Here is a 115,343-nt window from a genome sequence, read left to right as displayed (position 1 = left end):
ATCGACGCCAACGGCATCGTCCACGTCTCGGCCAAGGACCGCGGCACCGGCAAGGAGCAGTCCATGACCATCTCCGGCGGCTCCGCCCTGCCCAAGGAGGACATCGACCGCATGGTCAAGGAGGCCGAGGCCCACGCCGAGGAGGACAAGAAGCGCCGCGAGGACGCCGAGACCCGCAACTCGGCCGAGCAGCAGGCCTACTCCATCGAGAAGCTCCTCAAGGACAACAAGGACAAGCTGCCCGAGGACGTCCACTCCGAGGTCTCCGAGGCCGTCAACGACCTCAAGAAGGCCCTCGAGGGCGACGACATCGAGCCGGTCAAGACCGCTCAGGAGAAGCTGAGCTCGGTGGCCCAGAAGGTTGGTGAGGCCATCTACCAGGCCGACGCCGCCTCCCAGGGCGCGACCGACTCCGCCTCCTCCGCCGGCGGCACCACGTCCTCCGACGACGAGGACATCGTGGACGCCGAGATCGTCGACGACGAGGACTCCAAGTGACCCCGGCCGGCCCCACCCCCGAGAACGAGGGCATCGACCCCGAGCTCCAGGCGGCCGTCGAGTCGGCCTTCGAGGAGGTGCCCGACGACGTCCGTGAAGGACTCGCCCAGGGCTCGCCCGAGGGCGCGGCCGGCCAGTCCGACGCCTCCTCCTCAGACGAGGGGGAGGCGGGGGACGACCCCCTGGCCCAGGCTCAGGCCCAGGCCGCTCAGGCGGCCGACGACCTGGCCCGGGCCCGGGCGGACCTCTACAACCTCCAGCAGGAGTACCAGGGGTTCGTGCGTCGGTCCCGCGAGGGCGCGGCCTCCCACCGCCAGGCCGGTGCCGCCGACGTCGTCGAGGCCCTCATCCCGGTCCTCGACGAGATCGAGCTGGCCCGCCAGCACGGCGACCTGACCGGCACCTTCGAGACCACGGCCGGCAAGCTCGAGTCGATCCTGGCCGAGAAGTACTCCCTGGAGCGCTTCGGCGCCGTGGGCGAGGTCTTCGACCCCACGCTGCACGAGGCCCTCATGGCCACCGAGTCCAGCGAGGTCACCGAGCCCACCATCGCCACGGTCCTCCAGCCCGGATACCGCCTGGGTGAGCGCGTCGTGCGCGCCGCCCGTGTCCAGGTCGCCAACCCGGCCTGAGCGGTATCCACCGTGGATCCGCTGCGGATCCACCCCATATCAACCGCACCACTCACCCCGGTCCGACGGCGGGCCCGACCCCACCGGGAACGCCGACTCGGGCCCGCCGTCGGCCGGGAGGTGCACCAAGACGTTCATCGATTTTGTCAGTAAGGAAAACCCACGATCACCCGGATAAGGAGGCGGTGACACGAACATGGCCAGTCAGGACTGGATGACGAAGGACTTCTACGCGGTCCTCGGCGTGAGTAAGGACGCCGACGCCGCCGCCATCAAGAAGGCCTACCGTACGCTCGCGAAGAAGTACCACCCCGACCGCAACCCCGACGACGCCGCGGCGGCCGAGCGGTTCAAGGAGATCGGGGAGGCGTACGCGGTTCTGTCCGACGAGGCCGAGCGCAAGCAGTACGACGCGATCCGCTCCATGGCCGGAGGCGGTGCGCGCTTCCAGGCCGGGGGGCCGGGTGGTGCCGGTGCCGGCGCCGGATTCGAGGACATCTTCTCCTCCATGTTCGGCGGTCAGGGCGGCAATGTCCGTTTTCAGACCGGCGGAGCCGGCGGCGAGCCCGACCTCGACGACCTGCTGCGTATGTTCGGCGGCACCCCCAGCCCCACCCGCTCCGGCGGCCGCCCCGGGCCCTTCGGCTTCGGAGGCTTCGGCTCCCAGCCCCAGCCGCAGAAGGGCTCCGACGTCCTGACCTCGGCCGCGCTGGACCTGCGCGACGCCGTCGCCGGCACCACCGTGGAGCTCACCGCGGACGGGCGCACCATGAAGGTCCGCATCCCGGCGGGTGTGCGCGACGGCCAGAAGATCCGCCTGCGCGGCAAGGGGCGAGCCGGCCTCAACGGCGGCGAGAACGGCGACATGGTCGTGTCCATCAGCGTCAACAAGCACCCTGTGTACTCCATCGACCCGGTCGACGGCGCCAACCTGCGCATGGATCTGCCGGTCACCCTGCGCGAGGCCGCCCTGGGGGCCACGGTCGAGGTCCCGCTGCTCGATGGCGGTACCTCCAAGATCAAGATCAAGCCCGGAACGTCCTCAGGCACCGTCATGCGCCTGCGCGGCAAGGGGGCCACCACCCGGAAGAAGACCGGCGACCTGCTGGTGACCATTCAGGTGGCCGTCCCCAAGAAGCTCTCCAAAGCCGCCAAGCAGGCCCTGGAGGCCTTTGATGAGGCCATGGGCGACACCGACCCGCGGGCGAGCCTCATGGAGGAGGCCGGAACGTGAGCCGGCGTCGGGCCGGGCAGGGGCTGGGCCACCTCGCGGAGGACGCGGCCGAGCGAGCGGTCTACGTGGTCTCCGTGGCGGCCGAGCTCGCCGGGATGCACCCCCAGACCCTGCGCCAGTACGACCGGCTCGGACTGGTCAGCCCCGCCCGGACCCGCGGGCGGGGCCGGCGCTACTCCCACCGCGACGTCGAGCGTCTGCGCCGCATCCAGTCCCTGTCCCAGGAGGGCATCAACCTCGAGGGCATCCGTCGCATCCTCGACCTGGAGGCCCGCGTCGAGGAGCTGGAGGCGGACAACACCCGCATGCGCAGCCGGGAGGCCGTTGTCCAACGGATCTTCGCCGCCGCCGCAGACGGCGAGGTCCAGGTCGTCGCGCCCGGTCGACGGGGTAGAGGGCCCGCCGAGCGCCGCCCCGAGCCGGGTGGTGGGCGGGCCGCGAGCACGGCGAGTACCGCGCTCGTCCCCTTGCGGTCCATGCGGTTCCCCCGGCACTGACACCTCAGCTCATGCGGCCGCTTGCAGGGCGCATGTCATCGCGATCGACGCCATCAGGGGCGCTGCTCAAAGCAGCGTCCTTCTTTGTGCGAGCAGGGATGGACGCGCGGGGACCATTCTCCAGGGGATAGAGCGCGAACCGCACCAAATATAAGATGCGCCACATGCAGATGGCGACCTCCTTCACCGGTCGGGGCGTGCGCTACCCGGCCCCCGACGTGGCTCGCGGCTTCATGCTCCTGTTCGTGGCAGTGGCCAACGTCCCGACATGGAACAAAGTGCCGGCTAACGTGATCGTCGGTACTTTCCCGGTCCCGGCGGCCGATGCCTGGTGGGTGTTCGTCCGGACGCTGCTCGTCGACCATCGGGCCTACCCGTTGTTCGCGATGCTCTTCGGCTTCGGGCTGATGACGATGATCAATCGGCGTATCGCCTCCGGGACACAGAGCTATCTTCAGTCCCTGCCCGGGGTGGATGCGGGGCGTGAGCCGACGCCGCTGGAGGAGTCCTGGGCGCGTGAGCAGGCCACCGTCGATGCCCGTCGCCTGGTGCGGCGCCGCGGCTGGTGGATGATCCTGTTCGGGTTCGTCCACGGCATCGTCTTCTCCGGCGACATTATCGGCGCCTACGGTCTGGCCGCTGTCATCTTCGCCGGATGGTTCGCCCACAAGAGGTACGTCCGCCTGTACGTCGTCGGCGCCATCATTGCGCTGACCGCGTTCTCGCTCTTCTTGGTCATGAGTTTCGTCTCTCCTGAGACCGCCGCCGTGTGGTCAGGTCAGCAGGAGAATCCGACTGTAACGATGCTGCCCTGGTTCGTCGTCAACATCGCGAACTGGTTCTTCTTTCTGTTCGTGCAGATCCTCGTCACACTGATCGTCCCCGCCGCGGCGATCGGCGCACGTCTGGCCGATACCGGCATCATCACCCAGCCGGATCGGCACCGCCGCCTGCTCATCTCGACAGGGATCGGCGGCCTGGCCTTGGGAGCCCTCGCGGCGCTCCATAGCGCTTTGACCAACGTGTTACCCGTCTCGCAGTGGCCGTGGGACTTCGCCGTGAAGGAGCTCTTCGGCATCGTCGGCGCCTGCGGCTGGTTAGCGCTGTTGGCCCTGTACGCCGGTGGGCCCAGGGAGGACGGCAGGTTGACGGGGCTGCGTCGGCTGGCCTCCGCCGTCGGGCGCAGGTCGATGACGGCCTACTTGAGTCAGACGATCCTGTTCGGGACCATCTTCGTCATTGTTCCTGTCCTGGTCATGGGGCAGCGCTTGTGGGTGGGGCAGGCCGGGGGTGCGCTTATCGCCCTGGCCGTGGGGCAGCGCTTGTGGGTGGGGCAGGCCGCAGCCGCGCTTATCGCCCTGGCGGTCTGGGTGGTGACGGTGGTGCTGTGCGCGGTGCTCGAGCGCGGCGGTCACGCCGGTCCCTTCGAGACGCTGCTGCGCACCGCCGTGGCCCGCAGCGAGCGCCCGCGGCCGATACCTCCGCCAGCTGCCGATTCAGGTGCCTGAACCGGACAGAGACCTTCCTCGGGCTGTCCTCCGGAAGAATGGCAGGGGCGGAGGATCCACCTTTCGGTGGAGGTGAACTCGGCGCTTAAGGCGGACGCCGCGTGATGACGGGTCTTTATACGGTCGAGCCATGAACACGACGACTTCATTCAACGGCTCCCGCGGCCTGCGGTACCCCGCCCCCGACGTCGCCCGCGGCTTCATGCTGCTGCTCATCGCCCTGGCCAATGTGGGCTTCTGGAGCTACGGCACCGGTCGATTCACGCCGTCGACCGCCGACAGGATCTGGGCCTTCATCAACGCCCTGCTCATTCACGAGCGCGCCTATCCGCTGTTCGCGATGCTGTTCGGCTTCGGGCTGGCCACGATGGCCAACCGGCGCATTGCATCGGACGCCGGCGCCTACTGCCAGGATCTGACCGGCGGACTCCGAGCGCCGTCGGCTGCTGAGGTCAGCCAGGCCTGCGAGCAGGCGACTGTCGGTGCCCGTCGCCTCGTGCGGCGCCGGGGCCTGTGGATGGTCCTGTTCGGGCTGGTCCACGGTGTCTTCTTCCCCTCAGAGATCATCGGCACCTACGGCATCGTCGCCGTCGTCTTCGCCGGCTGGTTCGCCCGCAAGCACCACAAGCGCCAGCTGGCGGTGTGCGCCCTCATCCTCCTGCTCCAGGTCGTGCCGGTGCTCCTGTCGATGTTCTCGGGGCCCGACGGTGGAACGGCCGCTTCCACCGCGGCGAGTACCGCCCCGACGGCTGCGGCACCTACCGACTCGGCCGAGTCGGTGCTGTCCACGCTGCCCTGGTTCGTGACCAACGTGGGTGAGTGGTTCTCGCTCGCCGTCGGGGTGGCCTTCACCACGATGGTTCTTCCGGCCGCCTTCCTTGGGGCCCGCCTGGCCGACACCGACCTCATCGCCCACCCCGAGCGCCACCGCGGCCTGCTGGCGGCCGTTGGGCTCGGCGGCCTGGCTCTGGGCGCGCTCGGAGCGCTCCACGATATTCTCGTCCCGCTCACAAGTGCCCAGTCCTGGGAGATCGACTCCACGCTGATCATGGTCCTCGGCCTGGCCGGAGGCTGCGGCTGGCTCGCCGTGCTGGCCCTCTACGCCGGTGGACCGACGGCGGACGGCCGCCTGACCGGCCTCAAGTGGCTGCTCGCCGCCGTGGGGCGCCGCTCCATGACCGCCTACCTCTCTCAGACGGTCATGTTCGGCACCATGTTCGCCGTCATGCCGAGGCTGACCGGGAACCCCCTGGAGCTGGGGGCGGCGGCATCCGCCGCAGTCGCGGTGATGGTCTGGCTGGTGACCGTGGGTGTGTGCGCGGGGCTTGAGCGACTCGGCGAGCCCGGCCCCTTCGAGGCCCTCCTGCGCACCGCCGTCGTCAGCGGCGAGCGCAGCCGCGTGATGCCGGCGACGCTCTCTCCCAGCCCTCGGCACTCGGCTCGGTCCCTCGCGCAGCCGGTGCGTGTGCAGGCGCCGACCGCCCTGGCTGACAACAAGGCTGCCGGACGCCACATGCTCGCCGGGGTCTGACCCGCAGCCGACTGGCCGCTCGAAGCCGTCGTCAGAATGAGGAGCCCTGGTCCTCCGGGAGGAGGCGCCGGGGCTCCGCTCGTACCCACGGGTGAGGCGCAGGCTCGGAAGACAGCCCCGGCGGAGGAGGCGTGGATCACAGGGACTTCCTACCGTGGGGGCATGAAACTCGCGACATCGTTCACCGGCACCAGGGGGGTGCGTTATCCCTCCCCGGATGTGGCCCGTGGCTTCATGCTCCTGCTCATCTCCCTGGCCAATATCACCTTCTGGACCGGCGTGGCGCGGGTCTCGGCCCCCAACGATGCCTCAGACACGGCCTGGTTGTGGGTGCGCACTCTTCTGATCGACGCCCGGTCCTATCCGCTGTTCGCGATGCTGTTCGGCTTCGGACTGGCCACCATGGTCAACCGGCGCATCGCCTCCGGGACGGAGAACTATCTTCAGTCCCTCCCCGGTGTGGAGGCCGGGCGTGAGCCGACGGCGCAGGAGGAGGTCTGGGCCCGTGAGCAGGCCACCGTGGACGCCCGTCGCCTGGTGCGGCGCCGTGGCCTGTGGATGGTCCTCTTCGGCGCGGCCCACGCCGTGCTCTTCTCCGGTGACGTCATCGCTGCCTACGGGCTGGTCGCCGTCATCTTCGCCGGATGGCTCGCCCGCAAGCACTGGAAGCGGGCAGCGGTCCTCTGCGCCGTCGTTGTCGTTGCCTGCGTCGTCATCACCTTCGTCATCGAGAGTTTCATGACCTCCCAGGGTGCGGCCTCGGCGACGGATATGCGCGCGGGGGGCGGCGAATCGGCTACAACCCTCTTGTCCTACGTCTCCCACGGTGTCACCTCCTGGGCCGTCAACCTGAGTACGACGCCGATATCGTTGGTGGTTCCGGCGATGTTCCTCGGTGCCCGCCTGGCCGACACCGACCTCATCGCCCATCCTGAGCGGCACCGCCGGCTCCTGACCGGCGTCGGTCTGGGCGGCCTGGGGATCGGGGCCGTGGGCGGTATTGGGGTCGCTCAGTGGGCCACGGGAGGTTCCTTGAACCTCTGGGCCGTTCCTCTGCACCAGGTGGCGGGGCTGGCCGGGGCCTGCGGCTGGCTCGCTCTGCTGGCCCTCTACGCCGGTGGGCCGAGACCGGATGGTCGGCTGACGGGGCTGCGCAAGCTGGCCTCCAATGTGGGGCGTCGCTCCATGACCGCCTACCTCTCCCAGACCTTCCTCTTCGCCACCATCTTCCTGGCCCTTCCCGCCCTGACCGGTATCCAGCTCCACCTGGGCGAGGTCCGGGCCGCTGGGATCGCGGTGGCGGTCTGGCTGGTGACGGTCGGCCTGTGCGCGGTGCTCGAGCGCGGTGGTCACGCCGGTCCCTTCGAGACCCTGCTGCGCACCGCCGTCGCCCGCAGCGAGCGTGAGCGGGCGACGGCAGCGCCGCCGACCGTCCAACCCGATGACGCCTGATCCGGCGCAGTGCTGAGCGGACGATGAGCTCACGGCGGCTGCTCGCCGGCGCACGATCAGGCAGCCGTCAGGATGAAGGGCCCTGGTCCTCCGGGAGGAGGGGCAGGGCCTTCCTCACCCCCCTCGGGTGGGAGAGGAACAAAGCCGGAGAACAGCCCTGGCGGGGGAGGTGTGCAACACCGCGGCTTCCTACCGTGGAAGACATGAAACTCGCGACCTCCTTCACCGGCTCCCGGGGCCAGCGTTTCCCAGCCCCGGATGTGGCCCGTGGATTCATGCTCCTGTTCATCGCTCTGGCCAACATCCCCTTCTGGGTGGCGACGACGCGCTCCTCGGCTCCCAGTGACGCCGTCGACACGGTCTGGCTATGGGCGCGTACCCTCCTGGTCGACCACCGGGCCTATCCGCTGTTCGCGATGCTGTTCGGCTTCGGGCTGGCCACCATGGTCAACCGGCGCATCACCTCTGGTGCCAGGTCCTATCTCGAGTCCCTCCCCGGCGTGGAGGCCGGGCGTGAGCCGACGGAGCAGGAGGAGGCCTGGGCCCGTGAGCAGGCCACCGTCGACGCCCGCCGCCTGGTGCGGCGCCGGGGCCTGTGGATGATCCTCTTCGGCGCTGTTCACGCCGTGCTCTTCTCCGGCGACATCATCGGTACCTACGGGCTGGCCGCCGTTATCTTCGCCGGATGGCTGACCCGCAAGCACCGCAAGCGGGCCATGGCCGTCAGCGCCGTCGTCACTCTCGCCACCATCTCGACGATGCACACCATGAGCACTCATGTTGCGGCCCAGGGTCTGAGCGCTGCGGCGGTCATGAAGCAGGGGGCCGGCGAATCGGCTACGACCCTCTTGTCCTATGTCTCCCACGGTGTCACCTCTTGGGCCGGGAACTCGGTCGCAACGGTGCTCTTCTCCATGGTGGTCCCGGCGATGTTCCTCGGTGCTCGCTTGGCCGACACAGACTTCCTCGCCCATCCTGAGCGGTACCGCCGCCTGCTGACGGGCGTCGGTCTGGGCGGCCTGGGGATCGGGGCCGCGGGTGGCATCGGGTACGGCATCTGGGCCACGGGCGGGACCCTGGCCGGCTGGACTGCTCCGCTTCACGAGGTGACCGGATTGGCCGGGGCCTGCGGTTGGCTCGCTCTGCTGGCCCTCTACGCCGGTGGGCCGAGACCGGATGGTCGGCTGACGGGGCTGCGCAAGCTGGCCTCCAATGTGGGGCGTCGTTCCATGACCGCCTACCTCTCCCAGACCTTCCTCTTCGCCATCATCTTCCTAGCCCTGCCCGCACTGACTGGCATGGAGCTCCACCTGGGTGAGGCGTGGGCCGCTGGGATCGCGGTGGCGGTCTGGCTGGCGACGGTCGGCCTGTGCGCGGTGCTCGAGCGCGGCGGTCACTCCGGTCCCTTCGAGACCCTGCTGCGCACCGCCGTCGCCCGCAGCGAGCGCCGACGCCGCCTCCCAGCGCCTCCCGCCCCTGTCCTCCCGATGGAGACGGCTGCCTCCTCCGACGCCTACGGTCTGGTTCACTGAAAAAAGGAACGCACCGGCTCAAGGAGCGATGGTGAGCACTTTCGCCCGCGGCAACGGTGGGTGCCCGTCTCCTGGGGCGCTCACGTGGCGGAACGGTGAATAATCGCTGTCACAGCGTGTTGTCTCGCTACGTCCCGGAGGCTGTGAGTCGCCTCGCACAATGTGAGGGTTGACCTGTTCGTTTCACAGGGCAGAGTAGACACGGTAGCCTGCCTGCGTCCCCAACACTGAAGGAAGCGAACAGTCTCATGACTCAGCCCCCCAACCCCGGTCAGCCCTTCTACCAGCAGCAGCCCTCCGCCCCCTCTGCTCCGGCCACGGGTCAGCCCTACCCGCCCCAGCAGCAGTTCCAGGGCGCCCCCGGTGCTCCTGGTGCCCCCGGCGCACCGGGGCAGCCCTTCCCGCCGGCGCAGGCCGGGGACAGTTTCATGGGCAATCTCTTCGATACCGCCAAGCCCTTCGCCGAGAAGTTCGGCAAGGTGCTCTTCTACATCGCCGCCATCGCCCTGGTCGTTAACTGGCTCTACTCGGCTTACAACACCGGTGACCTCAACGGTGCCTATGACATCGAGTCGCAGAGTCGGAACTTCAACTTCGGCAGGTTCCTGCTGAGCCTGCTCTTCGACGCTCCCTGGACCTTCGTGCAGATCGGTCTGATCCGGCTCTTCCTCGAGCTCGTCATCAACTCCGGTAAGAAGAACTAGCAGCTCCCCGGCGGACCCTTGTATCCGCCGCACCAGCTGCTTGACTCCGACGGTCGCCGGCCCCCGTGGTTGGCGGCCGTCAGCCGTTGGTGACCGGTGCGTGCGAGTCGGGTTCGACCTCGCCTCCGGGAATCTCGAGGACGGCGGTCAGCCCGCCGTCGGGGTTGGCGCTCAGCTCGAGGGCTCCGCCGTGGGCGGTGGCCACAGCCGTCACGATCGCCAGCCCCAGTCCGTGCCCGGATCCCCGGGTCCGCCCCCGCCCCTCGCCGCGGACGAAGGGCTCACGCAGGGACTCCACGCTATCGGCCGCCACCAGGGGGCCGTCGTTGCGGATCGTCAGCCGGACGCCGTCGTCCAGGTGCGCCATGCCGACCGTGATCCGCCCGCCGTCGACGTTGTAGCGGGCCGCATTGCGCAGCAGGTTGGAGACGCTCTGGCGCAGCAGCACCGGATCGCCCGGGACCCGGGCGGGCAGCAGGTGGGTGGAGACCTGCAGGTCGCGCTCGGCCACCTCGGGGGCGATGACGCTCAGGGCATCGCGGACCGTGGCCTCCATGTCCACGTCCTCTCGGGCCAGCTTCCCGGACTGGGCGTCGGCCAGGTCCAGCAGAGCGTCGATCGTCTCCCGATTGGCTCGGTTGGTCTCCAGCACCCGGGTCAGAACCCGCCGCAGGTCCTCGGCGGAGGCCTGCGGGTCCGACAGGGCGACGTCGATCATCGTCTGCGTCGTGGCCAGGGGCGTCCGCAGCTCGTGGGAGGCGTTGGCCGCGAAGCGGCGGTGCACGGAGAAGGAGCGCTCCAGTGAGGCCAGCATGTTGTCGAAGGTGTCCGCCAGGTCGTGGATCTCATCGCGCGGCCCGGACAGGGCCAGGCGTTGGCTGAGGTCGCCCGAGGCGGCGCGCTTGGCCGCCGCATTCATCGAGGACAGCGGACGCAGCATCCGTCCGGCCAGCACCCAGCCGACCGTCCCGGAGACCACTGCCAGTATCATCAGCATCCCGACCGCGGAGCGCAGGATGGCGCTCAGCAGCTCGAACAGGTTCGTGTCCACCTTGGCGGCCTGCGGAGTCGTCGCGTCGATGAGAGGAATCTGCTGAGGCGGGTCGAAGGCGATGGAGAGCGTGACGTAGCGCGTGTAGAAGTAGACCAGGGCGATGAGGACCGCGCCGGCGGCCGTCACCAGCCCGGCGTAGGTCAGGGTCAGGCGCGCTCGGATACTCAGGCGCCGAGGACGACGCAACCGCTCCTCGCCTCCTGGCCGGGTGCTGCCGTGCTGCACCGCGTCGTCGGCCGGAGCCTTCTGAGCTCCCTGCCCGCTCATGCGCTGAACCTGTAGCCCGCACCGGGAACCGTCTGAATGACCCAGGGCTCGCCGAGCTTGCGGCGCAGGTGCGAGATCGTCACCCGCGTGGAGTTGGTGAAGGGGTCGGCGTTGGCGTCCCAGGCCTTCTCCAGCAGCGTCTCAGCGCTGAGGACTCCGCCCTCGGCCTCCATGAGGACCTGGAGGACCGCGAACTCCTTGGGGCTGAGCCTGATGAAGCGCCCGTCGCGGTAGACCTCCCGACGGAAGGGGTCCAGGCGCACCCCGTGGGCATCGAGGACCGGAGTGCGGGCCGGCTGGCTGCGCCGCCCCAGGGCCCGCAGCCGAGCCACCAGCTCGGGGAACTCGAAGGGCTTGGTGAGGTAGTCGTCCGCTCCCAGCTCGAAGCCGCCCACCCGCGCGTCCAGCGTCCGGGACGCGGTGAGCATGAGGACCCGTGTGCTCGGGTGCTCGGCGACCACTCGGCGGCAGACCTCGTCGCCGTGGATGACGGGCAGGTCCCGGTCCAGGACGATGATGTCGTAGTCGTTGATCACCACCTGCTCCAGGGCGCTGGCCCCGTCGCCGACGACGTCGACGGCCATCGCCTCGCGCCGCAGCCCGGTGGCGATGGCCTCGGCCAGGTACTCCTCATCCTCCACGACGAGTACGCGCATTGCCCTGTGTCTCCTTCGCTGTGGTGTATGCGGCCGGTCCCATGAGCGAACCAGCCCTCGTGTTGCCACAACATAAGCGAAATCGTGAACCTCATGGCAACACCGGTCCCGGTTGGCTGTTCCCCGAACGAACGGGCGTCACCGCACCCCGACCCACGTGAGCCGAAAGGACCCTCTCCCATGAAGAAGCCCCTCAACACCCGGATCATCACCCGCGCCGCCACGGTACTGACCTGCGCCGTGTGCGCCGTCGGACTCATGACCGGATGCTCTCAGGGCTCGAAGGCGGACTCGGCCGCCTCCGCCTCCGCCACCAGCGGCGACGAGTACCTGCTCAAGATGGCCAAGTGCATGCGAGACAAGGGCATCGACGTCTCCGATCCCGACTCCAACGGCAACATGCAGTTCCCCGACACCGAGGCCGCCAACAAGGCCGCCCAGGAGTGCGAGCAGACCGTGGGCCCCGCCCCGGGCACCGAGGACCTCGCCAAGCCCGAGACGCAGCAGGACCTGGTCAAGGCCACCGAGTGCCTGCGCAAGGAGGGCTACGACGTCCCGGACCCCGAGCCCGGCAAGGGCATCCAGCTCAACGGCGACATCCCCCAGGACGTCATGAACAAGTGCTTCTCCGAGATCGGGAACAAGTAACGCGGCGCCCTCCGGGTGCCGACAGACCACAGGCTCGCACGGCCGGGCCGCCGCGCAGACACACTCAGACAGGCATACACATGGATCAGACCACCACCTCCACTCAGGCCGACGGCGGCTCGACCACCGACTCGACCAGCACGTCGGGCAACGCGGGCACGGTGCGCCACACCCGGCGTCGAGCCTTCCTGGCGATGGGGGCCGCCGCGGTCCTGGCCGCGGGCGTAGGCGCAGGTGCCTTCGCCTCCAAGTCGGGCCCCTTCGCGGCCAAGGCCAAGCCGACGACGTCGACCTTCAACGGCGCCACCGACACCATCACCAAGGGGGACCTTCAGGGGCACACCTCCGTGACCGGCACCCTGCGCTACTCCGACTCGCGCAAGTTCAAGTCGGGCTTCGAGGGCGTTCTCATCCAGGTGCCCGCCTCCGGGACCGTCCTGACCCAGGGCGATGTCCTCTACCGCACGGGCACCGAGACCGCCTACCTCATGCGTGGCTCCCTGCCCGCCTGGCGCAGCTTCGAGGCAGGCATGGAGGACGGCGAGGACATTCGCCAGCTCGAGACGGCCCTGAGGGACCTGGGCTACTTCGACTACGAGCCCGATGACCACTTCAGCTGGGCTACCACCAGCGCCATCATGAAGTGGCAGAAGGAGCTCGACATGCCTCAGACCGGGACCATCCCGCTGGGACGCGTGGTCTTCACCTCCGGGGACATGCGCGTGGGGACGGTCACCGCCCGGCTGGGGGACCGTGTCGCCGCCGACACCGAGCTCTACGACGTCACCTCCACCACTCAGGTGGTCGACGCCAACATCAAGCTCTCGGACCAGAAGCTCGCCGTCGTCGGCACCACCGTGACCATCAAGCTGCCCGACGCCAAGACCACCACCGGCACCATCACCTCCGTGGGCACGCCCACCGAGAAGTCCTCCGGCTCCGGATCGGGCTCCGGATCGGGCTCCGGGTCCGGCTCCGGCTCCGGTTCCAGTGACTCCAAGGAACGGGTCATCCCCGTCACCGTCACCCTCGCCGACGCCTCGGCGACCGCCAACTTCCAGGAGGTCTCCGTCACCGTCGACCTGCCCAGCGAGAAGCGGGCGGGCGTCCTGTCGGTGCCGGTCGGGGCCCTGCTGGCCCTGAGCACCAACCAGTACGGCGTCGAGATCGTCGAGTCCAACGGCACCACCCGCAAGGTGCCGGTCACCATCGGGCTGTTCGCCGGTGGGCGCGTGGAGGTCTCCGGCGAGGGCATCTCCGAGGGGCAGCGAGTGGTGGTGCCGCAGACATGAGCCGCATCCTGTCCCTGCGTGACGTGCAACGAACCTACGGGGAGCCGCCCGTGGCCGCCTGTGCGGGCGTGAGCCTGGAGATCGACTACGGCGAGTTCGTCGCCATCGTCGGCCCCTCGGGCTCGGGCAAGTCCACGCTCCTCAACCTCATCGGCACCCTGGACCGGCCCAGCGCGGGCACCGTCGAGATCGACGGCGTCGACGTCGGCTCCCTGTCCGACGCCAAGCTCTCGGCCCTGCGGGCCAGCCGTATTGGCTTCGTCTTCCAGCAGTTCCACCTGGCCGACGGCGTCAACGCGGTCGACAACGTCGCCGACGGCCTGCTCTACAGCGGGGTCCCCCGCTCCGAGCGGCGTCGTCGAGCCCGAGCCGCCCTCGAACGCGTGGGCCTGGCCCACCGGCTCGACCACCGCCCCCACCAGATGAGCGGCGGCGAGCGCCAGCGGGTGGCCATTGCCCGGGCCGTCGTCGGCGAGCCCCCGCTGCTGCTGGCCGACGAGCCCACGGGAAACCTCGATTCCACCTCCGGGGCCTCGATCGTCGAGCTCCTCCACGAGCTCCACTCTCAGGGCACCACGATCATCGTCATCACCCACGACAACGAGCTGGCCGCCCAGCTTCCCCGGCAGATCGCCATCCGCGACGGCCGGATCGTGGGGGACTCAAGCCAGAAGGAGATCGTCCATGACGACGTCTACGCTCCGGCGTGACCGCGACCGCAACGGCCAGGCCGGCGGATCCGGCCGCCGCCTCCAGCGCTCGCGGCTGCGCCTGGCCGACGTGCTGCGCCTGGGAGGCACCGGCATCAGGGCGCGCCCCACCCGTGCCTTCCTCTCCGCCCTGGGCATCGCCATCGGCATTGCCGCCATGATCTCGGTGGTGGGCATCTCGGCCTCCAGCCGTGCCCAGCTGGCCGCCCAGCTCGACTCCCTGGGGACCAACCTGCTGACGGCCACCGCCGGTCAGGACCTCTTCGGCAACTCCTCCTCCCTGCCGCAGGACACCGTCGGCAAGGTCCGGCTCATCGACAACGTCCAGAGCGCCTCGAGCACCGGCCTGGTCAAGAACTCGCTGGTCTACCGCACCCCGTTCATCGACAAGAACGCCTCCGGCGGTATCACCACCCTGGCCGCGGACAAGTCGCTGCTCGACGTCGTGGCCGGGCAGGTGGACAAGGGCACCTGGCTCAACGAGGCCACCAGCCAGTACCCCGCCACGGTCCTGGGACAGACGGCGGCCCAGCGCCTCGGTGTCGTCTCGCCGGGAACCAAGGTGTGGCTCGGTGGCAACTGGTTCACCGTGGTCGGCATTCTCAAGCCGGTAGTGCTGGCGCCCGAGCTCGACAACGCCGCCCTCGTCGGTCAGGGGGTGGCCAGCAACCTGCTGGGGCACGACGCCAAGCCGACGACGGTCTACACGCGCAGCCAGGACGCAGCCGTCTCCACGGTGCGCCAGGTGCTCGCGCCGTCGATCTCGCCGCAGGCCCCCAACGAGGTCAAGGTCTCGCGCCCCTCCGATGCGTTGGAGGCCAAGAACGCGGCTGACAAGGCCTTCACCAGCCTGCTGCTGGGCGTGGGCTCGATCGCCCTGCTCGTCGGCGGTATCGGGGTCGCCAACACGATGATCATCTCGGTGCTCGAGCGTCGACGGGAGATCGGGCTGAGACGTTCCCTGGGCGCCATGCGCGGTCACATCCTGGTGCAGTTCATGACGGAGGCACTGCTGCTGGCCTCCCTGGGCGGTGCCCTGGGCTGCGTCATCGGGATCGGGGTGACTGCCGGGATGGCGGCCGCCAACGGCTGGCCCTTCTCCCTGCCGGTGATCGCCGTCGCCGGCGGCCTGGGAGTCACCATCGTCATCGGCGCGCTGGCCGGCGTGTACCCGGCCGTTCGAGCCTCCCGCACTCCTCCGACCGCCGCGCTCAACGCGCAGTAGGGAAGGGCCGGACAAGCCCGAGGGGACGCGGATGAGACGTCCCGGTGGGAGACAGCTGGGTCTTTGTGCCGATGACGCCGGACAGCGGTGGCCGACGTCGGATGCGGCCGGGAGAGGAGCCCAGATGGACCGGGACCAGGCGAGGGCCCCGCACCACATGGTGCGGGGCCCTCGTTCCTGCGATCAGAAGACCGCGGTGCCTGGGGTCAAGCAGGCTCCCAGATGGATCACTCCGTGCCGAGCTTGCCGTCGACGGCGTCGCGGGCGGTGTCGATCTTGTCGTCGTACTTGCCGCCGGTCGCCTTCTTGGCCGCGCCGGCTGCGGCATCCAGCGCCTTGTCGCTGATCGCCTCGGCCTTGTCGGAGCTGAGAGCGTCACCGGCCTTCTTCGCCAGGTCGTCAAGTCCCATGTGTGTCTCCTTCCGTCGGGTGGCCAGACGTCGGATGACGATGGCCTCTCCTGAATAGTGCCAGGTTTGCACAACCGCGTCACCTGCGGCACCCCTGACTTAGTCCGTCACCACTGCCAGGTGGGGCGGGCGGGGGAGCCCGCGGCGTCGGCCAGGAGGACGGCCTCGCGCACACGTCGGGTCAGGAGGGACAGGACGAGCCGGTAGGAGTCCTCCACCATGTCGGCGGCGTCGTCAGGGCGGTAGCCGGGGTCGGTGAGGTCGATGCTCACCCAGTGGCGCTTGGACTGGTGGAAACCCGGTCCCACCCAGCTGTAGGCCTTCCGTACGGCGACGACGTCCTCGGGGTCGAGCTTGACGTTGGCCAGCAGCCGGCCGTCGGTGTGGGGGATGAGCAGGAGGAACAGGCGGGGCCCCACTGAGGCGACGGGGATGTCCCACTCCGGCTTGTCGCCCGCCCAGGCGCCGGGCAGGCCGGCCGCATGGGCCAGGAGCGCGTCGCGGCGGACGACCACGGTGGCGTCGTCGACGCGCGTGGAGGGCCCATCGGGCTGAGGGACGAGGCGGAGCGGGTCGGTCATCGGCTCCGAGCCTACGTTCCCCCACCCGGCATCGAGGGATCGCGTGGGGCGGGGCGCCCGGGACACTCACGGGGCGGTCAGTCCGGGACGACCTCCAGCAGCTCGCCGACCGAGCAACCCAGGGCGTCGCAGATGGCGCAGAGAGTGGAGTAGCGGATGGCCTTGGCGCGATCGTTCTTGAGCACCGAGAGGTTGACAGTGGTGACTCCGACCCTCTCGGAGAGCTCCACGAGCGTCATCCCGCGGGTGGCCAGCAGCTCATCGAGGTGGCAGACGACGTGGCTCACACGAGCCCCTCGGTCTCGTGACGCAGGACCGTGTTCTCCGCGGCCAGGGTGCTCGAGCGCTGGTAGACGCGGTGCAGGGCGAGCAGCAGATGCGTGGCGAGGATGAGGATGATGATGCTCTTGAGGGCCGGGATGTCGTTGCCGGTGGGGATGAACCCGGTCAACGATTCCGCTTCCGCGCGGTCGTCGGTGAAGTACGTGTCGGAGACCGCCAGACCCGCCATGTGCAGCGTGAAGGTGCTCAGCGCCTGGCCCAGGAGCAGCCAGAACAGGTGACCGCCCCGAGTGAAGAGGTGATCGACGAATCCTCTCCGGTCCGGGTGGATCGCGGCGATGAATCGGACGAAGGCGACGGCGCAGGACGCGATGAGGAGGAGGTGGATGATGATGAACAGGCTGATGAAGAACCGTGCGCTGCCGGACATTCCGTGCACGGTCCCGTAGCTCACCGAGTAACCGTTGATCATCTCCACCGTCGTGTGCCCGAAGGACAGGTGCCGGTCCAGTGCGGGGTCGCTGTCGGTGAACTCCATCAGCAGCCCGCGGCCGTTGATGAGGTCCCACAGGTTGGAGCCGAGCGTGTAGAAGGGGGAGAAGCAGAGCAGGGCCAGGAGGAACGAGGTGAAGGCCAGGCTGCCGGGGCCGACTCCGGCGTCGTGACCGGGGGCGGCGCCGGAGTCGGTGTCGTCTGTAGAGGGTTGGTCGGCTGCGGTCCCGTCGCTGATGTCGGGGGATGAATCGGTGTCTGAGTCTGAGGCGGCTTCGGTGCTGGCAGTCATGACGACACTCCGTATCGACTATCGATGTATCGATAGTCGATATGTTGCGCCTGTGCGCGGGGTCCTGTCAAGCAATTCTCCCGGCGATGGTGCTGACTCGAAGGCCTGCAGTGGCTGGGTCGTCGGAGGGGCCGGCGTCGAGTCGGCGGGCCGGTCAGTGAGCCGTCGTGATGATGGTGGACACGATGGTGTCGACCTCCTGCTCGCTGCCGGCGGTCACGGCGATGCGCGCGTAGGTGCCCGACGACGTCGGAACGGCGACGACTGCTCCCGGAGTCTGGTTGCCCTGAACCTGTGCGGTCGAGGTGACGATGGCGGCCTCGCCGTGAGTGGACTGCCTGGTGGAGTAGCCCGTCGGCGTCCCGCCTCGCTGGGTGACGAACTCGTCCAGGCCCGCCTGGGACGGAGGCGTCGAAGAGGCCTCGGCCTCCTTGGCGACGGCGGCGCTGTTGAAGGAGCGGCTGTTCGGTGAGAACAGTCCGTAGAAGGCGTCAGTGCTGGCGAGCTTCTGGGAGAAGGTCGTCGGGTCGACGCCCTGGACACGGGCGATGAGCGTCTTCTGGTCCTCGGTGAGAGCGTTGAGATCCTGCCAGTCCTCGGGAACGGCGAAGGTGACGCCGACCGTCGGTGCGGTGATCGCCTGGTGGCCCGCCGGGACGGAGGGGGCTGCGCTGCCGGAGGCGCTTGCGCTGGGCCGGGCGGTTGCCTCGGCGCTGCTCGATGTCGTCGCCGTGGAAGTGGAGGCTGTCGCTCCGGCTGAACCTGCCGACGAGGGGCTGCTGAGGGAGCAGCCGGCCAGGGCGAGGACGGCGCTCAGGGCGAGGACGGCAGGTGCGGCTCTCATGAATTCTCCGGGGTGAGGGCGTTATGGTGATGTGACCATACCGGCGTTATCGAACGATGGTGTTTCAGACGGTCGGTCGCGCGCCGACAATGAAGGCGATCATCGAATGGTCATCGGTGGGGGCGTGTTCGAGGCTGCCTGGGGAGTTGTCCACGTCACCGGCGGTTCAGGAAGTTGAGTGGAATAGACTCAACTCTGCGAAGGTTGAGGTGACCAGAAGACGCAAGACGTCACCAACCTCAAGAAGGAGGTCCGTATGGACACGAACTACACCACGAAGTCGCAGGAGGCGATCTCCGGGGCCATGCAGGCCGCCGCTGCGGCCGGCAACCCCCAGATCGAGCCTGCGCACCTGCTCGTTGAGCTCCTCTCCCAGCCCGACGGCGTCGCCGCGGGACTGCTGGCCGCCGTCTGCCCCGACGCCGCGGCCCGCCAGGCCGTCGGCGCCTCCGCACGCCGCATCCTGACCCAGCTGCCCGCCTCCTCGGGCTCCTCGATGACCCAGCCCCAGCCCTCGCGCGCCCTGCTGGCCGCCCTGGAGGCCGCCTCGACGGCGGCCAAGGAGCTGTCCGACGAGTACATCTCCACCGAGCACCTGCTCATCGGCCTGGCCAAGGGCGACGCCTCCGGCTCGACCCCCACCGTGGCCCGCATCCTGGCCGATGCCGGCGCCACCCCGGAGGCCCTCGTCGAGGCCCTGCCCCAGGTCCGCGGCTCCTCGCGGGTCACCTCCGCCAACCCCGAGGGCACCTACAAGACCCTCGAGAAGTACGGCACCGACCTCACCGAGGCCGCCCGCGAGGGGCGCCTCGACCCGGTCATCGGCCGCGACGCCGAGATCCGCCGCGTCGTGCAGGTCCTGTCCCGACGCACCAAGAACAACCCGGTTCTCATCGGTGAGCCCGGCGTCGGTAAGACCGCCGTCGTCGAGGGCCTGGCCCAGCGCATCGTGGCCGGCGACGTCCCCGAGTCCCTGCGCGGCAAGCGCCTCATCGCCCTGGACCTGTCCGGGATGGTGGCCGGCGCCAAGTACCGCGGCGAGTTCGAGGAGCGCCTCAAGGCCGTCCTCAAGGAGATCAAGGACTCCGACGGCGAGGTCATCACCTTCATCGACGAGCTGCACACCGTCGTCGGTGCGGGTGGCGGCTCCGAGGGCGCCATGGACGCCGGCAACATGCTCAAGCCCATGCTGGCCCGAGGCGAGCTGCGCATGGTGGGCGCCACCACCCTGGACGAGTACCGCGAGAACATCGAGAAGGACCCCGCCCTGGAGCGCCGCTTCCAGCAGGTCTTCGTCGGTGAGCCCAGCGTCGAGGACACCGTCGCCATCCTGCGCGGCATCGCCCCCAAGTACGAGGCCCACCACCAGGTGACCATCTCCGACGGCGCCCTCGTGGCCGCTGCGACCCTTTCCGACCGCTACATCACCGGTCGCCAGCTGCCCGACAAGGCCATCGACCTGGTCGACGAGGCCGCCTCCCGGCTGCGCATGGAGCTCGACTCCAGCCCCGTTGAGATCGACGAGCTGCGCCGCCGCGTGGACCGCATGCGCATGGAGGAGGCCTACCTGGACGAGTCCATCGAGGACGTGACCAAGGCCGACCCGGCCGACGTCGACCGCCTGGAGCGCCTGCGCGCCGAGCTGGCCGACGCCTCCGAGGAGCTGGCCTCGCTCAACGCCCGCTGGGAGGCCGAGAAGGCCGGCCACAACAAGGTCGGCGAGCTGCGCGCCGCCCTGGACGAGATGCGCACCCGCGCCGACCTGGCCGAGCGCGAGGGCAACTTCGAGGAGGCCGGTCGCCTGCGCTACGGCGACATGCCGGCCCTGGAGCGCCAGATCCGCGAGGCCGAGGCCGCCGATGCCGCCGAGGAGGCCGCCGGCGAGCCGATGATCGCTGAGAAGGTCGGCGCCCCCGAGATTGCCGAGGTCGTGGGCTCCTGGACCGGGATCCCCGTGGGCAAGCTCCTTCAGGGCGAGACCGAGAAGCTCCTGACCATGGAGGAGGTCATCGGCGAGCGTCTCATCGGGCAGAAGGCCGCCGTGGCCGCCGTGGCCGACGCGGTGCGTCGCTCGCGGGCCGGCATTTCCGACCCCGACCGCCCCACCGGCTCCTTCCTCTTCCTGGGTCCCACGGGTGTGGGCAAGACCGAGCTGGCCAAGGCCCTGGCCGAGTTCCTCTTCGACGACGAGCGCGCCATCGTGCGCATCGACATGTCCGAGTACTCCGAGAAGCACTCCGTGGCGCGCCTCGTGGGTGCCCCGCCCGGGTACGTCGGCTACGAGGAGGGCGGCCAGCTCACCGAGGCCGTACGGCGTCGGCCCTACTCCGTCGTCCTGCTCGACGAGGTCGAGAAGGCCCACCCCGAGGTCTTCGACATCCTTCTGCAGGTGCTCGACGACGGCCGCCTCACCGACGGCCAGGGGCGCACGGTCGACTTCCGCAACGTCATCCTCGTCCTCACCTCGAACCTGGGCAGCCAGTTCCTCACCGACCCGCTCACCAGCCCCGAGGAGAAGCGCAATGAGGTCATGAGCGTGGTTCAGGCATCCTTCAAGCCGGAGTTCCTCAACCGTCTCGACGACATCATCGTCTTTGAGGCCCTCTCCAAGGAGGAGCTGGGCGAGATCGTCGAGATCCAGCTGGCCCGTATCGCCAAGCGCCTGACGGACCGGCGCCTGAGCCTGGAGGTGACCGGCGCCGCCCGCAGCTGGCTGGCCGATGAGGGCTACGATCCCGCCTACGGGGCCCGTCCGCTGCGCCGCCTCGTGCAGCGGGAGATCGGCGACCGTCTGGCCCGCATGCTGCTGGCCGGGGAGGTCCTCGACGGGCAGAAGGTCGTCGTCGACAGGGTCGACGGCAGTGATGGCCTGACGCTGCGAGCCGAGGGCGAGGCGCACCTGCCGTCGTCGGCCTCGGCCGCGTCACCGGCCTGAGTCGGGACGACCGCCCGCTCCGGTCCTGCTCGACGGGCGGGACCGTGACGGCACGATGAGGGGTGGGTCCACCTGCGCAGGTGGACCCACCCCTCGTGCTGTCCGCAGCGGCGTCGGCCTCAGCCGGGCTGGTTGTCCTGAGTCGGCCAGGGGTTGTAGACGCAGCCGCCGGCGAGGTCGTGGCTCTGCTGTGCCATGAGGGGGGCCTTGAGGCCGGCCCCGGCGCAGAACTCGTGCTCGTGGCCGAGGAAGTGCCCCACCTCGTGGTTGGTCACGTAAGTGCGGTAGGAGTCGACGTCGGGGAAGGTGACAGCGCCCCAGTTCCAGCGGTCGGAGTTGATGACCACGTTGTTCGCGTTGCGGCAGTTCCACATGCCACCGGTGTCCAGCGGCGAGCACAAGGAGTCCGCAGTCGGCGGCGTGGCGATGTTGATGGTCAGGTCCGCCGCGGCGGGGTCCGCCACCGGCTGGAAGGAGGTGTTCTGCGCGGTTGGCCAGCCGCGCGCGTCATTGAGGATGCGCTCCACGATGGGGGCCGCCGCCGCGGCGTCGACGTGGGTGCCGCCCTCGACGCGCAGAACGTAGCGGTAAACGGTTGCGGCTGCAGGCCGGGAGACTTTGGCGGCCGGAGCGATCGTCCATTTGCCGTTTCCGACGGCGTCGGAGTGTGCGAATCCCTCGGTGTCCAGCCGTGGGGAGGGGAGCGCCGAGGCCGATGGAGTCGGTGTCGCGGAGGGGGTCGACGTCGGCGAGGCCGCCTGGCTCGCGCTCGGTGCGGCTGATGGCGCGGCCGCCTCCGCCGGCGCCGGCGAGGGCGTCGCAGTGGCGGCCGAGTCGAGCGACAGGGCGAAGCCGGGGTGGAGGCCCCAGATGCGCAGTCCGGCGATGACGAGGACGATCGCTACCAGGAAGGTGGCGCCGTAGAGGAGTCGGCTGCGGCCCCGGCGGCGCCGACGCTCGCGCCGAGCGACGACAAGGGCGCGTCTGCTGGCGGGGGCGGGCTCATCCGACGAATGTCGATGCGTGGAGTGCTGCCCGGCCGGGCTGCGGCGCAGCGAGGCAGGAGTCTTGCGGCGTCCGGGTGCCGACGACGAGGCGCGGCCGGGGCTCCGCCTGAGGCGGGAGGGGCGCCGCGGCGGCTGCGGGGTCGAGGGGCGCATATCGCCATCGTAGGGCGCCCGCGCCCGGTTAACCTGCTGGGAGGTACCCCGGCGCGCGCAAGGTCACATGCGACCTCTGGAGGTCGACATCTTCTCTGAGGCGACTTTAGGTTGATATCTCAAGATAAAAGTCGAGAGCTGTCGGGTGTGTGGTCTGTTGGCGTCGGGTGGCTGAGTCCTGATGGCCCGGGTGTCGGTGAAGACCTCTGCCGCGCGGGTGAGCATGTCGTCGTCGGCGTGCAGCCCGCTGCCTGTATTTGAACCGGAAACAAGATTGAGGCAAGTGTTACGGAATCGTGACATAAGCGCCATTGCCATGCGAACCTGTGCGTTTTCACAAGAGGATCTGGACGTCCGGTGGAGACTCGGGAGGGGTGGAGATCCCAGTAGCCGCAACAGACCGCATGGTTGGGGATCTCTGTGCTGGTAGGGGCTGGTTAATAGTGCGACAACAGAGATCTTGTCGTCACCCACGTCACGGGCAGGGCACATGGAGGTCACACTTGAGCGGATTATTCCGAACAGGGCCATTCTGCCTTGCAATTCCCTTACTGGAAGGTGCCATGATTCGGCCATGAACACTGTCAGTACCCCGACTTCGCCTCAAGCTTCCCCGGCTAGGCGGCGAGGACCCGGGCGCCCCCGAGCGGGTAGTGAGGACAAGCGAGCACGCATCCTCAACGAAGCCGTGGTTCTCTTCGGAGAGCACGGATATGCCGGCACCTCCCTGGCCGACATCGCCAACGCAGCGGACATTTCCAAAGCCGGGCTGCTGCACCACTTCTCCTCCAAGGACGAGCTCTTCGCCAAGGTGCTGGAGCGCCGCGACCGCGAGGACGCCCTGAGCATCCTCGTGGAGTCCCCGACCTCGGGGGAGGACGTCGTCGACGCTCCCGTGGACACCGTTGGCAACGTGGACACCCTGGAGGTTGCCGCCACCCCTGACATCGACGTCGACCCGTGGTCGCTGCTGGACCGCTACATCGAGCTGCTCGAGCGCAACGTCGCTCACCGCGACCTCACAGCGATCTACACCGCCACGGCGGTCTCGGTCCTCGATGCTGCGCATCCCGCGCACCGTTGGATGGCCAACCACCTCAACGGTGCTGTCGAGCGGTTCGAGGCCAGCTTCGAGGCCGGTAAGGCCGCCGGACTCGTGGACCCGCAGATGCCCTCGCGCCTCGTGGCGCGCAGCCTGGTCGCCCTCACCGATGGGCTCCAGCTGCAGTGGTTGTGCTCGACGACGCCCCAGACGGCCGCCGCGGAGTCCCTAGACACCGACCTGGTGGCGGAGATCCGTCTCTACGTCGACTGCCTGCGCAGCCAGTGGGCGCTCCAGGAGACCCCGGAGACCCCGCAGCGACCCAAGGCGGCCTAACGTGGCCTAACGCGGCCTGAGGCGCTGCGTCGCAACGCTGCGCACAGGTCCTCGACGAATCACCACTCAGATCCCTATTCATCCCATCCGGCTCGGGAGCCCCTGGCTTCCGAGCCGGTCCTATACCTGGCGCCGGCTCCGGGCTGGACGCCTGCCCGTTGTCATTGGCGTGTCGGTCGGTTTCAGCGCTGTGCCCACAGCAGCAGGTGCGGGGTGATCGAGGCCAGGTCCGGGACGACGACGAGGCCGGGGTCAGCCGGGAAGTGCTTCTGCGCGCCGATCTGCACGACGTGGATCCCGTTGCCTCGGGCCGAGGCCGCTCCCGTGGGGGAGTCCTCGACGACGACGCAGTCCTCGGGGCTCAGGTCGAGGCGCTCGACCGCCGTGGCGTAGGGCCGTGGGTCGGGCTTGGCCCCGACGCCGTCGTCGCCGGTGACCAGGACCGCGAAGACGTCGCCGAGCGCGGAGGCCACCTTCTCGACGATCTTGCGGGGCGAGGCCGAGACGATCGCCTGAGCCAGCCCCACCTCCGCCAGTGCCGAGGTGATCCGCAGTGCGCCGGGCAGCAACGGAGGGGCGGCGCTCACGGAGGCCTCGACGTCGTGCGCGATCGCCTCGAAGACCTCCTGCGTGGCTGGATCGTCCCAGGAGCGGGTGGCGCCAGTGGCGGCGATGAGCTCGCGGGCCGTGCGAATGGATGCGCCAGTCATTCGGGCGACGAGCTCGGGGCGCGGGTCGCCGCCCAGGGCCTGGCAGTGGTGGATGAAGGCCTCGTCCCAGAAGGGCTGGGAGTCCATGAGGGTACCGTCCATGTCCCACAGGACAGCGCGCACCGTGAAGCTGGGAGAGGGGGAGGGCGTCATGGAAATAGCCTAACCGGGAGGTGCTGCCGGGCACAGGGGACGGGTGCGGTGCGTGGTGACCCGCTCGCCGGCGTTCAGGGTTAGGCGTTGCGTCGTCGTCCTGGCAGACTGCCTCCAAGCCGCAGCTCGGCCCGCGTGCCCGAGTCTGCCGGGCCGGCTGGGACCGCCGGGCGCGGGCGGCGGAGTCGGAGGGATCGGGAGGAGCCGGGGTGAGCGACACCTACAGGACCACCATGGAGGACGTGGCCCGGGCTGCCGGCGTCTCACGCACCACCGTGTCCTTCGTCCTCAACAACCGCAACGGCGCCCGCATCGCCCCGGAGACGCGCGACCGCGTCCAGCAGGTGGCCGCTGAGCTCGGTTACCGCCCCCACGGCGGTGCACGTGCCCTGGCCTCGCGCCGTTCCTCTCTCATCGGGCTGGTCTCTGAGATCGTCACCAGCCCCTTCGGCGCCGCCACGATCCGTGGCATCCAGGACACGGTCCGGCGCGCCGGCTACACCCTGTTCATCGTGCCGACCTCCACCGAGGCGGACATGGATGCCGAGGCCTTCGAGACGCTCCTGAAGTCCCGGGTCGAGGGCATCATCTACGCCACCGGATGGAACTGCCGGGTCCGCATGCCGGCACAGGCCCGTGAGATCCCCACCGTCCTGGTCCACTGCATCGACCCGGTCTCCGGCCTGCCCTGCGTGCGTCCCGATGAGGAGCAGATGGGCCGTCTGGCCGCCCAGGCCCTCCTCGAGGGCCACCATCGGGACATCGGCGTCATCGAGCTCGATCCGAATGACGGCGAGGCGGCGCCCGGCCGACGTGCCGGCTGCGAGGCCTACCTGGAGCAGGCCGGCATCCCCTGGAGCACCGTGCACGTCGCCGTCGGCCACGGCACCACCCGGGGCGGGTACGCCGCGGCGGCCCGCCTGCTGACGGATCATCCTTGGATGACCGGGCTGGTGTGCGGCAATGACCGCATGGCCATGGGCGCCTACGACGCCATCCGAGAGCAGGGGCTACGGGTGCGTGAGGACGTGGCCGTCATCGGGATCGACGACCAGGAGCTCATCGCCGACCAGGTTCACCCGGCTCTGACGACGGTCGCCCTGCCCTTCGAGGAGATGGGGCAGGTGGCAGTCTCCCACCTGCTGGACCTCATGGAGGGCGAAGCAGTGCCCGCCGAGACGCTCCTGCCCGGGCAGATCGTCCGCCGCTCCTCTGCCTGAGTCGATGGGCGGGGACAACCAACGCGTACGGGTGCAGGATTCCCGTCCCCGACGGCGTCGGGCGCCCCCACGCAGGAGCGGGCCAGACAGGGGCGGTGCTCAGGCCTGGCGACGGCGCAGGCGCAGCACGTAGGCACCGATCGCGGCGGCCGCCGCGCCCAGAACGCCGAGAGTCAAGGACGTTCCGGTTCGGGCCAGCGGGAACCCGCCCGACCTCCCCCTGCCGGCGGCGGCCGGGACCGGGCTCGCCGACGCCGCCTGGGCCACGGCCTGGGCCCCGTCCTGGCCGTGGCGCTGCCTCTGCACGGCCGGCTGCCCCGGGCCGGGGGAGTCGGGGCCCTCGGCGGCGCCACCGGCATCCTTAGCCGCCCCCAGGTGCCACAGGCTCAGGGAGCTCAGGCGGGCGGTGCCGCCCTCGGCGTGGAGCGAGACGTTGGTGGCGCCCTGCTTGGGGTAGACGGTCTCGGTGATGACAGAGGTTCCGTCGGCGGCGAAGACCTCCACGGAGTGGGCGTCGACGACGATGCGCAGGTGGACCTGGCCCTTGCTGTCCGGTGACAGCGGGGCAGTGGCGCGGTCCGGGAACTTCGGGGAGAAGTCGGTGACCCCGGAGTGGGTGCGGTCCACGACGAGCTGCTTGGCCTTGGCGTCGTAGCCGACGAGCGTGTACTGCTCGCCGTTGTCGAGGACCTTGAGGCCGGCGAAGGAGGATGTGCCCGGGCTCAGGTCAACGCTGATGTCCAGAGAGGTGCCCTGGGCGGCCTGACCGAGGGAGGTGTCGCCCGCCGGGATGTCGGCGTCCTTCCGGGTGAGCTCCTGGCCGGTGCGCAGGGACTCCAGGGCCGTCACCGGCTGGGCGGTCAGACGCAGCTTGCCGTCCACCCGGGTCAGTCCCATCTCACGCACTGTGGACATGGCGGTGCGCCAGGTGGTGGTGGGCAGATCGCGCACGTAGGCCCAGTTGCTCATCCAACCCACCTGGTAGCGCTTGCCGTCGGGGGCGTTGTTCCAGGTGACGGCCGCGTAGTAGTCCTTGCCGTAGTCCAGGCGGGGGACGACGTCGGCCCCGGAGAAAGCCTTCGTGTCCGACTGGACGATCTGGTCGACCATGAGGTGGCCCCAGTCCTCGGCATTGCCGTTGTGGTCCTCAATGACGAGCCGAGCCTTGCGGCCCTTGTAGGCCGAGACGTCCATGCTCGTCCAGTCCAGGGTCCCGGAGTTGTTGCCGGTGGCTGAGGCGACGACCTTGCCGTCAACGACGAGGTTGACCGAGGTGTTGTCCGCGAAGGGGGAGGCCTTCGCGTCGGAGGCGCGGACCTCGTCCAGGAGAATGTGTCCCCAGCCTCCGGTGGCCGTGTCGGTGACGACAATCTGGGCGGACTTGCCCTTGAGATCGCTGACGTCCCAGCTCTGCCAGTTGAGCTCCTCCAGGTTGCGGCCGGTGGCCGTGCGTACCACCTTGCCGTCGACGACGAGCTCGACGACGGTCGCCCCGGAGCCTCCGTCAGCGCCGCCCTCGGGGCGCGGGTTGTTGCCGCCGCCCATGAGGAGGTTGAGGTAGGCGGAGTCGATGGTGAAGGTCGGCGAGGTCGCGGTGCCGGTGGTGGCATCCGCGCCCTGCCCGTTGCTGACATCGAAGTAGGTGTTGATCAGCCCGGCGCTGGAGTGGTTGACCAGCGGTTGCTGGCCGGGGGTGGCGCCCTGAGGGGGCGTGGTCCCGAAGGCGGTGCCCGCCACGGTCCAGCCGTCCCAGGAGCCGTCGAAGCCGGCCAGGAGCTTGCCGCCGCCGTTGTCGCCGGTGGCCTCGGGGTTGTAGGGGTGCTTGCCGCCGGCGGTGCGCAGGTTGATATAGGACGAGGAGACCGTGAACTCATCCGAGGTCAGCGTGCCGGTATCGGCGTCGCCGCTACCGAAGGAGTCCACATAGGCCTTGCCCTGGTGCCCGGGCAGGTCCCCGGTGGCCGGGCCCGAGCCGAAGGCGGCGCCGTCGGCCTTCCAGCCGGCGTAGCCGTTCTCGAAGTCGGCCAGGGTCGTGCCCTCCTCACCGGTGTAGTGGGGGATCTCGTCGGGGGTGAAGGTGGAGCCGTCCCAGCTGCCCACGAAGTACTGGGCGGAGTCGGCCACCGTGACCACGAGGACCCACTTGACCTCCTTGGAGTTGCCGTCGACCGGCAGCGGGAAGAAGTCCGGGCACTCCCACACCGCCGAGGTGATTCCCTCCCCGCCGAAGCTGGACTGCTCGGTCCAGTGGATGAGGTCGGGGGAGGAGTAGAAGGAGATGCGGTGCTCGGTGGCGTGGGAGACCACCATGGTCCAGCGTCCGGACGTCTCGTCCCAGAAGACCTTCGGGTCGCGGAACTCGTTGGAGCCGATGTCCAGGACCGGGTCCCCGTTGTTGTACAGCTTCCAGGTGCGGCCCTTGTCCGTGGAGTAGGCCAGTGACTGGGACTGGTTGCCGCCGACGTCGGCCCGCGTCCACACCGCGACCATGGCCGGGTTGTCCGGGCTGCCCAGGCCGGAGGTGTTCTTGGTGTCGATGACCGCCGAGCCGGAGAACACCCCGTACTGAGAGGTGTGCGGGATCGCCACGCCCAGCTCCTCCCAGTGGACCAGGTCCTTGGAGACCGCGTGACCCCAGGACATGTTGCCCCAGTCCGAGCCCTCGGGGTTGTACTGGTAGAACATGTGGTACTCGCCGTCGTAGTAGACGAGCCCGTTGGGGTCGTTCATCCAGTTCTTCTGCGGGGTGTAGTGGGCCTGCGGGCGCCACTGCTCGCCGGCCTGGTCGGCGTTCGGGGCCGCTGGAGCCAGCGGGGCGGAGGGAACCAGTCGGGCGTCCGGGCGGACCTGGCCGGTGGCGGCTGCGGGCATGGAGACCAGCGTAGAGCCGGCTGCGAGCAGGCAGAAAGCGGCCAGGGCACTGAGCGGGCGGGTGATCCGACTCATGGCAAGTCCTCCGGGAAACGGGCTCGGGTGGATAAGAACAGCACGAGGGCGGGCGCCAGAGCGGCGCCGGCCAGTTCGGTGCGCGGTCAGGGGAGCTGCTGCACCGCCTCCCCGACGGTCGCTAACGCGCGTTAGCGACAGGGACAAATTACGCGGCCCGCCGGTATCGATCAAGCGCCCAGGGGTGGGCTCCGAGAAACATCCGGGACTTCTCAGGGGGCTCCCCGATGGCGGGTAACGAGCCCACCCGGCCAGACTTGTGGACATGACACAGCAGCAGTACCCCGGTCAGTTCAGTCAGTCCACCCGATCCGAGGGCGATGCCGGCTCCTCCACCGGGCGCTCCGGCGAGTTCTCCGGCTTCCGCAGCTCTTTACCGCGCCGCTCCCGCGAGCACCGCATCCTCGGTGGTGTCTGCGGCGGTCTGGCCGAGGCCTGGGACATGCCGGTGACTGCGGTGCGCGTCGGGGCACTCCTGGCCTGTCTCCTGCCCGGCCCCATGTGCCTGGTCTACATCGCGGCATGGTGCCTCATGCGCGAGGAGCCCGCCCCCGTTCAGTACTGACCGGTCTCGGCTCACCCGGGCGCGTTCGAGTTGATCGGCCCGGTCCGCTGCGGTCTTTAGCGCCGCGATAACACGACCCGTACCAGACTCACGACCACCAACACCGGCCGGGGACGTCGAAGTCTTCGGCCCCATAGAAAGAAAGGTGATGGCTGTCTCTTCGCTCTCCTCACTGCTTCTCTCCTGCCGTCTCTCCGTCACTCGCTTTCTCCTGACGCGTGCCCGTCCCTGCCGCCATCGGTTCCAGGCGGTGCCTCGGGCGCACGCGTGAGTGATGGACTGCGCCCACCTCGCCGCCCCCGGTTCCACGGGTGACGTGGTGGGCGCAGTGCGCTGCCGGGCGAGTGCCATCGCGCGTGTCCAGGGACGGAATTCCTGTTCCCGTACGCGTCGAACGTCTTCGCCCGCGATGGGGCGCACCCCTGCGCATCCCATGTCCCCGGCCGCGAAACGTGGGCGGTGGTCTCGCAGGAACTCGCCGTCGATGGAAGGATCAACCCCGTGACTGAGACTGTGCCTGTCGCCGTGACCGACGCTGTGACTGATCCTGCGCCCGCCATCGAGTTCCTCTCCGCCTACGACCAGGGCTTCGCCCGTGTCGCCGCCGTCACCCTGCCCGTGGTGCCGGTCGACCCGGCTGCCAACGCCGCCGCCATCATCGAGCAGGCCCGAGCCCTGGCCGACGACGGTGTCTGCCTGGCCGCCTTCCCCGAGCTGTGCCTGACCGGCTACGCCATCGACGACCTCCTCCTGTCCGATGTCCTCCTGTCCGACGTGCTCACCGCCATCGAGACCCTGCGCGCCGCCAGCGCAGACCTCCTGACCGCCCTCGTCGTCGGCGCGCCCCTGCGTCTGGGGGACCGTCTCTACAACTGCGCCCTGGTCATTCAGGGCGGAAGGGTGCGCGGTGTCGCCCCCAAGTCCTATCTGCCCACCTACCGGGAGTTCTACGAGAAGCGGCACTTCGCGCCCGGTGACGCCCTGCCCGCCGGGGTGGAGAGCATCGAGCTGCCCGGTGTGTGCAGCGGCTCCGACGGCGCCGAGCCGGTAGCGCGGGTCCCCTTCGGGGCGAACCTCCTGTTCGAGGTCGACGACGTCCCCGGCCTGACCTTCCACGTCGAGGTCTGCGAGGACATGTGGGTGCCCGTCCCCCCGTCGTCGCTGGCGGCACTGGCCGGGGCGACGGTCCTGGTCAACATCTCCGGTTCGCCCATCACCGTGGGGCGGGCCGAGGATCGTGAGCTGCTGGCCCGCTCCTCGTCGGCCCGGGGTCTGGCCGCCTACGTCTACGCCGCTGCCGGGCAGGGCGAGTCCTCCACGGACCTGGCCTGGGACGGTCAGACCCTCGTCTACGAGAACGGCGAGCTGCTCGGCTCCACCGAGCGCTTCCCCGACGGGCCGCGCGCCACGGTCGTCGACGTCGATGTCGAGGGCCTGCGCGCCGAGCGCCTGCGCCAGGGGACCTTCGCCGATAACGCCCGCACCCTGAGCGCCCCGGTGGCAGGCTCCCCGGTCACGGCCGCCACCTTCACCGACCCGGCGGCCTTCCGGCGGATCGGGATCTGCGCCGCCGACCTGGCGGCCCCGCGCACGGACATCGGCCTGCGCCGCCGCGTGGACCGCTTCCCCTTCGTGCCCGACGACCCGGCCCGACTCGCCCAGGACTGCTATGAGGCCTACAACATCCAGGTGGCCGCCCTCGTCCAGCGCCTGGGGGCCATCGGCAACCCCAAGATCGTCATCGGCGTCAGCGGCGGCCTGGACTCCACCCACGCCCTCATCGTGGCCGCCCGCGCCATGGACCGCCTGGGCCGGCCCCGCTCCGACATCCACGCCATCACCATGCCCGGCTTCGCCACGAGCGCCGGCACGCGCCGCAACGCCGAGGACCTCGCCGTCGGCCTGGGCTGCACCTTCGAGGAGCTCGACATCCGGGCCACCGCCACCCAGATGCTCACCGAGATGGGCCACCCCTACGGCGAGTACGCCCGCACCGGGGTCCTGCCCGAGGGCGTCAGCGAGCGGGACCTCTACGACGTCACCTTCGAGAACGTCCAGGCGGGCCTGCGCACCGACTTCCTCTTCCGTATCGCCAACCACCGCGGCGGTATCGTCCTGGGCACCGGGGACCTCTCCGAGCTCGCCCTGGGCTGGTGCACCTTCGGGGTGGGCGACCAGATGGCCCACTACGGCGTCAACGCCGGCATCCCCAAGACCCTCATTCAGCACCTCATCCGCTGGGTGGTCGCCGAGAAGCTCTTCGACGACGCCGTCGGGCGCACGCTGCTGTCCATCCTGGACACCGAGATCAGCCCCGAGCTGGTCCCGGCCGAGGCCGGCGGCGCCATCCAGTCCACCCAGGCCAAGATCGGCCCCTATGCCCTGCAGGACTTCACCCTGTGGCACGTGCTGCGCCGCGGCTCGCGCCCCAGCCGCATCGCCTTCCTGGCTCACAAGGCCTGGTCGGACGTGGACAGCGGCGAGTGGCCCGAGGGGCTGCCGCCGACGGAGAAGGTCGCCTACGACCTCCCCGAGATCCGGCGCTGGCTCGAGCTGTTCCACCGGAGATTCTTCTCCAACCAGTTCAAGCGCTCCACCCTGCCCAACGGCCCCAAGGTGGTCGCCGGCGGCTCGCTGTCCCCCCGCGGGGACTGGCGCATGCCCTCCGACGCCGCAGCGACGGCCTGGTTGGACGAACTCGAGCGCAACGTGCCGCGTGCGTGACGCCGCTGCTGAGAAGTGGGACCATTGTCCTGTGGTGTGGCGTAAAACATAATCAACCGGATTTCGCATTCTCTGTTCGGGATTGATGAGCATAAAACGCGTATTTACGCCTAAAAATCACCCTCGAGTTGCGGTAACGCGTGTTACCGGTGTTGGTTTTGTTTGCTTTTGTGTGAAAATGGTGGGCATCTGAGTGGTGGCGATCACGTGATTCGTCTTTATCGTCACCATGACACATACGTTGCTGTTGCCCAGGCCTCACCAATCCTTGGCGGCAGCCTGGATGGAAAAGGTTCCCGCCCATGGCTTCCCTGGTCATAGCCGCTCACGGACACCTGGCTGAAGGCCTCGTCGCCTCCTCCGCGATGATCGTCGGTCCCAGTGATGACGTCGTCGCCGTCACCTTCGACCCCTCCGAGGGGCCTGACGACCTCCTGGCGAAGTACGCCGCCGCGGTCGAGGCATCCTCCAGTCAGGAGCACCTCATCCTCGTCGACCTCTTCGGCGGCAGCCCCTACAACGCTGCCGCCCGCTTCGCCGCAGGACGCGACGATGCCGACGTCGTCACCGGCGTCAACCTGCCCATGGTCATCGAGGTCCTGTCCCGTCGCCTTGCCGGCGCCGGGCTCGCCGAGCTCGTAGAGGCCGCCCGGACGTCCGCCACCGACGGCGTCAAGGTCCTCTCCGAGGTCTTCACCCCTGCACCCACCACCACTTCCGATGATGAAGGAGACGAGCTCTGATGGACGTCAAGCTCCTGCGTATCGATTCCCGCCTGGTCCACGGACAGGTCGCCAACAACTGGGCCGGGTCCCTGGGAGCCGAGGCCATCCTGGCCGTCTCCGACGGCGCCGCCAACGACGAACTGCGCAAGACCCTCATGCTGCAGACTGGCGGCGGCAAGGTGAAGGTCCACGTGCTGGGCGTGGAGAAGGCCGCTCGCGTCTACAAGAACCCCAAGTACGAGGCCCTCAAGGCGGTCATCGTCGTCGAGACCCCGGCCGACATCGTGCGCCTGCTCGACCTGGGCGTGGAGGCCAAGGAGGTCAACGTCGGCGGCATGACCTTTAAGCAGGGCACCAGCCAGATCTCCCAGGCCGTCTACGCCGGCCCCGAGGATATCGAGGCCTTCAAGGAGATCGACTCCCGCGGTATCAAGCAGTACATCCAGCAGGTGCCCTCCACCGCGAGCTCCGACCTCATGGGGGCTCTCAAGGACAAGGGCCTGCTCTGAGGGGCCACGTTCTCTGACGCGCCTGCGTCCCCTCCCCGAGTATCCCTCTGACACTTCCCATCCCGCGCCCCTCGGTGGCGGGAGCAGGAGGGGTGTCCTGTCAACCCTCACGTGAGAGAGACGAACCGTGCAAGACATCAACCTGATCCAGATCATTCTGGTCACGCTCGTGGCATTCGTCGCGGGCATGGCCAGCGTCCTGGACGAGCGGCAGTTCCACCGCCCGCTCGTCGCCTGCACCCTGACCGGTATTGCCCTGGGCAACCCCACCGTCGGAATCGTTGCCGGTGGAACCCTCGAGCTCATCGCCCTGGCCTGGATGAACGTCGGTGCCGCCATGGCGCCCGACGCCGCTCTGGCGTCCACGGTCTCCACGGTCGTCGCCGTGGTGTTTGTCAACCAGGGAATCGCCCAGGGTAATGCTATTAACCAGGCCGTGACTGTGGCTGTACTGGTGGCTGCGGCGGGGCAAGGACTGACGATCTTCGTGCGAACGATCGCCATCTTCTTCGCCCATCAAGCGGACCGCTTCGCTGAGCAGGCCAACTATCGGGGCATCGCCATCATGCACTTCACCGCCCTGGGTCTTCAGGGGCTTCGGGTGGCCGTTCCGACGGCTGCCGTTGCCATTCTGGCCGATGGTGAGACCGTGAAGGATACCCTGGAGGCCATTCCCAAGGTCATCACCGATGGGCTCAACATCGCCGGCGGCTTCATCGTCGTCGTCGGTTACGCCATGGTCATCAATATGATGAAGGCGCGCAAGCTCATGCCCTTCTTCTTCCTGGGCTTCGTCTTCGCCACCTTCGGCACCACCGTCACTTCCCACAGCGGGAAGGTTGAGGACCAGTTGGATAAGGGGGTCGACGGCATGGCCAACTGGATCGTCAGCTCCACTCCGACCGCCGTGTCGCTGGTGGCCCTGGGCATCCTGGGGGCCTGCCTGGCTGTCATCTACGTCCAGCTCAACCCCGAGTTCCACGACTCCGTACGCCTGCCCGCCGCCGCCTCGCCCGCAGCCGGTGGTGGCTCCAACAGCGACCTGGACGACGACCTCGACGACGAGCTCGACTGAGCTGGAAGAAGGAAGATTCTGATGACTACTGAAACCGCTCCGGCGACGTCGGAGAAGATGCTCGACAACCGCGATCTCATGCGGATGTACTGGCGCTCCACCTTCCTGCTCGGCTCCTTCAACTTCGAGCGCATGCAGGCCATGGGCTTCTGCTACACGCTTATGCCGGCCATCCGGAAGGTCTACCGCGGCGACAAGGCCGCCGAGGCCGCCGCCCTCAAGCGGCACCTGGAGTTCTACAACACCCACCCCTGGGCCTCCTCCGTCATCTTCGGCGTCACCGCCGCCATGGAGGAGCAGAAGTCCAAGGGCGAGGACATTGGTGAGGATGCCATCACCAACGTCAAGATCGGCCTCATGGGGCCGGTTGCCGGTATCGGCGACCCCATCTTCTGGGGCACTGCCCGCCCCGTCCTGGCGGCCTTGGGCGCGTCGTTGGCTCTCAACGGCTCCTTCTTGGGTCCGCTGCTGTTCTTCGTCGGCATCAACGTCCTGCGCGTTCTCACTCGCTGGTACGGCCTGAAGGTCGGTTACGAGCGGGGGACCACTCTGGTCACCGAGGTCGGCGGCGGCCAGCTCAAGAAGATCACCCAGATGGCCGCCATCATGGGTCTGTTCGTCATGGGCGCGCTGGTGTCGCAGTGGACCAAGATCTATTTCCCGCTGGTGGTCTCCAAGGTCGAGAACCGAGAGACTCATATCGTTACAACGACGACTCTTCAGGATGTCCTCAACCAGTTGCTGCCCGGCTTGGCGGCGCTGGGTCTCACCTTCCTGTGCATGTGGCTGCTTAATAAGAAGGTCAACGCCCTGTGGATCATTCTGGGCATGTTCGTCATCGGCATCCTGGGGCGCTGGGCCCACGTCCTGGGAGTGCCGGGAGCCTGACAGCCCGTCTCACGCCACTCGCCACGGAGCGGGGAAGACCCGGATAGGGGCTTCCCCGCTCCGCGTACTCGGTAGAATGCGCAAGGCCCTGCCGGTTCCACCGGCACATCATCGTCCTGTCCGACGTCGTCTCCCGCTCCTCTCGGCCCCGCCCTCCACGTCCCTCTGCAGCAAGGAACCAGCGTGACCCGACTCCTCGTCACCGACCTGGACGCCACCATCGTCTTCGACCGCTCCGTCTCCCCGGCCGACCGCGAGGCCATGGCCCGCTGGCGGGCCGCCGGCAACCTCCTGGCCGTGGACACCGGCAAGTCCTCCTTCGCCACCCGCGACGTCCTTGAGCCCCTGGGCGTCGTCTTCGACTACGGCATCGTCTTCACCGGGGCGGTCCTCGTCGACAGCAGCTACCAGGTGCTCTCCGCCCGCTACCTGCCCGACGGCGTCGCCCGAGACGTGGCGACCCGCACCGTCGACCTGCCGGGGGTGACCACCTACGCCACCACCATCGAGACCGACTACATCCTGGCCGACAATAACGACGAGATCTCCTCGATCCTGGCGGTCTTCGAGTCGATGACCCTGGAGGAGATGGACTCCCACCGCTTCATCGGAGTGCCCCTGCGTGTCACGGACGACGCCCTGCGCGATCGCCTTGATCACGATCTCACCCAGCGGTGGGAGGGCGTCCTGGACTGCCACCGCAACCAGGACTTCCTGGACTTCGTGCCCGCCGGCGCCACCAAGGGCTCCGGGCTGCGGGCTCTCCTGGACGGGCCCCTGTCGGGGCGGGAGGTCGAGGTGTGGACCATCGGCGACTCCTGGAACGACCTGGACATGCACGCCGTCGCCGACCACGCCGTCGCCCTTCCCTGGTCCCCGCCGGAGGTCACGGCCGTGTGCGAGACGACCGCGGGCTCCATGGCCGAGCTCATCGGCACGATCCTGGAAGGCGACCACGCATGAGTGAGAACGGCAAGGTCAAGGGCAAGAAGTCGATCGGCACCCGGGTGCGCGACTGGTTCAGCGGCGGAGATCCCGACGGGCCCGCCAAGATCCGCACCTGGGCGACCGGGGATGACGGGCGCTGGCGCGGCTACACCCACTCCATGGGCAAGTACGTCACCTGGCTCATGGTCATCGCCTGCATCCTCTACCCCTTTACTCGGGGCATCGGCTCGATCCTGGCCCTTATCATGGCGATCTTCCTCATGGGCGGACGGGCCCTGATCGAGCGCCAGGTGCGCCGCGATGTCTCCGACCTCGAAGAGGCCAAGAGGCAGTACGGGCTCACCCGCAACCCCGAGTACCTGCAGTTCATGACCCTGCGCGCCGAGGGCCTGCTGGAGGACAACAAGATCCTCACTCCCGATTCCCGCAGCCTCCTTCAGGGCTACGTGCAATGGGCCCGCGAGCGCCAGGAGCGCGAGGACAAGAAGCAGGCCAAGAAGGCCCGCAAGGCGGAGAAGAAGGCCCGTCGGGGGTCCGCCGGCCAGGAGCCCGACCAGTGTGCTGACGCGGCTGCCAAGGATGAGGAGAATAAGCCTGCTGATGCCTCCTAGGTGGCTCCTAGGCGGCTCCGAGGCCGCTGGAAACCGGCAGCACCTGAACGGAAAGGACTCCCATGCCACGCAGGCTCATCTCCACGGACCTGGACGGCACCATCGTCTTCAACGGGTCGATCCCGCTGCGCGACCGCGAGGCCATGGCCCGGTGGCGGGCCGCCGGCAACCTCTTGGTCATCAACACGGGCCGGTCGGTCTCGGCGCTGGAGCACGTGGTGGTACCCATGGGCCTGGAGTTCGACAACGCCATCCTCTACACGGGTGCCGCCGTCGTGGATGAGAACATCAGGGTGCGCCGTTCGACGGCTCTGCCGCCCGGTGTCGTCGAGGACATCCTCGACTTCGTTGAGGGCGCTCCGGGTGTCACCGTCTTCACCACCGGACTGGACGAGGACCTGCTCATCTACGACACGATCGGCTCCGGCTCCGAGCTGCTCACCCTCTTCCGGCCGGCCACCCGGCGTGACCTGGACGGGCGCGAGGTCATCGGTGTGCCGATGCGCTTCACCGACTCCGAGATGGCCTCGCGTACCGAGACCTACCTGCGTCGGTGCTGGGCGGGACAGGCGGTGGGCTTCCGCAACCAGGACTTCATCGACGTCGTTCCCGCTTCCGCCTCCAAGGGCGAGGGGCTCAGACAGCTGGTGGCGAGCCTCAGCGAGTCGCCCGCCCAGGACCCTGCCAGTGACTTAGGCGATGACTCCTCCGCCTCAGGGGTGGCTGAGCCACCGGTAGAGCCCATTGAGACCTGGTCCATCGGGGACTCCTGGAACGACATCTCCATGCACCAGGCCGCTGACCACTCCTACGCCCTGCCCTGGTCACCACCAGAGGTCGTCGAGCAGTGCGACGGCACGGTCTCCAGCCTGGCCGACCTCATCGACTCCCTCATGGGACGGCCAACGGCTTAGACCCAGCACATCGACAAAATCTTCACAAATGACGCGGAGCCGTGTCGTCTGTGAAGATTTCGTCGAAGTGTTGATGTGCGGGGTGGGTTCGGGGAGCGCGAGCTATGCTCGCCGGCATGCGCCTGCTCGCCACGGATCTTGACGGCACCCTCGTCTTCCACCATGCCGTCGGGCAGGCCGACGCCGAGGCCCTGGTGCGCTGGCGCGAGGCCGGCAACCTCCTGGTCCTGGCTACCGGGCGCTCGGTACGGCTGGTGCAGCACGCGGTCGAGGTGGCCCGGGCCTCGACGAGCATCGGTCTGGACTACGACTACGCCGTGTGCGCCACGGGCACGACCGTCATCGACGCCGCCGGTCGGGTGCACTGCACCCGCACGCTCAGCGCCGACCAGGTGCGGGCCGTGACCCGGGCGGTCGGCCTCATCAGCCGGGCGCAGGTGTCCGTCTTCGCCTCGACCCTCGAGCGCGACTACGTGCTGGACGATCCGATCGGCCTGTCCACCGACCAGCGCACGCCCGCCGACCGCTTCACTGCGGCGCCCCTGTCCCAGGTCGCCGGCCTGGGGGTCACCTCGATGCCGCTGCACGTCCCCGATCCTTGCGTCGCCGAGGCGCTGGCCCGAGGCCTGGAGGATATGGTCGACGGCGTCAGCTGCACCCGCTCGACCGCCTTCGTCGACGTCACGGCCGCGGGTGAGTCCAAGGGGACGGGGCTGGGCCGGCTGGCCGCGCTCCTCGCCGAGCGGGGCCAGGAGATGAGCGAGGTGGCCGCCGTGGGCGACTCCTGGAACGACATCTCGATGTTCGAGTGCGCCAACGTCCCCTGCGCCATCGCCGGTGCCCCGGACGACGTCGTTGCGGCCGCCGGCGGGCGCACCACCCCGAGCGTGGCCGCCTTCATCGATGCCCTCATGGCCTGAGGGTCCCGAGGACGGTGGGGCCGCCCTGCTGTCGCTTCCCCCGTCAGGCTGCCCGGACACCCACTACTTCGACCGAATCTTCATAGATGACGCGGAGCCGTGTCGTCTATGAAGATTCGGTCGAAGTGAGGCGTGTGCTCAGCGGGGTCGTGCTGCGGCGCTCAGACCTGGGCGTAGCGATAGACGTTGGTCTCCCGCAGCTCGAAGCCGGCGCGGCGGTAGAGACGGTTGGCGGCCTCGCGCGAGGGGCGTGAGGTGAGGTCGACGGTGCGCGCCCCCATCTTGCCGGCGTACTCGACGGCGGCCTCCACGAGGGCCTGGCCGGCACCCTGGCCGCGGGCCTCGCCGTCGACGACGACGTCCTCCACCCAGGCGCGCAGACCCGTGGGGATCGTGAAGGTCGCCAGGGTGAGCATGCCCAGGATCGGGGCGCTCTGGCCGGCCTCGGCCTCCGGGCGGAAGACGAAGAGGAAGACCCCCTCCTGGGCGATGAAGGCCTCGCACTGCTCTGCAGTCAGTGCCGGGGCGCTGCGGGAGAGCTGCGGGATGAGGCGCTCCATGGCCTCGACGATCTCCGGACTGGAGGTGGTGACGAGCTCGACGGTCATGAGGAGTTCTCCTGCTGGTTGAAAAGAGGCGGTGGGCCGCAGCGGTGCTCCCGCAACGGTTCCCTGTCAGTCCCGGAGCCTACCGTCCCGGGGTGCTCCGGGAGGTGAAGCGGTCTCACCAACCGGAAGATTCCGTCTGAAGGCGTCTGATCGCGGTCAGTCCGAGGTGCCGATGGTCTTGACGGTGGGATCCATGACGGCGGCCTCCACGAGGGCGGTGTCGCTGGTCAGGTCCCGCAACCGCAGCACGTAGGGGTGATTCACCGTGAACTCGACCGGGTTGTCCGGCTCCGGCGCCGCCATGACCTCCACCCCGCCCTCGCTCAGGGCTGCGGCGACCGTGCCCTCCTCGTCCAGGATGAGGCGCACCTGCTGGACCACCTGCGCCAGCTTGAGCTTGGGTGCGATCCGGTCCAGGCCCTCGGGCTTGAGCCCCTGTTCCTTCAGGAAGTCGAGGAGCTCCTTGGGCTGGGAGGTGAGATCGAGCTTGGGCAGGGCCAACGTCACTTCGCGGGTCTTGGCGGAGTCGAGGGCCTTCGACGCCGCCGCCCACGTTCCGGCATCCATGGCCCCCGGCAGGGTTCCGGCGTCGGGCAGGACGACGTCGAGGGCGAGCTGGGAGCCATCCGAGTTCTCCTCCTCGCCGGCGTAGTGCAGACGCACCGCCGCCCAGCCCTTCCCTGTGGCGTAGGGGATGGAGCGCGTGTCGTGCATCAGGTCGGCCTTGACGGTCTTGCCGCCGGCGAGCGTGAAGTCCTCCTGTGAGGTGTCCTCGGCCTTGAAGGGGGCGTCCCAGGAGGCTGCGAAGAGCAAGGCGTTCTGCACCACCAGGCGGGTGTCCTTGGTGATGGTGATGCCGCTGTTCGGGATGAGGCCGGCCGTGTTACGCGAGGCCCAGGCATCGAGGTTCTTCTTCATCGAGTCCACCTCGATCTGCTCGATCTCGGTGGAGAACCAGCGCAGCACCGTGTCGAGGTAGGTCTGCTTGACCTTGATGTCCTTCTCATCGGCGATGAGGACATGGTTGGCCAGGTGGGCGAGCGGCTTGTCAGGGACCTTGTCCGGGTCGAATCCCTTGAGCTCGCCGTCGTAGCGGTTCAAGGAGCTCTGGATGGCCGACCAGGCGCGGTCGCGGTCCTCCCCCGAGAGCCCCAGGAGCGCGTCATAGCCCTGGGTAGTGGCATCCGTGGCGCCGTCGGCCAGGATCGCCAGGACAAGGGCGAGGCTGAGTGGGGAGGCCATCGCCGTCGTCGTCGAGTCCGCCTTGAGATAGTGGGTCAGGAGCTTTCCGCCGAGCTGGTCGCAGGCGGTGGCGGCCTTGGCCACCTCGGAGGCGACCTCGGAGGGGCTGATCGTCTCATGGGTGGCCTTGGAGGTCAGCTGCTTACCGGACGCGGAGGAGCACGCGCCCAGCATTACTGCGGCCGTGGGCGCCAGGGCGGCCAACGCCAGCAGCCGGCGGCGGGCCAGGCCACCGCGGTCGGAGCCGGGCAGTCGCATGGGTTCGGGCGGAGTCATGAAGCCAGGCTAAGGAGCCCACCGGAACCTGTCAGTGACTTGGCGGGGACCGGGCATGGGGAGCCATCCCCGGTCGGCTGCCGGCAGGTACCCGCCGCGCCGCCGTCGGCGATCGCTCGACCGGCAGGAATCGCCCGGATCACTGTGATGCGTTGTCCCACCGGGATGAGCCGCCTCGAAGGAGGCCCAAGAGTAGGCTTCCGACCAAGGTCCCACGACGCCCCCGCAGGTGCTGTTGCTCCGACCTCGTTCTCGCCCCCGCGCCTGCCCGGCATTCACCTCGCCCTCAAGGAAGGTCACTCATGGTCGAGTCCGCCGCTCCCGTTGAGCACGTCTTCGCCGCTGACGAGCTCTTCTTCTCCACCACGGACTCCCACGGCCGCATCCGCCGTGCCAACTCCACCTTCATGCGCCTGTCGGGCTACCCGCGCGGCGCCCTGGTGGGGCGGGCCCACAACGTCGTGCGGCACGCGGACATGCCCGCCGGCCTGTTCCGCAGTATCTGGGACGCCATCGAGGAGGGCCGGGCCGCCAGCGCCTACATCACCAACCGCTCCTCGGACGACGGTCACTACCGCGTCTTCGCCACGATCGTGCCCTCCGGCTCCGGCTACCTGTCCGTGCGCACGCTGCCGATGCTCACCGACCTGCGCGACCAGGTCGAGGCCGCCTACGCCCGGGTCCGCGACGTCGAGGAGGCCTCGGCCGCGGCCGGCTCGACCCGCCGCGAGGTGGCCGCCGCCGGACAGGCCGCCCTCCAGGCCGAGCTGCAGGCCCTGGGGTACGCCGACGCCATCGACTTCACCCGCCGGGTGCTGGTCGCTGAGGTCGGGGCGCTTCTGGCTCACGGCGTCGGTATCCCCGACAGTCCGCAGGCCGAGGGCCCCGTGGCTCGGATCCTGGCCGCTATGAGCCGGATCGAGTCCGAGACCGCCGGGCTCGTCGGTATCCTCCAGGAGGGGCAGCGGCTCGTCGACCTCCTGGGCCGGCGGGCCGGCGAGATCGAGGCACTCTCCTCCCGTCTGAGCGCCCTGCGCGAGGCCATGCGGGCCATCGGTGCCGATACGGCGGTCCTCGGGACCGGCGCCCGGGCCGACGACGTCGCCCAGCGCTGCCAGCAGGTCGACGCCCTCATCCTGGAGTGCTCCGAGCAGCTCCACCCGTTGTGCGGCCAGATCGAGGCACTGAGCGGCGACCTGGACTCGGTGAGCTTCCGCGTCGCCCTGGCCCGCCTGCACAACCTGGCCGCCGGGATCTTCGCTCTCCAGATCATCGAGGGCCAGGACGAGGTCGATGCCAATGATGCCGTGGGCGGCCTCAAGGAGCTGTGCACTGCACTGAGCGACGGCGCCAGCACCCTGACTGAGCGTGTGGCCCTGCTGGACGCGCGCCGCGAGCTCGTGGGCGGTGAGCTGGACGTCGTGGCCGAGGATCTTGGCGTCATCCAGGGGCCGATCCTCGAGCTGGTCGAGGCGGCCACGGCCGCCGGCGCCGCGCCGGCCGACTCCGTGACCACCGCACGCACCCTGGCCGGCGAGGGCTTCGCCGAGGCCCGGGACCTGGCGGACCTGGCCGTACGTGTGCGCGACTTCGAGGTCCCCTACGAGGCCGAGGCCATCAACCGCTGCCTGGACGACGTGCGCGCCGCCCTGAGCGAGCTCGAGTAGCCAGGGGCCGGGGTCCGCCTCGGGCCTCGTTCCCGCGAGCTAGCCGCGGGCCAGCTCGACGAGCACCTCGGCGTGGTCGGTGTGCGGGAACATATCGAACAGGCGGGCGCGCACCACCCGCATCGAGGGCAGGTGCGCCAGGTCCGTGGCCAGCGTGCGGGGATTGCACGAGGAGTAGAGCACCCGCTCCACACCGGAGGCCTCGATCCGAGTGACCAGATGCTCCCCGATCCCGCGCCGGGGCGGATTGACCACGAGCAGGTCCGGGCGCTCGGCCTCGACCTCCCCGGGGATGCTGCCGTCAGGGTCGGCGGCCGGGTCCAGGACGCGGGCGTCACCGGCCTCGAAGCGCACAAGGTCCGGATCCAGGCCCATGAGGGCGGCGGCATCGCGCGCGCCGTCGATGGCCGGGGCCGAGACCTCCACACCCAGCACCCTGCGGCCAGGAGCCGCCAGGGCCAGGGCGAACCCACCGACCCCGCAGAACAGGTCCCACACCCGCGCCGGCTCGGACTCCTCGGCCCAGGATCGAGCGGTGGCGTAGAGCTCCTCGGCCACGGCCGTGTTGGTCTGGAAGAAGGAACGCGTGGGCAGGTAGAGCGGCAGCTCGACGTCGTCCGTGCACCGGCCGGTCCGGCTGCTGCCGTCCGGCGACGGTAGGCGCAGGCGCATGAGGAGGCGGTCCTCCTCGGTCAGGACGATCTCCTCGGGCCCCTCGATGACGGCCTGGTGGACGCCCTGGATGTTGACACTGACCACCGCCAGCTGAGGCAGGGACCGGCGCAGATCCGGCAGGGCTGCATGCAGCCGCTCCAGATGCCGCCGGGAGCGCAGGACGAAGCGCACCATGAGGTCGTCGTCGGGCGAGGCGGTCACCAGGACGTGCTTGAGATCGCCGCGGCGGGCGGGCACGTCGTAGGGGTGAAGGCCCAGGTCGGTGATGAGGTCGGCCAGGACCGGTAGGGCCGCCTCGATCGCAGGCACGTGCAGCGGGCAGGAGCGCAGGTCGACGCCGTGGCCGGCGCCGTCGAGGATCCCCAGGGTGGGGCGGGCCGTGGTACCGGCCACCGCCATCTTCGCCTTGTTGCGGAAGCGCTCCGGGGCGCTCGGGGCCGGAGGCCGCCACAGGTCGGCCGGGACGTGCTCGGCCAGCAGGGAGGAGACGCGCGACTGCTTGACGTCCAGCTGGTCCGGCAGCGGCACAGACAGGTGGGGACAGGAGCGGCAGGTGCCGGCGTCGTGGAGGATGCACGACGGCGCCTGTGGTGCGGTCACCGACATGTCTCCTCCCGGTGGTGAGCTCGTTACCGGGCCGTGGGGTGGTTTTGAGACAGGAGCGTGCCGGGCCCCGGACGGCTGCTGCCAATGAGCGGAGCCGCTTGTCGGACTCGAACCGACGACCTGCTGTTTACAAGACAGCTGCTCTACCAACTGAGCTAAAGCGGCGTGCGGCCTGCCAGGCGGCCGCAGGTGCGTGGGACAGTCTGGCACAGACCGCCCCGGTGCGGGAAACCGAGGGGAGGGACCCGCTGCGGGGCTACTTAGTCGGCTGCTGGGATGGCTGCTGAGTGGACTGCTGGCTGGGCTGGGCAGTCGGTGTGGAGCCGGTGACGAGCTCGGTCAGGGAGGTCGGCGACTGGAGCTTGCCCAGGTCGATCTGCTCTCCCTTGAAGAACACGGACGGGGTGCCCTGGAGGTCCCTGTCGGCGAAGGCCTTGTCGCCCAGCTCGACCCACTTCTTGTACTTGTCAGAGTCGACGGCGGACTGGAACTTGTCAGACACCTTGGTGGGAACGCCGACCTTGGTGGCGGCGGCGACGAGGCTCTTCACCGTCATGATGCTCTGGTTCTTGGTCTGGAGCACCTGGGAGAAGATCTCGAAGGCGGCTCCGTGGAAGCTCAGCGACTGAGCCGGGGCCTCGTCGAGAACCACGCCCATGGTGTTCATGACCACGCTGGTCCACTGCTGCTTGAGGAGCTTGCAGGGGTGGAGGGCCAAGGTGATCTTCTTGTCGCTCAGGAGCTGGTTGATCTCCTGGGTGTGAACTCCCTCGAACTGGGCGCAGTGCGAGCAGGAGTAGTCGAAGTAGATGTCCAGGACGGGGGCGGAGGCTGCGACGGTGTCGAGTGTGGCGCCGTCCCCGTAGGTCCAGGAGGCGTCGGCCAGGACCTGCTTGGGGACGCCGCCCTGGTTCGCCTTCGTGGTGGCCAGGCCCTTGCCGGCCTCCGGGAACTCCTTCCGGTTCCGGTTGACTGCCAGATAACCCAGGTAGCCGAGCCCGCCGCCCAGGGCGACGCCTCCCACTCCGATGAAGCTGCGGCGGGCAATCGTGTTGCGGCGCGCACGGCGCTCCTCGGCCTCTCGCAGCTCCTTGGCCTTGAGGCGTGCGGCCTCGCGGCGCTGGGCCTTGGTCGGGCGGGGCTGGTTAGTGGACACGCGGTGCTCCTTGTGGTGCGGGTGCGAGCGGACAACGAGGTGGCTGAACCGTCAACGAATCATGGTTGTACCAGTGCCATTCTGCCCGACGATCATGTGGGAAACCACGTCCGGTGTCTGCCGGTGGCTGATTGTGACGCATCGGTCGTCGTCGGCCGGGCGCCCGGTTCGGTGTTCAGGCAGAATTCGGACGGAATCAGACCGCGTGGTCCGGAGTCGCCCGGGCAGAGAGGAGTGTCAAACATGATGGATGGCCCGATGGAAGAATCGATGGAGCTGCTCCAGACCATGTCCACTGACTGGGGCAACTGGATGCAGTCCGTGGACGCCCAAGAGATCGTGGTGGAGGTCGAGGGTGTGGGGACGCGCGCTGCCGTCGCGAGCCGTGTGCTCAGGCCTCGTGGTGTTCTGCGCCGGGCTCAGTGGGCCGAGAATGAGATGCCTGTCGAGCTGGTCCGTGAGGCCGTCCGCCTGCGGGCGTTCATGGCTCACCCACGTGGTGGGACCTGGACATGGGCGGCGTTGTCCATGAAGAGCAGCGAGGGCTACAAGCTCGTCTCCGACTTCGACTACGACCGCGAGCCGGTCCTCGACCCGCCGTACACGGCGGAGGACTGCGCCAAGGAGCTGGAGGTCTTCCCCCGAGACCCCGAGGCGATCCCCGACTGGATGAAGATCGGGGTCTGAGCCCTGCCTGCGTGAGCGAGCGCGCCCTGCGATGACCATCGTCGTGGTGGGCGATCGCCTTGATGAAGGCGGGGGTCTGGGAGCCAACCTGTGGCTCCCAGACCCCTGCCTTTTCCGTGCTGAGCGTTTAGGTGACCTGTCACGCCCCGCTCTGTGAGGCACCGGCATCCTGGTGAGTGGCCTTGTAACGGGCAACGCAGGCATCGACGAAAGCGCTGTCCGGCGTCCACTTCCCTTCCTCATTGCGTCGCCAGTGCCAGGGATCCGGGAGCGGAAGGCGCTGACCGTTCATAACGGCAATTCCGTCAGACATCGCAGCGGTATCGACGGCGATATCGATGTACTGGTCGTAGATCTCTCCGAACGGCACGGAGCAGCGAGTGACGATTGCGGGCTGCCAGTGCCTGGGGATGGTGACTCCCAGGAGACGGACGATCTCTCGAGGATCCGCGACCGTGGTGGGGTTGAGGATCTCGATGGCGGCGCGGTGTGGGCGATCTTTGGGGATCAGGCCGAAACCCGCTCCCGTGGAAAGCTGGCGGACGTAGAACCGGGGCTCGCGGACGATAGTGGTGGCGACGAATGTTTCTACCGTCGGCGCACTGGCTCCTACAATGGTGACTATTCGTGGCATTCATACTCCTTAAAGCGTTTGAGTGACGTGAAGGTGAATTTCTCAGGACGGGGACTGCCCGTAGTCGGCAACCTGAGCCAGGCGTGGGCGACCGCCACGCCTGATCCACCAGCCCCGACCGGGGCGAAGGTGCTCCGCGCGCATTCCGGCAAGCACAATGCCCTCGCTGCGCTCCCCGTCCATGAGCAGACCGGTGGCGCCAGTGTTGCGCAGAGCCTGGAGGAGCTGGTCATACATGGCTTGGGATGATCCGGCCACCGGGCGGGTCAGGGCAACGTTGAGGCGCAGGTCCCTGGCCGAGGACAGGTAGGGAATGACCGGAGCGAGGGGATTGCTGTTGCCCGCGGCGAGAATGTCGTAGTCATCGACCACCAGAACGATCCGCGGCCCATCGGGTTCCTGACCCGCTGACATCGCCGCACTGCGTCGCTCAAGCTCTTGAGCGATGGATGCCGACAGCCCCTCCGCCAGGGCTGCTGAGGTGGCATGGCCGCCCAGATAGGACTCAGGGCAGGCATCGGCGGTCGTGCGGCGCATGTCGTAGACGGCGATCACGAGCTCATCGGGCGTGTGCCGCTCGACCAGGGACTCGATGACACCGCGCAGCACGGTGCTCTTTCCGCATCCGGGGTCGCCGAGCACCAGAAGGTGGGGATCCCGCCCCACCAGGTCGAGGTTGATGGGGGTCATCGTGTCCTGGAAGAGTCCCAGCGGCAGGAGATCGGGCTCCTCCTCGCCGTCGGGCAGGTCGGCCGGGTCGATGGCCTCCGGGAGCATACGGACCGGCGCCGGACGCTCGCCGGACCATCCGTTTGCGATCCGCTCAGCCAGCTCCTCGAGAGCTGTGCCGACGCCGTGAGAGGTGTCCGTGTCGTCGGCGATGGGGAGCGCGGTATGGGCGAAGAGCTGATCCGGCGTCAGGACGCGGCCGGGAACGTCGGCCCGTAGCGTCTTGGAGAGCTTGCGGGCGATGAGCGAGTCGGCAGGGTCGTTCAGGCGCAGCTCCAGACGGGTTCCGACCAGTGGCTGCTGCGCCATGCGCAGCTCGTTGCTACGAGACAGCGTCATCACTGCGTGGACGCCAAGGCCGCTCCCGCGACGCAGGATGTCATCGAGAGAGTCCTCGAGCTCCTCGAAGTCGCTGCGGAGAAGTCCCAGGCCGTCAACCAGGAGAACGACGTCGGCACTGGCGAGCTCGGGAATCTGACCCGCTGCATGCCGGCTGCGCAGAACGTCGAGGGAGTCGATCCGGTGGCGCGAGAAGACCTGCTCCCGGGTGTCGAGCATCGTCACGATCTCCTCGACGACGCGTCGCATCCGTTCCCGGTCGCCGCGTGTGGCGATCCCTCCAACGTTAGGCAGACCGCTCAGACGTGACAGTCCGCCCCCGGTGGCGTCGATACCGTAGAAGGCCAGACGTGACGGCGGCAGGCACAGGGCGGCCGAGGTCGCCAGCGTCCACAGGAAGCTCGTGCGTCCGCTTTGCGGAGCCCCGGTGATGGAGACGTGCCCGCCTCCCAGGGTCAGATCGAGTAGCCAGGGGTCCTGCCGCTGTTGGGCGGGATCGTCCACGATCCCGATCGGAACGGACACGCTGGGCACCGGTGGAACCGGAACGGCGCTCCGGCCTCGGCGCAGCGACGTGCTGTGAAGACGTGACAGGGTGAGGCGCGAGGGCAGTGGATCGAGCCATACCGGGCTGCTGACCGGGGCGGCCTGAGCGAGCTGCGAGACGACCGTGTCGACCACGGTGGTGCGTGTGGTGTGCCCTTCGGGAACGTCGTCCTCGATGGTGACGGAGGACTCCTCCTCCAGTCCGTTGTAGGTGGGAAGCAGCAGTGGCACGCGCTCCTCGATCTCATCGGGAGCGGGTTGCTCGTCAATGGTGTCGATGGGGCCTGAGACGAATCCGGATCGGAACCGGGTGAAGATGCTTGTGTCCACCTTGAGATATCCGTAGCCGGGCACCGCGGGCAGGTGGAAGGCGTCGCTCACGCCGATGACGGTGGAGGACTCCGCCTCGGTGAAGGTGCGCAAGCAGATGCGGTAGGACAGGTAGGTGTCCAGCCCGCGGAGCTTTCCGGCCTCGATCCGCTGGCTCGACAGCAGCAGGTGGACGCCGATGGAGCGTCCGATTCGTCCGATCGTCAGCAGGAGGTCGACCAGGTCCGGACTGGCGGTCAGGAGCTCGCCGAACTCGTCGATGATGACGAACAGGTGGGGCATAGGAGCCATCTCCGGGTGCTCCGCCCGAAGACGCCGGTAGTGGGCGATGTCGGGGGAGGACCCGGCGTCGCGCAGCTGCTTCTGGCGGCGGGTCACCTCTCCGGCCAGAGACGCCCGAGCGCGTTCGACGAGCCCGGCGTCATCAGCGAGGTTGTCCATGAGGCCGACGACGTGCGGCAGCGGCGCGAAGGGGGCGAAGGCCGCGCCTCCCTTGTAGTCAATGAGAATCATTGACAGGTCTTCAGGGCCGTGCGTGCTGGCCAGTGCCGCCACCAGGGTGCGAAGCAGCTCCGACTTGCCCGAGCCGGTGGCACCGACACACAGGCCGTGGGGGCCGACGCCGAGCTGTGCGGACTCCTTGAGGTCGAGCAGGATGGTGGAGCCGGCGTCGTCACTGCCGATGGGAACTCGCAGGAAGTCACGCGGAGAGCGTGGGGACCAGGCGGTGCGAGGATCGATCGCCCGGGGGTCGTCCACGCCCAGAAGTTCGGCAAGGGTGGTGGTTGTCTCGTCCTGGTCCTGGCGCTCTGCGGCGGCCCCCAAGGAGTACGGCGCCAGTGCCCGGCTGATGCCCTCGGCCAGGGCAGGACCGAGGTCGTCGGGGCGGCAGGCCACCGGAGGTGGAGTCTGCTCGGGCTGGCCCGGTTCGGCGGAGACGGGGCGCAGGTCCTCGATGAGAACGGTTCCATCCTGCTGGATCGTCAGGCGCAGGGACGGGTCACTGGGCTCGTGGAGACGATCCGTGACGAGATAGAGGACTGTTGCGCCGATTGCCGCAGGATCCAAGGCGTTGTCGGGAACGGTCAACGGTGATGCGGGCACCTCCTGCTCGACGACGGCGAGGAGCCTCGGCCCGGTGGGTCGGGCCTTGCGGCCCCCGGTGCGGTTGAGACGGGCCGCCTGCCTGCTCGCCTCATGGATCTCCTCACGCAGCAGTTGTTCCAGTGCCGGCTGTGTGGGTGCCACGCGGCGACGCGAGATCGGCCCGTCGAACACGCCGTTCATGCGCAGGTGCGGAAGCCGCGCCAGGCAGTCCCACTCCTGGGCGTTCTGGTCCGGGTAGACCAGCGCCAGATGGAGATCCTCTGGCGCATGGTGGACAGCGGCCTGGGACAGGAGAACCCGGGCCACGTGCCGGGTTGCCTCAGGAGGACCCACGATCGAGACCTCGCCGGCGCAGTCGAGGTTGATCGTGGTGGGAAGATCCGGCTGAACCTCGTGGGCCCGCACCAGGGAACGCATCTCGGCCATGAGGAGGGGATCGACCTCGGCCGGCATGCCCACGGTGGGGAGGGCCGCACTGGGCATGACCAGGTCGGCGGTACCGATTCGCAGAAGGAGGAAATCGGCGTGAGAACGCCGCCGTTCCCACCGTCTCACCGGAGAAATGGCCCACTGCGGGAGCGCGTTGGGGGCGGGGTGAGTGCGGTAGGCCTGATCACGAATCTGCCGTTGGAGCGCCGTGGCGTCCTCGTGGGTCGTGGCGAGGCGATCGAGGTAACGCTCTCGGCGATCCCGGCGCTGCCGGGACTGCCCGGCTCTGCGCGAGACGAGGGAGACGAGCATCCCGACTGCGGTGATGACCATGACGACGGCCCCGAGGAGCGCAAAGATCGGGTTGGCCCGCAGCAGGGTCATCATGAGCATGGAGGAGCCGGCTCCCACCAGAGGCAGAAGCATCTGGAAGGGGAAGGACTGGGACCCGGTGTCCGCCAGCTGCGGTGGCGGTGGGATGAGTATCGGCTCCGGAGGCTGAGCCGCGTGGACGACGCGGCCGGCCCGGTGGACGAGCTGAATCATGCTGCCCTCCCGTCCGGCGTCGGCGTCGCGCTGCTCACGACGTCCGAGGCGATGCCTGCCAGGGCTCGTGCCGTCCTCGCGTTGAGGACGCCCGCGGCGCGGGTGCGGCCGGGGCCGGTGGCCGCGAGCACCGTGTCGTAGGGGATGAGACGCTCGCCCTGCTGCAGCGGTGGTATGAGTGGGCGACGCGATGAGGTCGCGGCGACGGCGTGGATGAGGCGCGGGACGCGGCTGCCGGTGGCCTGGCCATGTGAGGCGAGACGCTGTCGCAGAGCCGCTACGGTGTCGCGGTCACGTTCCATCTCCGCTCGCCTGGCTGGGGACATGAGGATGATGGCGTGATGATGGTGTGCGAGCTCCAGCATGAGTCCCGGTGCGAGAGGCGCGGTCTCCATCATGGCGATGTCGAAGAACCTGACCAGACGTCGTCGGGCGGCCGCCCACTCATGAGGCTCCCTGGGGGAGGCTGCCTGCGGCAGCCGGAGGCAGGAGGTGAGTCCGTCGGGTGCGGTGCCGATCAGTTCCTGTGCCTGTGCGCTGTTGCGAGGGGTCTCGAAGGACTCATCGGCAGGCCACGTTCCGGAACCGGGGAGGTGGTCCGCCGCGCTCGCAGGACTGGGGGAGGCCGACATGATGAGTGCGGGCAGGCGTCGAGCCCGCGTCATCATGGACACCAGCTGAAGGGCCGTTGTTGTTGCACCGCAGCGACGGGTCGTCGGGATGACGGCCGCCCGGCAGGTCAGTGGCAGTGGTTGGCGCAGTGCCCGGTCCAGGTCGCCGGCGCTGCGCCGTTCACGCACCGCGCCGCCCAGAAGGATCCGTGACACGGACACGCTCTCACGTAGTGCAGGCAGAACCGCAGCGCCGCCTGGTGCAGGAGCCCGACTCACGCGAACACCCCCAGAAGGTGGGTGAACAGACCGCTGATACCGCACAGCAGGGGCAGTGTTGCGGCCAGGCACAAGGACTCGAGCCGATCCCCAAGACGCCGGAGACGAACCCTGGTCTGGGGTGCGGGCCGGTAGAGCGACAGTGAGGCGAGTGCCAGGCCGGAAAGAAGGAGGATGGCGGCGCGCGCCCCGGGCTGGGTGATTGCTCCGCTGAGCACCAGGGTCGGGGGAATGGCGGCCAGCCACAGGGAGAGGACCTCGCTTCGCAGGGGAAAGGCTCGTGACCTCAGGAGCGCGGCGATGACGACGACGGCGCACAGCGCGCGAGCCCAGGCGTTCGAGCTGGCGGCGAGAATGGTGGAGCTCCAGGACAGCACGGCTGCAGCGGCGAGGCAGCTGCCGGCGAGGGTCTCGTGAGCGGTTGCCAGATCCTGGAGGACACGGCGCCGCGAGGGAAGGGCCCCGGCGAGAGCAGCGTCGTCGAGCCGCGAGGTTCCGGAGACGAGTAGCGCGAGCCACGGCAGGATGCCCAGGCACACCAGTGCGGTGACAGCAGAGAGGCCGTCACCCAGGGGGGCGATGGCGACCATGTTGAAAGCGATCCACACGCCGTACAGCCCCATACCGACCATGGCTCCGAACGCCCATCCCACATTGCCCCTGCCCAGGACGGCCAGCGCGACAGCGGTGAGCGAGGCCGCGACGGCCAGCAGACGGTCACTCACGGGACCCGTGGCCAGGGTGTAGATCGCAGGAACGAGTAGTCCGAAGGCGAGGAAGGTGGCCAGGGCGCCGATCTGTCGTGAGCTGATGGAACGCCCCTGGGAGATGAAGGCGGCCAGGAGCATGGTCCCCAGTCCCGGCAGAAGAAGACCCCATGAGGGGACGGTTGCGATGAGCCCCCGAGGTGCCGCCCAGGCCGCCGCCACGGCGCTCACTGCCAGGAGAACTCCCGCCCCGAGCAGCCGACTGAGATCGTTCCACCGGCCCGGGTGCGCGTCCGTCATGTCTGTGAGCAGGCCGGAGATGTCGGAGACCTCGGTCGGCGGGGGGACCTCATCGTCGGTCATGATCCGGACGATCTCCCCGTCAAGCACCTCCTGCTGGACGAGGCTTCGCTCCAGGTCGAGGATGTCGCCGCCGGAGCGGACGATCTGAATGGGTGCGAGCTGGGTGCCCTGCGCCGTGCCCAGTAGGCTCAAGAGCTCCGGCAGCTGAGCTCCCACGGGCTCATCGGAGGGCATGACGACCTCAGCGCGTGCCTGGGCGCTGATCACGGTGAGTCGGGTGTAGGGAATCAACGGTCACTCTCGATTCGATGCTGATCCGGTGTCTTGACCTGACGGGGCTGCGGGGGGGGGCTCTGCGCCTGCTGGAGGGGAGGCGGGGACATCGTGAGGCTGAGGCTCCTGCTCTGCCTGCTCCGTCGGAGCCTCGGGGGCGGGCTGAGCGGGTGGCTGGTTCTGAGCGGGGGACGGTTCGGGGCCAGCGGATTGCGCGGGTTGCACGGGAGCGTTGGGGACGGAGGTTCGGGTCTGGCGGATTGAGTCCAGGTGGGTGGAGACGAAGGAGTAGCCGACACAGCCCGCACAGGCGAGGGCGGCGATCACGAGGGAGGCGACCATGCGCACGGGCACGGGGCGACTGCGTCCAGTACCGGAGCCCCGCTCAAGCGCCTGGGTCAGACGTGAGTGATGGACCCGCGCGGAGTCGAGAATCGCCGCCTCATCCTCACGAGGCATGAGTGCTCCCCGCCCCTGAGCCGTCAGTAGGATCCTCCAGGACCCGGGCGATGTTCCCGGCGTCGCCGTCGAGAGTCGCCACGAGGGAGGACAGCGCGCTCCAGTCGGCCTGGGTGGTCTCAACCGGGACGATGAGCCCCTGTCGTCTGCCGCTGCCGTAGGTGCGCCCGGCGTGCTGCCTGGCGACATCACGGACGTCGACGCCGAGCTGGCGGATACCGGCGGCGCCGATGAGGACGGCGAGTGGAACCGGGGGCTGACGGATCGACGTCGGCAAGGACGTGTCCGCAAGGGCCTGGATGCGTACGGCGAGCAGGAACTGGGGCTTGGTCTGCTCAGCGATCGTGTCCAGGAGCCTGTTGACCACATCGATCTGCTGGCTGGGAGCCAGATCGGGGATGGCGACGGAGACCTCGACATACTCCTCCAGGCCGTTACTGGTCCTGGCCACCGTCGTCGTCCCACTGAGCGTGCCCAGGTCCGAGTGCGCGGCGAGGTTGAAGTGGACCTCGGGCATGAGCTCGCGGGCGAGGGCCGTAAGCCGGTTACGGTCCCATGGGGCCCCCACTGGTTCGTAGCGTCCCCAGGAGAGCGTTGTGGATGGGGCGGGCAGGAGCGTCTCTGTGATGATCTCGATGGCCCGCCCGAGCTTCGTGGTGCGGCGAGCGGGGTGGTAGATCGACGCCGAGAGCATGAGGGTCGGGATGAGGTCGGGGGTGGGAGTCTGGTGAAGGAACTGCTGCGAGACTGTGAACTGCGAGCGGGGGGCTCCCTCGAAGAACTGTGCGAGGTTCGGCGCCCACATCCCGCTGCGAAGTTCGCGGTGCCCGTTTCCGTCCTCAATGAAGACGGGTGTGCCAGTGGCCTCGGTGAGGCGATCGAAGGCGGGGGTGATGTGGGAGGTCCCAGGGATGATGATCGCCGGGGTTATCTTGTTCTCGTGGCGAAGGGCAGAGCCGATGAAGTCGGACAGGTACTCCGTCCAGCCGATGCAGGGATCATCCAGGTAGGTGACGGCGACCTTGGTGCCCACCCTCGCGTCAAACATGTGGTGGTTGGTGTCTGGGATGCGTTCGTCTGACATGGGGACTCGTTTCCGACGTGAGGCCTGGATGAGGCGACCTTGTGTCCTGTTGCGGAAGCCGTAGCGGCTTGAGGGTGGTTGATGCTGGCGCTCAGAGCACCTGCTGTGATGACGGCGCTGGAGGGGGTGGTGGTGACGGCGGGAAGTCGCCGGGTTCTGGACGTGGAGAGGTGGCGCGAATCGGTTGGATCTCGACTGTGTCTGAACTTATCTGGGGATGCGTGTGCTGCTGAGCCCGCGACGAGTCGGGACCAGGAGCAGGAGGGTGGGGCCGCTGCACCGGAATGCTCGGAGGCAGCGATGGCGGTCTGGCTGAGGTGGGCGTCGGCACGTCTGGTGGGGCACTGACCGGGCGTCCTGCTGCTGGAACCGGTGCTGCGGCGGGCCGGCCGGTGAGTGGAGCGGAGTACTGACCGTCAGGATGGGCAGGATGGGAAGGAGACGTGCTGTACGCGGTCTCGGGGCCTCTGACGGGCGCCGGCTCGGTGGGTGTGGGAGATGATGTAAGAGCTGGAGTGCGCTCAAGGTCGGCAAGAGTGCCCTGGGTGGGGTCAGGGCCGCGCCGTGTGCTGACGATGACCACGTCCGCCGCCGAACCAAGGCGAAGCGCTGCGAGGATGGAACGCAGGGACGCCGGTGGAAGCCCGGCATCGATGTCGACTGCGCGGAGCCCGAGAAGCGCTCCGCCCAGGCTCCTGCCTCGCAGGGCATGGTTCGTCACCACAAGAACCAGCGTCGCTAAAGCGACGAGTACCAGAGCAAGTCGTGCGGGCTGTGGCAATGGCGGGAGGAGCCCCACAGTCATCGGGATCATGATGAGGAGGACGTCGACGACGAGGCTGCCGAGGACGGTGAGCGATGATGCCGGACGACACCGTCTCAGCACCGGCGGGTCCGGGCGAACTGGGCCGGAATCTGGTGCTGAGCCAGGTCCGCTCGGTGGCATAGCAGCAGATAATGGCTGCACCTTCGCACCTCCTTGAAGGATGGTAGGGGTGGGACGGAACCACCACCCGAGGCCGGGGATTAACTGAGGTCCGTCGATGGTAGGTGAGTGTGAGACCCGAGGCGATGGCTAGCATGCAAAATGTAGGGAGCATAACAAACCGGCCGACAAGTAGTGTGACATGCCCCACGTTGCGTAATTCCTCTGTGATGTAAGAATACGGTTCCACTGCTACCTGCCAACCGATAGACAGGTTGCCGTCTTCCCCAGAAGATCGCTTATATCGCCATCACCTATGAGGAGATCCGTATGAAATTCGACATGGGCGCATCGACGCTGTCCACTCTGACGAAGCAGACCTCGGGATCGAACGATGATCTGGGAGGCCTTGTCAAGGAGCTGGTTGCTGCTGCGGAGCCGCTTGAGGGGAAGTTCAACGGGAGCGCTCGTGCTGCTTTTGATGGCTTCAAGGAGCGGACTGACGATATTGCTGCCGAGCTGAACGGGGCACTTTCCGCCATTTTAGGCGGCGTCATTGGTATGGACACCGCTTTTGTTCAGGGGGAGCAGGACATGGTTGATTCCACCCGGAGTGCGCAGTCTTCTGCGAATTTCGATGCGGCGCGTTTTGGGACCGGGAGGGCCTGACTCTGGTCTTCACAGAATTACGTAATCTTTTCAAACGAAAGCGAGAATATCGTGGCAAACCAGACTGAAATGCGTTCCTATGACATCAATGCGTCTCAGGAGTCTCAGAGCAACTTTGATCGCGTGGCCTCCCGCCTGGAGACGCTGATTACGCAGCGCGACGGCGACGTCAAGGCGGCGATGGCTCAGTATCAGGCTGATGGTGTCTCCGAGGAGTATCAGGCCAAGGAGACTCGATGGAACAACGCCGCGGGAGAGGTTCGAGGAATCATTTCGACTCTGCGTGGATCCATGCAGACGACGGACGATGGTGCGCAGACCGCGCTCCAGCGGGCTCGTCAGTCCGTTGACGACATGGGCTGACGATGAGTGCCTGGGATATCGACCCGGCCTCGGTGGGCTCGATCATCGAGTCGGAGAAGAACAACGCTGAGCAAAGCCTATCTCCTGCGTTAACTGGTTTGTCTTCCAGTGCCGAGGGGATTGTTGGTGCATGTAGTACTGGGGACAACGGACTTCAATGTACTGCTGCTCCGGCGCCACTTGTGGCTGCCGCTATTGGGGAGTGGTTCTCGTTGCACAAGCCGACTTTTGATAGTATTGGAACCACCGTATCAAACGTGCTCGGAAACACGGTTCATGCTGTCGATGCTTACATCCGACATGATGAAGATTCTGCGCTTGTCTATCAGCGGCAGGCGAAGTAATCACAGTACATTATAGTGGCTCACCCCAGCGGGCGGGTTGATTGTAGGTTGAAGGAGAATGTAGTGGCTGATGTTTTCGATGAGACAAAGATTCCTGCGTTGGATCTTAATGTCGAAACTATATCATCCAATGCATCGACTTTAAAAACCAAAGCTGGCGATATGCGCTCCGCTGGTTCGACCATTAAGACGACCTGGTCCGGGATGTCGGCGTGTTATAAAGCGCCCGAGCAGGAGACATTGTATGCGGCAATGAATCCGGTTGAGACTAATACCGACGACTTGGCTGACGATCTGGAAAAGATTGCGGGCTATGTATCAACCTTCGCTGATACGGCGAAGGGAATTAAATCCGATGCCCAGACCCTGAAGAAAGACGGCCAGGCATTCAAGGCAAAGATTGCGAAGAAGCCGGATTGGCAATATGATCAGGAGCTCGTCAACGAGAATACGCGCCTCGTGAATCGTGCGAGCGCACTCCAAGTTCGCCTGTGGGATGCTGAAAGAGAATGCGCTAATAACATTCGGGCATTGGACTCTCTGCCGCCATATCACGCTGACCCGAAGAGTGAAGGAGACAAGCTCGGGTATGGATACTCCTCCATTCCTGCGGAAGCGGAAAAGCCTTGGGGGAAGTCTGTTGAACGTAAGGATCACTGCCCCAAGAAGGCGGCTGTCTCTGTCAAGCGGTTCGTTTGGGATGGTGTGGTAGTAGATGGTATCGGCGGTACCCTCAATGGTTTGGCTGGTTTAGGTGGCTTTGACTTCAGTGGAAATGGCCCTATCTGGAGTGGGGAGCGTCTCGGTCAGACTTGGAAGGGGTTGGGCGGTTTCATTGGTCTCCATGAGGATGAGAATGGCGACTATGGGTGGCATAACCCTGGCGATGCATTTGGGACAGTAGGTAACACGCTGCTGGAGGCGGGTAAAGGGATTATTTGCTATGATGAGTGGGGGAAGGATCCCGCCAGGGCTGCCGGCGGCACGGCCTTTAATGTTCTAACTTTCTTGATCCCGCCAGCGGCTGCAGCCTCAAAGGCTGGGAAGTTTGGTGCCGCGGGATCTAAGTTGTCTAAAGTTGGTCGAGCTGCTGAGGTGGCCAACGTATTTTTGAATGTGACTGACCCGTTTGGGGCGTTGTTGAGCAAGCCGCTAGGAAAAGTCTCTAATGCGGTTGTATCTCGTGTGCTGCCGAACTTTGACCTGATTGAATCGATCGGTAAGTGGACTGGTGCCGATCCGGACGTTAAGGTCGGTGCTGGGTCTGGATCCGGGTTCGATATGAACAACCCGGATACTTCTGGTCTCAAGATTGACGGTAATGGTAGGACGCCGAGCGTTGATGTGGGCGAATCGTCTATTCCTGACATCTCGTCGGGTTCGCACCACGCAGGTGAAGGAGTATCAACCGGAAGCTCCGGTCGTCCTGATCTGGGAAGTGGCGATGCGGCGCATGCTGATACCGGTCAGGCGGCAGAGACTTCCAGTCATAGCGAGTCCAGGTCTGGCACATCCGATGCCTCTCGTACTGGTACCGACGAGCCGGTACCGGCTGCCGACAGTGACGCACGTGCTTCCGAGGGCGGCGACAATGCCAGCGGGGGCGCTGAAGGTCAGCAGACGGATGTTGGGCACGGTTCTGACCGCAGTCATTCTGAGCCGGTCGGGAGCGAGCACGAAGTGAACGACGTTGGTCAGGAGCCGGCTGGTCGTGATGGTGACGCTGCCACTGACAAGGAGCACGCTCGCCAGGCCGCTGACGCTGAGGCTGGTCATGCGGATGTTGACGGTCACCGTGAGCCTGCTCAGGACGGTGCTGACCGGGCTGGACGCGATGCCGAGCCTGGTCGAGACAAGACCAACGATGACGCGACCGAGGGTCGTGAGCGCGCTCATGATTCCGATGCTCACCGTGCGGACTCCGAAGGTGCTGACCGAGATCGTGCCGGGCGTGACGTTGAAGCCGGTCGGAACAGGACTGACGGCGATGCGGTTGATGGGCGTGAACATGTCCGCGATGGTGGTCGTGCGGATGCTGACGGGCGTCGCGAGCCAGTCAAGAATGATGCTGATGGTGCTGACCGCGACCGTGCTGAGCGTGGTGCTGATGCTGAGTCTGGCCGGGATAGGACTGACCGTGATGCGGCCGAGGGGCACGAGCGTGTTCGTGATGCCGATGGGCGCCGCGCGGACGCTGATGGTACCGAGCGTGATCGGGCTGCTCATGGTGATGGCTCTGACGCTGGTCGAGACAAGACGGACTCTGATGCGGTTCAGGGTCGTAACCGTGCCCACCAGGGTGATGGTGACGGGGCTCATGCGGACGCTGACGGTCACTCTGAGCCTGGCAAGAACGACGCCGATGCCGCTAACAGTGCCGAGCATGATGCGGCTGGCCGTGATGGTGACTCAGATGCTGAGTCTGGTGATGGTAAGTCGGATGGTGACGGTTCTGGGGAGGATCCTGACAAGAAACCGTTGACGGTTGAGGAGCGTCAGGAGTGGGTTGATCAGTTGCACGAGGGGCGTGATCAGGATGCGTTCAACCAGAAGCATCGTACGGTTGGTCCGGATGCGGAGGTGAAGGTGATTGAGCCTGGTGACAAACTGTATCCGAAGCAGACAAAGCCGTTCGGTGTGGGGGTGGATCTTGAGGCGAATGCTCACTATGAGGTGACTCGTACGACGAAGAGCGGGGTGAATTACAAGACGCACTACTACACGGATGCTAGTGGTGAGGTGCGGCATGTGGAGACGAACTCGCGTACAGTGACAGGTGAGTTGAACCCGGATCTGCGTCAGCCGTATCCGAATGCGACCTACACGGTGGATGGGAAGTTCCACTACACGACTGATGGCTGGGCGCGGACGGTGCGCCTGGAGGTCGACGGCTTGTATGAGGTTAAGCCTGAGTATCGAGGGCGTTCTGAGGCTGTTCAGAGTAGGGTGAATAAGTACGCTAAAGATCTGGCAGCCGAGAATGGTAAGAACTATGAGGGTGGTCATATGGCTGGTGACCGGTTCGGTGGGCCGCCTGAGGAGATCAATACGGTGGCGATGCTGGAGGAGGTCAACCAGTACCGCGTCGATAGCGACATGGAGTCGTTCAAGTTATTTGAGGAGGAAGTGGTCGGTTCTCCGGGTGACTTCAACAAGTTGGTTCTGGAGTTCGACTACCCGGACCCAGCCGATCCCGCCAAGCTTGCCAACAGTGAGAAAGTCCCTACCAGGTTCGAAGCAACTTGGGTCGATGCGAACGGAAAGTCAATGCGTCGTCGTTTTGAAAATGTGCCGGCAGGAGGGGGCCAGTGATGTCTCAAAATGAGGTTGGATATTCCGCTGTTTACCAGAAAGTTGAGAAGCTTCTGAGGGATTGGCTCGCTGAAGCTGGGGGGCAGCGTGTTGATACGTACTACAATGCGATTCATTTGACCGGGGAAGTTGAGCACTGGTTAACTGTGGATGGTGGGCAGCAGGAGTCTGTTCGTCTTCCTAGCAAAATTAATTTCGCGATGGATGATCTTCGTCCCGCTCAGGCGGATCCGTGTCGGGGTGCGTGGTTGTGGTCGCATTTTTGGATGGAGGCTTCTGATGGGGTGCTGCATCAGGAGTGTGACTGGATGCGTGAACCGATCATTGGAGCTCGCTCCCGCAGTAACAAGGATGCTGCGTTTGAGCTGGATCAGTTTCCGCGGGATCCGCAGTGGGTTCCGGAGTGGATGGCGGTCAAGGCTGCTGCGTATCACAAGGAGGCCGAGAGGCGGGAGCGTCGTCGTCAGCGGGATCGTGAGCGTCGGGCTAGGAAGAAGGCTCAGGAGGCTGAGGCCGCGCAGGGGGCTGAGGAGCACTCTGGTGGTGAGTAGGTGAGCTCCGGCGTGGGCGGTGCTGGGCAGTTGGGGGCTGGTAGGTCGCCTGGTGATTGGTTGGCGTTGCAGGCTGGGGCGGGTCCTGATCCTGCGCGGGGCGGGGCGGTGCCTGGTTACGGGGGCGGCGGCTCGTCGGGTGCGGGGGCGTGGTTTGCGGGGTTGCTGGTGCTGGTGGCGGTTCCGGGTGTGAATCTGGTGCTGGGGCCGGTGGTGATGATGGTTGCTGGCCTGCGGGGTAGCAGGGGCCTGCTGGAGCCGGAACGGACGAATCGTTGTCGGGCGGCGAGTTGGGGGCTGACGTTCCTGCTGGGTGAGGTGTTACTGATCGGGGCCCAGCTGTATATCGTGCAGGTGGTGTTCGGGGCGGGGGAGCGTGTGCCGCTGTTTCCGTGGGGTTTGCCGGCGTTGTTCTGGCTGGTGCTGCTGGTGGCTCATTTCGTGGTGTGTATCGCCCAGGGGATCAGGGCCTATCGTGGTGGGGTCACCCGTTTCGGAGGGATCCCCTTTTTTCGCTGACCGTCAGGTGTTGATGGATATGTCGTTGAGCGGTTTTGTTGTCACGATGGGGTGCGGTATGTGGAGGCGGGCTCTCGGGTGATGACGGGTGAGTGCAGATCCGGGTCTACATCATTCGTTGCCGAATGCGACGTATACGGTGGATGGGCGGTTCCACCACACGACCGATGCGTGGCCTCGAACACTGCTCTTGGAGGTGGACATGTTGGGCGACGTTGCCGAGAGGTTCCGGTGTCGGTCAGATTCAGTACAGGGACACGTCAAGGACTACGGTAACGAACTAGCCTCGGAGTATGACACGACGTATAACGGCGGTCATGTTGCCGGTGCGCGGTCTGGTGGTCCGTCGGAGGAGATCAACACGATAGCGATGCTGGAGGAGGTCAACCAGTACCGCGTCGATAGCGACATGGAGTCGTTCAAGTTGTTTGAGGAGGAAGTGGTCGGTTCTCCAGGTGACTTCAACAAGTTGGTTCTGGAGTTCGACTACCCGGACCCAGCCGATCCCGCCAAGCTTGCCAACAGTGAGAAAGTCCCTACCAGGTTCGAAGCAAGTTGGACTGACTCCAATGGGGCGTTGCGGTCTCGTCCATTTGAGAATGTTCCCCCTCGGTCTAAAGGAGATTGATTGTGTCAGAAGAATCCCAGGTGTCGTCAGATCCATTAGGTCGTTATGAGGGGTTGCTGCGAGGTTGGTTAATTGAGAGTGGTGGTCGTCGGGTTGATGTGTACTGTAATGCTATTCATCTAACGGGAGAGATCGAATACTGGTTGATTGATGAGCAAGGGCGGGAGCAGTCTGTCCGTCCTTCGCGTGAGGTGAGGTTCGCGCTTCATGACGTTCGTCCGTCTCAGGCGGATCCGCATCGGGGTGCCTGGTTGTGGTCGCATTTGTGGATGGAGGCTTCTGATGGGGTGCTGCATCAGGAGTGTGACTGGATGCGTGAGCCGGTGATTGGTAGTGATCCGGTGGGTGATGGGGATGCTGCGTTTGAGCTGGATCAGTTTCCGCGGGATCCGCAGTGGGTTCCGGAGTGGATGGCGGTCAAGGCTGCTGCGTATCACAAGGAGGCCGAGAGGCGGGAGCGTCGTCGTCAGCGGGATCGTGAGCGGCGGGCTAGGAAGAAGGCTGAGGCGGCAGGGGCTGCCGAGGTGACGGGGGAGCGGTCTGGCTCGGATGCCTCCGGCCAGGTCGATGCGTAGAGGGGGTGGGGCGTCTTCGGGTAGCTGCTACACGGTGCTGCCAGAAGCGCTGGAGGCTGACCCGGCGAGATGGTCCGTCCCTGGTGAGTGGCCGGCTCGGCGCCTGGGACTTGCCGTGGTTATTGTCAGTAGAGGTGGCGCAGGTGCACTTGAGCGGGAAGCTTAGTTTCCAGCGAATGGTGCCATGCTGGGATTCGGCATCGCCCCGGCGAGACTCATCAGGAGCAGAATGACTCCGACGACGATCAGTCCTACCACCATACGTTTTCTGCCGCGATCGCTGGGAACGATCATGTTGATGATATGGGCGCCACCTCTTCGGGTTGCGGCACCCCATGGTGCCATCCACAGGATGAAGAGGTAGGTGGAAGCCTCGATCAGGAAGAAGATGACGAAACGGGTGAGCAAGTACATTGAACCGAAAACCGGGGAGTTGTCCTCCATTATTCCAGACCTCTGGAAAACGATTAAGATGATGGCCGCGGATCCCAGTGCCAGAATAAAAGCGAAACCCACGGATAGCATCGAGCGCAATAAATACCATGGGGTCGCCGCCCACATGCGGGAGGTATCGGCCGACGAGGCGGCGCCGCGCTGGAGCCGGTTCCAGCGTCGAGCATCCTGAGCACGGCCCACAGTGCCGGCAACCACGGTCAGAAGTGCCGTAATGATCGCCAACCACCCCGGTCTTGAGAAGCTCGCGGCGGACAGCGCGAACCACAGGGCCATCATCACCTTCGGGTGGCGCTCCGGCTCACGTGCCCACTCGGGCAGGTCACCTGCTCGGGCAGGATCGCTGAACCGACGAATCTGTGACGGCTGGGGACCGGTCGCCATGGGACCCGCCATCGCGCCGGCCGTGGGCATCGCCGCCAGGGGGGCAGCAGGTTGGGCGTAGCCGGTCGGAGAAGCTGTCGGCTGGCTTCCCGAATAGGGGAACATCGGCACCTGCCCGGACGGCGCGGGGCGAGGATAGGCCCCTGACGGTGCTACGGGGGCGGGACCCCCGACGCCGTACTGCATCGACTGCGCCGATCCCATCGGCATTGAGGGGCCGTTGTGGTACCACGACCGAGGCGGAATGGCGGGCGGGGGCTGAACCGATGCGGCAGATGACGCCGACGGGGCGCTGTAGCCGTACCCGCCCTCGGCACCGGAGGGTGCGGAGACGGGGCTGCCGTAGGCGGCCGGGGAGGCCGAGGCCGCGCTGCGAGCGTCATAAGGGGCCCCCTGAACCGAGCCGTACCCCGACGAGGACCCGTAGCCCGAGCCCGGCGTGACGCCGTAGCCCGGGACGAAGGTGCTGGTGCTCGTCTCCGATTCCTCGGGACCGGGATCAGTCTCCTCCGGCCCCAGAAGCCGGTCGACGGCCTCCTGGCCGGTGCCGCCCTCGGCGATCTCATCGAGCACTTCCAACAGGCCGTCCGGGCCCAGGCGATTCTCCACCTCCGGGGCCAGTGCCGCCGTGAAGGCGCGCGCCAGCGCCGGATTCTCCTGCTCCAGGTTCCCCAGTTCCGGGGTGCCCGCGTAGACGCGTCGGAAGACCACCTGCCAGGCCCCCGAACCGAAGGGGGCCAGTCCGGTGACGGTGAACAGAAGCACGCCCGCGCAGGCGTACCAGTCGACGTCGGCGGTCGGCTCCCCTCCGTCGAGCATCTCCGGGGGGATGAAGCCCGGTGTGCCCGTGACCTGACCGGTCTGGGTGAGTCGGACGTCGTCGGCCACCTGGGCGATGCCGAAGTCGATGAGAACCGGCCCCTGCGCGCCGAGCATGACGTTGGAGGGCTTGAGGTCGCGATGGATGACCCCTGCGGAGTGGACCGCGCGCAGCGAGTCGACCAGGCCGTGAGCCAGGTCGGCGAGGTCCCGGGCGTCGGTGGTCAGGTCGTAGACGCCCTCGTGCTCCACCTCGTGCTGGAGGGTGGGACCCTCGACGAGCTCGGTGATGACGAAGGTGATGCCCACAGAGCCGTCCCCGGTCTCGATGTCCAGGATGCGGGCCACCCGGGTGTCCCTCACCCGGGCCAGGACGCTGGCCTCACGGTCCAGACGACGCCGGGCCGTGGGATCCGCGGCGATCTGGGGGTGAAGGATCTTCATGGCCACGTGGCGGCCGCCCTCGTCGGTGGCCTCCCAGACCACACCCATTCCTCCGGCGCCCAGGCGACGCAGAAGCCGGTAGCCCCCCACCAGGGTGCCTGCGCGCAATTTGTTCAGGGTGACCGGTTCGCCCGGGTGCGCGTCGAAGTTCTGCGTCATGGCCCCCACAGTACCGGGCTGTTTCGGCTCGCGGGCACCTCGGCTCTGTGGGGCTCTTCGCCCGGCTGTGGGGCATGTCGCGGGAGAAAGCCCAGTACTGGAGCCGCATTCTCGGCAGTGGGGAGTGCGCCGTCGTCGCCGGGGATGGGGAGGTCTACACCGAACAGGCATGGCCCTGGGGCGGCACTGCCAGAGAGGATCACGCTGAAAGTTCACTGTGAATCGCTGGTCAAAGCGGGGAACCTGTGCCAAGATGAGCCCGTCCACGGTCGAATGGCTGACCGGGGCACGTGTCAATGCGGACACGCATCGGCACCTTTCACGACGGATCGTCCGGCACGTACCTGCCGGTGAAGGGAAGCACCACCCATGGCAACTGTTACTTTCGAGAACGCCACGCGTATTTACCCGGGCAATGACCGCCCCAGTGTGGACGCTCTCAACCTCGAGATCGCCGATGGCGAGTTTCTCGTCCTCGTTGGCCCCTCCGGCTGCGGTAAGTCCACCTCCCTGCGCATGCTCGCTGGTCTGGAGGACGTCAACGCCGGTCGCATCCTTATTGGTGACCGCGACGTCACCGATGTTCAGCCCAAGGACCGTGACATTGCCATGGTCTTCCAGAACTACGCGCTCTACCCGCACATGACCGTCCACGACAACATGGGCTTCGCCCTGAAGATCGCGGGCACTCCCAAGGCCGAGATCGACAAGCGCGTGCGTGAGGCCGCCAAGATCCTGGGCCTGACCGAGTACCTGGACCGCAAGCCCAAGGCGCTCTCGGGTGGTCAGCGTCAGCGTGTGGCCATGGGGCGCGCCATCGTGCGCAAGCCCAAGGTATTCCTCATGGACGAGCCGCTGTCCAACCTGGACGCCAAGCTACGTGTCCAGACCCGTACCCAAATCGCCTCGCTCCAGCGCTCACTGGGCGTCACCACGGTCTACGTCACCCACGACCAGACCGAGGCCCTCACCATGGGGGACCGCATCGCGGTCCTCAAGGACGGCGTGCTCCAGCAGGTCGGCACCCCGCGCGAGATGTACGACCACCCCGCCAACGAGTTCGTCGCCGGCTTCATCGGCTCGCCGGCCATGAACCTGGGGCAGTTCACGGTCAAGGGCGACGTCGCCACCGTCGGCGCCGCCAAGATCCAGCTGTCCAAGGCGACCCTGGACGCCATCACCCCCGAGGACGGCGGCAAGGTGACCATCGGGTTCCGGCCCGAGTCGCTCGACGTCGTCTCCGCCCAGGACGAGCACTCCATCCCGGTGCGCCTGTCCTTCGTCGAGGAGCTGGGCTCCGACGCCTACATCTACGGCGAGCTCGTGGGTGCTGAGGACTCCGAGGCCAAGCTCGGATCCGGTGAGGACTCCAGCCAGATCATCGTGCGCGTGCCTCCGCGCACCGCCCCCGAGCCGGGCGAGACCGTCTACGTGCGGATCCGCCCCGGCCAGGAGCACATCTTCTCCGCCTCCACAGGCAAGCGCCTGCCCGCCTGAGGATGCTGAGTACGACGGCGCCGTTCCCCTGCCCGGGAGCGGCGCCGTCGTCGCGCTCACCAAGGCGAGGCCGAGTCGCGCCGGCCGGAGTGATCTGGCGGGCCGGAGGGTGGCGGCGCAGCCTCGTGGGAATACTGGACCGCGAACGTCTGCCGCGCGGTGAGAACCGGATCGTTCTCGACGGCTTTAAGGGTGTGGGCCGCTACTCACACTTTGAAAGGCGAAGAGGGCCCTGGCCTGAAAGAATAAAGACATGCCCCAGTCCATGAAGATCACGGCAGCGACGATTGACCCGGCGCTGCTCGACCTCCCTTGGGAGACGGCCCTGGAGGAGTGGCCCACCGAGGTCCTCGCCGCGCTGCCCCGTGGTCTGTCCCGCCACATCGTGCGCTTCGTCAACCTCTCCGAGCGCGTTATCGCCGTCAAGGAGATCGGCGAGTCCGTGGCGCACCGCGAGTACGAGCTCCTGCGGGACCTGGTCCGGCTGGAGGCGCCCTGCGTGCAGCCGACGGCGGTCATCACCGGCCGGCGCAGCGTCAGCGGGGAGGAGCTCAACTCGGTGCTCATCACCGAGCACCTGTCCTACTCCCTGCCCTACCGGGCCCTGTTCAGCCAGTACATGCGCCCCGAGACCGCCACGCGTCTCATCGACGCGCTCGCCGTGCTGCTGGTGCGCCTGCACCTGCTGGGCTTCTACTGGGGGGACGTGTCACTGTCCAACACGCTGTTCCGCCGCGACGCGGGCGCCTTCGCCGCCTACCTCGTGGACGCCGAGACCGGCGAGCTCCACCCCGAGGGGCTCACCGACGGCAAGCGTCTCTACGACATCGATATCGCCCGCACCAACATCATCGGCGAGCTCATGGACCTGCAGGCCGGTGCGCTGCTGGAGCCGAGCGTGGACACCATCGAGGTGGGGGACCGGATCGTCAGCCGGTACACCGAGCTGTGGGACGTCCTCACCGCGGAGGAGTCCTTCTCCCTGGACGAGCGCTGGCGCCTGCGCCGCCGCGTCCAGAAGCTCAACGAGCTGGGCTACGACGTCGCCGAGCTGACCATGGACACGGACTCTCAGGGCAACCACATCACCATCCAGCCCAAGGTCGTCGACGCCGGCCACTACCACCGGCAGGTGATGAGGCTGACCGGCCTGGACGTCCAGGAGCGCCAGGGCCAGCGCATGCTCAACGACCTGGAGGCCTACCGGGCCATGTCCGGACGCAGCGACGACCCCATCGAGCTCGTGGCCCATGCCTGGCTGGCGGAGGTCTTCGAGCCCACCATTCACTCGGTCCCCGTCGAGATGCGCCGCAAGCTCGAGCCTGCGGAGATCTTCCACGAGATCCTCGAGCACCGCTGGTACATGTCCGAGGCCCAGGACCGCTACGTCACCACCCAGGAGGCGGTGGACGACTACGTGGCCACGGTGCTGCCCCAGCACCGTGATGAGCGCGCCTACCTCGGAGTCGGGGACACCCAGGAGATGGAGGCGATCGCCGTCGACGACGTCGAGGAGCCGCTGCCCGAGGACGACGCCGAGTTCGCCGCCCGCGACGAGCAGACCCTGGCCGACTACGCCGCCAACCCCTTCGGCTTCACCGCTGGCATGAAGTTCAAGGGGGAGTAGGGCACGCCGCAGACTGTGCGGCGGCGTCGGCGCCGGTGGTGTCCGCCCGGTTGATAGTCTGATCTCGATCAGATGAGGCGATGAAGAAGGGCCGTGAAGGGGACATGAGCGAGGAGGTGCCCGCATTCCAGGCCCTGCCTGGGGCGACACCGGAGAACAGCGCCTTCATCGACCTGTACTACGACCCCGCCGTCACCTTCATCTGGGGCAATACCTTGTCCTTCTCGATCAACGACGGGCAGATGCGTCTGTCAGCGGGTCAGTCCGTGAGGATCGCGGTGCCGCCGGGGCCGGTGCGGGTCGTCGTGCAGGTCCTCGCCCTCTCCTTTATCACCCCGAAGCCGCAGCTCGATTTCGTAGTGTATCCCGGCCAGGTGGTGCCGGTGTTCTACCGGGCCTCCCGTTTCAAAAACAACCCGGGCTCGTTGACATTCCAGAGGCTCGAAGGGCTCTCGCCCTCCGAGCGGAACGATCTCACCACCATGAAGATCATGTTCGCCGTCATTCTTGGCATGATGATCTTAACGACCATCCCCATCGCGCTGATGTTCTGGTTCATGAACAGTCTGGGAGCCCCGTAGCCGGCTGATGCCAGCGAGACCTCGGTAATGGCGTCCACCAGCAGGAAGGCGCCCGCGGCCGCCACCCCGCCCGGGTGGTGCCGGTGATCTACCGGGCCTCCATCCTCCGGGGCAATAGCCCAACGGTGCGCAGTACACGTCGAGCCGGCCAGGGTGAGTGTGCCTGCCTCCACCGTCGATCCCGTCGGCTAGAGGCGGCGCGGTTCTTGTAGCCACTGTGCGTAAGTGGGACCCGCTGCAGGGACGTCGTCGCCGGGAACCAGTGCGCCGCGACGGAAGGCGAGTCCCCACCCGGTGGGAACCACCAGGGGAACCGGCCTCGCCGTGAGGCTCGGCAGCTGTGCGGTCATCTCCCACAGCGTCATGACCTCCGGTCCTGCGACCTGGTAGGTCTGGCCGTCGGTCTCACTCAGGGCTGCCCGGGCCACCGTCTCGGCGACGGAATCGAGGCTGACCGGCCGCATCCTCATCGAGGGAACGAGTGAGACGGGGCCGTAGCGCATGCGCTCCATGTTCTGCTCGGCGAACTCGAACCACTGGGTCGAGCGAACCAGTGACATGCGCTTGCTCGACTCGCGAGCAAGCCGCTCCTGCGCGCACTTGCCCGCGAAGTAGCCGTAGCCCTGCACCTCCGGAAGGTCGCAGTTGACGATCGACAGCAGCACGTGCCTGGCGCCCAGGGCGTTCGCGGCCGCCGACACGGCACGGGTTGAGCGTGTGAAGAACTCGGTGGCGACCCTCTTGCTGGTGGTGAACCGTCCGGTGGCCTCCACAATGACGTCCGCGCCGGACAATGCGGCAGCCCCGTCGTCGTGCAGGACGTCGAAGCCGGTACGGCGCGAGTGCAGCGTCACCTGTGCTCCGGTCGCCTGCAGGGCTCGCTTGATGGCCTTCCCTGAGTCACCTGCTCCGACAACTGCCACCTTCACTGCGGTCGCCTCCTCATGGCCCGATCTGGCCGTCGTGTAGATCTCTACGATCATAGAGTGCTCTATGATCGTAGAGGTCCATGTGGTCGGAAGGCAAGGAGCAGGCACGATGGGGCGCAGGGAGCAAATTGGTGACGCCGGGGTCGGGCTCATCGCGCGTGACGGGGTGCATGCCCTCACTCATCTGCAGGTCGACACGGAGGCGGGACTGCCCCGCGGGTCGACCTCCTACTACGCCCGGACTCGCCGTGATCTGCTGGCGCTCGTGGTCAACCGCCTCTCCGAGGGCTCACAGGCTGACATCAACGACCTTGAGATCCCCGCGTCCGTCAGCCGGCAGGAGGCCGCCGAGATCGTCGTCGGCATCCTGGAGCATATGGCGCGGCGTGCGGACGCCCAGGCCGCGCGTGGAGCATTGCTGTTCGAGCTGCGCGACGACGTCGAGCTCCGGGAGCTGCTCACAGCGGAAGCGCCGGTCAGGCGGCCTCTGACGCGTCTGGCTGAGCGGATACTCGTTGCCGCGGGTGTCAACCAGGCCTCTGCTCACGCTCCCGATTTGGTGGGGCTGGTGGACGCCCTGCTCATGTACCAGGCAGCCAAGGCGGCACCTGTGGACGCCCGCAAGGTGCTGAGGGCCTACCTTGAGGGGCTTGGCTGACCGGCCCGCTCTGCGGCGTGACGCTTCTAGGCGCCGAGCTCCTCGGCGACCAGGGCCATCTCCTCATCAGCGCGGCGACGCAGCTCGCGGTGACGTGTCCAGGATGCCAGCGAGACCTCGGTAATGGCGTCCACCAGCAGGAAGGCGCCCACGGCCGCCACCCCGCCCGGGATGTGCCCGGTCGAGCGGCGACGGCGCACGGCGGCCCCCAGGAGCGCGCCGCCCAGGCCCGCCTCGAGCAGCGCGGCGCCCCGCACCGCCCACGGCTTGTCCGTCACGGTGCGCACATAGCCCTGCCAGAAGGCCGAGCCCGGGGTGGAGGGATCGGCCAGCAGCAGGCCCACGCTGCGACCCACGGCGTTGGACAGCCCGCGCGGCTCGTGCACGACGACGCCGGGAACCTCCACCGGCGCCAGGCGGCCGGTGAGGACCTCCAGCACCCAGTCGGGCAGGCCCAGTGCCTGAAGCATCGCGGCGAAGCCGTCGGTACCGGGCTGGACGATGGCGGCGGCAGCGGCCTCCAGGTCCGCGCCCGGGACGGTGTCGACGATGCCCGAGGCATCGGTCAGGTCCGCCAGGAGCTCGTCGACCAGGGACCTCAGAGCCGGGCCGGGCTCCTCGACCCCACCCCACACGTAGTGCGAGGTCATGCCCCAGGAGAAGACGGCGTCGTCCTCCGGGTCCCCCGTGGGGATGGCGCGGATGGACATGTCCTCGGCGTCGGAGGTCAGGACCAGGGCCGGCAGCGACTCCTCGTCCCAGCCGAAGGTGCCCAGGTCCGTGCCCTCACCGGAGTACATGACGATGCGGCGGTCCAGGTTCGGCGCCGAGGCCACCGCCAGCGGACGCTCCAGGAGCGTGGCCTGCAGCGGCACCATGTAGGCGCTCATCGGGGAGATCACCACGGTGCGGGCGCTGGCCGAGCCGTGGTGGGAGATCGTGGGCAGCTCGACGTCGTCGGGCAGGGCGTTGAAGGTGGCCGGGCCCACGGCGACATCGGCCGTGAACTCCCGGGCCAGGGACTCCACCAGCTCGCTGACGCTCGGGCCGGGAACGACGCCCCCGCGCGAGGGCGGCGTCACCGCGACCCGGCCCTCGACGTCGGTCATGAGGGTCAGGCTGAGCAGGTGGGTGGTGGCCGGGAACCACTCCAGGCGCACGACCACCCCGCGCGCGGCGAAGGCGTCGGCGACGGCCTCCGGCGTCGTGCCCGGCGCGATGAGCACGCCGTCGGTGCGGTTCCAGCGCTGCGAAGCGTCCTGGGCCATGGGGACCTCCTGTGAATCGGATGCGGCCCATTGTGTCAGCAACGGGGCCTTCATGGGGAAGTGTATGAGTGATACCGGGCGCTGATAGAAGGAGCGACCGGGCGCCTGTCAGCTGTCGCCGGCGGCCCGGCGCCGCAGGCGGTCGACCTCGTAGAGGCTGATACCCGTGGCCACGGCGGCGTTGAGGGACTCCACGCTGCGGCTGATCGGTACCGAGGCCAGCACGTCGCAGGTCTCGCGCACCAGGCGGGACAGACCCGCGCCCTCCGCGCCGGTGACCAGCACCAGGGGGGAGTCGGCCAGGGTGAGGTCCTCGATGTCGGTGCTGCCCGAGCCGTCCAGGCCGACGACGAAGCAGCCCTCCTTCTTCAGCTGCTCCAGGGCGCGCACGAGGTTCGTCTCGCGGGCCACGCGCACCCGGGCGGCGGCGCCGGCCGAGACCTTCCAGACGGTGGCGTTGACGCCCACCGAGCGGCGCTCGGGGATGATGACGCCGTCGGCCCCGAAGGCCCCGGCGCTGCGCAGGACCGCGCCGAGGTTGTGGGGGTCGGTCACCTGGTCCAGGGCCACGAGCAGCGGCGTGCGGCCCAGCGAGCGGGCGCGCTCGAGCAGATCGCGGGCGGTGGTGTACTCGTAGGCGGGCACCTCGATGGCCACGCCCTGGTGGGTGGCGGAGTCGGTCAGGGCGTCCAGGTCCAGCTTGGTGGTCTCCAGCACCGGGGCGCCCAGCAGGGCGGCGCGGCGCACGACGGCGCCCAGGCGCTCGTCGGACTGGGCGGAGACCGCCATGAAGACCCTCGTGATGGGCACTGAGGCGTAGGCGGCCTCGGCCACCGCGTTGCGTCCGCACAGGATCTCGTGGCCCTCGGGCACGTCGAAGCGGCGCTTGAGCTTCTCGAGCTGCTTGGCCCGGGTGGGCTGGGCGGCACGGGCCTCGGCGCGGGCCTTCGCCCGGGCCTTGGGGTGGCCGACGCGGTTCTCCGCGCGCGGAGTGGGGCCCTTGCCCTCCAGGCCCTTGCGGCGCTGGCCGCCGGAGCCCTTCGTGGGGCCCTTCTTCGAGCCGGGGCGGCGCTTGGCGCCGGGGTACTGCTCGTTGCCGGGCATCCGGCCTCCTGTTCGTGACGGTGCGAGTGTGCTGCGAAAGAGTAGCTGGGTGGTTGGCGGGCCGCTCAGGCCAGGTGCCAGCGGGCGCCCGAGGGTGAGTCCTCCACGACGACGCCGGCCTGGGTCAGCTTGTCGCGCAGGGCGTCGGCGCGCGGCCAGTCCTTGGCGGCGCGGGCCTGGGCCCGCTCGTCGAGGTCGTGCTGGATGAGCCGGTCGAGGGTCTCCATGGCGGCTCCGCCCTGGGAGGAGCCGGCGCCCTCGAGGACACCGGCACGCCAGGGCTCGGCCAGCGGGTCCAGGCCCAGGACGTCGAGCTGGGAGCGCAGGTCCAGAGCCAGGACGGTCGCCGACTCGCGCAGATCGGCGTCGGCCTCCTGGCTGCTGCTCGGCCCCGCCTCGACCTTGGCGAGGGCCACGTTGAGAGCCTTGAGGGTGGCGTGGACCACCGCCATGGCGCCGGCCAGGTTGAGGTCCTCGTCCATGGCGGCCGTGAACTCGGCCGGCAGCGCCCGGGCGCGCACCTGCTCGGCGGGGGCGTCGACGGGGTTCAGCCCTCCGTCGTCGGAGAACTCGTAGGCCCGCAGGATCGCGCCGGACAGGCGTTCCCACAGGGCCTCGGCGTCGGCCAGGGTCTCCTCGGAGAACTCCACGGTGGAGCGGTGGTGGACGGTGCCCAGGGCCAGGCGCAGCACAGCGGCGTCGTAGCGCTTGAGCAGCTCGGCCACCACCAGGGAGTTGCCCAGCGACTTGCTCATCTTCTCGCCCTTGATGGTCACCCAGGCGTTGTGGACCCAGTGACGCGCAAAGCCCCAGTCGGCGCCGTGGGACTGGGCCTGCTCGTTCTCGTGGTGCGGGAAGCGCAGGTCGATGCCGCCGCCGTGGATGTCGAAGGTCTCGCCCAGGTAGCGGCGCGACATGGCCGAGCACTCCAGGTGCCAGCCGGGTCGGCCCCGGCCCCAGGGGGCGTCCCAGGCGGCGTCGGCCGGCTCGGTGGGCTTGGCGGCCTTCCACAGGGCGAAGTCGCGCGGGTCGCGCTTGTCGGCCTCGACGTCGTCGTCCAGCTGGGACTCGTCCTCGGTGGTGGCCAGGTCCTCCAGGCGCTGATTGGTGAGCGAGCCGTAGCCGGGCAGGGAGCGCACGTCGTAGTAGACGTTGCCGGACTCTCCGATGTAGGCGTGGCCGGCGTCCAGCAGGCGCTGGACCAGGTCGACCATCTCGGGGACGTGGCCGGTGGCGCGCGGCTCGTAGGTGGGGGCCGCCACGCCCAGGGCGCGATAGGCGGCGTCGAACTCCCGCTCGAAGCGCTGGGCCCAGGCCCACCAGGGCACCGGCGGCTGGGAGGCGGCCGACTTGCTGAGGATCTTGTCGTCGATGTCCGTGACGTTGCGGATGAGGCGGACCTCCTGGCCGCCGCGCTCCAGCCAGCGACGCAGGACGTCGAAGGCGATACCGCTGCGCATGTGGCCGATGTGGGGTGAGCCCTGGACGGTGGCACCACACAGGTAGATCGTCACCAGGCCGGGGGTGGCCGTGGGGGCCAGCGGCACGACCGCGCGGGCGGCGGAGTCGTACAGACGCAGGGCCGGCGCGCCCGCGGAGGCGGGGGAGGCGGCAAGGCCCGTGGACTCAGGGGGTTCAGTGGGAGTGGTGCTCACGGGCACAGGCTACCTGGCGGCCCGGCACCGGTGTCCACCGGACGCAGGGCTTTTTCCCGAGGCGCGTGGAAAGAGGTGGGCTCTCGGCGTGAACAAGATGCCTGCTCACGCTGCGTCTTGTGACTTGCTCTCAACTTGTTTCGGTCTGCCTGCGATGCGCATTTCTTCAACAGCTCGAACCGCAGACCAGACAGCCCTTCGCCATGACAGGTATAAGATTGTACAAATGAAGACAAGGGTTGAGGTGAAGAATGCCACCATTGCTTCTCGATCGTCGCTGGCGTTGAATTCTGGGTCAGTGAGTTTGAGGGTGATATCTATGTTGAAGATTGTTAGTATGATAGCCAGAACTGCGGCAGATAGTGTGGCGGCGGGAATCAGGTAATCATTGACATTTAAGAGAGTTAGATGTCCGGCGATGAGGGCGGCGCTTTCCTCCTTTCCGTTCATTTTCTTGCTTCCGAGTTGGTTTGTGATGACCTTGTTTGCTTGACGTGTCAGCGTTTTGTTGAGAAAAGCGGACATGGTTTAAGTATTTCCTTTAAAGTTGCCTCATGGTGGAGGTTGGGTAGACCAGGGCGGTGGCGATGGCGAGCAGGCCCTCGGCGCGGCCCAGGAAGCCCAGGTGGTCGGTGGTGGTGGCGGTGAAGGCGACCCGGGCGGAGGCCGCCTCGGACAGGGCCTGGGAGGCCTCGGCAGCGCGGGCGGCCACGCGGGGGCGCTCGCCCACGAGCTGGACGGCGATGTTGCCGATCTCGAAGCCGGCCTCGCGCACGCGGCGGGCGGCCTCGCTTAGGAGCGTGGTCCCGGAGGCCCCCTTCCACCGGGGCTCGGCGGTGCCGAAGTTCGAGCCCAGGTCGCCCAGGCCGGCGGCCGAGAACAGGGCGTCGCAACACGCGTGGGCGACGACGTCGCCGTCGGAGTGGCCGGCCAGGCCCACCTCACCGGGCCACTCCAGGCAGGCCAGGTGCATGGGGACTCCCGAGTCGGGGGCGGCGAAGGCGTGCACGTCGGTGCCGATGCCGGTGCGGGGAAGGTACTGGGAGATCTGGTTCAGATCGATCGTGGCCGGGCCAGCGGCGTGGCGTGCCCGGGAGCGGGAAGGCGCTGGTGAATCTGGGGCGGCGGGGGCGGGCTGAGCCGGCTGCTCTGGTTGGTGATCGGGCATGGCCCTGTGTCTACCAGATGGTTCCCGGCCGCGTTCCCAGCGGCCCGATCTGATCGCTGTCGACCGGGATGGCCCGCTTCTTCCTCGGCCGGTGGCTGAAACTGATTCGTCCGGCTCGGGATGTTGAGGAGTTCCGCAACCAGTTGCAGGCCGAGTTGTGGAATCGAGCGGCGAACCGTTCCTTCCAGGCGTCCCCGATGCTCCGGCGCTGTCTTCCGAGCAGGAGGCCGCTCAACAGATTGGTCGAGACTCAGAGTCGTGACGTGGCGCGGGCCCGGGGGAGTATCCACACCTTCTTCATCCCTCTTCAGTGAATCGGCGTGTTCGAGGGCGTTGGTGGACTGGTCGTCGTGCTTTGCTTCCCCTTCGTCGGCTGACCGAGTCGTCCCAGTCATCGACACTGCACAAGGGTGGGGTACCGCTGGGTGAGGCTCGGGTGTGCTCCCCGAGGTGCGGGGGCTGGTGCAGTACGCACATCCCTTGGCCAGTACACCCCCACCCTCGTGGAAAGCGGAGTTCCGGGCCCGGCGCGGGACCACAGGCGCGGAAATACCCGCTCGGTCCACAGGGCTGGTCGCAACGGGTGCCCGACGCCGTCGCAGTGAGCAGCCTTGAGACATGGCACCGCGACCATCGTCCTCCGCCTCTGTCCTCGATCTGCGTCCACGTCTGTTGCACACATCGCGCCGCTCCCGCGGTGGCTGTCTTCCCTCGCGTGCCTGGATCCGCCTGGCGCGTGGTCACTACTGGCTGCCGGATCGTGATGCTGAGCGCTGGCAGCACCGTTACACCCTGTCGTTGGCGCGGGCGGTGGTTGCCCAGCGCAGTCAGTTCTCCACGGCCTATCTGTCGCACACCTCCGCGGCCCTGGCGCTTGAGCTCGACATGTTCTCCCAGGAGCCCGATGTCTACCTCGCGGTGTCCAGTACCCCGTATCAGGTCCATGCCGTTCTGCCCCGCATCTGGGTTCCGGCTCGCGGTACGCCCGTGCTGATCCCAGACGGCTCCTCGGAGTCCTCTCCCTGCCGGGACGTCACCCTGTGGCGGCGCCGTCTCGCGCTGATGCCGGAAGAGATCGCATCCGTGGGAGAGACGGTGGCGACGACGGCGGTGCGCACGGCCTACGACTGCGCCTTCGACGAGCCGGCGCACAATGCGCTCGCCATCGCCGACTCCGTGCTGCGTCGTTGTTGCCAGCCGAACCGGGAGCGGCCTGAGCTGTGCTCGACGGCGATTGCCCGAGTGAGGCGGGAGTGGGAGCTCATGCTCAAGCGCGAACCGAGGCGTCGAGGGGTGGCTCAGGCGCGGGCGGTGCTGAGCCGGGCGACTCCGTTCGCAGAGTCAGCGCTTGAGAGCGCGGTGCGGTGGCTGGTCCTCGCCCTGGGGCTGCCGATCCCGCAGGTGCAGTACCCCATTGACGCTCCCGAGGGGCGCTGGTGGGTGGACCTGTGCTGGCCTGGGCGGAGGCTCGTCCTGGAGGCCGATGGTAGGAAGAAGTACCAGGACTCCGAGGACCTGTGGAAGGAGAAGCGGCGCCAGGACGGGATCGAGTCGCAAGGGTGGACGGTGCTGCGCGTGTCCTATGGCGACATGATGTGTCCAGACCGGCTCGGCGCAAAGATTCTTACGAGGTTCCCACCTGCAGATGTTGCGCGTCTACGGCCCCGGCAGGAGCTGGCATGGGCGGGGATGCGCCTGGAGACGGGTCTGCGTGAGGCCTCGTTGCTGGGGCGACGGCTCCCCCGAGGATCGGCTGAGCTTGTTCCGTGAGGTGAGGACGATCGTCAGGCCGTCGGTGTGCATGTCCCAGGAGAGTGAGGCTGCGTGCTACCTGATGGAGGCAGCTGATCTGGGGGATGCCGGCAGAGCGCCGGATGGGCCGTGCGCTGTGTGAGGGGGGGGGAGTCCTGGTGCTGCTTCCTGGTAGCTCCTGAGATCGCAGGTCGCGCACTGCATGAGGGTGGGGTGTTACTGGGGAAGGATCGGGTGTGCTGCACAGGGGTCGGGATCTCGTACAGTGCGCACAACCCCTGGCCTGTAGGCCCCGACCCTCGTGGAGTAGGGCCGGGACGAACGGAACCTCCACCCAAGAGCGTGATATGTCGGCGCAAGAAGGGGAAGACAAAGGCGTGCCCGCCATCGGGAAGCAGCTCGGCTGACCCCGGCGCAGCCTCAGGGCAGGCGCCAGTCCACGGGGGCGGCCCCCATCTCGGTAAGGATCGTATTCGCGCGGCTGAAGGGACGTGAGCCGAAGAACCCGCGCGAGGCGGACAGCGGGGAGGGGTGCGGTGAGGCGATGATCGGGGTCTGCCCCAGCATGGGGGTCAGGGACTGCGCCGGCCGTCCCCACAGGATCGCCACGAGCGGGCCGCCGCGCTCCACCAGTGCCTCGATGGCCCGCTGCGTCACCTTCTCCCAGCCCCAGCCCTTGTGCGACGCCGGCGCCCCGGGGCGAACCGTGAGAACCCGGTTGAGCAGCATGACTCCCTGCTCGCACCACGGCGTGAGGTCGCCCGACGTCGGTTGGGGCACACCCAGGTCGCTGACCAGCTCGCGGAAGATGTTCTCCAGGCTGCGCGGGGGCCGCACGCCGGGCGCCACCGAGAAGCTCAGTCCCATGGGGTGGCCCGGGGTGGGGTAGGGGTCCTGGCCGACGATGAGGACGCGCACACCGTCCATCGGGTAGGTGAAGGCGCGCAGCACGTCCGTTCCCGCCGGGAGGTAGCCGACGCCGGAGGCCACCTCCTCACGCAGCCGTCTCCCGATCTCATGAATCGTGGGTTCCACGGGCGCCAGGGCGCTCGCCCAGGAGGGGTCGATGATCTCGGACAGGGGCTTGGCGGTTGTCACGCTGCGAGCCTAACGGGCACACGTCGACGTCTGCAGGATCTTTCAGACCTGATGTCACGGTCCTGTGAGCCGGACGTGGCGAGCAATACCCAACGAAGGGCGCTCGGACCGGTATCTTGTGAGCGTGAGCAACTATGACTACCCCGAGGACGAGTTCGACGTCGGCGAGGATGACGGCCCAGTTCCGGTGGGCGTACACCGCGCGCAGGTGCCTCGGTGGCGCAGCTGGGTGCCACTGCTGGCCATCATCATCATTGTTCCGGCGCTCGCCTGGGGTGCCGTGACCCTGTTCCTCAACGGGTCGGGCGGCTCCAGCCCGTCAGGAGCGGCGTCGTCCACTCAGCAGGCCAAGAGCGGGCAGGCGAACAAGCAGGCGTCAGGTGACAAGACCGCTGAGGCCTCCAAGCCTTCCGCCAGCGCCTCTGCCGGGGCCAGCGCCAGCGCCTCCGGCAATATCGACTTCAACACCGGGGTCACCGTGGCCAATGGGACGGAGACCAGTGGCCTGGCCAAGGGCGCCGGCGACAAGCTCACCAACGGGGGCTTCACCGCGGTGGAGGTCGTCCCCGGGATCTACGAGAACACGGAGCCGGCCAAGTCGACGGTCTACTTCAGCTCTCCGGAGAGCCGTCCGGCAGCCGAGGAGGTTGGCAAGAAGCTGGGGATCAGCAACGTGGTGGAGGGCACCGCTGAGAACACTCAGGGCTCCACGATCGCGGTCATTCTGCGCGACGACTACAAGCCCTGACAGAAAGCTCGCGTCCGCGAGAGCGCTGACGCCTCTCGGGCCTGCCGGATCCCAGTCCTCGCTGCTGCGGCCCCGCTCACCGCCGCTGCAGCCGGCCGGGCCGGTCTGTGCTTCGAGGGCTGCCCGCCGGCCCGGGGCCCGCTGGGTGACGCCTCATCCTCGTCGGGCAGGTCGGTGCGGAGCCGTCACGAGTGCCGGCACGGGCGATTCCCCTCTTCGCCGTCGGAGGATTCGTGGCCGAGGAGATCTGAGCGCCTTGCACTCAAGGGCCGAGAGTGCCAGCATTGCGGTTAGCACTCGGGGTCCTCGAGTGACAATGCATCTACCAATGCAACCAAGTCCATCCAGGCTGGAACGTGAGGGCCGGCGTCGGGCGTGACGTGAACGTCCGGGGACCGATCCGTCCGTCGCGGGCACGAACCGGCCACCCCTACCACGCAGTGGAGGAAACTCAATGTCCAAGATCATCGCCTTCGACGAGGAGGCCCGCCGCGGCATGGAGCGCGGTCTCAACACCCTCGCCGACACCGTCAAGGTCACCCTGGGCCCCAAGGGCCGCAACGTCGTGCTCGACAAGAAGTGGGGCGCCCCCACGATCACCAACGACGGCGTGACCATCGCCAAGGAGATCGAGCTCGAGGAGCCCTACGAGAAGATCGGCGCCGAGCTCGTCAAGGAGGTCGCCAAGAAGACCGACGACGTCGCGGGTGACGGCACCACCACCGCCACCGTCCTGGCCCAGGCCCTGGTGCGCGAGGGTCTGCGCAACGTCGCCGCCGGCGCCAACCCGATCGCCGTGCGCCGCGGTATCGAGAAGGCCGTCACGGCCGTCGTCGAGCGTCTGCTCGCCGACGCCAAGGAGGTCGAGACCCAGGAGGAGATCGCGGCCACCGCCTCCATCTCCGCCGCCGACGAGCAGATCGGTGCCTTCATCGCCGAGGCCCTGGAGAAGGTCGGCCACGAGGGTGTCGTCACCGTCGAGGAGTCCAACACCTTCGGCCTCGAGCTCGAGGTCACCGAGGGTATGCGCTTCGACAAGGGCTTCATCTCCCCCTACTTCGTCACCGACCCCGACCGCCAGGAGGCCGTCCTGGAGGACGCCTACGTCCTGCTGGTCGAGTCCAAGATCTCCAACGTCAAGGACCTGCTCCCGCTGCTGGAGAAGGTCATGCAGACCGGCAAGCCGCTGGCCATCATCGCCGAGGACGTCGAGGCCGAGGCCCTGGCCACCCTCGTCGTCAACCGCATCCGCGGCACCTTCAAGTCCGTGGCCGTCAAGGCCCCCGGCTTCGGCGACCGCCGCAAGGCGATGCTGCAGGACATGGCGATCCTCACCGGCGGTACGGTCATCTCCGAGACCGTCGGCCTCAAGCTCGAGAACGCCACCCTGGAGGACCTGGGCCAGACCCGCAAGGTCGTCGTCACCAAGGATGAGACCACCCTGGTCGAGGGCGCCGGCGACAAGGAGGCCATCGAGGCCCGCACCGCCCAGATCCGCCTCGAGATCGAGAACTCCGACTCCGACTACGACCGCGAGAAGCTCTCCGAGCGCCTGGCCAAGCTGGCCGGCGGCGTGGCCGTCCTCAAGTCCGGTGCCGCCACCGAGGTGGAGCTCAAGGAGCGCAAGCACCGCATCGAGGATGCCGTGCGCAACGCCAAGGCCGCCGTCGAGGAGGGCATCGTCGCCGGTGGTGGCGTTGCCCTGCTCCAGGCCGCCGAGGTCCTCGACTCCCTCAAGCTCGAGGGCGACGAGGCCACCGGTGCCGCGATCGTCAAGGTCGCCGTGGAGGCCCCGCTCAAGCAGATCGCTGCCAACGCCGGTCTTGAGGGCGGCGTGGTCGTGGACCGCGTGCGCAACCTGCCCACCGGTGAGGGCCTCAACGCCGCCACCGGCGAGTACGTCAACCTGCTGGCCGCCGGCATCGCCGACCCGGTCAAGGTGACCCGCTCCGCCCTGCAGAACGCCGGTTCCATCGCCGGTCTGTTCCTGACCACCGAGGCCGTCGTGGCCGACAAGCCCGAGCCCCCGGCCGCTCCGGCCGAGGGTGGCGCCGGCGACATGGGCGGCATGTACTGATCGACGTGACTCGTCACGAGCCAGTCATCTCCCGGTAGTCCGGCCGCGCCGGTCGGCCCCGGGGCCTGGCGGCGGGCCGTCTCTCACACGCGTGAGGGGCGGCCCGCCGCTTCGTGCTCGTCGCTTGCGCCGTGCGCCCAGGAGAGGTGCGCTGAGGTGGCGCAGCCCGGACACGGCGGCGGTGGGTGACAGCGGATCCCCTCTGCAGATCGCAGCAGATGCTTCTACCGAGGGGCCACGGGCCCGGAGCCCGTGGCCGGAGCCGTGGTGGTGCCGGGAGTGGCGAAGCGGCCCTGGTTAGCGGTCTCGGCGTCGTCGTAGCAGACGGCGGCGTTGTCCAGTGCCAGGCTGATCTGATCGAGGTTGGACTGCACCTGGAGCTGAGTGAGGTGCCAGTCGGCCGCGCAGGTGGCCATGGAGTCCGCTGCCGTCCCGGTCCAGCAGGACTGCAGCAGACCGATATCGCCCCGCATGGCATCGACCTCGGTCTGGATCGTGGCGATGCGGGTACGGGTCCGGGCGGCGGTGTCGGCCACCGCGACGGTGTCGACGGAGTAGATGGGCATGACGGGGTTCCTTTCGTGAGGGGCGGCCCGATGGACCGGGCGCTGTCGTGCGCCGACGTCCACGGGGATGCCTGGCGACCCGCCGCAGCGGATGCCGTGCCTCTCACGGTAGGGGCCGGACCCGGACGCGCGTCGGGCGGGCGGCCGGCCCTGTGAACCGACCCAGCAGATCACGGGCTGTGGCCCCGGAGGACCCGCGCCGTCCCTGGCAGGCGGGCAGCCTCAATGCCTCAGAGGTCTCCGGCGCCGTCGTCGATGATCTCCTCGGTGATGGGGGTGATCTCACCGGTACGGGCCTCGCGCAGCTCCTTGGCCTCCTGGGTCTTGGCCCGCAGCTTCTCGGCGAGCTTGTCCCGCTCGGCCTGGACCCGGGCACGGCGCTCCCCGGCTTCATCGGTGCGGTTGCGCGAGCACATGAGCAGGTCCAGGTCGGCCACGCAGGACTCCATCGAGGCCGTGTGAGACATCGGCCCCTCGCCGTCCTTGTCCTCGCGGGGCTCGCCGTGCTCGGTGGATGCCTCGGCGGGCCGACGCGCGGAAGCGGAGGAGACGGCCGGAATGCCCCGCGCGGGGGTCCGTGGCGAGGTCGCACTCAACGGCGATGCCGGCGACACTGACGATACCGGTGACACGGCCGCCGCCGGCGTTGTCGGCGAGGCCTTGGACCGCAGGGCCCTCAGCTCAGCGGTGTCGATACGCAGCGTGTTTCCGTCACGGGACGGGCCGGGTGCCGGCTGTCCGGGTGGGGTCAGTGACTGCAGGCCCAGCGGAGGAGTGCGGGGATCGCTCCCGACGCCGTCGTCCGGCTGCTCGAGCGCCGAGCCGTTTCCGGTGGCTGCGGGCTCAGCTGACGCGGCCGCAGGGAAAGAGCGCGCCGTCGCCTCCTGGGCAATGAAGGGCTTAGCCACCTCCTGAGCGCCCTGTGCGTTCTGTCCGCTCTGCTCGGTGATGAGCTTGGTGAGCTTCTCCTTGAGCCGGCGCTGCTCGGCCGAGAGGTTCTCCCTGGCGGCGTGCTCCCAACGCTCACCCAGTGGTGAGTGGAAGAGGTGCTCGCGGTCCAGGAGCCGAGAGACGATCGTCAGGCGGCCGCGCAGGTACTCCTCCATGGGAATGTGGGAGTACTCCTCACGCAGCAGACGCACGTACTCGGCATAGGTCTGCGGGTCCACGGCCAGGGTGCCCAGGTCGGCGTCGATGAGCGCCTGGGCGTCGATATCGTGCTCGTCGAGCATGTGCCGCTTGAGGTTGACGATGAGGCTGCACACCCGTTTGACCGTCTCCATGGGGACGCCCAGGTGGTGGAGATCCGCCTCGGCGAAGGCCGCTGAAGCGGTCTCGTCCTCGCCGCCGTTGCCGCGACTGACATCCTCGGCATCGGAGGAGAAGACGCACCCGTGGTACCAGCAGGCGACCCGCATGATGTCCGGGTTGTGCGACTCCTCGGCCAGCTCGTCGACCCGCGCGAGCATGTCGATGAGGTGGCGAAGGTTGTGGAAGCGACGGTCCGGCGTGGACCAACGCTCAATGAGGAGCTCGCCGGCGGAGCGGATCGCCTCTGGGGGCTGCGTGGCGCCGAGCGCCTTCACCGAGCGGGTGAAGGCCGAAAGGAGCCACTGCGGTGCGTCGATGACACCCATGGGTCAGTCTCCGTGTTGGAAATGGAACGCGTGCCATCGTAGGACTGTCCTCGCGGTAACGTCGACGTGACACAGTGTCTCGCGCACCACTCTTACCGATCTTCCAGGCGGCATCACGGTTACTCACGCCTACCAGGCCGGTGCGGGTGGCAGCTCGATGTGGACAGTGGCGCCGCCGCCGGGGGTCTGGAGCATCTGGACCGTGCCCTTGTGAGCGGCCACGATCCCCAGCACGATCGCCAGTCCCAGGCCGGAGCCCCCGGTCTCCCGGTTACGGGAGGTGTCCGAGCGGTAGAAGCGTTGGAAGACCTTCTCAGCCGCCTCCGGGGGCACGCCGTGACCATGGTCGCGTACCTCGACGACGACGACCGGCTGCGCCGTCGGGTTGGTGCGTGGCGGAGCCATGCCGATGGCGATCTCCACCGGCGTCCCGGAGGGGGTGTGGCGCACCACGTTGCCCAGCAGATTGGTGAGGATCTGGGAGAGACGGTCGCGGTCGCCAATGACCTGGAGAGAGGGCGCCTCCATGCCGGCGGCCTCGTCTCGGGGGTCGAGGGGAATGAGGCCGCAGTCGCGTTCGGGAGCCAGGACCATCATGTCGCTCAGGGCCCCGGCAGCCAGGTCTGTGAGGTTGACCGGCTCCATCGACATCTCCCGGCCCTCATCGATCCGAGCCAGCTGCAGCAGGTCGTCGACGAGGCGTCCCATCCGGTTGGACTCGGTCTCGATGCGCCCCATGACCTCACCGGTCTTGTTCGCGGGCACCCCGCCCATCCGGTAGAGCTCGCCGTAGCCGCGGATCGCGGCCAGCGGCGTGCGCAGCTCATGAGAGGCGTCGGAGACGAAGCGCGTCATCCGTTCCTGGGCCACGACCTGGGCGGCGAAGGAGGTCTCATTCTGCGCCAGCATCGCGTTGATCGCCCGCTGCAGTGAACCGACCTCCGTGGTGCGCGGCTCGGTCACAAGGATGCGGGCCGACAGGTCGCCATGAGCGATCCGCCCGGCCACGCCCTCGATCTGCCGCAGGGAGCGGAAGGAGCGGTGGACCAGGTAGGTGGCGAAGACGGCCCCCACCGAGATGATCGAGACATCGGCGAGAGCCACCACCAGGCGGGTGCGCTCCACGGTCTCCATGACGTCGCTCAGCGGGAGGGCCAGAGCAACGGCGCCGGTGTACTGCCCGGTGTTCTGGTCCTTGATGAGCAGGGTGATCATGCGCCACTGGTGGCCGGGCTGATCGGAGTTGACCGTTGTGATCGGGTAGTCGCCCTTCGCCGTGTGAGCCAGAGCGCGCTGGTAGTCCAGGCCCTTGACCTGGGGCCGGCCGTATACGGCGGCGGTGTCGGCTGAGATCCACTCCCCGTTGCGGCTGGGATCGAAGTACTCGGCCTTGACGTAGTAGTTCGAGGGGAAGGTGGTGCTGCTGGTGCCGCCCTCGCGGATCTGGGCCAGGCCCTGGCTTCCGATGGCCACCGCGGTGGTGCGCAGCTGGCTGTCGATCTGTCCCATCATGTGGCTGTAGAGCAGCGAGGTCACCACGAAGGAGACGACGATGAGCCCGATGGCCAGGAGGCCGGTCGTCATGAGGGTCAGGCGCGTGCGCAGTGGCATCGCCTGCCAGGGCCGCTGAATCGCGGTGATCGGGTGCCATCGGCCCCGCTTGATCGGGCGGTGCTGCTTACCGGACGACTTGGCCGGGCGCGTGCTCCCCCCACGCGCCGCAGCCATCACTCGGCCTTGGGTTCGCGCAGCATATAGCCGACTCCGCGACGAGTTTGGATCAGGGGAGTGACGGGCTGGCCGTCAGCGCCCTGGATCTGGTCCACCTTGCGGCGCAGGTAGGAGATGTAGGACTCCACGATCGCGGCGTCACCGTTCCAGTCGTACTCCCAGACGTGGTCGAGGATCTGGGCCTTGGACACGACGCGCCCGGCGTTGAGCATGAGGTAGCGCAGAAGCTTGAACTCGGTGGGGGACAGGTCCACCTCCACCTCGGCGCGGTAGACCTCGTGGGCGTCCTCGTCCAGAACGAGGTCGGCCACGCGCACGACGCCGTCGTCCTCGTTCTCGATGGCGTGGGTGCGGCGCAGGATGGCGCGAATACGGGCGATGACCTCCTCCAGCCCGAAGGGCTTGGTGACGTAGTCGTCGCCGCCGACGGTCAGACCCTGGACCTTGTCCGCCATGTCATCGCGGGCGGTCAGGAAGAGGATCGGGGTGGTCACGTCGCGTTCGCGCAGGCGCCGGGCCACGGTGAAGCCGTCCATGTCGGGCAGCATGACGTCGAGGACCACCAGGTCGGGGGACGTCTTCTCCACCGTCTTGAGGGCGCCGTTGCCGTCTCCGGCGATCGAGACCTCGAAGCCTGCGAAGCGCAGGGACGAGGCGAGCAGGTCGCGGATGTTGGGTTCATCGTCGACGACAAGGAGGTGAGCTTCTGTGCGGGACTGCTGGGAACGCTCCATGTGCCTCACCATCCCTTCGCTTTCTGGTTGTTTCCTGAATGAGTTCCGAATGGTCGCTGTTGACCGGTCAAGTGGTTGGTGTGACCCGGTACGTGCTGGGAAGCCTCGAAGGCTTGGGATTCCCACAATAAACAGGAAACTGTGTGGTTGCTGCTGAACAGAGGAAAGTGATGTGGCTCGTCGGCGAGTCGGGCTGTGACATGAGGCGGGGCAACGGCGCCTGCCGTCGCCCCGCCGTCGGGTCAGAGGAAGGCGAGCGGGTCGAAGTCCTCCAGCGGGATGATGCACACGCGTGGCAGCGGGATGGTGAAGGCCTTGACGTCACTCTCCAGGTCATAGACCGTCAGGCCCTCGCCCTCCATGCCGGCCAGCTGGGCGTTGAGGAACTCCCGGAAGCACAGGACCCCCACCTTGGCGCCGGCTCGCAGGAGCCGCTCGATGTGGGGGATGTAGTCGCCGTCGTGGCTGCCCAGCAGGACGTGTGCGTCCTGGCCGGACTCGACTCGCTCGGCCAGCGCCTCCAGAGTGCGCTGAATACCGATGTCGACAACCTTCTCCTCATTGCTTCCCGTCCCGGCCAGCGGGACGGGCCGGTAGTCCATGGCCAGTAGGGCCTGGATGAAGCTCATGGGCATGTGGCCGCTGGTGGCGTTGAGGAAGAACAGGGCACGGGCCTCGTTCCCCTCGCCCTCGGTGGCATCGGCGGACGACAGTTCATCACAGTATGCGAGGACGCGGTCCCAGCGGGGCCGCTCCTCAGGTTCGGGACGCCGCCCCAGCACGCTCATGCCGAGGGTGGCGTCAATGTTCTCGCCGTCGACGAGAAGATAAGTCGGTACGCTCATGGAGCCCATGCTACCGGTCCCCGTGTCCAGCAGCCGTCGACGACGCCCGGGGAAGTCCCACTGATATCAACCTTTTTCCGAACCGCCCGAGGAGCTGTGAGGGCGTGACCCGAGCGTGGGGCCAGGGGGCCGGCCGAGGCCGACGTCGGACGCAGGCGCCTCCGGTCGGTTCGTGCCGGCGCGTGCTGACGTTGAGGAGCACGAAGCCGCCCGGCACTCATCGGGATTGATGAGGACCGGGCGGCTTACGGGGCTGAGGCGCGTGCGCGGCGCCGCCTGCGCGGCCGGGCCGGCTCAGTAGGAGGACTTCTCCTCGCCGACCGGCTGGCCCTGGGCCTTGAGGGCCTCGAAGGCGGCATTGACGGCGGCGTCGTCACCATCGGTGATCTGGGCCGGGGACTGTTGCTGGGCGCCCGGCAGCGCCGGGTTCTGCCCGGACTTGAGGGCGGCCAGGCGGGCCTCGGCCTCCAGGCCCGCGCCGGAGGCCTCGAGCTCGGCGAACTGGGACTCCAGGGAGGATCCGGCCAGCTCCATCTGCCCGGCGGCCTGGGCCTCGACCCGGCGCACCTGGTCCTCGTAGCGGGACAGCTCGCTGGTGGGGTCCAGGACGTTGATGGAGCGGATGGCGCCCTGTACCTTGACCTGGGCCTCGGCGGTCTTCTGGCGGGCGATGAGCTGGTCGCGCTTGGAGCGCAGCTCACCGAGCTTGACCTCCATCTGCTGCAGGCCGGTCTTGAGCTGCTCGACGACCTGGCGCTGGGAGGCGATCATCGGCTCGGCGGCCTTGGCCTCGTTCTCCGCCGTGATCTGCTTGGTCAGCGCGATCTTGGCCAGCGAGTCCCACTTGTCCGCGCCGGCGGTGTCACCGCCGGCGCGCAGCTGGTCGGCCTTGCGGGAGGCGGCCAGTGCCTTGTTGCCCCAGTCCTTGGCCTCGGCGACGTCGGCGTCGTGGTCCTTCTCCGCCAGGCGCAGGTTCCCGATCGTCTGGGCCACGGCGTCGCGGGCCTCGGCGATGGAGGCCGTGTAGTCCCGCACCAGCTGGTTGAGCATCTTCTCCGGGTCCTCGGCGCGGTCCAGGAGCGCGTTGACGTTGGCGCGGGTGAGCTGGGCGATGCGTCCCAGGATCGACTGCTTCTCAGCCATAGTGGTTCGTCCTTCCGTCGAGGTGCGACGTCGGTGTGGGCAGGTGTGAACACGGCGTTTGCCGGGTGCTTGCCGGGTGATGGCCGCGTGGGCCAGGTGGATCAGGCGTCATGATCTCAGGTCCGGGCGGCTGACGTCATGTCGGTGGGGGCCGCATCGCTCAGGGCATGACTGGCATACGACTGGGGCCGGCCGGCAGAAGGACGTGGCTCAGAAGTCGCCGCCCCCGTCGAAGAAGTCGCCGACCCCGTCCAGGAAGTCGCCACCTCCGTCGAAGAAACCGCCACCGCCGCCCCAGTCGTTGTCGTGGTGGTGATGGGAGCTCCAGCCGCCGTAGCTGTGTCCGCCGCCCATCAGCAGCCCGCCCAGCAGGAGCGAGCCCAGGTCGAGCCCGCCACCCGAGCGGCCGTAGCCGCCGGAGTAGCTCTCCCCGGAGCGCGGGCTCCACGAGCTCGACGACGACCCGCGCACGTCGGCCTCGGCCAGAGCCTGCGCCTGGGCCACGAGGGGCTCGGCCGCCGCGACCTCAGCCAGGGCCGCCACCGGGTCGGTGGTCTGCATGGAGGTGGCGGCCGTGGCGTGCCGGGCGGCCTCACTCAGCGCGGTGCGCGCCGAGGGGCCCACCGCCCCGCGGTAGGTGGTGATGTAGGAGGTCACGGACTCCACCTGGGAGTTGAGACGGGCCAGGCGCGAGCCCAGGGAGGCCCGGGCGCGCGAGTCGTTCTCCTCGCGCTCGCGGGCCGGGGCCAGGGCGGCGTCGATGGCGGCCTCGGCCTGGGCCAGGTGGTCCAGGGCGGCCAGGGGGTCGCCGCTCGGCGAGCTGCCGCTGGCCTGACGGCCCTGCGCGACGGCGGCCTCGGCGTCGGCCACGAGCGGGGCCAGAGTCGCCGCCGGGACCGAGCCCTCCAGGCGCTTGGCGTCCACCAGGTCCGAGGAGATCGAGGCGATGGCCGCCTCCAGGTCCTTCGCCGCGCTCTGGAGCCGCTCGCGGGCCCCGGTGACCTGCGCGGCCAGCTGACCGGCCTGGGCGATCGAGCCCTGGGCGATACGCACCTGCTCCACCGCCGTCGCCTCCTGGGAGGCCTCGACGCTGGCGCGCGCCTGGTCCAGGGCCGTGCGCCCGGCGGCCAGCAGGCGGCGGGCCTGCTCAGGGGCCTGGGACACGCTGGTCAGGGAGGAGGCCGGGTAGGCGGCGCTCAGGGTGACCAGGATCGTCTCGGCCATGACGATGGCCTGCTCGGTCTCGTCGGCCCGCTGGGTGGACTCCGCGATCGATGTCGGCAGGTTCGCCTCGATCCCGCGCCGCTTGTTGAAGGCCTCCTCCTGAGCGCGGATCTCGCCGACCGCCTCCGAGCAGTGCTGGAGGATCTCGGTGTACATCTGCCGCTGCTGCGGCTCGGTCTCGGGGATGTCGTCGTCGAGGATCTTGCGCAGCTCGAAGCACCGCGACAGGTGCTTGCGGGCACTGTCCAAAGCGGCGGTGAAGGCGTCCGTGGCGGACAGCCCGAACTGCGCCTGGGCGTAGGACAGCTCCTCGGCGGCGGCGCGCACCGTGTCATCGGCCTGGACCAGAGCGCTGCCGGCCTGGGTGCGCAGCTGCTCGACCGTCATCGCCGCGGGGCCTGCGGCCTGGTTCCCAGGGGTGCCGCCCGAGGCGGCCTGCTTCCTGCGCTTGCCGAACAGCATGTCGTCGTTCTCCTTGTTCTTCCTGCGCTTGTACACCGTCCAGGCGGCGGCCCCGCCCGCCGCTGCGACCGCGCCCCCGCCCAGCAGGAGCGGAAGCGCCGAGGAGCCCGAGCCGCTGGAGCCGTCCGAGCTGCCTGAACCCGATGAGCCGGACATGTTCTCCGGGATCGCCGCCACGGCGGCGTCGTAGTCCCCGGCGCTCAGCTGCTTCTTGAGGGCCGAGTCGATCCGCTTGTAGTCCGACTCGGAGAACTTCGAGGAGTTGCTGTGCGCCTGCAGCTTGTAGCTCTTCGAGGCCGAGCCGTCGGCGGGGATATTGATGACCAGGAGCATGTCGTCGCGCCCCAGCTTCGTGTTCTTGAAGGTCTGCTCGGCGATCGCCGAGGCCTTACGGCTGGAGTCGGAGACGGTCAGCACCCACAGGCCCACACCGTGCTTGGAGGACATCGTGTCCACGGCCTGCTGGGCCTTGGAGGCGTCCAGGATCCCGAGCTCGTCGGTGACGTGCTTGGTCAGGGTGGTCGACGCCGCTGGGAGGGCTCGGGGAGCACTCATCGATCCAGCAGCAGGAGCCGGGACGGAGGACGCGGGGGCCGGGCCCGTCGTCGGTGCCGCCGCGGCGCTCGTGGAGGCTCCCAGCAGTCCCAGGACGGCCGCCGTCGCGGCGCCGGATGCGGCCAGCTGATACAGCGGGTGTAAGGGGTGGGGGCGTGGGGACTGCGGGTGCTTCATCCGGGACATCGTCCCCGCAGGGCGCCGGTGTGAGCAAGTCGTTTCGCCTCAGGCGGCACGTTTGCGCCTGTCGCCGTTTGCGGAGAACTGAGCCACCGGCAGAATGTCGCCTATGACAGACACGCTCACGATCACCGTCATCGAGCCCGAGGAGCTTGCGCCCGTGGGGCGCCTGGGGGAGTGGCTCTTCGCCGAGGGAGCCGCGCTGCGAATGGTGCGTCCCTGGCGGGGCGAGTCCATTCCCTCCTTGGAGGAGGTCGGAGACGGCCTCGTCGTGCTGGGCGGTTCCATGAGCGCCCACGACGAGGGTGATCACCCCTGGCTGGCGGATCTGCGTGAGCTGCTGCGCGGCGTTGTCGCCGAGGACGTCCCCGCCATCGCCATCTGCCTGGGGGCCCAGGTGGCCGCGGAGGCCCTGGGCGGCACGACCGCTGTGCCGGCGCTGGGCAATGACGAGGTCGGCGTCGTCGAGCTGACCATCACGGCCGCCGGCGAGAGCGACCCGGTCTTCGGGGCCGTGGCCGCCGAGGCCATCCGCGCCGCGCACCGTGCCGGGATCCCCACCTCCGACGGCACCCGATTACCCGTCATCGTCTCCCACCACGACGCCGTCACCCACCTGCCCGAGGCCGCCACCCTCCTGGCCTCCTCCGACCGCTCCCCGGTCCACACCTGGCGGGCCGGCCGGCTCCTGGCCTTCCAGCACCACCCCGAGTCCGATCCGGCGCGCGTGGCCTACTGGCGCACCCGCGACGCCCTGAACGACCTGGCCGGGACCATGGACGCGGCCTCGCTCAAGGCCGCCCGCGACGCTCTGGAGGTGGCCGCCGGCCGGAGCGCCGCGCCGGGCGCCGCCGGAACCCACGGGGCGACGGCCGCCGACCTGCCCGAGGCGGCCGCGAGCGCCGGGGCCGCCACCCGTGAGGAGGCCGAGAGGGTCGATCCCGTCATCCAGGCCTTCGGCCGCACCCTGGCCCGCGTCCTCGTGCGCAACGTGCGCGCCCGTCGCCTGTCGCGCTGAGCGGGTCACCGGACCGGGCGGCCCCATTCGCCGTCGGGCTCAGAGGTCCTCGGCGTCGATGATGGTGTAGGCGTAGCCCTGCTCGGCCAGGAAGCGCTGGCGGTGGGCCGCGTACTCCTGGTCGGCGGTGTCGCGGGCGACGACCGTGTAGAAGTGAGCCTGGCGGCCGTCCTCCTTGGGGCGCACGATCCGCCCGAGCCGCTGGGCCTCCTCCTGGCGTGAGCCGAAGGAGCCCGAGACCTGGACGGCTACGCTGGCCCCGGGCAGGTCGATGGAGAAGTTCGCGACCTTGGAGACCACAAGCGTGCGGATCTCCCCGCAGCGGAAGGCGTCGTAGAGGCGCTGGCGCTCGCGCACCGTCGTCGAGCCGGTGATGACGGGGGCGCCCAGGTGCTCGGCGATCTCGGTGAGCTGGTCCACGTACTGGCCGATGACCAGGGCCGACTCGCCCTCGTGGCGGGCCAGGAGGGCGTCGATGATCGGCAGCTTGCGCGGTGAGCAGGCCGCCAGGCGGTAGCGCTCCTCGGGCTCGGCGGTCGCGTAGGCCATGCGCTCACCGGCGTCGAGGGTCAGGCGCACCTCGGTGCAGATCGCCGGGGCGATCCAGCCCTGGTTCTCCAGGTCCTTCCAGGGGGCGTCGTAGCGCTTGGGGCCGATGAGGCTGAAGACCTCGTCCTCGCGGCCGTCCTCGCGCACGAGGGTCGCGGTCAGGCCCAGGCGGCGGCGCGCCTGCAGGTCCGCGGTCATCCGGAAGATCGGGGCGGGCAGAAGGTGGACCTCGTCGTAGACGATGAGCCCCCAGTCGTGGGAGTCCAGCAGGTCCAGGTGCGGGTAGACGCCCTTCCGGCGAGTGGTCAGGACCTGGTAGGTGGCGATGGTGACGGGGCGGACCTCCTTGCGCGAGCCGGAGTACTCGCCGATCTCGTCCTCGGTCAGGGTGGTGAAGCGCATGAGCTCCTCCTTCCACTGGCGCGCCGAGACCGCGTTGGTGACCAGGATGAGCGTCGTCGTCGAGCTCTTGGCCATGGAGGCGGCGCCCGCGAGGGTCTTGCCGGCCCCGCAGGGCAGGACGACCACGCCGGAGCCCCCCGCCCAGAAGCTCTCCACCGCCTCGGACTGGTAGGGGCGCAGCTGGAAGGTATCGGGGGAGTCGGTCAGGGTGATGGGGTGGGCCTCGCCGTCGACGTAGCCGGCCAGGTCCTCAGCCGGCCAGCCCAGCTTGATGAGCACCTGCTTGAGGTGGCCCCGTTCTGAGGGGTGGACGACGACGTCGGCCTCTCCGAGCCGGGTCCCCAGCAGGCCCTTGGTGCGCTTGGAGCGCATGACCTCCTCCAGGACCGGCACGTCGGTGGCGTGCAGGACCAGGCCGTGGGCGGGGTCGGTGAGGAGCTGGAGGCGGCCGTAGCGGCTCATCGTCTCGGCGATCTCGGTGAGCAGGGCGTGCGGCACCGGGAAGCGCGAGTGGGTGATGAGGGTGTGGACGACCGTCTCGGCGTCCAGGCCCGCGGCGCGCGCGTTCCACAGCGCCAGCGGCGTGATCCGGTAGGTGTGGATGTGCTCGGGGGCGCGCTCCAGCTCGGCGAAGGCCGCGATGGAGCGGCGGGCCTCACCGGCCCGGGGGTGGGCGACCTCCAGGAGGACGGACTTGTCGGACTGGACGATGAGCGGGCCGTCGGGGGCCGACGACGCCGGGGACGCAGGATCGCTGGGCGTGGCGGACATGGGCGGGAGTATCCCAAGCCGGGGTGGCGCGCCGCCGTGACGGAGGAGACGTTCCTCTTCCAGCGGGAGGGGCGGTCCGGCCTCGGCGGAGGGCGCCAGAAACGGTGATATCTGTGGGATCGTGTCCACATCGGTGACAAAGGCGCGAGACGGGCTCCGGCCTGCGAACAAAAACCGCATGATTCTGCGGTTCGCGTTGCTGGCCTCGGGGGCGGTCGGGTCCCTTTGTCTCCGATTTGGACACCGGCGCCCTCCATCCCCGGTCCCTGTCCTGTCCGTGAGTCGGGCGGGGGCGTATTTTTGTGCGGATGAGCCCTTCCGCCTCCACCCAGGACCTCGCCGTGCACCTCACGGCGCTGCCGGACCGCGAGGTCGCCGCCCTGCTGGTGGCGCGCCCGGACCTGGCCGCGCCGCCGTCCTCCTCCTTCCTGGCATTGGCGACCCGCGCGGGGGCTCAGGGGAGCGTTGAGCAGGCCCTGGCCGGGCTGGATGCGCCGACGCTGGCCGTGGCCGAGGCGGTGGTGGCTCTGAGCGGCCCCACGGAGTCTGAGGAGACCGAAGGGGGCGGAGGCACTCGAACCGCCGAGGGCGATGGATCCGATGGAAACGTTCAGAGCAAAGGCGAACCGGCCGATCCGGCCGACGCTGGTCTGACCGGGCTGGTCGCCGCCCACCTACCGCTGTCGACTGAGCAGGTCGCAGAGGCCCTGGGACACCTGCACCGGCTGGCGCTCGTCGTCGAGGGCAGGCCCGTGGCCGCGCTGGAGGCGGCCTTCGGGCCGCACCCCTTCGGCCTGGGGCCTTGGGCCGCCGAGCCCCTGAGCGCCGAGCAGCTGCCACCCACCCTGGAGGAGCTGAGCGAGGACGCCGCCGGCGAACCGGTCGTTCCGGCGGCCTCCGTGGAGATGCTCCAGGCCCTCACCTGGGGGCCGCCCGCCGGCACGCTGCGCTCGGGTGGCCGGGCCCCGGGGGCGGCGCCGCTCATCGAGCACGGCTGGCTGGAGCGCAGCAGCGACGCCCGGGGACGCACGCGCTTCATCCTGCCGCGCCAGGTCGCCCTCGCCCTGCGCGGCGGCCGCCTGACCCGTGAGTCCCTGACCGCTCCCGAGACCGGTGAACTGGAGACGGTGGGCGGCGACGTCGTCGCCTCCGAGTCCTCCTTCCATGCCGAGGAGACCGTCCGGCTCGTGGCCGCGCTCCTGGAGGAGTGGGGCCGCGAGGGCGGGACGATCCGCCGCACCGGCGGAGTGAGCGTGCGCGCCCTGACCCGCACCGCCGATGCCCTGGCCCTGGAGGCCGACGCGGCCGCCCGCATCATCGAGACCGCCGCGGGTGCCGGGCTCCTGGGCCTCGACGACGACGGCGCCACCTGGGTGCCCTCCTCCCTGGCCGCCGGCTGGCTCACCGACAGCCTCCCCCAGCGCTGGGCGCCCCTCGCCCTGGCCTGGTCGGGCAGCGCCCGCACCCCCTGGCTGACCGGCACCCGCGACGACGACGGGACCCTGCGCGCCGCCCTCAGCCCGGACCTGGAGGCCGGGTGGGCAGCGCGACTGCGCGCCCGGGTGCTCGCCCTCCTGGGCGACCTCCCACCGGGGACCAGCGCCACCCCCGCCTTCGTGCGGGCGGCCCTGACCTGGCAGAGTCCCCGGCGCACCATCCCCGGCGGGGCCATCTCCGCGGTCCTGGCCGAGGCCGAGACCCTCGGGATCACCGGCGGCGGCGCGCTCACCGAGGCCGGCAGGATCCTCGCCCGACGGGCGGCGGCGAGCCTCGATGAGCAGGACGTCGTTCGCAGCGGCAGTACGGGTGACGCCGGCGGCGCCGAGGGAACCGATGGTGACGCGCACGCCGAAGTGCTGTCGGACGACGAGACCCTGGCAGCTCTGGAGGCGGCGCTCGCCGCGGACCTGCCGGCCGCCGTCGACATGATCCTCGTCCAGTCCGACCTCACCGCCATCGTCCCGGGCCGGCCGGCCCCGGAGCTGGCCGCCCTGCTGGAGCGCACGAGCGTCGTCGAGTCGCGCGGCGGGGCGCTCACGGTGCGCTTCACCCCCGAGTCGGTGCGCGGCGCGCTCGACGTCGGCTACCGGGCCGAGGAGATCACCCAGGCGATCGGCCGCTACAGTCCCGCGCCGCTACCGGACTCGCTGAGCGTGCTCATCCAGGACGCGGCCCGCCACCACGGGGCGGTGCGAGTGCGGGCGGTGTCCGCGCTGCTGCGGGTCGGCGACGAGGCGACGGCCGCCGGCCTCCTGGCCGAGCCGCGCTTGAAGGATCTTGGCCTCGATGAGGTGGCGCCGGGGATCCTCGTGGCCACTGCGAGCGCCGGGCAGGTGCTGCGCGAGCTGCGCGCCACCGGGCTGGCGCCGGTGACCGAGGATGCGAGCGGTCACCTGGTGGTCGGGCCGGCCACCGCGCAGCAGGCGCACCGGGCCCCCGAGCCCTCGCGCCCCGGCAGCGAGCACTCAGTGCGACGGCGTCGGCCCGGAAGGCGCGAGCTGGCGACCCTGGTCTGCAGGCTCCGCGTGGGGCAGGAGGCGCTGCAGGCCGCAGGCGAGGCGGCTGTGGCCACCGACCCGGTGCACGCGCTGGCGGTTTTGCGCCAGGCCCAGTCCTCGCGCTCGCGGCTGCGGCTGACCCTGGCCGGCCCCGACGGCGCCGTGCAGGAACGGCAGGTGAGAGTCATGGCCGTGGAGCCCGGCCGGGTGCGCCTGCGCGACGTCGTGCGCGAGACCGAGCTGACCGTGGCCGTCCACCGCATCGTCTCGGTCGAGGCGAATTGACGGTTCTCTCACTCACCGACATTTTCTTCAAAAATGACGCGTATCCGCGTCGATTGTGAAGAAAATGTCGAAGTGCGGGAGGCTCAATCAGTGTGCCCAGGCCAACCCGGGTGGGCCAGGGCAGTTTCAGGAGCCTCCCCTACACTGGCCGAGTGACCGACACGATCGACTCTCACACCGATGCCTCAGGCGAGCCCACGACCGAGACCGGCTCAGGTTCTCCGGTGGGCGCCGCCACCGAGGCGCGCACCTCCACGGCGACCCTGGAGCGCCCGGCGCCGACCCCGGCCCCCGTACCGCGCGCCGGCGCCCTGCCGACCCCCAGCCAGCAGGCCCAGGCCGCCAAGGACAAGCCCCTCACCTCCCCGGCCGCCGTCGAGCTCGCCCGCCACGCGCTGGAGGAGATCACCGACCCCATCACCGTCGGCGAGTACCTGGCCGCCGCCCCCAACGCGGAGCGCCTCGTCACCCACCTGTTCGACTGCACCCTGAGCGGCTACCGCGGCTGGCGCTGGGCGGTCACCCTCAGCCGCGTCCCACGTAGCCGCACCGCCACCGTCTGCGAGATGGAGCTCCTCCCCGGCGAGGAGGCCCTCCTCGCCCCCGCCTGGGTTCCGTGGGCCGACCGCCTCGAACCCGGCGACATCACCCGCTCCGACCGTCTCCCCCGTAAGGAGACCGACGAGCGCCTCGAACCCGGGTGGGAGGCCACTGGCGAGGACGCCGACGCCGTCGCCCTGGACCAGCTCGACCTGGGCCGCCCCCGGGTCCTGAGCGCCCAGGGCGTCTCCAGCGCTGCCGAGCGCTGGTACGGCGGCGACCACGGCCCCGACGCCGAGGGCGTCCGCAAGGCCCACGCCACCTGCTCCACCTGTGGCTTCTTCGTACCCATGGCCGGCGCTCTGCGTGCCATCTTCGGAGTCTGCGCCAACGAGTGGGCCACCGACGACGGCAGCGTCGTCTCCCTGGACCACGGCTGCGGCGCCCACTCCGAGACCGACCTGCCCGACCAGGGCCCGGAGTGGCCCATCAATCCCTCGCGGGTCGACGACCACCTCATGGTGCCGCTGAGCACCAACGGGCTCGACCTGCGCGAGGGCCGGAGCATCGCCGAGCTCGCCGCCCAGCAGCCCGACGACGTCGACGGCGAGCCCGGCGGGGCCCCCGACGAGAATGCAACCGATGCGCCCGGCCCGGCCTCCAACATGGAGCCGTCGGTCCAGGATGCCGATCCCGATGCCGCGACGACCACCGTCGACTCCGACGGCGTTGTTGACAACGCTGCTCGTGCTGACGCCAAGGGCAGTGCCGAGCGTGCGGATGCCACCGAGCCCGCAGCCGAGGAGCGGCCGGCGGAGTCGCCCGGGAAGAAGACCGGTAAGGCGGAGGAGAAGGCAGCTGCGAAGCGTTCCCGTCGTGCGTCCGCCCCGACCAAGCGTCGTCGCACCTCCGGCTCGTCGGAGGAGACCGCCGAGGACCACCGCAGTCGCCTGCTGGAGCTCGATCTTGCAGATCTTGGGCAGGCGACTGCCGACGCGGCGTCGGCCTCATCGGCCTCCGATACCGTCGAGGCCCTCGCGGCAGTCGCGGACCCGGCGCGGACCCCTGCCAGCGCCGGCTCCGGCGACTCGCCCAGTGAGCGCGCCGCCTCAGCTCGCGCCGCCGTGGCCGGCCTGTCCCTCGCGCTCGGGATCGACGCGGCTGCCGGGGAAGCGGAAGAGGAATCGGTTACGGGGCCCTCGGTCTCGGCACCAAGCGCCCGAAGCGCCGACGGCCGCACGGGCGGGACGCCCCAGGAGGAGACGTCCGGCGTGGAGCCCGAGGACGCGGAGCCCCCGCACGCACCGCGGACCCTCGCCGACCTCGAGGCCATCCTGCCCGACCGCTCCTGACACGTCCTCGGCCGCGCTCCGCCATCATGCCTCAGCGAGGCGCTTGGCGGTCCCCAGCACCTCGTCGAGCATCGCCTCGGTGAGCCGCCCGGTGAACGTGTTCTGCTGGCTGGGGTGGTAGCTGCCGAGCAGCGTCACCGGCCTGCCGTCGGTCCTGGTCAGCTCCGCCGTCGCCCCGTGGCCGAAGCGCGGCTGAGGGCGGGGGAGGGACCACCCCGCCTCGCGGGTGACCCGCAGTGCCGCGCCCCATCCGATCCCGCCCAGCGCCAGTAGCACCTTGACCTCGGGCATGAGGGCGATCTCGCGGGCGAGCCACGGTGCGCAGGTGGTGCGCTCGGCGGTCGTCGGCTTGTTGGCCGGCGGGGCGCAACGCACGGCTGCACCCATGCGCGCCCCGATGAGTCGCTGCCCGTCACCGGCCGCCGTCGAGGTGGGGGACGTCGCCAGGCCCGCCCGGTAGAAGGCGGCCCACAGCCAGTCCCCGGAGCGGTCCCCTGTGAACATGCGGCCGGTGCGGTTCGCCCCGTTGGCCGCCGGTGCCAGCCCGACGACGTAGATGCGGGCATCTGTCGTTCCAACGCTCGCCACAGGTCGACCCCAGTACGGCTCGTGGGCGAAGGAGGCGCGACGGCCGGTCCTGGCCACCTCCTCACGCCAGGCCACGAGGCGGTCGCAGGCGCGGCACACCGTGATCCGGGCGTCGAGCGCGGGCAGGTCCGACGATGCACCGGCCAGACGTGCCACGTCAGCGGCCGATCGGGCCACAGGCGTGGTGGCGGTGGCGGGATCGTCGGGCCATCCGGTCCCGGGCGGGACCGGGGAATCGAAGAACGCTCCGGTGATGGGGTGCGGATCGGACATGTCCCCATTGTGCATACGGGCAGAGCACCATGGTTCCGGCTTCTGTCATTGGTGAGGGGCCGGACCACTCATCGCGAGAAGGATGCTCCATACGGGCCGACGGCGAGGCGCATCCCCCTGGGGTCGGAGACGAAACCGGCCTGACGCAGCAGGTCGCTCACGGCGCGATCCAGCGCGCTGACGCCGTTGAGCGACTCCACCACCGTACGGTGCCGTCCCGGCGGCGATCCCTGGCGCGCCAGCGCCCCCTGTCTCGCGGTCGCCAGAGCGCTCAGGGCGCGCGTCAGCACCTCCCGCTCAGACGTGTAGGAGATGAGCACCTTGAAGCTGTCCGAGGCATAGAGCACCGGAGCGCCATCAATGAGGACGACGCTCGCGCCGCGGCGTCGCTGCGGCGCACCCCCTGCCTCCTCGCCCTCGATCCCGACCTTACCGATGCCTGCGGGTAGCGCCGGCTCGGGCCACGCCGACCCTCGGCCAACCAGACAGGCCGGGTCCTTCAGGTCGAGGACGATGCCGGTGCCGGAGTCGCGCTCCCCGGCCGACTCCTGGCCCAGGAACCGCAGGCGGTCAACGGTCTCCCGCTCGGCGAACTGAGCCGGACCGAGACCCTCGACGAAGCCGCCGCGCAGGACGGCCCCTGTGTCCTCCATGCGCCGCAGCACGGGCATGAGCGGCACGAGCCCTCCCGCACCGCCGAAGGCCAGGGCGACGTCGCGGGAGACGACCCCGTACCGGTCCAGCAACGACTCCACCTCAGCGATCGCCCGTTCCTCGGCGGAGGCCGGAGCAGCCGAGATCCGCACCCACGAGGTGGAGGAGAGCACGGAGGACAGGCGCCCGGAGGCGGTCTGCCCGCCGGTCTGCGGGATCGCAACCATGGCGCGCCGGCTGCGACGGCTGCGCACCCGCCGTGCCGGTGCCCGGTGAACCTTGGGCGCGGGCTCCAGCGATCGGCGCACGGGCTCGAAGGAGCGGCCCGTGGCAGCCCCCTCGCGCACCAGCCGCCAGCGCTCGTCCTCGGAGCCCTCCTCGTTCAAGTCCCCGTCCTGCTCAGTCCGGGGCCCGGCCCACGCAAGCGCATCCCCGACCACCGGGGCGAGAGCCGAGTCCGTGGGGAAGAAGGCGATCTCCCCGAGCGCGACGACGTCGTCGGCCCCCGCCGGTGCGGCCGAGCCGCGCTCGCCCGGGCCTGTCCGGCCCGATCCGCTCTGTCCCGAGGCCAGCTCCTCACCAGGACGCGCCTGCCAGACGACCTCCCCGGAGGCGATGAGCTCATCGAGCATCGCGGGACGGTAGTCGGCCACCCGCGCGGGCAGCACCACCGACTCCCACAGGTCGGCCGGCAACCACACGCCCTCCAGCGCGGCCAGGGCCTCCGCCAGGGCGTCTACGCCGCTGCCCGCCTCATCCAGCCCGGCCCGCTCCAGCACCAGACGCTGAAGGACCTCGGGAGCCACCGGTGCGACGGCGGCCCGAGCCCGAGCCAGGGAACGGTTGCGCACTCGGGCGAAGACCGAGGACTCCATCCATCCCGCCTCGCCAAGGCTCACGAGCGAGCCGTCCCCGGCGAGCTCCCTCAAAGCGGCCTCGGCCGCCGACGCCCCTATACCGAAGGCCTCCGCCACCTGCCCCGGCGTGATGAGCGTGTGCACCCGGGCATGGCGCAGGACGAGATCGTTCAGGGGAGAGCGGGCCGCCGGGATCCGTGCGGCTGCGCCGTTGACGCCGTCGAGGGCGGTCTGCTCCGCGGCCGACTCGGGGATCGCCGTCCCCAGCGCCAGGTGCAGGCCGCCGGCGTCCTCGATCCGCGCCCAGTGCTCGCGCCCGCCAATAGTCACCCTCAGGGCGCGGCCGGCATCGGCGAGCTCATCCACCGCTGACCGCACCGCCGCAGGCAGGCCGTTGGCGACCCCGGAGTCCTCCTGGACGTCGTCGCCGCCCGACTCTCCGGTGTCGACGCACCGCTCGACCAGCTCCGTGTCGGTCAACGGCCCGAGCTCGCGCAACAGGTCGGCGATGCCCTCGGCGTCGGCTCGGGCCCGCCGCCCGGACGCCAGGTGCTGAAGCTCGGCCTCCACCTCCGCCATGACCTCGTCGTCGAGCAGCCCGGCAAGACCTCCGTCCCCCAGCAGCGCGTCGAGCACCTGGGGATCCAGGGACAGCAGCCGGGCCCGGTGCTCGGCATGCGGCAGGTCCTCCTGGTACAGCAGGGTGCTGGTGTAACCGAACAGGAGCGGGTGGGCGAAGGGCGAGGGCTCGGTGGTGTCGGCCTCGACGACGCGCACCCGGCCGGAGCCCAGGCGTTCCATGAGACCGGTGAGAGCGGGCAGGTCGTAGTACTCCTGGAGGCACTCGCGCGCCGCCTCCACGCTGACGGGGAAGTCCTGGAACTGGCGGGCGGCCTCAAGCAGCTGACCCGCCTTGACCCGCTGCAGCCACAAGGGTGTGCGGTGCCCCGGCCGCGTGGTGGGCATGAGCAGGGCGCGCACGGCGCACTCACGGAACCGGGCTGCGAATAGCGCCGTCTCATCGATCCGGCCGCGCACTAGGGCAGAGACCTCCAGGGGATCGAAGACGACGAGCTCGGCGCCCGGGAGCCGCCCTTCAAGCACCGGAATCTGCAGCACGATGCCGTCGTCGGCCGCGATCACCTGCGGTTTGATCCCCAGTACCTGCTGCACCCGTTCCCGGATCGCCATTGCCCAGGGCTCGTGGACGCGCCGCCCCAGCATGCTGTGGACGATGATGCGCCAGCTGCCGGACTCGTCCCGGTTGCGCTCCAGGACCAGGGTCTCATCGGTGGGCAGGACCCCGGTGGCGCAGCACTGCTCGCGCAGCAGCGCCACGAGATTGTCCCGGGCATGGGCGTCCAGCCCCGCATCCATGAGCCGGCGCCGCAGCACCTGCTCCGCCTCCGACTCACCAGTACTCCCCGGTTCCTCCAACCCGGCTTGCGCCTCCCGCAGGAAGGCCCCTTTGGCGAGCCCGGTGGCCGCCGGCCGCCCCAGGCCCTCGCCCCGCCAGAACGGCAGGCGGGCGCTGCGTCCCTCGGCCGGGTCGACGACGACGCGGTCGCCCGTGATCTGCCGGATCCGCCAGCTCGACGTGCCCAGTGTGATGATGTCGCCCGGGCTGGACTCGTTGACCATCTCCTCGTCGAGCTCGCCCACCCGGCGCCGCCCGGCCTCCTCGGCCCCCTCGGGCAGAACCACCGGGAACATGCCCCGGTCCGGGATCGTGCCCGACGACGTCACGGCCAGCCGCTGCGCGTTCGGCCGGGCGCTGAGCCGGCCGGTGACGCGGTCCCACACGATCCTCGGCGAGAAGTCGGACAGATCTGCTGAGGAGAAGCCTCCGGACAGCAGCGTCAGCACCGACTCGAAGGCCCGACGCGGCAGTGAGGCGTAGGGCGCCGCCCGTGTGACGGTGGCGAACCAGCCATTGGCCGTCAGGTCCCCCGCACTCACCGCGGCGACCGTCTGCTGGGCCAGGACGTCCAGCGCGTTGGTCACCAGGACGGTGTGCTCGATCGTCCCGGCCCGCATCCCCTCGGCGGCGACGACGGCGTCCACCAGGTGGGTCCGCTCCACCGGGTAGATGACACCGCGGGGTCGCCCGCCCACCCGGTGATCGGCCCGCCCCACCCGCTGCAATCCCGCCGCGACCGACGGCGGCGGCGCCACCTGGAGCACCAGGTCGATGGAGCCGATATCGATCCCGAGCTCCAGCGAGGCCGTGGCCACCACGCACCGCAGCTCTCCCGAGGCCAGCCGGCGCTCCACGTCCAGACGCTGCTCCTTGGAGACCGACCCGTGGTGCGCTCGGGCAATGACGGGCGCCCCCTGCGGTATCGGCTCGGTGTGCGCGGCGGTGCCCATCTCCCAGGACTCGCGGTGAACCGGAGCCTGGGTCTCCGACGGCGGTGCAGCATGTGATGCGAGGCGCGGCTCCGGTTCTCCCACGTTCTCCGACCCGCCGCGCGCCGCATAGGCCTCGTTGAGCCGGGCGGTCAGGCGCTCGCAGGCCCCACGGGAGTTGACGAACACGAGCGTCGTACGGTGGGCGAGGACCTGGTCCAGGATCGCGTTCTCCAGGTGCGGCCAGATGGAGCCCGACACCCGGGCCGGCCCCGCCGAACCCGGGACTCGGCTCGCTCCGGCCGACCCCGTCCGTCCCGACTGCTCAACCTGCCCCGCCGCCATGGCGCGGCGCAGCGCCCTGTCCGAGCGCCACGTATCCCCCGCCCCGGCTCGCGCGAGTCCCGAGGACCGCCCTGCGACGCCGAGCGAGGGGGATCCCATCGCCCGCTCCATCCGGGTGCGACGGTCCGAGATCGCCGGGATGCGGGCCATGTTCTCCACCGGCACGGCCACTGTGACCTCCGGCGCCGCCCGGCCGTCGTCGGCGATGACGGTCACCGGGTGCGGCCCGCCGAGGAACCTCGCCACCTCCTCATGGGGCGAGACCGTCGCGGACAGGCCTACACGCTGCGCCGGGCGCTCCAGGAGGTCATCGAGCCGCTCCAGGGAGAGGGCCAGGTGCGTGCCGCGCTTGGAGCCGGCGAAGGAGTGGATCTCATCGACGATGACGGTCTCCACCGTGCGCAGCGTCTCGCGCGCGGCGCTGGTGAGCATGAGGTAGAGCGACTCCGGCGTCGTAATGAGGATCTCCGGCGGATGCTCGCGCAGCCGACGGCGCTCCCTCGCGGGCGTGTCCCCCGAACGCACCCCCACCGAGATCGGGAGGGCAGGGCCGACGGCGGCGATCCCCGCCAGTGGTCGGCGCAGGTTGCGCTCGACGTCGGCCCCCAGCGCCTTGAGCGGTGAGATGTAGACAACCCGCACGCCGCCGGCCGGCTCCGGGCGCTCGCGGGCCTCCGCCTCGCCGGTGTCGAGCCGCCCCAGGCGATCGATGGCCGACAGGAAGGCCGCCAGTGTCTTGCCCGAGCCGGTGGGGGCGATGACCAGCGCGTTCTCTCCCTGTCCGATCGCCGCCCAGGCGCGCTCCTGCACGGCGGTGGGCCCGGTGGGAAAGGCATCGGAAAACCAGGTCCGGGTGGCCTGTGAGAAGCTCTCCCAACCCGGTCTGTACGCACTGGCCGTAGCGGCGCCGTCGCTGCTCGTTGTTGCCCCCACGGCCATGCTCGCTCACCCCCGCTCACCTTGTGGCTTTAGTGGACATCCTTCCATGAGGCTGTGACAGCAATCCGCGCCGCTTCATTGTGCTGACCGGATCGCCGCGCGGAGCTGAAAAAGCCTGCGGCAGCGGTGGGGGAGCAGCCCCGCATCCGCTCCTCCACCGCCACCGCGTATTGCAGCGATACAACCGTCTGATTTCGCTCAGCGCGTGACGATCTGGAAGAATGCCGCCGTGAGCACACGTACTCCGACGAAGTCCTCATCCTCTTCCGGCACTGCGTCCTGGCTGGACCGGTACTTCCGCATCACGGAACGCGGTTCGACCATCTCCCGCGAGGTCCGCGGCGGGATCGTCACCTTCTTCTCGATGAGCTACATCCTCGTCCTCAATCCCGCCATCCTATCCAAGGCGAGTCCTCCGGGAACCGAGGCCCAGCTCGCCGCCGGCACCGCCTTCGTCGCCGCGGTCATGACGATCCTCATGGGCGTCGTCGCCAACTACCCGATGGCCCTGGCTGCGGGGCTGGGGATCAACGCGATGGTCGCCTACACCCTCGTGGGCACCCAGGGCATGACCTACGCCGACGCCATGGGGCTCATCGTCATCGAGGGCATCATCATCCTCGTCCTGGTGCTCACCGGCTTCCGCGAGGCCGTCTTCAAGGCGGTACCCGATCAGCTCAAGACCGCGATCTCCGTGGGCATCGGCCTGTTCATCGCGCTCATCGGCCTGGTGGACGCCAAGATGGTGCGCCGCGGCGGCACCCCCCTGGAGCTGGGCCTGGGCGGATCCCTTCAGGGCTGGCCGGTCATTGTCTTCCTCTTCGGCCTCTTCCTCATGGTGGTGCTCTACGTGCGCAAGGTCCGCGGCGCCATCCTCATCGGCATCGCCTCGGCCACGGTCCTGGCCATCATCATCGATGCCTTCGCCCACCTGGGCCCCTTCAACGACGACCCGGAGAAGGGGCCCCTCAACCTCACCGGCTGGTCCCTGTCCGAGCCGCACCTGACCGGTTTCCCGGTGGACCTGCCGAGTCTGTCGACGCTGGGCCACTTCAGCCTGCTGGGCAGTGTCCATAAGGTCGGGATCGTCTCAGTGATCCTCCTGGTCTTCTCCCTGCTGCTGGCCGACTTCTTCGACACGATGGGCACCATGGTCGCCATCGGTGCCGAGGGCGACCTGCTCGACGAGCACGGCAACCCGCCCAGGACCCGCGAGATCCTTGTTGTCGACTCCCTGGCCGCCATTGCCGGCGGTGTCGGCGGTGTCTCCTCGAACACCTCCTACGTGGAGTCCGCCGCAGGCGTGGGGGAGGGGGCTCGTACGGGCCTGGCCTCGGTGGTCACCGGCTGCATGTTCGCGCTGTCCATGTTCTTCGCCCCGCTGGTCAAGATGGTTCCCTACGAGGCGGCCACCCCGGCGCTCGTCGTCGTCGGCTTCCTCATGATGATGCAGGTGACCGACATCGACTGGGAGTCCCCGGAGATCGCGCTGCCCGCCTTCCTGACCATCATCATGATGCCCTTCTCCTACTCGATCACCAACGGTATCGGGGCCGGCTTCGTCGCCTACCTGGTCATCGAGGTGGCCCAGGGACGGGCCCGCAGGATCCACCCGCTCATGTGGGCGGCCTGCGCGATGTTCGTCGTCTACTTCACCCTCGCCCCGATCAAGGCGATTCTCGGCGTCTCCTGACGGGGACGGACTGCGCCTGCTGGACGCGGAGGCGGTCTCTCATTGAGCGCCGACGGCGTGGGTGTCCAGATCTGCAGCAAAGGCTCTGAGCGGCCTTGTTCCTTCGGAAGTAAACCGCATGATTTCGCGGTTCTTGTTGATGGGGCGAGTGGCGCTGAGCTCCCTTTGCTGCAGATTTGGACACTCTGGCCCGTGTGAGGTCCTCCGCCCCTCTTAACTTGCCCCCTCACGTCCCGTTACAGGGAGCCGCTTCGCGTATCTCGGTGTCCACTGGGGGATGGTGAGCCGTGCTCCACCTCCACGACCTCTCGAGCGACGTGGTGTCCAGGCAGCGGACATGACCGGTTCTGTGATCGATGTGACCGGTAGGCAATTCTGAAATTCTGCAGTTCTTGTTCGGCTCCTGACGTCTCCGCAGCGCCCATGTCCGCTGTGTGGACACTGGTCGCTATCAACTCGGTGCTTTGAGCAGCAATCCTCGCGCTCCTACCTCCCCGGGTGTGATGGGGCCGTGGTCCTACCCCACGACGGTGCGAGCCTTAACGCGGTGGTTGGGTGTTCACCATTGGTTGAGGATGGTGGGGTAGGTGTCGGGGGTGCCGAAGGTGAGGATGGCGCCGTTGGCCACAGGGGCGATGCTGGTGGCCAGCTGGGTGGCTCGTTGGTAGTGGGGTGAGTCGGAGGCGAAGAACATCTTCCAACCATCGCTGTAGTTGAACGGGGCGGGGCCGTCGCGATTGATGTTTCTTGCTGGGTGGTCTTTGCGAGAGAGGGCTCCGATGGTGTTGGGGGCGAAGATGGTGGCGGTGGTGTGCATGAGGGTGTCGGCCAGGCCCTCGCTGGCGTCCAGGGAGGCCCCGAGTGCCTCGCCGATCATGAGAGTGATGCTGGCGTCTCCGGGGTTGGGCATGTTGAAGCTCAGTTCGAGTTTGTTGCCCTGGCCGATCTGCCCGGAGAAGGCCGGGGTGACGCCGAAGCGTTCGCGTCCCCAGTCGACTTGGGCTTGGTGGATCTCTTGGAGGAGGTAGTCCTGGGTGATGGGTGGTGCCTGTTCGGCCTCCTGGGGGCTGTCGGCGGTGGGGCGCCACAGGTCCAGGGAGGGGTGCAGGGGTCTGACCTGCTGGATCCACTCCCACACGCGCCTGCCTTCCGAGACCGGGTCGCCAAGAGCCCGCCGCCTCATGTGTAGGCGCCATTCCATGATGGTTGTCCTTTCTCCTCGTGGTGCTGACTGATTAAGATGTTAGTTGGGTGGCGTGTGGATGAGCTCGATCTCGACTGGGAACTCTCCCCAATACTGTTTTTCTCTGAGGGTGTCGAATGTGTCTTTTTCTGCGATGTGCCATTGGATGGGGGTGTCGGTGCCGGTGGCTCGCACGGCCTCGACCTGGTCCTCGGCGGTTTCGATGAGTCCTTTCTTCTTGGGGGTGACTTTGCCTGTGACTGGGTCTACCTTCCTGGGGGTGCTCTTTGGTTCCCTCGACCAGTCTCCCTTGATGAGTGGGTCGTAGCCGGGGCCTTTGGCGTCGACGAGGGCGAAGCCGTTGTAGCCGTCGAACTCGACGCCGTTGACGATGTAGGAGTGCTTGATGGGGACGCCGGTGACCTGCTCCTCGTAGCGCTGGGCACGGGCGGAGCCGAGTACGGTGGCTATGCCCATGCGTGCCCCCGGACAGGAGGATGGTGGCTCCGGCCAGGAGCGTCAGCCCGATGTTTGTGGGGCCGGCTCGGTTCTTGTGACTGGGAGGGGGTTGTTCGACGACGGTGCGAGCCTTGACGCGGTGGTTGGGTGTTCACCATTGGTTGAGGATGGTGGGGTAGGTGTTGGGGGTGCCGAAGGTGAAGATGGCTCCGTTGCCTGCGGGTGTGGTTGTGGTGGCCAGCTGGGTGGCTCGTTGGTAGTGGGGTGAGTCGGAGGCGAAGAACATCTTCCAGCCCGGGATGTAGTTGTAGGGCTCTGGGGTGGGGTTAAGCGGGTGGTCCTTGCGGGTTAGGGCTCCGATGGTGTTGGGGGCGAAGATGGTGGCGGTGGTGTGCATGAGGGTGTCGGCCAGGTCCTCGCTGGCGTCCAGGGCGGTCCCGAGCGCCTGGCCGATCATGAAGCTGATGCTGGCGTCTCCGGGGTTGGGCGTGTTGAAGCTCAGCTCGAGCTTGTTGCCCTGGCCGATCTGTCCGGAGAAGGCTGGTGCCAGGCCGAATTTGGGGTCGTTGGAGATGGCTTGTACGCCGTGGATGTAGTGGAGGAGGTAGTCCTGGGTGATGGGTGGGGACTGTTCGGCTTCCTGGGGGCTGTCGGCGGTGGGGCGCCACAGGTCCAGGGCGGGGTGCAGGGGTCTGACCTGCTGGATCCACTCCCATACCCTGCGTCCTTCCGAGACGGGGTCGCCAAGAGTCCTCCGCCTCATGTGTAGGCTCCATTCCATGGTTGTTGTTCCTTTCCTTGTGGTGCTGACTGATCAAGATGCTAGTTGGGCGGCGTGTGGATGAGCTCGATCTCGGCAGGGAACTCTCCTGACTTCTGTCGATTAAAGAGATCGTCGAATGTGTCTTTTTCTGCGATATGCCATTGGATGGGGGTGTCGGTGCCGGTGGCTCGTACGGCCTTGACCTGGTCCTCGGCTTTGTCGATGAGTCCTCTCTTGACGCGTTTCACTTCCCCTGTCACTGGGTCGGTCTTGTAAGTGCTTTTTGGTTCCCTCGACCAGTCTCCCTTGATGAGTGGGTCGTAGCCGGGGCCTTTGGCGTCGACGAGGGCGAAGCCGTTGTAGCCGTCGAACTCGACGCCGTTGACGATGTAGGAGTGCTCGATGGGGACGCCGGTGACCTGCTCCTCATAGGCCTGGGAGCGCGGCGATCCGTAGTTCTTGCCGGGGCCCCAGGTGCCGACTCCGCCGTCGGAGCGTCCGGGTCTGGGGGTGCGCAGTCCGGGTTGGTGGATACCGGCGCGGGGGTTGAGGCCCCTGCTGGCCTGTGCTCGGCTGAAGCGACGTGCGGCTTTGGTTGCGGCGGCTTCTTCTCGGGCGAGAGTGCGTGCGGTTCTGGCGGCTTTGCCGGCGCCGCGGAGGGCTTTGCCCCCGGGGATGATCGCCGCTGCGGCCAGGCTGGCGTCGGTGATGACTTGGAGGTCGTTGTGGGTGTCCAGGTAGTGGCCGGTGGTGCCCCAGGGGTCGCGCATGAGCTGGGCGGTGGGGCGGGCGGCGTCCAGGGCAGTGGCGATTCCGAGTCCCACGCTGAAGGCCAGGCCAAAGGGACCCCCGGACAGGAAGACGGCGGCGGCACCGATGAGGACCAGGGCGGCCTTCTCAGTGGGGCTCATGGACTCCCAGACCGCTCCGAGCATATCCAGGATGCCGGCGAACCAGAAGGTGGGCAGCCCGATCAGGCGCTGGTTGAGCTCAGTCACCAGAGGCGGCACGACGGAGTAGATGATCCAGGCTCCGGCCAGGGCCGCCGCTGCGGCCAGGGCCGAGGTGGCCCAGCGGTGGGTGCCGGCGTCGAGCTGTCGGCGTGCAGCCAGGTCGCGGGCGATGCGGTGCTCTGCCCAGGCCTGCAGGAACAGGCGGGGTCGGCGGGTGGTGGCCGCCTGAGCCAAGGCGAGCCTGACCCGGTGTGCCCCAGCTCTGGTGGCGGCTGCCGCCTCGACGACGTCGGCGCCCCACCTGCCGGCAACGCCGCCAGGCAGGCCCTGGGGTGCGCTCGGTCCGCCACCCGGTCCGGCAAGTGCACGCGCGTAGCTGCCCAGGCGCATCACCCGGGCATCCAGGAGGATCGCGACGACCAGCATCACCAGGAGCATCCAGCCCCGGCCCTGACCAGAACCAGCCATGCTGCTAGTAGTCCCGACGATCGGCCAGGGCGGCTCGCCGTTGGTGGCGCCCCAGGCCTTGACGACGCGCTCGTCAGTGAACCAGTCGGTGCTCGCGGTCGTGGCGTTGGTCGCCATGTGGTCGACCATCGTCACCCACAGCACGCCCGGGGGCAGGCCAAGAGCCGCACAGCGCAGGGCGACCCCAATGGCGGGGTGGTGGTGCCTGGCTCGCCACCACAAGTGCCGCGCCAAGCCGATGCTCACGGCAACCAGGCCGGTGACAATGGCGTGCCCCGCATAGGTCACCGCCCCCGGGAACTCGTCGGAGAACGGCCAGAGGCTGAAGGTGGGAAGATGCGTGCACTCGACGACTCCCGCAGGGTCCTCTGGGCATATCGCCTTGGACAACTGCATCCCCGGGGTGTTTCCGACGATGTACGCCAGGCGTCGTGCGACCTCCTCGACCGCCGTGAAGCCCGCTCCGCAGGCGACCCCCAGGACGAGCCAGTCCTGAATGAGCAGCCGGCGTACCCGCCCCGGGGCGATGACTGCCACCAGACAGATGGGGGCGAGCTTGGCCAGCTCCTCGACGACGCCGGCGATTACGACCTTTGAGGCCGCATGGCTCACTGCCACTCCCGCAGCGGCGGCGACCTGGAAGGAGAGCCACCCAATGACCCCGGCCCATGGCATGGACAGGGCGAAGATGCCCGAGGTCATGCCCCAGGAGACGGTCTTGCCCCGCGCGAGCCAGAAGCAGGCCGCCACGGTCCAGAAGCAGCCGATCCAGGCGCCCAGCGCTGTCCGGGCCAGTGGGGATACGGCCAGCGTCACCGCCACGATCAGCAGGCTCACCCAGGTCAGCACCATCCGGATCCGCATCAAGATGCGGAAGGCCCGAAGCTGCAGAAGGAAGCCGCCCAGGCGCTCCCACCACTCCAGGCGGACCGGTGCCCCGTCCAGGTTCAACGAGGGCGCGGCCGGACGGTCAGTGGAAGGAGACACCGAAGCGGCCGGAGGCGCCTGGGTTGTGGCAACTGGCGCGGGCCTTGCGGGCTGCACGGAACTCGTCGTCGGTTGCGCAGGTTTCGTCGCCGTCGCCTGTGCGGGCATCAGCCCGTACTGCCCCGACGACGCCGGGACCGCCGCAGGGGCAGGAGGTACAGCGCCGGCCGGAACACCTCCTGGTGGCGCTACCCGTCCATACCCGGGCGCCGCCGTCGGCCCGGATGAGTGGTCCGTATGGGCGTCGCCGGAACCCGGCATGATCCCGTACGACGCACCCGACGCGCCGCCATGGCCACTAGGACCCTGCGCCCCGGGCGCTGGTGCGACAGACCGACCCGCCTCCGCAGGTCCTGCCAGGGGCTCTGGCGTGAGCCCACCTGGTGCAGACGGGTACGGGGAGGTGCTGCCCGGTGCGGCCGGCGGGACCGACCTGGGCGCTTCGAGAACGGCAGACCCCTCCTCGACGGGGACGTCCCCGTCGGGCGGCGCCGGCGCCGCATGCCGTCCCTGTCTGGGCCGTTCCGGAGCCGCATGCCGCCCCCCGGGACCGTCGCTCCTGCTCAGGCCCCTGGCCGTACGAGCCCGGCACATATCCCTGGCCGTTACCGTTCAACGTCCGCCCCTCTCTCATGCGCCGTTCAGCGGCGTGACCAGTTTGTTACCAATCGGCTAGGAGAGTGGCGGTTTTCCGCAATCCCGCTTCCTTCTCCGTCGTCAGGGGTAGCGCCCACCATGGGGAATCGTTGGCGCCTCTAGGGCTACCCTTCTCAGACGGGGCGTTTGTCGCCTGGGCGGCACCGTCCGGCACCACCCCTGACACTCGTCAACCCGCCCCACGTCTTCACCACTTCAGGACATGACCCGCACGACTTCCGCACGCAAACCCAGCAGCGGCATCTTCGCCTCCCTGAGATTCCACAACTACCGGATCTGGTTCCTCTCCGCCCTCGTTGCCAACACCGGGACCTGGATGCAGCGCGTGGCCCAGGACTGGCTGGTGCTGCGCGTCCTCACCAACGACTCCGCCACCGCCACCGGCCTGACCACGGCCCTGCAGTTCCTCCCCATGCTCCTGCTCTCCGCTCACGCCGGCCTCGTCGCCGACCGGGTCGACCAACGCAGGTTCCTCATCCTCACCCAGAGCGCCATGGGCCTGGTCTCCGCCGTCGTCGCCATCGACGTCCTGGCCGGCACCGCGCGCCTGTGGCACGTCTACCTGGCCGCCTTCCTCGGGGGCCTCGCCGCCGCCTACGACGCTCCGGCCCGCCAGACCTTCGTGGCCCGGATGGTGCCCGCCGAGCACCTGTCCAACGCCGTGGGCCTCAACTCCGCCTCCTTCAACGCCGCCCGGCTCCTGGGGCCGGCGCTCGCCGGCGTCGTCATCACCTGGGTGGGTGCCGGCTGGGTCTTCGCCGTCAACGCCGCCACCTTCCTCTTCCCGGCCGCCGCCCTGGCCGCCATGCGCGTGAGCGAGCTCGTGGACATGCCCCGCGCCCAACGTGCCGCCGGACAGCTCCGTGAGGGCCTGGTCTACCTGCGCGGCCGCACTGATCTCGTCGTCATCATCGCCGTGGTCGCCGTCGTCTCCATGCTCACCCTCAACTTCCAGGTCACCATGGCGGCCACCGTGCGCACTGTCTTCCACCTGGAGTCCGACGCCTACGGTACTGTCTCCTCGGTCTTCGCCATCGGGTCCCTCTCCGGTGCCCTGTGGGCGGCCAGGCGCCGCAGCCCCCGCCCGCGTACGGTCGTGGTGGCGGCCTTCGCCCTGGGAGTCTTCTCCCTCCTGCTGGCCGTCATGCCCACCTACCTGACTTTCACCCTCATGACGATCCCGGTGGGCCTGTGCGTCCTCACGCTCCTGACCAGCGCCAACCAGACCGTGCAGATGACTACCGAGCCGTCTATGCGCGGCCGGGTCCTCAGCATCTACATGATGTTCTTCCTGGGGTCGACGCCGGTTGGGGGCCCGCTCATCGGCTGGGTGGCCGATGCCTGGGGACCACGCATCGCCATCGCGGTCGGCGGCCTGAGCGCTGTCCTCGCCGCCCTGGTCGCCGCCGCCTGGAGCTACAGGCACTGGAACCTGTCCCTGCACTACTCCTCCACCCGCCCCTACCTCAGGACCGCCTCCAAGGCGCCGGAAGCTCCGCGGCAGCCTCCGGAATCGGAGGGCCGGAGCGACGCCGACGTCGACTGACGGAATCGGTCGAGAGCCGGCTGAGCCGCTGGACGAGCAATACGCACGCTACCTGTCGCGCATCTTCGAGGCGCTGGGGAGTCCTCCCCAGGCGAGGATCGGCGCGCCTTCAGACAGTGTTGGCGGACCTTGCGGCGCGCCGATTATCCTTTCAAGAAGCGCGGCGCAACGAAGAAGTCCCTTTCCGGACTCGAGCGGTCGCGGTAACCCACCTCAAGCAGGAGCCCACCTCATGAGCGAGCTGATCGACACCACCGAGATGTACCTCAAGACCGTCTATGAGCTTGAGGAGGACGGCGTTCCACCGCTGCGCGCCCGCATTGTCGAGCGCCTCGACCACTCTGGGCCCACGGTCTCCCAGACGGTGGCGCGTATGGAGCGTGACGGCCTCATCAAGGTCGCCGACGACCGCTCCCTCGAGCTCACCGACGAGGGCCGCCGGCGGGCCACTGAAGTGATCCGCAAGCACCGGCTTGCTGAAAGGCTGCTCCTGGACGTCATCGGCTTGGACCGCCGGCTCGTCCATGAGGAGGCATGCCGTTGGGAGCACGTGATGAGTGAGCAGGTCGAGGGACGCCTGGCCAGCATCCTTGACGACGTCTCCACCGATCCCTTCGGTAACCCCGTCCCGCCGCAGACGGCTGAGCACCCCCGTCCCTCCGCCGATGAGGTCAGTGCGGAACGGCTTGCCAGTCGTGAGACCACGACCGCTGTCGTCAGCCGCATCGGCGAGCCGATCCAGGCCGATGCCGAGCTCATCGCCGCCCTCGAGGATGCGGCGATCACGGCCGGTGCCCAGGTGGAGCTGCGTGTCAGTGCCGGCGGGGTCCGGCTCGTCGGCGCCTCTGGTGATCCCGTCGTCCTGTCCGACGACGTCGCCCGTCATCTCTTCGTGCGACGCTGAAGCCTCGACGAAGGTGCTCTCTGCCAGAACCCTCAGAGAACCCTGAAGACAGCCTGTGCAGGCGAGGAGATCCGGCCGGCGTCCCGCATTCCACATATCGGAATGCGGGACGCTGCTTTGTGGTCCATGTCATGACTAAGCGACCTCTCTCACTGAGGGTTCCTCCGAACTGAGGGCAGAGAAGTTGCGGCAACGACTCCAATAGGCGGTTGCGATCTTCCCGCGAAATAACGCCATTCTCACCATTAGGTTGGTATGGCTTGTTGGACGGAAGTCCCTAAAGTCGTGTGGAGGAAAACGAAAAATCTCGCATGGTGTCCCGGCTCACAAGAGTGTGTGACACCTGGCCGTGACGAAGCGTCGGTCTGTCATGTAGCGTTCAGGTCGTTGCCGCAGACAACCGTCTCGGTGGCGTCTCGGATCGGGGCTTAGTCCTGCCACTCGGTCTGAGGCAAGTGGAACCAACAACTCAAGTGGCAGGAACGGGGGAACCAACTACCGGTCGCCCAGGCGGACAGCCGAAGCGGCCTTGGGGTGAAGCCCGCATCTGCGGGCCGGACGTCTCCAGTCCGAACCCGACAGCTCACCTCGTCGGCTCAACAGGAGAAAGCATTCATGTCCTCACGCACCATCGCACGTCACCGCAAAGCCACCCGCGCCCTTACCCCACTGGATGACTTTGCTCCCACCGCGCGCCGAGGTCTGGCGGTCGCCGCATCGTCCGGTCTTGCCCTGACCATGATCGCCTCCGGCGCCAACGCCGCAGGCCACAGCGAGGTCACCTCCTCTGGAACCATTGAGGCTTCTGGCGTGACCCCCGGGGTCGGCATCCTCGCCGCCAACGCTCGCGAGGCCCTGGCCGCCAAGCAGCAGATCACCATCGCCCAGGCCAACTGGGTCACCGAGGCTGCTCCGCAGGTTGAGGCCGTTGCCCCGGCCGCTCCCGAGGCGCCCGCCGCTCCCGAGGCCCCGGCTGCTGAGGCTAAGGCCGAGCAGAGCACCGACAACGCTGATGCCGCCGCTGCTACTGAGGCTAAGGCCGACCAGGGCTCCGACGCTGCTGCCGCTGACACGCAGGCCGCTCAGACCACTCAGGCCTCGACCCCCGCGCCGGCCGGCACCTCCAACTCCTCCGTCGTGGCCATTGCCATGCAGTACGTGGGCTCCCCCTACGTGTGGGGCGCCTCCGGCCCGAACGCCTTCGACTGCTCCGGCTTCACCTCCTACGTGTACTCGCAGGTCGGCATCAGCCTGCCCCGTACCTCCGGTGAGCAGGCAGTGGCCGGCACCCAGGTGTCCGCTTCTGAGGCTCAGCCCGGCGACCTCGTCGCCTGGCCCGGCCACGTCGGCATCTACGCCGGTGACGGCAAGGTGATCGACGCCGGTGACGAGTCCACCGGTGTTGTCTACCGCGAGATCTGGGGCTCCCCGACCTTCGTCCGCGTCGGCTGATCTCAGACGCTGAAGTCCTTCCGTGAGGGGTGGGCGCCGTAAGGCGCCCACCCCTCACGGCATGTCGGGGGAGGTGTAGACGGCTGTCAGGGTGGTTCGTGTGAGCAAAACGAAGACAGGCCTTTCATGTGGTGGTCCCCACACCCCTTTTCGAGGCAGAATGTTCCTTGGGTCGCAGACCGTATCTCAAGAAAGGGCAGATCCCATGACCGATGGCAATGTCATCCTCGTCGGAGTCGATGGTTCACCCGAGTCCCTGGCGGCAGTGGACTGGGCTGTTGCGCGCGCCGAGCGCCAGGGCTGGCGCGTTCACATCCTGTGCGCCTACTCTCTGCCCTCCTTCACCACCGCGTCCCTCGACGGCGGCTACGCGGCGCTCGACGACTCGGCCATCAGGTCGGGTGCCCAGGCCGTCATTGACGAGGCCGTCGAGCGCGTCAAGAAGACCGGCGTGGCCGTGACCTCCTCACTGGAGACCGGGGACCCGGCCGGCGTCCTCGTCGACCTCTCCGAGGAGGCCACCCTGGCCGTCGTCGGTACCCGTGGAGGCGGCGGCTTCGCAGATCGCCTCCTGGGAACCGTCTCCTCCGCCCTGCCCGCGCACAGTCACTGCCCGGCCGTCGTCGTGCCCCAGCGCACCGAGGGGGCCGACTACACGCCCGTGCGCCGCATCGTCGTCGGGGTCGACGGATCCTCCTCTGCCCGCAAGGCTCTCAAGTGGGCCGTCACCGAGGCGGAGGCGTGGGGCGCCGAGCTTACCGCCATCGCTGCCGTCCCGATGGCCTCCGGAGCCGGAGCGCTCGCCTGGCTGCCGGCCGCCGTCGACCGAGAGCAGGTCCTCGCCGACGTCCGCTCCGGGCTGGACCGGGCCATCAACGAGGCCCTTGAGGGCCATGAGGGCGTCACCGTTCGCCGTCACGCGCTGGACGGCAACCCGGCCGAGCTCCTGGCCGAGTTCTCCACCGCCGTGGACCTCGTCGTCGTCGGCTCGCGCGGACGCGGGGGCTTCTCCGGGCTCCTGCTGGGCTCCACCAGCCAGGCCGTCCTGTCCCACGCCTCGTGCCCCGTGCTAGTGGCGCCCTCGCAGCAGGTCAAGGGGGAGCGTCGTACGTCACGCACCTCCACCCCGTGGGGTCGCGCCTGAGAATGATTCCGCTGCGGCGAGCGTGAGCCGGCTCGCCGCAGCGCCACCCCGGTGCTCGAGTGGCCATGGGTGGGCCGATCCGCTGGTAGTCTTCCGCTCAGGCCCTCGTAGCTCAGGGGATAGAGCACCGCTCTCCTAAAGCGGGTGTCGTTGGTTCGAATCCAATCGAGGGCGCTACTGGGTTCTTCTTGCAAGCGCGGGGAGAACCCGTTTTCGTTGTCCGGTCGTGGAAGGTTGCTCTGGGCCTCTATTGTGCAGCCTTAGCCTCGAGTTTTCATTGTTGGGGTGTTGAAGATGGGGTGAAGGTGTCGCTTC

92 protein-coding genes, 2 tRNA genes and 1 riboswitch (1 of these 95 running past the window's edge) are annotated in these 115,343 nt (G+C 68.5%); of the genes, 52 read left to right on the top strand and 42 right to left on the bottom strand.

Translation table 11 applies throughout. The features are described from left to right. The 9 genes from dnaK to BKH33_RS05110 all read left to right on the top strand — a co-directional run. A protein-coding gene (gene dnaK / locus BKH33_RS05150; protein ID WP_076142616.1) for a molecular chaperone DnaK crosses the window boundary here: on the top strand, positions 1-498 show its 3' end. The gene continues 1,362 nt to the left of window position 1, outside the view; only the last 498 of its 1,860 coding nucleotides appear in the window; its start codon lies beyond the left edge, outside the window; it ends in the stop codon at positions 496-498. Continuing rightward, positions 495-1,130 carry a nucleotide exchange factor GrpE gene (locus BKH33_RS05145; protein ID WP_003780128.1) on the top strand — a complete coding sequence of 212 codons (636 nt, stop codon included), beginning with the start codon at positions 495-497 and terminating at the stop codon, positions 1,128-1,130. Before dnaK ends, BKH33_RS05145 begins: the two co-directional genes overlap by 4 nt. 196 nt (positions 1,131-1,326) lie before the next feature. Further along, positions 1,327-2,364 carry a DnaJ C-terminal domain-containing protein gene (locus tag BKH33_RS05140; protein WP_003780139.1) on the top strand — a complete coding sequence of 346 codons (1,038 nt, stop codon included), beginning with the start codon at positions 1,327-1,329 and terminating at the stop codon, positions 2,362-2,364. Then, positions 2,361-2,861 (top strand): heat shock protein transcriptional repressor HspR, encoded by a 501-nt coding sequence (locus tag BKH33_RS05135; RefSeq protein WP_076066841.1) that lies wholly within the window; start codon positions 2,361-2,363, stop codon positions 2,859-2,861. Before BKH33_RS05140 ends, BKH33_RS05135 begins: the two co-directional genes overlap by 4 nt. Before the next feature lie 164 nt (positions 2,862-3,025). Further along, positions 3,026-4,369: a DUF418 domain-containing protein gene (locus BKH33_RS05130; RefSeq protein ID WP_003783397.1), complete on the top strand. Its 1,344-nt coding sequence runs from the start codon at positions 3,026-3,028 to the stop codon at positions 4,367-4,369. Between the two features lie 130 nt (positions 4,370-4,499). Next, the gene (locus tag BKH33_RS05125) at positions 4,500-5,900 is read left to right on the top strand and encodes a DUF418 domain-containing protein (protein ID WP_003783399.1); all 1,401 of its coding nucleotides are present in this window, start codon (positions 4,500-4,502) and stop codon (positions 5,898-5,900) included. 162 nt (positions 5,901-6,062) lie between these two features. Beyond that, on the top strand, positions 6,063-7,352 hold the full coding sequence (locus tag BKH33_RS05120) for a DUF418 domain-containing protein (protein ID WP_043539395.1): 1,290 nt from the start codon (positions 6,063-6,065) through the stop codon (positions 7,350-7,352). Positions 7,353-7,555: 203 nt separating this feature from the next. Beyond that, positions 7,556-8,884: a DUF418 domain-containing protein gene (locus BKH33_RS05115; RefSeq protein ID WP_003783393.1), complete on the top strand. Its 1,329-nt coding sequence runs from the start codon at positions 7,556-7,558 to the stop codon at positions 8,882-8,884. Positions 8,885-9,132: 248 nt separating this feature from the next. Then, positions 9,133-9,588: a hypothetical protein gene (locus BKH33_RS05110; protein ID WP_003783395.1), complete on the top strand. Its 456-nt coding sequence runs from the start codon at positions 9,133-9,135 to the stop codon at positions 9,586-9,588. Between the two features lie 79 nt (positions 9,589-9,667). Here the strand turns inward: BKH33_RS05110 and BKH33_RS05105 are convergent, their stop codons facing one another. Both BKH33_RS05105 and BKH33_RS05100 read right to left on the bottom strand, forming a co-directional pair. After that, entirely contained in the window at positions 9,668-10,909 is a 1,242-nt protein-coding gene (locus BKH33_RS05105) for a sensor histidine kinase (RefSeq protein ID WP_003783386.1), read from the bottom strand. Further along, on the bottom strand, positions 10,906-11,565 hold the full coding sequence (locus tag BKH33_RS05100) for a response regulator transcription factor (protein ID WP_003783383.1): 660 nt from the start codon (positions 11,563-11,565) through the stop codon (positions 10,906-10,908). The genes BKH33_RS05105 and BKH33_RS05100 overlap by 4 nt, the downstream gene beginning before the upstream one ends. Positions 11,566-11,745: 180 nt before the next feature. On the opposite strand from BKH33_RS05100, the gene BKH33_RS05095 reads away from it, so the two are divergent. The 4 genes from BKH33_RS05095 to BKH33_RS05080 all read left to right on the top strand — a co-directional run bounded on the left by BKH33_RS05095 (position 11,746) and on the right by BKH33_RS05080 (position 15,440). After that, a complete protein-coding gene (locus BKH33_RS05095; protein WP_003783387.1) occupies positions 11,746-12,213 on the top strand; it encodes a hypothetical protein in 468 nt (155 codons plus the stop codon). Positions 12,214-12,293: 80 nt separating this feature from the next. Then, the gene (locus tag BKH33_RS05090; protein ID WP_076142613.1) at positions 12,294-13,505 is read left to right on the top strand and encodes a peptidoglycan-binding protein; all 1,212 of its coding nucleotides are present in this window, start codon (positions 12,294-12,296) and stop codon (positions 13,503-13,505) included. Then, positions 13,502-14,215 (top strand): ABC transporter ATP-binding protein, encoded by a 714-nt coding sequence (locus tag BKH33_RS05085; protein WP_003783389.1) that lies wholly within the window; start codon positions 13,502-13,504, stop codon positions 14,213-14,215. Before BKH33_RS05090 ends, BKH33_RS05085 begins: the two co-directional genes overlap by 4 nt. Further along, on the top strand, positions 14,190-15,440 hold the full coding sequence (locus BKH33_RS05080) for an ABC transporter permease (protein ID WP_003783379.1): 1,251 nt from the start codon (positions 14,190-14,192) through the stop codon (positions 15,438-15,440). Before BKH33_RS05085 ends, BKH33_RS05080 begins: the two co-directional genes overlap by 26 nt. A gap of 227 nt (positions 15,441-15,667) precedes the next feature. Here BKH33_RS05080 and BKH33_RS05075 read toward each other — a convergent pair whose 3' ends face one another. From BKH33_RS05075 to BKH33_RS05055, 5 genes are all read right to left on the bottom strand, one after another. Continuing rightward, positions 15,668-15,850, bottom strand: a complete 183-nt coding sequence (locus tag BKH33_RS05075; RefSeq protein ID WP_003780734.1) for an Rv0909 family putative TA system antitoxin — start codon at positions 15,848-15,850, stop codon at positions 15,668-15,670. 107 nt (positions 15,851-15,957) lie between these two features. After that, a complete protein-coding gene (locus BKH33_RS05070) occupies positions 15,958-16,431 on the bottom strand; it encodes an MmcQ/YjbR family DNA-binding protein (protein WP_003780729.1) in 474 nt (157 codons plus the stop codon). A 77-nt stretch (positions 16,432-16,508) separates the two neighbouring features. After that, positions 16,509-16,718 carry a helix-turn-helix domain-containing protein gene (locus tag BKH33_RS05065; RefSeq protein ID WP_003780728.1) on the bottom strand — a complete coding sequence of 70 codons (210 nt, stop codon included), beginning with the start codon at positions 16,716-16,718 and terminating at the stop codon, positions 16,509-16,511. Continuing rightward, positions 16,715-17,497 (bottom strand): hypothetical protein, encoded by a 783-nt coding sequence (locus BKH33_RS05060; RefSeq protein ID WP_003780733.1) that lies wholly within the window; start codon positions 17,495-17,497, stop codon positions 16,715-16,717. Before BKH33_RS05060 ends, BKH33_RS05065 begins: the two co-directional genes overlap by 4 nt. A gap of 154 nt (positions 17,498-17,651) precedes the next feature. Beyond that, positions 17,652-18,341, bottom strand: coding sequence for a hypothetical protein (locus BKH33_RS05055; protein WP_003780731.1), 690 nt, complete (start codon positions 18,339-18,341; stop codon positions 17,652-17,654). Between the two features lie 256 nt (positions 18,342-18,597). Between BKH33_RS05055 and clpB the strand changes: the two genes are divergently transcribed. Then, positions 18,598-21,276 (top strand): ATP-dependent chaperone ClpB, encoded by a 2,679-nt coding sequence (gene clpB, locus BKH33_RS05050; RefSeq protein ID WP_003780732.1) that lies wholly within the window; start codon positions 18,598-18,600, stop codon positions 21,274-21,276. 119 nt (positions 21,277-21,395) lie between these two features. On the opposite strand, the gene BKH33_RS05045 is transcribed toward clpB, so the two are convergent. Next, on the bottom strand, positions 21,396-22,436 hold the full coding sequence (locus tag BKH33_RS05045) for a DUF3152 domain-containing protein (RefSeq protein WP_081395417.1): 1,041 nt from the start codon (positions 22,434-22,436) through the stop codon (positions 21,396-21,398). 574 nt (positions 22,437-23,010) lie between these two features. Between BKH33_RS05045 and BKH33_RS05040 the strand changes: the two genes are divergently transcribed. After that, on the top strand, positions 23,011-23,814 hold the full coding sequence (locus BKH33_RS05040; protein ID WP_256700215.1) for a TetR/AcrR family transcriptional regulator: 804 nt from the start codon (positions 23,011-23,013) through the stop codon (positions 23,812-23,814). Between the two features lie 182 nt (positions 23,815-23,996). On the opposite strand, the gene BKH33_RS05035 is transcribed toward BKH33_RS05040, so the two are convergent. Next, the gene (locus tag BKH33_RS05035; RefSeq protein ID WP_003779742.1) at positions 23,997-24,677 is read right to left on the bottom strand and encodes an HAD family hydrolase; all 681 of its coding nucleotides are present in this window, start codon (positions 24,675-24,677) and stop codon (positions 23,997-23,999) included. A gap of 209 nt (positions 24,678-24,886) precedes the next feature. Between BKH33_RS05035 and BKH33_RS05030 the strand changes: the two genes are divergently transcribed. Then, positions 24,887-25,897 carry a LacI family DNA-binding transcriptional regulator gene (locus BKH33_RS05030; protein WP_081379663.1) on the top strand — a complete coding sequence of 337 codons (1,011 nt, stop codon included), beginning with the start codon at positions 24,887-24,889 and terminating at the stop codon, positions 25,895-25,897. A 99-nt stretch (positions 25,898-25,996) separates the two neighbouring features. Here BKH33_RS05030 and BKH33_RS05025 read toward each other — a convergent pair whose 3' ends face one another. Then, positions 25,997-28,843, bottom strand: coding sequence for a GH32 C-terminal domain-containing protein (locus BKH33_RS05025; protein ID WP_076142610.1), 2,847 nt, complete (start codon positions 28,841-28,843; stop codon positions 25,997-25,999). A gap of 265 nt (positions 28,844-29,108) precedes the next feature. Here BKH33_RS05025 and BKH33_RS05020 point away from each other — a divergent pair, with 265 nt between their 5' ends. From BKH33_RS05020 to BKH33_RS04975, 10 genes are all read left to right on the top strand, one after another. After that, entirely contained in the window at positions 29,109-29,408 is a 300-nt protein-coding gene (locus tag BKH33_RS05020; RefSeq protein WP_043539009.1) for a PspC domain-containing protein, read from the top strand. A 501-nt stretch (positions 29,409-29,909) separates the two neighbouring features. Beyond that, complete coding sequence (locus BKH33_RS05015; protein ID WP_003781619.1) at positions 29,910-32,132, top strand: NAD(+) synthase; 2,223 nt, start codon at positions 29,910-29,912, stop codon at positions 32,130-32,132. A gap of 302 nt (positions 32,133-32,434) precedes the next feature. Further along, positions 32,435-32,875 (top strand): PTS sugar transporter subunit IIA, encoded by a 441-nt coding sequence (locus BKH33_RS05010; RefSeq protein WP_003781622.1) that lies wholly within the window; start codon positions 32,435-32,437, stop codon positions 32,873-32,875. Beyond that, positions 32,875-33,366 carry a PTS sugar transporter subunit IIB gene (locus BKH33_RS05005; RefSeq protein ID WP_003781614.1) on the top strand — a complete coding sequence of 164 codons (492 nt, stop codon included), beginning with the start codon at positions 32,875-32,877 and terminating at the stop codon, positions 33,364-33,366. The genes BKH33_RS05010 and BKH33_RS05005 overlap by 1 nt, the downstream gene beginning before the upstream one ends. A 127-nt stretch (positions 33,367-33,493) precedes the next feature. Then, positions 33,494-34,441 carry a mannose/fructose/sorbose family PTS transporter subunit IIC gene (locus BKH33_RS05000; protein WP_003781615.1) on the top strand — a complete coding sequence of 316 codons (948 nt, stop codon included), beginning with the start codon at positions 33,494-33,496 and terminating at the stop codon, positions 34,439-34,441. Positions 34,442-34,462: 21 nt separating this feature from the next. Next, positions 34,463-35,329 carry a PTS system mannose/fructose/sorbose family transporter subunit IID gene (locus tag BKH33_RS04995; RefSeq protein WP_003781610.1) on the top strand — a complete coding sequence of 289 codons (867 nt, stop codon included), beginning with the start codon at positions 34,463-34,465 and terminating at the stop codon, positions 35,327-35,329. Positions 35,330-35,512: 183 nt separating this feature from the next. Further along, positions 35,513-36,292: an HAD-IIB family hydrolase gene (locus BKH33_RS04990; RefSeq protein ID WP_076142608.1), complete on the top strand. Its 780-nt coding sequence runs from the start codon at positions 35,513-35,515 to the stop codon at positions 36,290-36,292. Further along, positions 36,289-36,888: a hypothetical protein gene (locus tag BKH33_RS04985; protein WP_076142605.1), complete on the top strand. Its 600-nt coding sequence runs from the start codon at positions 36,289-36,291 to the stop codon at positions 36,886-36,888. The genes BKH33_RS04990 and BKH33_RS04985 overlap by 4 nt, the downstream gene beginning before the upstream one ends. A 62-nt stretch (positions 36,889-36,950) precedes the next feature. After that, on the top strand, positions 36,951-37,802 hold the full coding sequence (locus tag BKH33_RS04980; protein ID WP_003781960.1) for an HAD-IIB family hydrolase: 852 nt from the start codon (positions 36,951-36,953) through the stop codon (positions 37,800-37,802). 116 nt (positions 37,803-37,918) lie between these two features. Then, a complete protein-coding gene (locus BKH33_RS04975; RefSeq protein WP_232621421.1) occupies positions 37,919-38,722 on the top strand; it encodes an HAD family hydrolase in 804 nt (267 codons plus the stop codon). 161 nt (positions 38,723-38,883) lie between these two features. Here BKH33_RS04975 and BKH33_RS04970 read toward each other — a convergent pair whose 3' ends face one another. Further along, positions 38,884-39,330, bottom strand: coding sequence for a GNAT family N-acetyltransferase (locus BKH33_RS04970; protein WP_003781945.1), 447 nt, complete (start codon positions 39,328-39,330; stop codon positions 38,884-38,886). 156 nt (positions 39,331-39,486) lie between these two features. Continuing rightward, the gene (locus BKH33_RS04965; protein ID WP_232621422.1) at positions 39,487-40,848 is read right to left on the bottom strand and encodes a serpin family protein; all 1,362 of its coding nucleotides are present in this window, start codon (positions 40,846-40,848) and stop codon (positions 39,487-39,489) included. A gap of 302 nt (positions 40,849-41,150) precedes the next feature. Between BKH33_RS04965 and BKH33_RS04960 the strand changes: the two genes are divergently transcribed. Further along, on the top strand, positions 41,151-42,515 hold the full coding sequence (locus BKH33_RS04960; RefSeq protein ID WP_003781956.1) for a PAS domain-containing protein: 1,365 nt from the start codon (positions 41,151-41,153) through the stop codon (positions 42,513-42,515). 39 nt (positions 42,516-42,554) lie between these two features. Here the strand turns inward: BKH33_RS04960 and BKH33_RS04955 are convergent, their stop codons facing one another. The 3 genes from BKH33_RS04955 to BKH33_RS04945 form a co-directional block, all read right to left on the bottom strand. Beyond that, positions 42,555-43,790: a methyltransferase domain-containing protein gene (locus BKH33_RS04955; protein ID WP_003781953.1), complete on the bottom strand. Its 1,236-nt coding sequence runs from the start codon at positions 43,788-43,790 to the stop codon at positions 42,555-42,557. 98 nt (positions 43,791-43,888) lie between these two features. Continuing rightward, positions 43,889-43,961, bottom strand: a tRNA-Thr gene (locus tag BKH33_RS04950). A gap of 91 nt (positions 43,962-44,052) precedes the next feature. Beyond that, the gene (locus BKH33_RS04945) at positions 44,053-44,952 is read right to left on the bottom strand and encodes a DsbA family protein (RefSeq protein WP_003781933.1); all 900 of its coding nucleotides are present in this window, start codon (positions 44,950-44,952) and stop codon (positions 44,053-44,055) included. A gap of 258 nt (positions 44,953-45,210) precedes the next feature. Between BKH33_RS04945 and BKH33_RS04940 the strand changes: the two genes are divergently transcribed. Further along, entirely contained in the window at positions 45,211-45,639 is a 429-nt protein-coding gene (locus BKH33_RS04940; RefSeq protein ID WP_244157422.1) for a hypothetical protein, read from the top strand. Between the two features lie 139 nt (positions 45,640-45,778). Here the strand turns inward: BKH33_RS04940 and BKH33_RS04935 are convergent, their stop codons facing one another. The 5 genes from BKH33_RS04935 to BKH33_RS04915 all read right to left on the bottom strand — a co-directional run bounded on the left by BKH33_RS04935 (position 45,779) and on the right by BKH33_RS04915 (position 54,015). After that, positions 45,779-46,273 (bottom strand): hypothetical protein, encoded by a 495-nt coding sequence (locus BKH33_RS04935; protein WP_003781954.1) that lies wholly within the window; start codon positions 46,271-46,273, stop codon positions 45,779-45,781. Positions 46,274-46,315: 42 nt separating this feature from the next. Continuing rightward, complete coding sequence (locus tag BKH33_RS04930; RefSeq protein ID WP_003781943.1) at positions 46,316-50,299, bottom strand: type VII secretion protein EccC; 3,984 nt, start codon at positions 50,297-50,299, stop codon at positions 46,316-46,318. Further along, positions 50,296-51,132, bottom strand: a complete 837-nt coding sequence (locus tag BKH33_RS04925) for a hypothetical protein (RefSeq protein ID WP_043539074.1) — start codon at positions 51,130-51,132, stop codon at positions 50,296-50,298. Before BKH33_RS04925 ends, BKH33_RS04930 begins: the two co-directional genes overlap by 4 nt. 53 nt (positions 51,133-51,185) lie before the next feature. Beyond that, a complete protein-coding gene (locus tag BKH33_RS04920; RefSeq protein WP_158068332.1) occupies positions 51,186-52,466 on the bottom strand; it encodes an EsaB/YukD family protein in 1,281 nt (426 codons plus the stop codon). Positions 52,467-52,920: 454 nt separating this feature from the next. Next, the gene (locus BKH33_RS04915; RefSeq protein ID WP_003781947.1) at positions 52,921-54,015 is read right to left on the bottom strand and encodes a DUF6177 family protein; all 1,095 of its coding nucleotides are present in this window, start codon (positions 54,013-54,015) and stop codon (positions 52,921-52,923) included. A 1,255-nt stretch (positions 54,016-55,270) separates the two neighbouring features. Here BKH33_RS04915 and BKH33_RS04910 point away from each other — a divergent pair. From BKH33_RS04910 to BKH33_RS14065, 8 genes are all read left to right on the top strand, one after another. Next, positions 55,271-55,609 (top strand): hypothetical protein, encoded by a 339-nt coding sequence (locus BKH33_RS04910; protein WP_003785527.1) that lies wholly within the window; start codon positions 55,271-55,273, stop codon positions 55,607-55,609. A 51-nt stretch (positions 55,610-55,660) separates the two neighbouring features. Further along, positions 55,661-55,972: a pore-forming ESAT-6 family protein gene (locus tag BKH33_RS04905; RefSeq protein WP_043539937.1), complete on the top strand. Its 312-nt coding sequence runs from the start codon at positions 55,661-55,663 to the stop codon at positions 55,970-55,972. A 2-nt stretch (positions 55,973-55,974) separates the two neighbouring features. Then, positions 55,975-56,316: a DUF6507 family protein gene (locus tag BKH33_RS13555; protein WP_003785529.1), complete on the top strand. Its 342-nt coding sequence runs from the start codon at positions 55,975-55,977 to the stop codon at positions 56,314-56,316. Between the two features lie 63 nt (positions 56,317-56,379). Beyond that, positions 56,380-59,628, top strand: a complete 3,249-nt coding sequence (locus BKH33_RS14070; RefSeq protein ID WP_003785523.1) for a DNA/RNA non-specific endonuclease — start codon at positions 56,380-56,382, stop codon at positions 59,626-59,628. Then, complete coding sequence (locus tag BKH33_RS13855) at positions 59,628-60,179, top strand: hypothetical protein (protein WP_076069161.1); 552 nt, start codon at positions 59,628-59,630, stop codon at positions 60,177-60,179. Before BKH33_RS14070 ends, BKH33_RS13855 begins: the two co-directional genes overlap by 1 nt. Positions 60,180-60,368: 189 nt before the next feature. Continuing rightward, the gene (locus tag BKH33_RS04880; protein WP_232621423.1) at positions 60,369-60,698 is read left to right on the top strand and encodes a hypothetical protein; all 330 of its coding nucleotides are present in this window, start codon (positions 60,369-60,371) and stop codon (positions 60,696-60,698) included. A 202-nt stretch (positions 60,699-60,900) separates the two neighbouring features. Next, complete coding sequence (locus BKH33_RS13930; protein ID WP_196776511.1) at positions 60,901-61,326, top strand: hypothetical protein; 426 nt, start codon at positions 60,901-60,903, stop codon at positions 61,324-61,326. Positions 61,327-61,328: 2 nt separating this feature from the next. Beyond that, positions 61,329-61,901: a hypothetical protein gene (locus tag BKH33_RS14065; RefSeq protein WP_003781394.1), complete on the top strand. Its 573-nt coding sequence runs from the start codon at positions 61,329-61,331 to the stop codon at positions 61,899-61,901. A gap of 162 nt (positions 61,902-62,063) precedes the next feature. Here the strand turns inward: BKH33_RS14065 and BKH33_RS04865 are convergent, their stop codons facing one another. Then, entirely contained in the window at positions 62,064-64,160 is a 2,097-nt protein-coding gene (locus BKH33_RS04865; protein WP_003781396.1) for a serine/threonine protein kinase, read from the bottom strand. A gap of 369 nt (positions 64,161-64,529) precedes the next feature. On the opposite strand from BKH33_RS04865, the gene BKH33_RS04860 reads away from it, so the two are divergent. The 3 genes from BKH33_RS04860 to BKH33_RS04850 all read left to right on the top strand — a co-directional run bounded on the left by BKH33_RS04860 (position 64,530) and on the right by BKH33_RS04850 (position 67,865). Further along, a complete protein-coding gene (locus BKH33_RS04860; protein WP_075248834.1) occupies positions 64,530-65,657 on the top strand; it encodes an ABC transporter ATP-binding protein in 1,128 nt (375 codons plus the stop codon). A gap of 253 nt (positions 65,658-65,910) precedes the next feature. Then, entirely contained in the window at positions 65,911-67,284 is a 1,374-nt protein-coding gene (locus tag BKH33_RS04855; RefSeq protein ID WP_003782733.1) for a DUF4032 domain-containing protein, read from the top strand. 104 nt (positions 67,285-67,388) lie between these two features. Beyond that, positions 67,389-67,865, top strand: coding sequence for a hypothetical protein (locus BKH33_RS04850; protein WP_043539248.1), 477 nt, complete (start codon positions 67,389-67,391; stop codon positions 67,863-67,865). 188 nt (positions 67,866-68,053) lie between these two features. Here BKH33_RS04850 and BKH33_RS04845 read toward each other — a convergent pair whose 3' ends face one another. After that, positions 68,054-68,848, bottom strand: a complete 795-nt coding sequence (locus BKH33_RS04845) for an SDR family oxidoreductase (RefSeq protein WP_050998506.1) — start codon at positions 68,846-68,848, stop codon at positions 68,054-68,056. A 55-nt stretch (positions 68,849-68,903) separates the two neighbouring features. On the opposite strand from BKH33_RS04845, the gene BKH33_RS04840 reads away from it, so the two are divergent. Next, on the top strand, positions 68,904-69,452 hold the full coding sequence (locus BKH33_RS04840; protein ID WP_003782737.1) for a TetR/AcrR family transcriptional regulator: 549 nt from the start codon (positions 68,904-68,906) through the stop codon (positions 69,450-69,452). A gap of 26 nt (positions 69,453-69,478) precedes the next feature. Here BKH33_RS04840 and BKH33_RS04835 read toward each other — a convergent pair whose 3' ends face one another. The 5 genes from BKH33_RS04835 to ispF form a co-directional block, all read right to left on the bottom strand. Next, the gene (locus BKH33_RS04835) at positions 69,479-70,720 is read right to left on the bottom strand and encodes a hypothetical protein (RefSeq protein WP_076068979.1); all 1,242 of its coding nucleotides are present in this window, start codon (positions 70,718-70,720) and stop codon (positions 69,479-69,481) included. Between the two features lie 108 nt (positions 70,721-70,828). Further along, the gene (rlmB, locus tag BKH33_RS04830; protein WP_003784550.1) at positions 70,829-71,824 is read right to left on the bottom strand and encodes a 23S rRNA (guanosine(2251)-2'-O)-methyltransferase RlmB; all 996 of its coding nucleotides are present in this window, start codon (positions 71,822-71,824) and stop codon (positions 70,829-70,831) included. Between the two features lie 65 nt (positions 71,825-71,889). Then, on the bottom strand, positions 71,890-73,479 hold the full coding sequence (gene cysS / locus BKH33_RS04825; protein ID WP_043539685.1) for a cysteine--tRNA ligase: 1,590 nt from the start codon (positions 73,477-73,479) through the stop codon (positions 71,890-71,892). Positions 73,480-73,584: 105 nt separating this feature from the next. Continuing rightward, a complete protein-coding gene (locus BKH33_RS13545) occupies positions 73,585-74,004 on the bottom strand; it encodes a hypothetical protein (RefSeq protein ID WP_143229055.1) in 420 nt (139 codons plus the stop codon). Between the two features lie 16 nt (positions 74,005-74,020). After that, positions 74,021-74,647, bottom strand: a complete 627-nt coding sequence (gene ispF / locus BKH33_RS04820; RefSeq protein ID WP_003784546.1) for a 2-C-methyl-D-erythritol 2,4-cyclodiphosphate synthase — start codon at positions 74,645-74,647, stop codon at positions 74,021-74,023. 618 nt (positions 74,648-75,265) lie between these two features. Here ispF and BKH33_RS04810 point away from each other — a divergent pair. After that, positions 75,266-76,417, top strand: a complete 1,152-nt coding sequence (locus BKH33_RS04810) for a DUF559 domain-containing protein (RefSeq protein WP_003784541.1) — start codon at positions 75,266-75,268, stop codon at positions 76,415-76,417. Positions 76,418-76,819: 402 nt separating this feature from the next. On the opposite strand, the gene BKH33_RS04805 is transcribed toward BKH33_RS04810, so the two are convergent. After that, positions 76,820-77,497 carry a uracil-DNA glycosylase gene (locus tag BKH33_RS04805; protein WP_003782273.1) on the bottom strand — a complete coding sequence of 226 codons (678 nt, stop codon included), beginning with the start codon at positions 77,495-77,497 and terminating at the stop codon, positions 76,820-76,822. Positions 77,498-77,615: 118 nt separating this feature from the next. Here BKH33_RS04805 and BKH33_RS04800 point away from each other — a divergent pair, with 118 nt between their 5' ends. Both BKH33_RS04800 and groL read left to right on the top strand, forming a co-directional pair. Continuing rightward, entirely contained in the window at positions 77,616-78,245 is a 630-nt protein-coding gene (locus BKH33_RS04800) for a LytR C-terminal domain-containing protein (RefSeq protein WP_003782271.1), read from the top strand. Between the two features lie 454 nt (positions 78,246-78,699). Continuing rightward, positions 78,700-80,322 (top strand): chaperonin GroEL, encoded by a 1,623-nt coding sequence (gene groL / locus BKH33_RS04795; protein ID WP_003782269.1) that lies wholly within the window; start codon positions 78,700-78,702, stop codon positions 80,320-80,322. A gap of 224 nt (positions 80,323-80,546) precedes the next feature. Here the strand turns inward: groL and BKH33_RS04790 are convergent, their stop codons facing one another. The 7 genes from BKH33_RS04790 to BKH33_RS04760 all read right to left on the bottom strand — a co-directional run bounded on the left by BKH33_RS04790 (position 80,547) and on the right by BKH33_RS04760 (position 89,396). Next, positions 80,547-80,888, bottom strand: a complete 342-nt coding sequence (locus tag BKH33_RS04790; RefSeq protein ID WP_003785300.1) for a WXG100 family type VII secretion target — start codon at positions 80,886-80,888, stop codon at positions 80,547-80,549. Between the two features lie 230 nt (positions 80,889-81,118). Next, entirely contained in the window at positions 81,119-82,525 is a 1,407-nt protein-coding gene (locus tag BKH33_RS04785) for an HD domain-containing protein (protein WP_003785310.1), read from the bottom strand. Positions 82,526-82,654: 129 nt separating this feature from the next. Continuing rightward, positions 82,655-84,253, bottom strand: a complete 1,599-nt coding sequence (locus BKH33_RS04780; protein WP_043539881.1) for a sensor histidine kinase — start codon at positions 84,251-84,253, stop codon at positions 82,655-82,657. After that, complete coding sequence (locus BKH33_RS04775; RefSeq protein ID WP_003785315.1) at positions 84,253-84,990, bottom strand: response regulator transcription factor; 738 nt, start codon at positions 84,988-84,990, stop codon at positions 84,253-84,255. The genes BKH33_RS04780 and BKH33_RS04775 overlap by 1 nt, the downstream gene beginning before the upstream one ends. Before the next feature lie 242 nt (positions 84,991-85,232). Then, complete coding sequence (locus BKH33_RS04770; RefSeq protein ID WP_043539882.1) at positions 85,233-85,835, bottom strand: NYN domain-containing protein; 603 nt, start codon at positions 85,833-85,835, stop codon at positions 85,233-85,235. Positions 85,836-86,129: 294 nt separating this feature from the next. Next, positions 86,130-86,978 carry a PspA/IM30 family protein gene (locus BKH33_RS04765; protein ID WP_003785307.1) on the bottom strand — a complete coding sequence of 283 codons (849 nt, stop codon included), beginning with the start codon at positions 86,976-86,978 and terminating at the stop codon, positions 86,130-86,132. A 210-nt stretch (positions 86,979-87,188) separates the two neighbouring features. After that, a complete protein-coding gene (locus BKH33_RS04760; RefSeq protein ID WP_076075885.1) occupies positions 87,189-89,396 on the bottom strand; it encodes a TPM domain-containing protein in 2,208 nt (735 codons plus the stop codon). A 112-nt stretch (positions 89,397-89,508) separates the two neighbouring features. Between BKH33_RS04760 and BKH33_RS04755 the strand changes: the two genes are divergently transcribed. Beyond that, positions 89,509-90,417: a type 1 glutamine amidotransferase gene (locus BKH33_RS04755; protein WP_076066894.1), complete on the top strand. Its 909-nt coding sequence runs from the start codon at positions 89,509-89,511 to the stop codon at positions 90,415-90,417. A 39-nt stretch (positions 90,418-90,456) separates the two neighbouring features. Here the strand turns inward: BKH33_RS04755 and BKH33_RS04750 are convergent, their stop codons facing one another. Continuing rightward, positions 90,457-92,139, bottom strand: a complete 1,683-nt coding sequence (locus tag BKH33_RS04750) for a DNA repair helicase XPB (RefSeq protein ID WP_076142595.1) — start codon at positions 92,137-92,139, stop codon at positions 90,457-90,459. 308 nt (positions 92,140-92,447) lie between these two features. On the opposite strand from BKH33_RS04750, the gene BKH33_RS14270 reads away from it, so the two are divergent. Beyond that, positions 92,448-94,922, top strand: a complete 2,475-nt coding sequence (locus BKH33_RS14270) for a helicase-associated domain-containing protein (protein ID WP_167368377.1) — start codon at positions 92,448-92,450, stop codon at positions 94,920-94,922. A 152-nt stretch (positions 94,923-95,074) separates the two neighbouring features. Then, positions 95,075-96,814, top strand: a complete 1,740-nt coding sequence (locus tag BKH33_RS04740) for a DUF3027 domain-containing protein (protein WP_081395416.1) — start codon at positions 95,075-95,077, stop codon at positions 96,812-96,814. Between the two features lie 24 nt (positions 96,815-96,838). On the opposite strand, the gene BKH33_RS04735 is transcribed toward BKH33_RS04740, so the two are convergent. Beyond that, positions 96,839-97,675, bottom strand: coding sequence for a uracil-DNA glycosylase (locus tag BKH33_RS04735; RefSeq protein ID WP_043538888.1), 837 nt, complete (start codon positions 97,673-97,675; stop codon positions 96,839-96,841). Positions 97,676-97,743: 68 nt separating this feature from the next. Further along, positions 97,744-102,819, bottom strand: a complete 5,076-nt coding sequence (locus BKH33_RS04730; protein ID WP_003781007.1) for a DEAD/DEAH box helicase — start codon at positions 102,817-102,819, stop codon at positions 97,744-97,746. Positions 102,820-103,048: 229 nt separating this feature from the next. Between BKH33_RS04730 and BKH33_RS04725 the strand changes: the two genes are divergently transcribed. Next, positions 103,049-104,512: an NCS2 family permease gene (locus tag BKH33_RS04725; protein WP_043538890.1), complete on the top strand. Its 1,464-nt coding sequence runs from the start codon at positions 103,049-103,051 to the stop codon at positions 104,510-104,512. A gap of 559 nt (positions 104,513-105,071) precedes the next feature. Here the strand turns inward: BKH33_RS04725 and BKH33_RS04720 are convergent. The 4 genes from BKH33_RS04720 to BKH33_RS04705 form a co-directional block, all read right to left on the bottom strand. Next, complete coding sequence (locus BKH33_RS04720) at positions 105,072-105,713, bottom strand: hypothetical protein (RefSeq protein WP_043538884.1); 642 nt, start codon at positions 105,711-105,713, stop codon at positions 105,072-105,074. Positions 105,714-105,755: 42 nt separating this feature from the next. After that, positions 105,756-106,172 (bottom strand): Tox-REase-5 domain-containing protein, encoded by a 417-nt coding sequence (locus tag BKH33_RS04715; RefSeq protein ID WP_003781020.1) that lies wholly within the window; start codon positions 106,170-106,172, stop codon positions 105,756-105,758. A 133-nt stretch (positions 106,173-106,305) separates the two neighbouring features. Continuing rightward, the gene (locus BKH33_RS04710) at positions 106,306-106,935 is read right to left on the bottom strand and encodes a hypothetical protein (RefSeq protein WP_043538886.1); all 630 of its coding nucleotides are present in this window, start codon (positions 106,933-106,935) and stop codon (positions 106,306-106,308) included. A gap of 41 nt (positions 106,936-106,976) precedes the next feature. Further along, positions 106,977-109,325 (bottom strand): Tox-REase-5 domain-containing protein, encoded by a 2,349-nt coding sequence (locus BKH33_RS04705; RefSeq protein ID WP_003781006.1) that lies wholly within the window; start codon positions 109,323-109,325, stop codon positions 106,977-106,979. An 859-nt stretch (positions 109,326-110,184) separates the two neighbouring features. Here BKH33_RS04705 and BKH33_RS04700 point away from each other — a divergent pair. The 5 genes from BKH33_RS04700 (at position 110,185) to BKH33_RS04680 (ending at position 115,202) form a co-directional block, all read left to right on the top strand. Further along, entirely contained in the window at positions 110,185-111,528 is a 1,344-nt protein-coding gene (locus BKH33_RS04700) for an MFS transporter (RefSeq protein WP_003786156.1), read from the top strand. Between the two features lie 232 nt (positions 111,529-111,760). Next, the gene (locus tag BKH33_RS04695; protein WP_003786149.1) at positions 111,761-112,432 is read left to right on the top strand and encodes a metal-dependent transcriptional regulator; all 672 of its coding nucleotides are present in this window, start codon (positions 111,761-111,763) and stop codon (positions 112,430-112,432) included. Between the two features lie 449 nt (positions 112,433-112,881). Continuing rightward, a riboswitch (cyclic di-AMP (ydaO/yuaA leader) is annotated at positions 112,882-113,044 on the top strand. A 3-nt stretch (positions 113,045-113,047) separates the two neighbouring features. Next, a complete protein-coding gene (locus BKH33_RS04690) occupies positions 113,048-113,884 on the top strand; it encodes a C40 family peptidase (protein WP_003786143.1) in 837 nt (278 codons plus the stop codon). A gap of 205 nt (positions 113,885-114,089) precedes the next feature. Next, positions 114,090-115,028 carry a universal stress protein gene (locus BKH33_RS04685; RefSeq protein WP_003786146.1) on the top strand — a complete coding sequence of 313 codons (939 nt, stop codon included), beginning with the start codon at positions 114,090-114,092 and terminating at the stop codon, positions 115,026-115,028. Between the two features lie 101 nt (positions 115,029-115,129). Beyond that, positions 115,130-115,202: transfer RNA gene (locus tag BKH33_RS04680), tRNA-Arg, on the top strand. The last annotated feature ends 141 nt before the right edge of the window (positions 115,203-115,343 follow it).

Source organism: Actinomyces naeslundii, from assembly GCF_001956585.1.
Taxonomy (GTDB): domain Bacteria; phylum Actinomycetota; class Actinomycetes; order Actinomycetales; family Actinomycetaceae; genus Actinomyces; species Actinomyces naeslundii.
Note: the sequence above shows the minus strand (reverse complement) of the source record. Positions and strands in the feature narration are given on the sequence as shown.

What these genes read in the sequence shown, in the direction of transcription:
- BKH33_RS05140 (WP_003780139.1), top strand. Translation starts at nt 1,327, where the DNA reads ATGGCCAGTCAGGACTGGATGACGAAGGACTTCTACGCGGTCCTCGGC.
- BKH33_RS05130 (WP_003783397.1), top strand. Translation starts at nt 3,026, where the DNA reads ATGCAGATGGCGACCTCCTTCACCGGTCGGGGCGTGCGCTACCCGGCC.
- BKH33_RS05125 (WP_003783399.1), top strand. Translation starts at nt 4,500, where the DNA reads ATGAACACGACGACTTCATTCAACGGCTCCCGCGGCCTGCGGTACCCC.
- BKH33_RS05120 (WP_043539395.1), top strand. Translation starts at nt 6,063, where the DNA reads ATGAAACTCGCGACATCGTTCACCGGCACCAGGGGGGTGCGTTATCCC.
- BKH33_RS05115 (WP_003783393.1), top strand. Translation starts at nt 7,556, where the DNA reads ATGAAACTCGCGACCTCCTTCACCGGCTCCCGGGGCCAGCGTTTCCCA.
- BKH33_RS05110 (WP_003783395.1), top strand. Translation starts at nt 9,133, where the DNA reads ATGACTCAGCCCCCCAACCCCGGTCAGCCCTTCTACCAGCAGCAGCCC.
- BKH33_RS05105 (WP_003783386.1), bottom strand. Translation starts at nt 10,909, where the DNA reads ATGAGCGGGCAGGGAGCTCAGAAGGCTCCGGCCGACGACGCGGTGCAG.
- BKH33_RS05100 (WP_003783383.1), bottom strand. Translation starts at nt 11,565, where the DNA reads ATGCGCGTACTCGTCGTGGAGGATGAGGAGTACCTGGCCGAGGCCATC.
- BKH33_RS05095 (WP_003783387.1), top strand. Translation starts at nt 11,746, where the DNA reads ATGAAGAAGCCCCTCAACACCCGGATCATCACCCGCGCCGCCACGGTA.
- BKH33_RS05090 (WP_076142613.1), top strand. Translation starts at nt 12,294, where the DNA reads ATGGATCAGACCACCACCTCCACTCAGGCCGACGGCGGCTCGACCACC.
- BKH33_RS05085 (WP_003783389.1), top strand. Translation starts at nt 13,502, where the DNA reads ATGAGCCGCATCCTGTCCCTGCGTGACGTGCAACGAACCTACGGGGAG.
- BKH33_RS05080 (WP_003783379.1), top strand. Translation starts at nt 14,190, where the DNA reads ATGACGACGTCTACGCTCCGGCGTGACCGCGACCGCAACGGCCAGGCC.
- BKH33_RS05075 (WP_003780734.1), bottom strand. Translation starts at nt 15,850, where the DNA reads ATGGGACTTGACGACCTGGCGAAGAAGGCCGGTGACGCTCTCAGCTCC.
- BKH33_RS05070 (WP_003780729.1), bottom strand. Translation starts at nt 16,431, where the DNA reads ATGACCGACCCGCTCCGCCTCGTCCCTCAGCCCGATGGGCCCTCCACG.
- BKH33_RS05060 (WP_003780733.1), bottom strand. Translation starts at nt 17,497, where the DNA reads ATGACTGCCAGCACCGAAGCCGCCTCAGACTCAGACACCGATTCATCC.
- BKH33_RS05055 (WP_003780731.1), bottom strand. Translation starts at nt 18,341, where the DNA reads ATGAGAGCCGCACCTGCCGTCCTCGCCCTGAGCGCCGTCCTCGCCCTG.
- clpB (WP_003780732.1), top strand. Translation starts at nt 18,598, where the DNA reads ATGGACACGAACTACACCACGAAGTCGCAGGAGGCGATCTCCGGGGCC.
- BKH33_RS05045 (WP_081395417.1), bottom strand. Translation starts at nt 22,436, where the DNA reads ATGCGCCCCTCGACCCCGCAGCCGCCGCGGCGCCCCTCCCGCCTCAGG.
- BKH33_RS05040 (WP_256700215.1), top strand. Translation starts at nt 23,011, where the DNA reads ATGAACACTGTCAGTACCCCGACTTCGCCTCAAGCTTCCCCGGCTAGG.
- BKH33_RS05035 (WP_003779742.1), bottom strand. Translation starts at nt 24,677, where the DNA reads ATGACGCCCTCCCCCTCTCCCAGCTTCACGGTGCGCGCTGTCCTGTGG.
- BKH33_RS05025 (WP_076142610.1), bottom strand. Translation starts at nt 28,843, where the DNA reads ATGAGTCGGATCACCCGCCCGCTCAGTGCCCTGGCCGCTTTCTGCCTG.
- BKH33_RS05020 (WP_043539009.1), top strand. Translation starts at nt 29,109, where the DNA reads ATGACACAGCAGCAGTACCCCGGTCAGTTCAGTCAGTCCACCCGATCC.
- BKH33_RS05010 (WP_003781622.1), top strand. Translation starts at nt 32,435, where the DNA reads ATGGCTTCCCTGGTCATAGCCGCTCACGGACACCTGGCTGAAGGCCTC.
- BKH33_RS05005 (WP_003781614.1), top strand. Translation starts at nt 32,875, where the DNA reads ATGGACGTCAAGCTCCTGCGTATCGATTCCCGCCTGGTCCACGGACAG.
- BKH33_RS04995 (WP_003781610.1), top strand. Translation starts at nt 34,463, where the DNA reads ATGACTACTGAAACCGCTCCGGCGACGTCGGAGAAGATGCTCGACAAC.
- BKH33_RS04985 (WP_076142605.1), top strand. Translation starts at nt 36,289, where the DNA reads ATGAGTGAGAACGGCAAGGTCAAGGGCAAGAAGTCGATCGGCACCCGG.
- BKH33_RS04980 (WP_003781960.1), top strand. Translation starts at nt 36,951, where the DNA reads ATGCCACGCAGGCTCATCTCCACGGACCTGGACGGCACCATCGTCTTC.
- BKH33_RS04975 (WP_232621421.1), top strand. Translation starts at nt 37,919, where the DNA reads ATGCGCCTGCTCGCCACGGATCTTGACGGCACCCTCGTCTTCCACCAT.
- BKH33_RS04970 (WP_003781945.1), bottom strand. Translation starts at nt 39,330, where the DNA reads ATGACCGTCGAGCTCGTCACCACCTCCAGTCCGGAGATCGTCGAGGCC.
- BKH33_RS04965 (WP_232621422.1), bottom strand. Translation starts at nt 40,848, where the DNA reads ATGACTCCGCCCGAACCCATGCGACTGCCCGGCTCCGACCGCGGTGGC.
- BKH33_RS04960 (WP_003781956.1), top strand. Translation starts at nt 41,151, where the DNA reads ATGGTCGAGTCCGCCGCTCCCGTTGAGCACGTCTTCGCCGCTGACGAG.
- BKH33_RS04940 (WP_244157422.1), top strand. Translation starts at nt 45,211, where the DNA reads ATGGAAGAATCGATGGAGCTGCTCCAGACCATGTCCACTGACTGGGGC.
- BKH33_RS04935 (WP_003781954.1), bottom strand. Translation starts at nt 46,273, where the DNA reads ATGCCACGAATAGTCACCATTGTAGGAGCCAGTGCGCCGACGGTAGAA.
- BKH33_RS04930 (WP_003781943.1), bottom strand. Translation starts at nt 50,299, where the DNA reads ATGATTCAGCTCGTCCACCGGGCCGGCCGCGTCGTCCACGCGGCTCAG.
- BKH33_RS04915 (WP_003781947.1), bottom strand. Translation starts at nt 54,015, where the DNA reads ATGTCAGACGAACGCATCCCAGACACCAACCACCACATGTTTGACGCG.
- BKH33_RS04910 (WP_003785527.1), top strand. Translation starts at nt 55,271, where the DNA reads ATGAAATTCGACATGGGCGCATCGACGCTGTCCACTCTGACGAAGCAG.
- BKH33_RS13555 (WP_003785529.1), top strand. Translation starts at nt 55,975, where the DNA reads ATGAGTGCCTGGGATATCGACCCGGCCTCGGTGGGCTCGATCATCGAG.
- BKH33_RS13855 (WP_076069161.1), top strand. Translation starts at nt 59,628, where the DNA reads ATGTCTCAAAATGAGGTTGGATATTCCGCTGTTTACCAGAAAGTTGAG.
- BKH33_RS13930 (WP_196776511.1), top strand. Translation starts at nt 60,901, where the DNA reads ATGTTGGGCGACGTTGCCGAGAGGTTCCGGTGTCGGTCAGATTCAGTA.
- BKH33_RS04865 (WP_003781396.1), bottom strand. Translation starts at nt 64,160, where the DNA reads ATGACGCAGAACTTCGACGCGCACCCGGGCGAACCGGTCACCCTGAAC.
- BKH33_RS04860 (WP_075248834.1), top strand. Translation starts at nt 64,530, where the DNA reads ATGGCAACTGTTACTTTCGAGAACGCCACGCGTATTTACCCGGGCAAT.
- BKH33_RS04855 (WP_003782733.1), top strand. Translation starts at nt 65,911, where the DNA reads ATGCCCCAGTCCATGAAGATCACGGCAGCGACGATTGACCCGGCGCTG.
- BKH33_RS04850 (WP_043539248.1), top strand. Translation starts at nt 67,389, where the DNA reads ATGAGCGAGGAGGTGCCCGCATTCCAGGCCCTGCCTGGGGCGACACCG.
- BKH33_RS04845 (WP_050998506.1), bottom strand. Translation starts at nt 68,848, where the DNA reads ATGATCGTAGAGATCTACACGACGGCCAGATCGGGCCATGAGGAGGCG.
- BKH33_RS04840 (WP_003782737.1), top strand. Translation starts at nt 68,904, where the DNA reads ATGGGGCGCAGGGAGCAAATTGGTGACGCCGGGGTCGGGCTCATCGCG.
- BKH33_RS04835 (WP_076068979.1), bottom strand. Translation starts at nt 70,720, where the DNA reads ATGGCCCAGGACGCTTCGCAGCGCTGGAACCGCACCGACGGCGTGCTC.
- rlmB (WP_003784550.1), bottom strand. Translation starts at nt 71,824, where the DNA reads ATGCCCGGCAACGAGCAGTACCCCGGCGCCAAGCGCCGCCCCGGCTCG.
- BKH33_RS13545 (WP_143229055.1), bottom strand. Translation starts at nt 74,004, where the DNA reads ATGTCCGCTTTTCTCAACAAAACGCTGACACGTCAAGCAAACAAGGTC.
- ispF (WP_003784546.1), bottom strand. Translation starts at nt 74,647, where the DNA reads ATGCCCGATCACCAACCAGAGCAGCCGGCTCAGCCCGCCCCCGCCGCC.
- BKH33_RS04810 (WP_003784541.1), top strand. Translation starts at nt 75,266, where the DNA reads ATGGCACCGCGACCATCGTCCTCCGCCTCTGTCCTCGATCTGCGTCCA.
- groL (WP_003782269.1), top strand. Translation starts at nt 78,700, where the DNA reads ATGTCCAAGATCATCGCCTTCGACGAGGAGGCCCGCCGCGGCATGGAG.
- BKH33_RS04790 (WP_003785300.1), bottom strand. Translation starts at nt 80,888, where the DNA reads ATGCCCATCTACTCCGTCGACACCGTCGCGGTGGCCGACACCGCCGCC.
- BKH33_RS04785 (WP_003785310.1), bottom strand. Translation starts at nt 82,525, where the DNA reads ATGGGTGTCATCGACGCACCGCAGTGGCTCCTTTCGGCCTTCACCCGC.
- BKH33_RS04780 (WP_043539881.1), bottom strand. Translation starts at nt 84,253, where the DNA reads ATGGCTGCGGCGCGTGGGGGGAGCACGCGCCCGGCCAAGTCGTCCGGT.
- BKH33_RS04775 (WP_003785315.1), bottom strand. Translation starts at nt 84,990, where the DNA reads ATGGAGCGTTCCCAGCAGTCCCGCACAGAAGCTCACCTCCTTGTCGTC.
- BKH33_RS04770 (WP_043539882.1), bottom strand. Translation starts at nt 85,835, where the DNA reads ATGAGCGTACCGACTTATCTTCTCGTCGACGGCGAGAACATTGACGCC.
- BKH33_RS04765 (WP_003785307.1), bottom strand. Translation starts at nt 86,978, where the DNA reads ATGGCTGAGAAGCAGTCGATCCTGGGACGCATCGCCCAGCTCACCCGC.
- BKH33_RS04760 (WP_076075885.1), bottom strand. Translation starts at nt 89,396, where the DNA reads ATGAAGCACCCGCAGTCCCCACGCCCCCACCCCTTACACCCGCTGTAT.
- BKH33_RS04755 (WP_076066894.1), top strand. Translation starts at nt 89,509, where the DNA reads ATGACAGACACGCTCACGATCACCGTCATCGAGCCCGAGGAGCTTGCG.
- BKH33_RS04750 (WP_076142595.1), bottom strand. Translation starts at nt 92,139, where the DNA reads ATGTCCGCCACGCCCAGCGATCCTGCGTCCCCGGCGTCGTCGGCCCCC.
- BKH33_RS14270 (WP_167368377.1), top strand. Translation starts at nt 92,448, where the DNA reads ATGAGCCCTTCCGCCTCCACCCAGGACCTCGCCGTGCACCTCACGGCG.
- BKH33_RS04735 (WP_043538888.1), bottom strand. Translation starts at nt 97,675, where the DNA reads ATGTCCGATCCGCACCCCATCACCGGAGCGTTCTTCGATTCCCCGGTC.
- BKH33_RS04730 (WP_003781007.1), bottom strand. Translation starts at nt 102,819, where the DNA reads ATGGCCGTGGGGGCAACAACGAGCAGCGACGGCGCCGCTACGGCCAGT.
- BKH33_RS04720 (WP_043538884.1), bottom strand. Translation starts at nt 105,713, where the DNA reads ATGGAATGGCGCCTACACATGAGGCGGCGGGCTCTTGGCGACCCGGTC.
- BKH33_RS04715 (WP_003781020.1), bottom strand. Translation starts at nt 106,172, where the DNA reads ATGGGCATAGCCACCGTACTCGGCTCCGCCCGTGCCCAGCGCTACGAG.
- BKH33_RS04710 (WP_043538886.1), bottom strand. Translation starts at nt 106,935, where the DNA reads ATGGAATGGAGCCTACACATGAGGCGGAGGACTCTTGGCGACCCCGTC.
- BKH33_RS04700 (WP_003786156.1), top strand. Translation starts at nt 110,185, where the DNA reads ATGACCCGCACGACTTCCGCACGCAAACCCAGCAGCGGCATCTTCGCC.
- BKH33_RS04695 (WP_003786149.1), top strand. Translation starts at nt 111,761, where the DNA reads ATGAGCGAGCTGATCGACACCACCGAGATGTACCTCAAGACCGTCTAT.
- BKH33_RS04690 (WP_003786143.1), top strand. Translation starts at nt 113,048, where the DNA reads ATGTCCTCACGCACCATCGCACGTCACCGCAAAGCCACCCGCGCCCTT.
- BKH33_RS04685 (WP_003786146.1), top strand. Translation starts at nt 114,090, where the DNA reads ATGACCGATGGCAATGTCATCCTCGTCGGAGTCGATGGTTCACCCGAG.